Genomic DNA, 109,915 nt, shown 5'->3' on the forward strand with positions numbered 1-109,915 from the left:
TTCCACCGCCTGCGCGCGGGGGGGGGGGGGGGGCCTGGGGGGCCCCCCCCCCCCCCCCCCCCCCCGGGGGGGGGGGGGGGGGGGGGGGGGGGTGGGGCGCCCCCCCCCCCCCCCCCCCCCCCCCCCCCCGCCCCCACAACAGCATTCGCCGCCCGAGACCGGCTTAGCGAACTGCGACCTGCTCGGCTTGCGACGGATGAACAACGAGCGTCGCCGTCATGCCCGCCGCCAGCACCGTACCCTGCGGCAAATGGCTCGCGTCGATCCGCACGCGCACCGGCACGCGCTGGGCCAGGCGCACCCAGTTGAAGGTCGGGTTCACGTCGGCCAGCATGTCGCTGCCGGTCGGGTTGTCCGCATCGGTGATACCGCGAGCGATGCTCTCGACCTTGCCCCGCAGGCGCACGCCGCCGCTCATGAGGCGGATGTCGACCGGATCGCCGATGCGCAGGCCAGGCAGCTTGGTTTCTTCGAAATAGCCGTAGATCCAGTACGAGTGGCTGTCGATCAGCGCAAGGCGCGCCGTGCCGGCACTGGCGTAATCGCCGACGCGGACATCCAGGTTGGTGACATAACCATCCACCGGCGCGCGCACGTCGGTGCGATCGAGGTTGAGCTGCGCGGCGGCCACTTCCACCTCGGCCTGGGCGACGGCGGCGAGCGCCTGCTCCTGCGCGGCCGAGGCCTGCTTCGTGCTCGCCTGTGCAGCCTGCCAGCCCGCCTTGGCAGCATTCGCCGCGGCGAGCGCATTGGCCTTGTCTTCCGCCGAGATCACGTTGTTGATCAGCTTCTGCCGACGGTCGGACTGCGCGGCATACATCTCGAAGTTCGAGCGGCTCTGCTGCGCGCTCGCAGCGGCTGCGTTGATGTTGGCGCCCGACGCGCGTGCGGCGGCTTCAGCGGCGTGCAGGTTGGCCTTCGCCTGGTTCAGCGCGTTGATGTAACGCGCCTTGTCCACGACGAACAGCAGGTCACCCTTCTTCACCGTCTGGTTGTCGATGACCTGGACGTCGGTGACCAGGCCCGCCACGTCGGGGGCGATGCGCACGATCTCCGCGCGCACACGGCCATCGCGGGTCCAGGGCGAATACATGTAGTGCTTCCACAACGCGTGCCCGACGAACGCCGCGACGACGATGACGGCGGCGGTGATGGCGAAGCGGAGGATCGTGGTGAGTTTCATGACGGCATCACTCAGATAAGGAACAGCGCAAACGCGCCGAAGACACAGACGAACACGCCCAGGCGGAACAGCGGCGGGTGCCACACAAGGCGATAGAGGCCGAAGCGGCCCGCCAGCGAATCCAGGATCCACAGGGCCAGCAGGGCCAGGACGAAAAGGACGAGCAACCCCGGTACGAGGGCGTCGCCGAGCGCAATCTCACGAGGCATGGACGATTTCCTTGGCAAGCGGAGCGGAAGGCATGTACGCGGCGAGGACGGATTCGCCATCGAGCAGCGCCATGCGGACGAGGTGCAGGTGTTCGAGCAGGTGGGCCTGCCCGTCGTGTTCGCCGACGCTGGCGATGGCCGTGGCCACGGCGTCGCGCGCCAGCAGGTAGCCCGCCGGGTCCGGCTTCTCATAGAAGCGCGCCAGCGCGCGCAGGGCTTCCTGCAGGTAGGGCAGCAGCGTGGAGGGTATGTCGCGGCGGGCCATGTCGTGGCGCAACTCGATGAGCGCACGGCCGGTCTCGTGCACCGCCAGTGCCCACGCCACGAGCGCACGGGAATCCGCGCTACCAGGCTGCGTTTGCGCGACGACCTGGCTGAAGAGGTCGTGGTTCACGCTCTCGAAGCGGTGGCGCAGGCCGGGCAAGGGCGCCTCCGCGGCCAGCGCCACCTGGCCGCGCAACCGCGTCAGCTGGCGGCGGCGCAGCCACGCACTGCCGATCGCCGGCGGGATGACCACGAACGAGACGGCCGCGGCGCCGAGCCCGACGACCTGGGCGATGGCATCGTTGATGAAATGCGCCGGGTCGTAGGTCTGCACATTCTTCAGCGCAAGGATGTAGGCCAGGCCCATCGACCAGCCCAGGCCGAACGACCCCAGCTTCCGGCTCATCATCATGACCAACCCCACCGCAAGGAACGGGGCGATACCGGCTACGAGCAGCGGATAGCCATCCACCTGGGTAAGCACGAAGAATTCGCAGATGAAGCCCATGGCCATACCGCTGAGGTAGCCGAGCATGACGATCCACGTGACGCGGGTGGGATTGGGTGTCGTCGCGAAGAGACCGGCGAAGATGGTGGCCAGGAGCATCGCGCTCGACCCCATCGGCCACGCGCTCGCGATCCAGAACAGGCCGAGTACCAGCATGGTCAGGGTGGTGCGGAACGTGGCCAGCCCCGCGCCGAGCCAGTCGTTGCCACGGTCGAAGCGCACGCGCTCGGCCGTGCCGCCGACGATGCGGGGCGCCTGGAGCGAGGCAGCAGCGTCGACGTAGGCGTGTAGCTCGTCGGCAAAGCGCATCAGCAGCGAGGCGCCGGTATCGTAGTCGCGGATGTCCTGGACGTCGCTGAGCGAGGCGCGAAGCAGCGGGCGCTGCGCACGCATGGCCGCACGCGCATCGGCCAGGCGGGGCAACAGGACGCGCGCGGCCATGCCCGCTTCGATGGGCACATGCAGGGCATCACCGATCGGCGCGTACAAGCGGACCAGCGTATCGGCGGCGAGATCGCGCTTCGCCCGCTTCAGCCGGTTCACCAGGTGGTGCAACGACTGGAAGCTCGTGGAAGCCGCCATGAAGCGCTGGTTGAACAGGCGCAGGTGGTTGCTGCGGGCACGCGCTTCCGCGTCCTCGAAGATCACGGAGCTGCGCAGGTTTTCCAACGTCACCGCATCGCGCACGAAGCGAAGGTGCGCGTTTTCCATGGCTTCGCGCGGGATCGACCCTTCCGTGGCACCGCGGACAAAGTTGAGGAAGTGCGCGAACTGTTCGCGCGCCGAGCGGCGCAGCACGTCGCGCATGCGGCTCGGGAAGACCACATCGTTCACGACGCCGCTGACCAGCAGCCCGAGCAACACTTCGGAGAGGCGCGCCACGGCGGAGTCGAACACGCCCGGCGGGTTGTCGATGACCGGGATGGCGACGATCGCTGCGGTGTAGCCGCCCAGCACGAAGGCATAGGATTTGAAGTTGCGGTAAAGCGTGGCGCCACCGGCGCAGACACCGATCCACAACGAGAGCGCGACGAGGAACAGATCCCGCTGCTGCGGGAACGACGCGACGATCGCGATAGCCGCCGTCGCACCGCCCACCGTGCCGATCGCACGGTAGAAACTCTTCGCCAGCACCATGCCCGACTGCCGGTTGGCCACGATGATCGTGGTCAGCATCGCGGTGGACGGCGCCGGCAGGTCGAAGCGCATGGCCAGCCAGCCCGCGGCGAAGAACGCGACCAGCGTCTTCACCACGAAGAGCCAGATCGAGGCCTCCTCGCGCAGGGTCTCCACCACGACCTGGCGCGTGGCCGGCGTGGTGGCGGTGGCGGTGGGATTCACGGCAGACATGGCGGCGCCCGCTTACTCCCCGAACCCGGCAAGCATCTTCTTCAGCAGGCCCTCGAGGAGGTTCTGCTCGTCACGGCTAAGGTTGCGCGTCTGCCGGTGCAGCAGCGTGACGATGTCGGGCAGGAAGCTCTCGATAAGGTCCACGCCGGCCGGGGTGAGCGTGAGCTCGATCTTGCGGCGGTCGTCATCGCTGGCGGCGCGGGCGATGTAGCCCATGTCGCACAGGCGAGTCGTGAGGCGGGTGACATTGGCCAGCTTCTCGCCCGCCGCATCGGCCAGCTGCGAGGGATTCAGGGCATTGCCCGCCGCTCCGTACAGCATCATCAGGATGTTGTACTCGGGGTGATTCAGGCCGTACGGCTTCATCACACCGTTGGCCTCGTCGTGCACCTCCTTGTAGAGGTGCTTGACCAGGCGAACGAGCACCGCCGGCTCCCGGGGGAAGGCGGGGTACTTCTTGATGGTGTTGTGGATCCGCGCTTCGGTGGGGGCGAAGTCACTCATGGGAACGGCCTGTGGCTCGGTTACACCATAAGTATATAGTTCATTTCTGTATTATCAATATGCAGAATTTTCCAGAGTTCAGGTTTCCTGGTGCGGGGCCACTTGCAGAGCCTCGATCGGCGGCATACAGTGAACCACATGGTTCAGTATCAAGCTCGCCTCGATGCCACGTTCGCCGCCCTGTCCGATGTCACCCGGCGGGGCGTCCTGGAACAGCTCGGGGATTCACACGCGTCGATCAGCGATCTCGCCCAGCGGTTCCGGATGACGATCACGGGCATGAAGAAGCACGTGAGCGTCCTGGAGCAGGCGGGGCTGGTGACCACGGAGAAGGTGGGGCGCGTCCGTACCTGCAAGCTCGGACCACGTCGCCTCGAAGAAGAGGCCGGCTGGATCGAGCAGCACCGCCAGCTTTGGAGCGCACGTTTCGATGCGCTCGACCAGATCGTTGACCAGCTGAAACGCGAGGAGAGGGCAGATGAGCGTGATGAATGAAGGTGGCCGCGCCACGAACCGCACCGATGTCCAACGCAGGGGCGACCGCGAGATGCTCGTGACGCGGACGTTCGATGCGCCGGTGCATATCGTGTTCGAGGCATGGAGTACGCCTGACCTGTTCAAGACGTGGTGGGTACCGAAGTCGGTGGGCATGTCGCTTGAGTCATGCGAGATGGACATTCGCACGGGTGGCAAGTATCGCCTTACATTCCGCCACCCCAACTTCGACCAACCGATGACGTTCTTCGGCACATACAGCGACGTGACGCCGAACAAGCGTATGGTCTGGACGAACGAAGAAAGCCCCGATGGCGCCGTGACCACGGTGACGTTCGAAGCCCAGGGCGACAGGACGCTGGTCACCCTGCACGAGCTTTACCCCACCACGGCAGCGCTTGAAGAAGCCCTCGCCGGTTCGGCAGAAGGCCTGCCCGAGCAGTTCGCGCAGCTGGATGCTTTGCTCGCTTCACGCCACTAATCACACCGCTGCCGCGGCATAGGGAAGGGATGACGACGACATGCTGAGACGTGATTTCCTGAAGACTGCCGCGGCGACCGCTGTGTTGGCTGCCGTTCTCCCCGTCCGCGCTACGACGGCTCCTGCCGTTGCGGGCGGCGAGCACTTTGCCGACGTCAATGGCCAGCATCTTTTTTACAGCGTGCATGGCATCGGCAAGCCGCTCATCCTGCTACACGGCGGCATCGACCCGGGCAGTTTCGGAAGCAACCTGGACGAGCTGGCCAGGCATCGCCAGGTCATCGCCGTCCATCTCCAGGGGCACGGGCGTACGCCCGATACGGACCGGCCGCTGCGCAGCGAAACGATGGCTGATGACATCGCGGCGCTCATCCGTCAGCTGAAGCTCGGCAAGGCCGACGTGATGGGCTATTCGCTCGGCGGCTCCGTCGCCCTACAGACCGCCATCCGCCATCCTGACGTCGTTGACCGGCTGGTGCTGGTGTCGGTGACGATGAGCCAGGACGGCTTTTATCCGGAAGCCGTGGCGGCGTTCAAACAGATGGAAGGCAACGCCGCCACGATCGGGCCCGGCGTCAAGGCCTCGCCTTTAGGCAAGGCGTATCCCGACGTCGACTGGACCCGGCTGTTCATGAAGGTCGGTGACATGACCAGCCGCCCCTTCGACTGGAGCGCGGACGTCGCAAAGCTTCGGATGCGCACACTCCTGGTGTATGCCGACGCCGACGCGATCCACCCGGAACACATGGTCGCATTCTGGAAGGCCCTGGGAGGCGGCCAGCGCGATGCCGGCCTCGATGGATCGAAGCGACCCGCCAACGCGCTCGCCATCCTGCCCGACACGACGCATTACACGCTCGCTGTCGACCCGATGCTGCCCGAGGTCGTCGGGCGCTTCCTCGACCCCGCTGTGAAGCCCGCGGGGTAGACGCGCATAGGCGGGCTTCAGTCGCGCGCCAGCACCACATGCGTGGCGCGTGCCGTTGGCACGTGCTCGATAGTCTTGTAGCCCATGGCACGCAGATCGAGGCCGGCAAACAGCGCCTCGCCCTGCCCCATGACGACGGGTGCGATCGCGAGGTGCATTTCGTCGACGTGCCCCGCCTCGATGTACTGCCTGGCGGTGGACACGCCGCCGCCAATCTTGATGTCCTTGTCACCCGCGGCGTCACGCGCGCGCTGTAACGCCTCTTCGATTCCGCCTGTGACGAAGTGGAAGGTCGTGCCGCCTTCCATTTCGATCGAATCGCGCGGATAGCGCGTCAGGATGAAGGTCGGCGCGTGATAGGGCGGGTTATCGCCCCACCAGCCTTTCCATTCGTCGTCCGGCCATTCACCACGGATCGGACCGAACATGTTGCGGCCGAGGATGAACGCCCCGAAGCCGTCCATCGCGCGATAAGCGAAATCGTTGTCCGGCCCGGTTTCGCCGCCAACCTTTCCGATCATCTCGCTGAACATGCGGGTCGGGAAAAACCACTGGAAGATGTCCGGGCCGTTTACGCCCAGCGGGTTTTCGAGGCCCTGGTTCGGTCCGGCCGAATAGCCATCCATCGAAACGTTGAACCCTGCGATGCGCACCTTCGACATGGAATCTCCCTGATCGCTGCGAGAGCGCAGCCGTGCCGCGAGTATAGACGCGCACTGCATACGCGTGCGTCGTGCCATACACGATAGGAATCGCCTAACCCACGCCCTGCACGTCCGTCGCAGCCCACGTCCATACGTTGGTATGTGTCGATACCAAGGTGCAATCGCCTACCTTCATGGGGTCTGCTGTGATCTGTGCTTCATCATTCATGGAGAACACCGATGCGTGCAGCCACCCTCGCGCTGGGCCTTGTCCTGCTGGGAGCCTCCGGGCTATCCCATGCCCAGGACACCCGCGCGTCCGCCACGGACGACACCTCGATCCGCCCTTACCACGCGCACGTGCCTGACAAGGCGCTTGCCGACCTCAAGCGGCGCATCGCCGATACGCGTTGGCCCGACAAGGAGACGGTGGACGATGATTCCCAGGGCATCCAGCTTGCGAAGGTGCAGGCGCTGGTGCAGTACTGGGGCAAGGGCTATGACTGGCGCAAGTTCGAGGCCCAGCTCAACAAGCTCCCGCAATTCGTCACGACGATCGACGGCGTGGATATCTATTTCATCCATGTCCGCTCGAAGAACCCGAATGCACTCCCGCTGATCCTCACCCACGGCTGGCCCGGTTCGCCGATCGAATTCCTGAAGACCATCGATCCGCTCGTCAATCCCACCGCGCACGGCGGCAAGGCGGAAGATGCGTTCGACGTGGTGATCCCCGCGATTCCGGGTTACGGCTTCTCCGGCAAGCCGAAGGGTACCGGCTGGGGTCCGGATCGTGTCGCGAAGGCATGGGACACGCTGATGCATCGCCTGGGCTACACGCGTTATGTGTCGCAGGGCGGCGACCATGGTTCGGTGATCTCCGATGCACTCGCCCGCCAGGCACCTGCCGGCCTGCTCGGCATCCACCTGAACATGCCGGCGACGATCCCACCGGAACTGGTGAAGCCCATCTTCGGCGGCGACCCGGCACCGGCTGGCCTGGCGCCGGACGAGAAGCGCGCCTTCGATTCACTCAGCATGTTCTTCGGGCGCAATGCGGCCTACGGCGCGATGATGGTGACGCGTCCGCAGACCATCGGTTACCCGCTTGCCGATTCACCCGCGGGCGAAGCGGCATGGATGTACGAGAAGTTCGTGCAGTGGGCCGATAACCGCGGCCACCCCGATGGCGTGCTCACCCGCGATGAAATGCTCGATGACATCAGCCTCTACTGGCTGACCAATACGGGCGCATCGGCCTCGCGCTTCTACTGGGAAAACAATAACAACAACTTCAGTTCCGAGACGCAGAAGACCCGCGAGATCAAGGTACCGGTCGCGATCACCGTCTTCCCCTACGAGATCTACCGCGCGCCGAAGAGCTGGGCACAGCGCGCCTACCCGTCGCTCTATTACTTCCATGAAGCCGACAAGGGCGGCCATTTCGCCGCGTGGGAACAGCCCCAGCTCTTCGTCGAAGAGCTCCGCGCCGCCTTCAAGTCACTGCGTTAACGGAGAATCACCATGTCTTCAGAACATACCTTTTCCCGCCGCCGGTTCCTCGGCGTAAGCGCGATGGCCATGGCCGTCGGCCCGTTGGGCTTTGCCACCCTCGCCGACGCTACGCCCGCGTCGCCCGCCATCGGTGGTGGTGCCGCGACCGGCATGGGCGCTGCGCAGCCATCTGGCGGCACCAACAGCTTCCCGCCCCTAAAGCAGATCCGCGCCGGAGCGCTCGATGTCGGTTACGTCGACATGGGCCCGGCGAAGGGCCCGGTCGCGATCCTCCTGCATGGCTGGCCGTACGACATCTATAGCTTCGTCGACGTGGCGCCGGTCCTCGTCGCGAAGGGCTATCGCGTCATCATCCCGTACCTGCGTGGTTACGGCAGCACGCACATCGTCGACGCTTCCACCCCGCGCAATGCGCAGCCTGCAGCGCTCGCCACGGACATCATCGACCTGATGGACGCGTTGAAGATCAAGAAGGCAACGATCGCCGGCTTTGACTGGGGCGCACGCACCGCCGATATCGTCGCCGCGCTGTGGCCCGAGCGGGTCAAGGCACTGGTGTCGGTCAGCGGCTATCTCATCGGCAGCCAGGAAGCCGGCAAGAAGCCGCTGCCGCCGAAGGCCGAGCTGCAGTGGTGGTACCAGTTCTATTTCGCGACCGAGCGTGGTCGCGAGGGTTACGACAAGAACCGGCATGACTTCAACAAGCTGATCTGGAAGCTGGCCTCGCCAAAATGGGATTTCGACGACGCGACGTATGACCGCAGCGCGGCCGCGTTCGACAACCCGGACCATGTCGCGCTGGTGATCCACAACTACCGCTGGCGCATGGGCCTGGCCGAGGGCGAGGCGAAGTACGACGCGCTGGAGGCCAGGCTCGCGCAGGGGCCGACCATCGGCGTACCCACCATCACCATGGAAGGCGACGCGAATGGCGCACCGCATCCGGAACCGGCCCAGTACGCGGCGAAGTTCACCGGCAAGTATGCGCACCGCACGATCACTGGCGGCATCGGCCACAACCTGCCGCAGGAAGCTCCGCAGGCCTTTGCCCAGGCGATCATCGACGTGGACAAGCTCTCGTGACGCGTTCGCTCGTCGCGCTGTTCGCCATCGCCGCCGGCTCCTTCGCGACGGCGGTGACGCTGGCGGCTACGGCGGATACGCCGGCGAAATCACCGCTCTATGGGGTGACCGTCCCTGAGGGCTACCGGCATTGGGAGTTCATCGCGCCCGCGCATGAAACCCCGCCACTGGATGAGCTGCGCGTCGTGGTCGGCAACGACATTGCCATCAAGGCGTATCGCGAGGGGACGCTGCCGTTCCCCGACGGTTCGATCCTGGTCAAGCTGGCGTGGAAGCACGTGCAGTCGAAGGAGTTTGCCCCGGCGTTCGTGCCCGGGGCGGCGACGACGGTGCAGGTGATGGTGAAGGACTCGAAGAGGTACGCCGCGTCGGGCGGCTGGGGCTTCGGCCGCTTCATCGATGGCAAGCCGGTCGACCTGGCCCAGCACCAGACCTGTCTTGGGTGCCACAAGGCCAATGTGAAAGACCACGACCTGGTGTTTACGCGTTACGCGCCGTAAGCCCGGGGAGCGTCTTGTGGGAGCTTGTTGTGGGAGCGTGCTTGCACGCGATGGGTGCTTGCTGGACACCCCATCGCGCGCAAGCGCGCTCCCACAACCACACGTCGAGGCTCAGCCCACCGGCGTCAGCAACTCATCAATGCCCGCGCGGTAGAACAACTCGCGGCGCACGCGGTCGGCCACGCCGTTGACGATTTCCGCGCCATCCTGCGAGGGATCCACATGCACGCGGAACGGACGCTTGCCGAACGGCATGTCGACCACTTCCACGATCTTCGTGGCGACCACGCCAGCGTCCGCATCGGCGGGTTCGAGCGAAGCCAGGCCCTTGAGGATGCGATCGGGCATGCCGGCGTACGGGCCATCCATGTACTCCGCTTCAATCGCGGTATCGGAAGGCTTGCCCGAATGGGCGAAGTGGTTGGTGCCCTTGGTGAAGGCGCCCGGCACCATGATCGAGGTTTCGATGCCCCACTTCGTGAGTTCACCGGCGTAACTGACCGCCAGTGAATCCATGGCCGCCTTCGCCGCGAAATACGGGGCGAGAAACGGCGGGGTACCACCGCGCGTGCTACTGGACGACACCCAGAGCAGCAGCCCCTTGCCCTGCTTGCGCATCACGGGCAGCGCCGCGCGGTTCACCCGCTGCGTGCCGAGCACGTTCACGTCGTAAAGCTGGGCGTACTGTTCGGCGGTGAAGGCTTCGGCCGGGCCGAAGACCATGTGGCCGGCATTGTGCACGAGGACATCGAGGCGGCCGGCTTCCTGCACGACGGTCGCGATGGCGGCCTTCGCCGAGTCGTCGGAGGTCACGTCCAGCTCGACGACGCGGAGGTCGACCTTGCGCTCGCGCGCTTCGGCGAGCACGGCCTCGGCCTGCGCGTGGTTGCGGCCGGCGACGTCACGCATGCTCGCGTAGACGGTGTGGCCAGCATCGGCGAGGGCGCGCGCGGTGAGCAGGCCGAAGCCACTGGAAGCGCCCGTGATGAGGATGATCTGCTTCATGGGGAGGTCTCCTGGTCGCGGTGCGGGTCAGATGATGCCGCCGTTGGAACGCAGCACCTGGCCATTGATCCAGGCACCGTCGGGACCGGCGAGGAAGGCGACCGCCGCAGCGATGTCTTCGGGCGTGCCGAGGCGCTCGAGCGGCGAAAGCTTCGCGAGGTGGCTCACCAGCTCGTCGGACTTCCCGTTGAGGAACAGCTCCGTCGCGGTCGGGCCAGGGGCGACGGCGTTCACCGTGATCTCGCGGCCGCGCAGCTCACGCGCCAGCACCATCGTCGTGGCTTCGATCGCGGCCTTGGTGGCCGCATAGGGGCCATAGGTCGGCTGGAGCAGCCCCACGACGCTGGATGAGAAATTGATGATGCGGCCACCGCGGCGCAGGCGCTTCGCGGCCTGGCGCATCGTGTTGTAGCTGCCCTTCACGTTGATGTCGAAGAGGCGATCGAAGTCTTCGTCCTTCAGCTCGGCGATCGGGGCGAGGCTCATCACGCCGGCGTTGTTCACCAGCACATCGACACCGCCGTAGACCTCTTCAGTCCGATCGAACAGGCGCTGCGTATCCGCTGCGTTCGCCACGTCGGCCTGGGCGCTGATGGCGTTGCCACCGGCCGCCACGATCTCGTTCACCACGGCTTCGGCCGCCTGCGCGCTGCCGGCGTAGTTCACGACGACCGTGAATCCATCCGCCGCCAGGCGCTTCGCCACCGCCGCACCGATACCCCGCGAGGCGCCCGTGACGATGGCAACCTTGTTGTTCGCTTGCTCGTTCATCTCGATCTCCGGATCCGGCGTGATTGCCGGGCAGGGAAAGGATGCGCGTTGGCGGCCTGCGGATAATCAGGTTAAATTGGGCATCACTATTCCACGTGGTGGAACAAACCATGAGCATGGACCGGTTCGACACCATGCGGCTGTTCGTCCGGATCGTGGAGCGGCGGAGCTTCACCGCTGCCGCAGCCGATCTGGACCTGCCCCGGTCCACGGTGACCCAGGCGATCAAGCGGCTGGAGGCGCGCCTCGGCGTGCGGCTGCTCCAGCGCACCACCCGCCAGGTCAGTCCCACGCTGGATGGGGAGGCCTACCACCGGCGCTGCGTCGCGATCCTTGCCGACGTCGAAGACGCCGAGGCCGCGTTCACCGATGCACGGCCGACCGGACTGCTCAGGGTCGACATGCACGGCATCCTTGCGCGGACGTTCGTGCTGCCCGCACTGCCGGAATTCCTGGCGCGTTACCCGGGGCTGCGAGTGCATGTCGGCGAGGGCGACCGCTGGGTCGACCTGGTGCGGGAAGGCGTGGACTGTGTGCTACGCGCCGGCGACCTCGCCGACAGCAGCATGGCCGGCCGGCGGATCGCGATGCTGCGCGAGGTGACCCTCGCCAGCCCGGAGTACCTGGAACGGCACGGCGTGCCACAGACGCCCGACGACCTCGAGGGCCACACGGCGATCGGTTTTTTCTCGACGGCGACGAGCGGCACGCTGCCGCTGGAGTTCGTGGTCGAGGGCCAGGTGCGCACGGTGCACCTGCCGTCAGTGGTCACGGTGACGGGGGCCGAGACGAACAAGACGCTGGCCCGCCTAGGCCTGGGCCTGATCCAGGTACCCTATTACAACGTCGCGGCGGACATCGCCGAAGGCCGGCTGGTCGAGGTCTTACCCGACTACCCGCCGACCGAAACCCCGGTATCGCTGCTCTACCCGCACAACCGGCAACTTTCGCCGCGCGTGCGCGTGTTCATCGACTGGGTGGCCACGACCTTCGCCGCGCGTGCGGGCGAAGGCGTGCGCATGCTTTGAATCAGTTCTTCAGCGGGACGGTTTCGAAGCCGCCCTGCTGCGGCGCACTGTTCTGCGCGGGCGGAGGCGGCGCGCTGTTGCCCTGCGGGCCGACCACGCGGCTACCGCAGGTGTAGGCGCCCCAGTCCTGCGAGCCATCGCGCGGCTCGCCAATCGGCTTCACGGTATCGGCACCGAGCTTCGCGGCTTCGTTGCGGGCAAGGACTTCGAGTTCGTCGCGCACCTTGAGGTCGCTGCGGTCGACAGGGCCGACGCGGCTGGTGACGGAAACACTGACCTTGCCCTGCTCCTTGCACTGGCTGACATCGCCGTTCCACGCGGTGCGCACGTTGCGCGCCTTGTCATCGAGCTTGATGCCCCAGTCACACGCGCTCAGCGCGAGCGTGGCAAGGGGGATGAGGATAAGGACGGCTTTACGCATGGGTGGCTCCGGTGGCATGTCGCGTTCGGGGGCAATGCTAGCCCGATGGAAGCGAAGGCGCGATGAGAATTCTCCCCGCGCCTTCGCCATCAGTCACTTGCCAGCCGGTTTCGCGGCCTTGACCGGGTTGCCGTCGGCATCGATGACGTGGACCTCGCCGAGGTTCAGGGCACGCACGGGTGCCTCGATCTTGCGCAGGTCGCCGATGATCACCCAGGTGAACGCATCCGGCTTCAATACCGCCTTGAGGGCGGTTTCCGCCGAGCCCTGGTTGACCGCATCGACGCGCGACTTCAACGTCTGCACGTAATCATCCGGGCGGTCGTAGATCAGGATGCCGTTCATCGCGCCGAGCACGGCCGAGGTCGTCTCGAAGCTGCCCGGGAGGGCACGCACGCGCTGCGAGCGGATCTTGGCGATTTCGTCGGCCGTCAGCGGCTTTGCCCCGATGACGTCGCGCGACTCCCTGAGGATTTCCGCAGCCGACTCCGCGGTCTTGTCGGTCTGTACCGGCGCGTAGAACAGGACCGGACGCTGGCCCTGCGCATCGAGGAGGAAGCTGCCGGCGCCGTAGGCCCAGCGCTTGTCCTCGCGCAGGTTCATGTTCAGGCGCGAGGTGAAGCTGCCGCCGAAGGCGCCGTTGGCGATGCCGAGGTCGAGCGCGTCCTTCGCCTTCGTCGACGGCGCGATAAGCCCGGCGAGGATCAGCGACTGCGGCGCGTCCGTGCGATTCACCAGGTACACGCGCGGCTTCGGCTGCACGGCGACTTCGCCGACGTTCCGCTTCGGCACCGGCGTGGCCGGCGGGGTCCAGTCACCGAACACCGCGTCGAGCTGCGGCAGGATCTCGGCCAGGGTGGTGTCGCCCGCGACGAGGATGCGTGCGTTATCCGGGCGCAGGTAGTCGCGCTGGAAGTTCGCCAGGTCCGCGGCGGTGAGCGAGGCGATCGCCTTTTCCGTGCCGCTGCCGGTGAACGGGATGCCGTAGGCGTGGTCCTTGCCGAACAGCAGCGGCGGAAGGGTGCGCAGCGCCAGGCCCTCCGGCTCGGTCTTCTCCTGCGCGATGCCGGCGATCCACTGGCCGCGCACGCGCTCGATGTCTTCCGCCTTGAATGCGGGATTCCGCGCGACATCCGCGAACAGCTCCAGCGACGGACGCAGGTCGGAATTGAGCGCGTTGAGCGAGATGCTGCAGGTATCCAGCGAGCAGCCGGAAGCGACGATCGCACCCAGCCGCTGCTTGCGGCGCGCGACCTCGACCGAGTCCAGTGACTTCGTGCTTTCTTCAAGCAGCTGCGAGGTAAAGCTGGCCGTACCGAGCTTGCGGCCCTGGTCGGCAGCGTAGCCGCCGCTGAAGAGCAACTGCACCTGGGTCACCGGGATGGTGTGGCGTTCGGCCAGCACGACTTCGATGCCGTTCTTGAGCTTGCCGCGCTGGAGCTTCGGGAACGTGAGATCAGGGAACGTCGTGACCGACGGTACGCCGGTCGCGCGATCCACGGCCGACTTTTCGACCGCGTACGTTTTCTCAGGCGGCATCACCGCGGCAGGACGGCCCGCGGCATCGCCCAGGCCCTTTACTGCCTTGTCTTCCGCCGCCGGATCGAAGCCGGGTGCGGCCGGAAGCACGGTCAGCGTGTAGCTGCCCTTGCCCAGCCATGCCTTGGACGCGGCGAGCACGGATGCCGGCGTGGCCGCCTCCGCACGCTCGAGATCCTTCTTGTAGGCGCCCGGATCGTTCCGATACACCTGGCCTTCGGCGAGGATGGTGGCCTTGCCGCCCCCACGGCCGCCGACCTTTTCCAGCCCGCGCACGAAGCCGGCCCGGTTGATGGTCTTCGCCCGCTCGAGCTCGTCATCCGTCGGACCCTTGGCGAGGAATTCCTTCAGCACATCGGCGACCGCGGCCTCGACTTTCTTCTGGTCGACGCCCTTCTTCACGTCGACCGAGAGCTGGACCTGGCTCGCCAGCGCAAACGGGGAGATGCCGATGCTGACATCGTCAGCCAGCTTGTCCTGGTAGACGAGGCGCTGGTAAAGACGCGAGGTCTTGCCGCCGCCGAGGACGGTGGTGGCGAGATCGAGGCCGATGGCGTCGTCGCTGCCCAGCTGCGGCGCGATCCACGTGCGCAGGATGCGCGGCTGCGCCACCTGGTCGTGCTGGATGCCGCGGGTGTCCTTGTCGAGCGGGGTGATCCACGCCTGCTGGCGCGGTACCGGCGGCCCGGACGGGATGTCACCGAAGTACTTCGCAGCCTTCTCCTTCGCTTGGGCGACGGTGATGTCGCCGGCGAGCACGAGCGTCGTGTTGGCCGCGCCGTAGTAATCGTGGAACCACTTCTTCACGTCCGCCAGCGACGCCGCATCCAGGTCGGCCATGGAGCCGATGGTGTCGTGGTGATAGGCGTGGTTGGCCGGATACGTGTTGACCAGAATGTTCTCGTCCACGCGGCCGTAGGGCTGGTTCTCGCCCTGGCGCTTTTCATTCTGGACGACGCCACGCTGGGTATCCAGCTCCTTCTGGCCGATGGTACCGAGCAGGTGTCCCATGCGGTCGGATTCCATCCACAGCGCCATGTCGACGGCGGTGGTGGGTACCGTTTCAAAGTAATTGGTGCGGTCGAACCACGTGGTGCCGTTCATGTCGGTCGCACCGGCCAGCTCGAACGGCTGGAAGTACGTGCCCATGTGATTCTCCGAGCCGGAGAACATCAGGTGCTCGAACAGGTGCGCGAAACCGGTCTTGCCGGCCGGCTCGTCCGCCGAACCCACGTGGTACCAGATGCTGACGGCGACGACAGGCGCCTTGTGGTCCTCGTGGACGACCACGGTCAGGCCATTCGGCAGCTGGAAGCGGGTGAAGGGGATATCGGGAATGGTGTCGGCGGTGGGAGCGGCCGCGGCGGCGGCACCCACGACGGTCATCATGCCTGCGGCCAGCAGGGCGAGACGTTTCTTCATGCACGGCTCCTCCAGGCCTCCGTGGCCCGTTTCTCCCCTGAGGCTAGCCGTTGCGGTCCATGTCGCGCAATCGGTCGCACGGCACGTACGCGGACGGTGTCCGCCCGGCTGCCGGTCGTGTCCGCGGACACCGTCGTGATTTCCCGCGACCTGACAAACCTCATGCGAATCAGTTGATTGCCGGCTCTAAAAGGCTGGCACGGCGTTTGCGTTACTAAGCACGCCCCGGGACTTCCACCCGGCCCACCGAATCCTTCGAGGAGAACGCCATGAAGTACGAACTGCCGATGCTCGCCGCCCTGCTCGCCACGACGATGCTGATCTGCGCCCTCACCCTGGCCGGCATGGCCTGACCCCTCATCCGCTCATCAAGGGAACCGATGTCATGAAACACGAACTACTCGTCCTCCGTGGTCTGCTGGTCGCTTCGCTGCTGGTCTGCGGCCTGATCCTGGGCAACATGCTCACCTACCAGGGTGCCCCGGTGCAGCTGGCCAAGGCAGCGAAGCCAGCGCCGGGCGCCATCAGCATGCTGACGGCACCGAGCTGCGCCCTGCCCCCGGATGGCATCGTTTGCCCGCGCGTGGCGTCATAATGGGGGCATGCCCCATGTCATCCTGTTCCGACCCGAGATTCCGCCCAACACGGGCAATGTGATCCGCCTCTGCGCCAACACCGGCGCTAGCCTTCACCTGATCCGCCCGCTGGGCTTCGAACTGGACGACACCCGGCTGCGCCGCGCGGGCCTGGACTACCACGAGTTCGCCCCGGTCAGCGTGCACGATGATCTCGCCAGCTGCCTCGCGGTCCTTGGCCAGCCACGTGTCTTCGCCTTCTCCACGCGCGGAAGGCACCTGCACACCGACGTGACGTACGCGGAAAACGATGCCCTGCTGTTCGGTTGCGAAACCGCGGGCCTGCCCGATGACGTACTGGACGCGATCCCCGAGCCACAACGCATCCGCCTGCCGATGCGTCCTGGCAACCGCAGCCTCAACCTCTCCAATGCCGTCGCGGTCGCCGTGTTCGAGGCATGGCGCCAGGCCGGGTTCGACGGCGCGGGCTGACCGCGACATCGTGGATACGTCGTCCACGGGGCCACGGGCTACAATCGTGGCATGACCCCTGATCGCTCCCCGGCCGACGCTGGCCCGAATCGCTTCCTGCCCCGCCCCCTGCGTGCCCTGGCCGGCCGCGCCATGGAGGCCGCGCTCAACCGCGCAGTCGACCTGGATCCGGATACCCGTGCCCGCCTCGACGTGCTCGATGGCCGCAGCGTGCAGGTGCACCTGAGCGGTCCGGAACTGGCACTGCGCATCTCGGTCGAGAAGGGCCGCCTGCGCGTCGGCCCGCCGGAAGACGGCGGCAGCCTGCGCGTCACGGCCTCGCCGGGCAGCCTGCTGGCGATGGCGTTGCGCGGCGATGATGATGGCGTCGCACCGGGCAAGGTGGATATCGCCGGTGACGCCGAGCTCGCGCGTCGCCTGGAGCGGCTGGCCCGCCAGTACGCGCCGGATGTCGAAGAAGCCTTCGCGAAGACCTTTGGCGACACGCTGGGCGTGGCCCTGGCGAAGGCGCTGCGCGAAGGCCTCGCCCACGCGCGCGAATCCGGCAGGCACCTCGTTGAGGACGGTGCCGACTGGTTGCGTGACGAGGGCCGTGTCGCCGTCGCACCGGGTGAAGCCGAAGCGTTCCTCGACGGCGTGGATGCACTGCGCGAACGCACCGAACGCCTGGAAGCGCGACTCGCCCGGCTGGAACGGGCACGCAAGGGGAGTGGCGCATGACGCCGCTGCGCCTTGCACCGCGCCTGCTGCGCGTCGCCGCGATCCTGTTGAAGTACCAGCTCGACGAACTCGTCGATGGTGCGCATCTTTTCCGTCCGCTGAAGCTGGTCCGGCCGTTCTTCCCGAAGCTTCCGGCGGATGCGCGTGGCCTGCCCCGCGGGGCCCGGCTGCGCCTGGCGATGACCGAGCTCGGCCCGATCTTCGTCAAGGCCGGCCAGGTGCTGTCGACACGGCGCGACCTCGTGCCGGCCGATGTCGCCGACGAGCTCGCCCTGTTGCAGGACCAGGTACCTCCCTTCCCGGGGGCCGAGGCGCGCGCGATCATCGAGCGCGAGCTCAAGGCGCCGGTCACCACGCTGTTCGGTTCGTTCGATGAAGTGCCGCTCGCCTCCGCGTCCATCGCGCAGGTGCACGCGGCCACGCTGCACGATGGCCGCGAGGTCGTGGTGAAGGTGCTGCGCCCGGGTATCGACAAGCGGATCGCACGCGATATCGACCTGCTGCACTCGCTGGGCGAGCTCGCCCAGCGCTGGCACCCGAATGCCGACAAGATCCGCCCGCTGGAAGTCGTGGCGGAAGTGGAAAAAATGCTCGACAACGAGCTGGACCTGCAGCGCGAAGGCGCTAGCGCCAGCCTGCTCCGCCGGAATTTCGCCAGCGGCATCGACCTCTACGTGCCCGAGGTGATCTGGGAGCTCAGCACCGAGCGTGCACTGACCCTGGAACGCGTGCGTGGCGTGAGCGCCGACGACATCGAGGCGATCGACGCCGCCGGCCTCGATCGCAAGCATCTTGCCGAGAAGGGCGTGCGGCTGTTCTACGAACAGGTGTTCCGCGACAACTTCTTCCACGCCGACGCGCACCCCGGCAATATCTGGGTCGATACCGCGCGGATCGACGAGCCCCGCTTCATCGCGCTGGATTTCGGCATCATGGGTTCGCTGCCGGAAGCCGACCAGTACTGGCTGGCCGAGAACTTCATCGCGCTGTTCGAGCGGGACTATGCGCGTATCGCGCAACTGCATGTCGCCGCTGGCTGGATGCCTTCCACGATCCGCCTGGACGAGCTCGAGGCCGCCGTCCGCACGGTGTGCGAGCCGTACTTCACGCGCCCGCTGTCGCAGATCTCCATCGCCGAGCTGGTGGTGAAGCTGTTCCAGACCGCGCGCCGCTTCGAACTCACCTTGCAGCCGCAGCTGATCCTGTTGCAGAAGACGCTGCTCAATATCGAAGGCGTCGGCCGCATGCTCGACCCCGAGATCGATATCTGGGCGGTGGCCCATCCGGTACTGCGCCGGATCCTGCGCGAGCGCTACAGCGTGCGCGCCACGCTGCGCGATGTACGCCGACGCCTGCCCGAGTGGATCCACACCGCGCCGCGCGTGCCCGAGCTGGTGCGCGATGCCTTGCGCCAGGTGGCCAGCGGCGAGCGGCGCGAGGTCGCGGATCCGCGCGCCCTGCTGCTGGCGCAGGACGAGGCGCGACGTACACGGCGCCTGCTCGCGTTCGGCATGCTTGGCTCCTCGCTGTTCATCTGCGCAGCGCTGGTCGGCACGCTCGCGCCACGCGGCATGTGGCCGGCGGTGGTCGCCGCCGTGCTGGGCGTGGTGTCCTTCATCGCGGGCTGGCCGCGTCGCAACGCCTGAGCGCTGCCGTGCTAGAGATCCTGTACCAGGACGACGACATCGTCGCCGTCAACAAGCCCGCCAACCTGGCGGTGCACCGCTCCAAGTTCGTCGGGCCGGATGATGCCTTCCTGATCGACCTGCTCCGCGAGCAGGTCGAAGGGCGCCTGCACCTGGCCCACCGGCTCGACCGGGCCACGTCGGGCGTGCTGCTCGTCGCCCGTTCGCCCGAGATGGCGAGCGCGCTGGGCGAGCAGTTCATGGGCCGCACCGTGAGCAAGCGCTACCTCGCCGTCGTACGCGGCTGGCCCGAGCCCGCCGAGGGAACGGTCGATTACCCGTTGCCCGGTTCCCGCGATACAGGCCCGCGCCGCGAGGCCACCACCGACTATCGCCGCCTGGCGACCGTGGAGGTGGATATCCCGCTGGGCCGCTATGACAAGCAGCGCTACGCACTGGTCGTGGCCGAGCCACGGACGGGCCGCTTCCGCCAGATCCGCAAGCACTTCGCCCACATCCACCACCCGATCGTCGGCGATAGCCAGCACGGCCGGGGCGACCACAACCGGCTGTTCAAACAGCACTTCAGTTCCCACCGGCTGTTGCTGCATGCGGAGCGGCTGACGTTCGAGCACCCCGCGACGGGCGCGCCCTTGTCGATCGAGGCCGGGCTGGACGGGACGTGGCAGGCGCTGGGTATCCGCTTCGGATGGGAAGACGCTCTTCGGTTGCGGCACGGCTGAGGCCGTTAGGAGCGCACCCACTGTCGACGCGCGTGAGTGATTGCCGTCACCCGGACGCAATCCGCCTCGGCAATGTACCGATAGGTAATTCGATGTGCCAATCGAGGAACGATGCTGTGGCGCCTGCCGGCGGAATCCTCGGGGAAAGCAAGTGGGTGCGCTGCGATCAACTCGATCTGGTTAAAGATCACGAGAGCAATATTGCGTGACGCCGATGTTGCGCGGTGCTGCGCGAGATAGGACAGCAGAGCATCCAGGTCACGCTCTGCGGACTGGGTGGGAAGCCAAGACGCCATGGAGCGCCTCAGCCTTTCTCGCCACCCTTTTCGTGGAATGCAAGTCTCTCCTGGACGCGTGCCCAAGCCTCTTCGGGCGTGTACAACGCCTCCGTCCCGGCTTCGAGGCGCGCATCCACCGCATCAAGCTTGGCCTTGAGCCACGCCTCGTACTCGGATTGTTGCTTGAGGACCGCGGCACGATCGGGCCTCGGCGCGCGCAACGTACCCGATTCGTATTCGTCCGCTACGAAATGGAAGCGCGTGACGCCCAGCCGGATCAATTGATGGACCGCGCTGTCTGCCGTGGTGAATACGCGCACGGCGCCATTAGCCGCCGCGAGTACCGGTGGGACCTGATCACCCGTATGCACGCGAACGACCCAACCGCCCCGCCGACCGACGACGTCAACATCGCCGATGAGATCAGCGGCGATGAGTCGCCGCAGCTTGGGGAGCTTGATAGTGTCTTCCATGTCGAACCCGATGGCAGGCGCAAGGACCAGCGCAGCGGCAAGTTTAACGTTAAACATGTGCGAGACTCCATCGACTCGGGAAGGATCGCTATGGTCGGATATCGCCCGCCGGGAGCTCTGTCAGGGAACGGCTCGCCAGCCTGTAGTCCTCGCTTGCGGGATCGCGCCGCATCGTGACCTGCGGCGCCGCGCTGCTAGAATTCGCCACGTCATGCTTATCGTCACGCCATCCATCTCGATTCCCGACTCCGAGCTCATCGAGCGCTTCACGCGCGCGGATGGCCCGGGTGGGCAGCACGTCAACCGCACGGAAAGCGCCGTGGAACTGCGATTCGATGTCGCCAGCACACCGTCGCTGCCTGAGGAAGTACGCGAACGGCTCCTGGCGCGCCGCGATCGCCGCATGACCGACGCTGGCGTGCTGGTCATCCAGGCGCGCCGATTCCGCGACCAGGCCCGGAACCGCGACGATGCGCGTGAACGGCTCGCCGAAATCATCCACGCCGCGACGATTGTCGCCAAGAAGCGTGTGGCGACCCGCCCGACGCGTGCCTCGAAGGAGCGCCGCCTCGCTGGCAAGGCCCAGCGCGGTGAAACCAAGCGCACGCGATCGCGTGACTGGAGCCGCGATTGAACGGCGGCGTCCCGAGCGACATGGCGCCCAACGTTCCGCGCCTGCGCGACACCTGGTTCAGGCGGCTCTGCCGTTGGGCCATCAAGCGAACCGGCTGGCGCATCGTAGGCACCATGCCGAATGAGAAGAAGCTGGTCCTGATTGGCGCCCCGCATTCATCGTACTGGGATGGCGTCTACGGGCTGCTGATGTTGCAGGCCATCCGCCTCGACCTGCGCGTGATGATCAAGCGCGAAGCCTTCGACGGCCCCTTCGGGCCCATCCTTCGTCGGATGCCGCTGGTCCCGATCGATCGCAAGGCCGCGACGAATGTCGTGGAGCAGATGCTTGGGCAGTTCGCTGCCAACGACAAGCTCTGGCTTGGCATCGCACCGGAAGGGACGCGCAAACCGGTGACGCAATGGAAATCCGGCTTCCTGCGCATTGCGCGCGCGGCAGGCGTGCCGATCCAGCCCGTCTTCATCGATTACCCGACGAAGACCTTCACGCTGGGCCCGCTCGTACACACGACCGACGATCCCGATGCCGACATGGCGCGCATCCGCGCCATGTTCGTGGGTTACCACGGTAAGCATCGGGACGCGTAATACGCTTCACCCACCGGAAGTGCGATACCGGACGCTATAGGTCGCGACGCTTGCTGTCGTGTTCTCGACGACGAGCCTGTAGCTGCCCGGAGCGAGCTGGGGAACGTGGATCGACGCGCCGCGCCCTACCGGCACCCATTTGCCGCCCGCAAGCTGGAGCAGCACCGGAGTACCGCCTCCGGACGACGCCGTAAAGAGGCCACTGCAACGGCTGCTCCACTCGCGCAGGAGTATGGACGCGCCAGCGTTGAGACGCCCTGTTGCGCGCTGTTCGGGAAAGGTCATGAAGCACGGGCCAGCGAATGCGTGGGTTGAGCCCGCCATCGCGAAGACGGTTGCGAGTACGACGGAGACGCGGCGGATTGATTGGGCCATAGCATGAGCACCTTGTTGAAGGAGCTGCCATGCTAGGCAAACGGCGAGCAGCGTTTGCCAGGGCCTACACAGAGCGAGCCTGGCGCCGACGCCGATACGGGAATCGCCCGCGATCTCACCCTCTTTCGCCCGGATGACACACGTAGCGGCCGCCGCCTACAGACTTTGCTTTCGCGTGCGGGCCACTCTCGAACCTCCGCGTTGGAAGTCTTCATGCAAATTCGTCCGCCAAAGCCACTGCCGATGTTGAGGCTTGACCAGCTTGGCGCCCTGCATGGCACGACAGATCAGGTGAAACGCACGGGGCTCGGCATGTCGGATGACACCAAGGTCGCGTTGAAGCGCCTCGACCTTACGCGGATACGCCCCAGCGAATTCAATGCCATTGCAGTGCGCTTGCGCGAGGAAGGAAAGCTGACCGAGGATGTTGTTTCGAACCTCATTCTCTTCAGGGCAACAGGCTGGCGGTCGATGGCTGACGACCGTCCCTTCGATCTCATCAAGGAAGCCGAAGACATGGCCCGAATAGTGAGATCTGCTTCGCCCATGAGCCAGATTGCGAGCCAGCGAATCGGTCTAGAAGGAGCACTTTACAGCGCGAAGGGCCTCGCGAAATTCATCAAGACGTATCAGATCGGCGCTGGTTTCGACGATCACGCATAGCTTGCGGATTAACGCTCCGAATGCCCCGACTCATCGTAATCCCGATGCGTAAGCAACCCCGGCTTGATCAGGTCAATGAACGCGCGCGCTTCCGGGCTGAGGAACTTACCCTTCCGCATCACTACGCCGTAGCTTCGTTGCGGGAAGTACTGTCGAAGGTTGCGCACGACGAGCCGCTCACGGTCGGCATCGGTAATGCAGATACCAGTAACGATCGAAATACCCAGCCCCATCGCCACGTATTGCTTGATGACGTCCCAACCACCCACTTCAATCGCGACGGTGTACGGCACGCGTCGCTGCTGGAACACCATGTCGACCAGGCGGAAGGTCGTGAGCCGTTGCGGCGGAAGGATCAGCCCGTACGGCGAAAGGTCTTCCAGACGAATGGTGTCCTGCGATGCCAGCGGGTGATCCGGCGGCATGATCAACATCGGGTCGTAGTGGTAGACCGGAGCCCAGGCGATGTCGTTGGGCACGTCGAGCATCGAACCGATGGCGATGTCCACCTCGTCGGCGCGTAGCAATGCCATGCCGTCCTTGCCGGTCACGTTGGCGAGCTGCAGGTGCACATCGGGGTAGCGCTCGCGGTAAGCCTTCACCAGGTCGGGGAGCAGGTACTGGATGGTCGAGGCGCCGGCCGCCACGATCAGGCGGCCGGACTGCTTGCCGCGCGTCTTCGCGATGAACTCCCGGTCGAGGTTCTCGAAACCCTCGACCAGGGGGCGGGCCATTTCGTAGAGCGCCTCGCCCGCATCCGTCAGCGTGATGCGGCGGCGGGTGCGCTCTACCAGCGGCATCCCCAGCTCCCGCTCCAGCGCTTGCAACTGCAGGCTCACTGAGGGCTGCGACAGGAAGAGCGCCTCCGCCGCGCGACTGAGGGTGCCGAGGCGCGTTATGTACACGAACGCGCGAAGTTGTTTCAGCCGGTTGCCCTTGTAGTAGAAACGGCCGGCCGCGTCGGCGGCGGCCGGGGAAGAGTCGGCCGCTTTACGCCGCGCGGGGCGTTTCGCCGTCGCGCTCTTAGCTGGATTCAGCTTTCCGGCCATACGAATTACTCACTCCAACCAATAGGTTAGGTCGTACATTAAGAATGTTAATGCTATAGATTGAAACATATGCTTTGTCAACGGCACGGGCAGGGCCGTAGCGTGACCTCCAGACCCGAGTCCGGAGGCAGCGACCATGGCAGTACCCAAGAGCGTGATGAATCCCCTGGAAGGTGTCAGCCTGCACGGCGCCGACGGGGCCTTCGCTGACATCCTGACCCCGGCCGCCCTGGCCTTCGTGGCGGACCTTCACCGCCGCTTCGACAGCCGCCGGCTGGCCCTCCTGGCCGAACGTACCGCCCGGCAGCAGCGCTACGACGCCGGGGACCTTCCCGATTTCCGCCCTGACACGGCCGCCATCCGCGCGGGCGACTGGACGGTGGGTGCGATCCCCTCAGCGCTGCAGGACCGCCGCGTCGAAATCACCGGCCCGGTCGAACGCAAGATGATCATCAACGCGCTCAACTCGGGGGCGAAGGTCTTCATGGCCGACTTCGAGGATTCCAGCGCGCCGACGTGGGCCAACCAGATGGAGGGCCAGCGCAACCTGCGCGATGCGGTCGAGGGCACCATCGAATTCACCAGCCCGGAAGGGAAGCGCTACACCGTCATCGGCACCCCTGCCGTCCTGGTCGTGCGTCCGCGCGGCTGGCATCTCCCGGAGCGGCATGTCGAGATCGATGGCGACGTCCTTTCCGGCGCCCTGCTCGACTTCGGCCTGTTCGCCTTCCACAACGCGGCGGCATTGCGCGCACAGGATCGCGGCCCGTACTTCTATCTGCCCAAGCTTCAGTCAATGGAAGAAGCCGCGCTCTGGGATGACGTGATGGCCCACGCGGAGGATGCTCTGGCGCTGCCTCCTGGCTGCATGAAGGCCACCGTGCTCATCGAGACGCTGCCTGCGGTGTTCCAGATGGACGAGATCCTGCACGCATTGCGTACGCGTGTCGTCGGCCTGAACTGCGGGCGCTGGGACTACATCTTTTCCTATCTCAAGACCTTCCGCGCACACGCCGATCGCCTGCTCCCCGAACGCGGCCAGGTGGTGATGACCGTGCCGTTCCTGAAGGCGTATTCGGAACTTCTAATCAAGACCTGCCACCGCCGCGGCGCCTTCGCGATGGGCGGCATGGCTGCACAGATCCCGATCAAGGGCGATGCGGAGGCGAACGATGCCGCCATGGCCAAGGTGCGCGCGGACAAGCTGCGCGAAGTCACGGCGGGCCACGACGGCACCTGGGTGGCGCACCCCGCGCTCGTCCCCGTGGCGATGGAAATCTTCGACGCCCATATGCCCACGCCCAACCAGTTGCACGTAACCCGCGATGACGTCGTAGCGAGTCGCGATGCATTGATTGCGCCCGCCATCGGCACCGTCACCCGCGCCGGCTTCGACAACAACGTTGAGGTCTGCCTCCGCTACACCGCGGCGTGGCTCGAGGGACAAGGCTGCGTGCCGATCCACAACCTCATGGAAGACGCCGCGACGGCTGAAATCGCGCGCGCACAGCTGTGGCAGTGGCTGCATCACGGCCCCGTGGAATTCAGCGATCACGCCCCCATCACCCTGCCCCTTTTCGACCAGGCGCTCGCAGCACATACCCACCGCCTTCGCGAATCGAAGCTGCCCGGTGCGGCGCGCGCCGACGAAGCGGCTGCACTGATCAGTGCCCTTACCCATTCAAACGAACTGCGCGACTTCCTCACCCTGCCCGCCTACGAACGACTGGCTTGATACCTCTCCAAGGAGTACGACGATGAAGACGCACACTGCCGAACAGATCACGCTCGACTGGAAGAACAACGAACGCTGGAACAGCGTCGAGCGCCCCTACTCCGCCGAGGACGTGGTGCGCCTGCGTGGCACCGTGCAGGTGGAATACACCCTGGCCCGACGTGGCGCCGATCGCCTGTGGCGCTCCATGCAGGAACGGCCTTACGTGAACGCGCTCGGCGCACTCACCGGCAACCAGGCCATGCAACAGGTGAAGGCCGGCCTGCAGGCCATCTATCTCTCGGGCTGGCAGGTCGCGGCCGATGCGAATACCGCGGGCACCATGTACCCCGACCAGTCGCTGTACCCGGTCGATTCCGTGCCCAACGTCGTGCGCAAGATCAACAAGACGTTGCTGCGCGCCGACCAGATCCATCACGCCGAGGGCAAGGATGGCCTCGACTGGCTCGTGCCGATCGTCGCCGACGCGGAGGCAGGGTTCGGCGGTGTGCTCAATGCCTACGAGCTCATGATGCACATGATCGAAGCGGGCGCTGCCGGCGTGCATTTCGAGGACCAGCTCGCCAGCGCCAAGAAGTGCGGGCACATGGGCGGCAAGGTCCTCGTGCCGACGCAGGAGGCCGTGCAGAAGCTGGTGGCCGCGCGCCTTGCCGCCGACGTCGCCGGCGTTCCCACGCTGATCGTCGCGCGTACCGACGCGATGGGCGCGGGGCTCGTCACCTCCGATATCGACGAGAACGACAAGGCCTTCCTCACGGGCAAGCGCACCGTGGAGGGCTTCTATGAAACACGTCAGGGCATCGAACAGGCGATCAGCCGCGGCCTCGCCTACGCCCCCTACGCCGACCTGATCTGGTGCGAGACATCCACGCCCGACATGGATGAGGCGCGCCGCTTCGCCGAGGCGATCCACGCAGAGTTCCCCGGAAAGAAGCTGGCGTACAACTGCTCGCCGAGCTTCAACTGGAAGAAGAACCTGGATGAGAAAACAATTGCCAGTTTCCAGAACGACCTGGGCAAGCTCGGGTACGCGTTCCAGTTCATCACGCTCGCGGGCTTCCACGCCCTGAACTACTCCATGTTCCAGTTGGCCCGGGGTTACCGTGACCACCAGATGGAGGCGTACGTCGCGTTGCAGGAGGCGGAGTTCGCCGCCGAGAAGGATGGCTACACGGCTGCGAAGCACCAGCGCGAGGTCGGCACGGGCTACTTCGATCGCGTGAACCAGGTGATCTCGGGCTCGCTGAGTTCGCTGTCGGCTTTGTCGGGCTCCACGGAGGAAAGCCAGTTCCATCCTGCCTCGGCAGCCTGATCCCCAGGGAGAACGCGCAAAAAAAATCGGCCATCACCAAAGGGGTGGGCCGACCTAAAAACGTGTATCGAAGGGGATGTAAAGGCCGGTCCCGGTGCTGGCGCGGGGGGAGGGAGGGTATCCAGCACCGGGACGGGGCAGGCAGTCATTATCAAACCGCCTAGTACAGAATTCTCCGCCTCCGCCCACCCATTTGTCAACTAGGCAGTACATGAAATAAGTATTAACTCTGACGGGGGATGGCGGCGGAGGCTGACTTACCGGGGACTGGGCGGTGCCTAGGATGGCCTTGCCCCCGCATCTCCGCCGCCACATCCCATGCCCGACGTCCAACACGATCTGATCAGCCTCCTGCACTATCTCGCGCCAGGCTTCATTGCAGCCGGCCTGTTTTACGCAACCACCGCGCACCCCAAGCCATCGCAGTTCGAGAGGATCGTCCAGGCACTCATCCTGACGGTGATCGTGCATGCGATCGTTATCGCCGAACGCGGCATCGCGCATGTCCTGGGCAACGTCATCTCCTTCGGTCCGTGGACAGCCGAGAGCACGCTCTTCGCTCGATTGGTTACCGCAGTCGTCGCGGGTGCCGGCATGAGCGTTGCAGCAAATCACGACTACCTGTTCGATTGGCTTCGTCGACTTGGCGCGACGCAGCGCACGTCGTATCCGAGCGAATGGTTCGGTGTGTTTTCACAACAGCACCGATTCGTTACGCTGAATTTGAAAGATGGCTCACGTTTGAGCGGATGGCCGAGTGTCTGGCCGGAAAGCTCGGAAAAAGGCCATTTTTTCGTTACTGAAACGATGTGGGATGACGACGACACCACGGCAAATCCGAATGAGCCTAAGGACATTCTCATCAACGTCGCCGATGTGACACGAGTTGAATTCAATTCTCGAGCACGCCTATGAAAACAAAAAAGAAAGATCCGCCCATTCCCCGCGCGTACCGCTACCTGAACTACAACCCGCCCCCGGACTTCCCGCCTCCGGACTGGATGTTGGACCGGAGCGAAGCATTGGCACGCAAGTGGCGCTCACCGCCCGAGACCACCAAGGAACCGGAGGATCAGTGACGCGATGTCATCCACCTTCTCGTCCAGCGCAAAATGCCCTGCATTGAGTTGGTGGATTTCCACTTTCGGGAGATCACGCCTGAACGCATCGCCGCCCGCGGCGATGAACGATGGATCATGACTTCCCCAGACCACCAGCGTCGGCGGCTGGTTCGCACGGAACCAGGCTTGCCACGCGGGATAGGACGCGACGTTCGTGCGGTAGTCGTAGAGCAGCGCCTTCTGGATCTCCGCCTGACCTGGCCGCGTGAGAAACGCATATTCGTCCACCCAGAGATCGGGGCTGTACCGCTCGGGGTGGGCACTGCCGGCGATATGCCGTTGCTTCGCTCCCTCCAATGAGGTGAAGGCTTCAAACACTTCGGGGTGCGCGCCGGGGTTCTCCCAGAACTTCGCAATGTTGACCCATTTCGCCCCGAGGCCTTCCTTGTAAGCGTTCGCGTTCTGCAGGATCAGTGCGCGCACGCGCTCCGGATGTTTGACGGCGATGCGGTAGCCGATCGGACCACCGTAGTCCTGCAGGTACATGACGTAACGATCGATCTTCAGCGTCTCCAGGAGCGCATTGGTCGACTCGGCGAGATGATCGAACGTATATGCGTACTTCGACGGTGGCGGCGCATCGCTGTTACCGAAGCCCGGGTAGTCTGGCGCGATCAGGTGATACTTCGGCGCCAGCAGCGGGAACAGCGTGTCGAACATGCGCGATGACGACGGGAAGCCGTGGAGCAGCACGATGGTCGGGGCATCCTTCGGGCCCGCTTCGCGATAGAACATCCCGACGCCGCCGACATCGACCTTGTGATACGTGATCGACGTGGAGTTTGAAGGCAAGGTGCCGGTTGAACCGGGCAAGTCCGTGGCGGACGTAGCGGCCATGGCGAAGGCCAGCAGGAATGACGGGGTCACAGGGCGGCTCCAGCATGCGACGGATCGCCAGCATGCGCCTTCACCGTTTCCGTATCTACCTGGTTCGTGCACCGGTTTGGTCGCGCAAACCGTGGCCGCTTGGCCCTAGAACCGCCGGTAGTGCATCGCCTCGGCGAGATGCACCTGCTCGACACAGCCACTGCCGCCTTCGATATCCGCAATCGTTCGCGCAACGCGGAGGATGCGGTGGTAGGCGCGGGCCGATGCGCCGAGCTTGTCGAGGGCACCCTCCAGCCAGTCGCGCTCGGCCGAAGGCAGCGCGCAATCGCGCTCGAGGTTCACGACGCTGAGTTCAGCGTTAGGCTGGCCTGCGCGCAGCAGGGCCTTCTCTCGCGCGGCGATGACGCGCTTGCGCACCGTGGCCGTGTCGTCATCGTGGGGACCGCGCACCGCGGATAGCTCCGCGATCGATACGCGCGGCACCTCGACGCAGAGATCGATGCGATCGAGCAGTGGCCCGGAAATCTTCGCCTTGTACCGCGCGACCTGGTCAGGCGTGCAACGGCACTCGTGATGCGGATCGCCCTGGTAACCACAGGGGCACGGGTTCATCGCGGCGACGAGCTGGAACTCCGCTGGGAACGTGGACTGGCGCGCAGCACGCGAGATGACGATCTGCCCGGATTCCAGCGGCTCGCGAAGTACCTCGAGTACGTGCCGGCTGAACTCAGGCAGCTCGTCGAGAAACAGCACGCCATTGTGCGCGAGCGAAATCTCGCCAGGCCGCGGCGACGATCCGCCGCCGACGAGGGCCGGGCCGGACGCCGTGTGATGAGGAGCGCGGAACGGCCGGCGCCGCCAGGCGCTCGGATCGATGCCCTCACCCGCCAGCGAACGGATAGCGCAGCTCTCGAGCGCTTCCGACTCGGTCATGGCCGGCAGGATGCCCGGCAGCCGCTCGGCGAGCATGGTCTTGCCCGTGCCCGGCGGACCGATGAGGAGCAGGTGGTGTCCACCCGCCGCGGCGATTTCAAGCGCACGGCGCGCCTGGTGCTGGCCGCGCATGTCGCGCATGTCGGGCCCGCCGGCCAGGATGTCGTCGAAATCCGGCGACGCGGGCGTGGCCAGTTCGCCACTGCCGCGCAACCACGCACAGACTTCGGCAAGGCTATCGGCCAGGAGGATGTCGCCCTCGCCGATCAACGCGGCCTCGGCGGCGTTGGCCCGGGGCACCACGATGCGCCTGCCGCAACGGCGGGCGCGGATCAGTGCCGGCAGGATGCCCGGAACCGGACGCAGCTCGCCCGAGAGCGCGAGCTCCCCGAGGAATTCACAATCGTCCAGACGCTCGCGCGGCACCTGCGAGCCCGCCGCGAGGATGCCCAGGGCAATCGCGAGATCGAAGCGCCCGCCGTCTTTCGGGAGTTCCGCCGGGGCGAGGTTCACCGTCACCCGGCGGTTCGGGTATTCGAAAGCCGTGTTCTGTATGGCCACGCGGACGCGATCACGCGCCTCGCGTACGGCCGCCTCGGGCAAGCCGACGATGGACGTGGATGGCAGGCCGCCGGAAAGGTGGACCTCGACGACCACCTGGGGCGCCGCGACACCCTCCTGCGCGCGCGAAAGCGTGACAGCGAGGCTCATGAGGCGGGGAATCGTAACCGCTTACGCATAGAAAGCGGCAGCGAACGGCTGTGATCCAGGCCGGACCGGGTTCGCATATCGCACACTCCTTTGCGCGGGATGGGGAAATAACCGCCCCCGACCGCTCTCGGGGTGAGGGTGACGGATCGGGGGCGGTCCCGGGACCTTGCGGCCGTCCTTGTTTACTGGCCGCCAGGCGTGGCGCCGGCCTCGAGGCTGGCGACCCGCTTTTCCAAGCTTTCGAGCCTTTCGCGGGTCCGTGCGAGTACCTGGCTCTGAACGTCGAATTCCTCTCGAGTTACGAGATCGAGGCGGCGTAATCCATTCGCCAGGACATCTTTAAAGTTGGCGTGCAGATCCTCACGCGCTTGCGCCAACCCTGGCGGAACCAACGATGCCAACCGCTGAGCGAGTTGGTCGATACCCTGCACATCCATCCTGCTACCCCGACGTCGTGGAAGAAATTCTAGGTGAATGGTTTGTAGGCGCTATCAGCCTTCACCCCTACGTAGTGTAGGGTTTTTCCTACAAACCACCCAAAGCGGTCGGGGCGAAGGCCTATGGCACAATGGTCGTCCGCGTGCCGCAGCCGGTGCGCCCCAAGGAGTTCTACATGAAGCTGGTGGTCGCCATCATCAAGCCGTTCAAGCTGGACGACGTCCGCGAAGCCCTCGCCGATGTAGGCGTCCAGGGGGTGACCGTGACGGAAGTGAAGGGCTTCGGCCGGCAGAAGGGCCACACCGAGCTATACCGCGGCGCCGAGTATGTGGTTGATTTCCTTCCGAAGATCAAACTCGAGGTGGCCGTGGCCGACGATCAGCTGGAGCGGGTTGTCGAGGCGATCCAGCAGGCGGCCCGGACGGGCAAGATCGGTGACGGCAAGATTTTCGTCAGCGCGCTCGACCAGGTCGTGCGCATTCGGACCGGCGAACTCGACAACGACGCCCTCTAAGAAGAGGCTCAGGCGGCCTGGGCCAGCGCCTGCCGCTTGAACCGGCGGTGGTGGATCAGGATGCCCGCGTAGTAAGCCAGGTAGTAACCCAGCGTCAGGCCGACAATGGCCATGGTGAGCGGGCTGTCGCCCGGCGCCGGGCCATGGGCGGGCGCCATGCCGGTATGCAGGGCGGTACCTGCGATCGCGAACCGGTAGACCATGCGGCCGACCAGCAAGGCGGTCAGGGCGGCGCCAAGCCAGGGGTTCGGCGTGTAGCCATCGGCCCGGTCGGTGCCGATCTCGAACCGGGTGAGCTTCAGGCCCAGCATGGCGAGCGCACCGCCGATGACCAGGCCTGCCAGTGCCCCTTCGGCCAGCTTCAGGCTGACAAAACCGATCGTCATCAGCAGGCAGGCGACCACGGCGAAGATGCCGACGCGCACCGCCATCTTCCGCGTATGGATGACCTGGCGCCCGAAATTACGGCGCACGCGGCGGTAGACGACCCAGCACATCAGGGCGGCCATGGCGACCGGGACATAGGCGGAGGCGGGCTGGGCAGCGACCTGGGCAAGCATGGCGGGCTCTCGTATTGGCGGGTGTGGGACTACCTTAGCGGCGCGGGTTCGGAGGCCACAGATGCAGTCGCCATCTGTTCGAGGTGACGGTTGTCAGGGACGGCATCGCGCGCAAGCGCGCTCCCACAAGGGCAGCGCCCGGATCCGCGCGGCGCGCCAGGCGCGCGCCGCGGGATGCCTGCGTCAGGCCTTCGCCTTGCCCTGGTTGGCCACGGCGGCCATCTTGGCGGCGATTTCGTCGGCATCGCCCAGGTAGTAGCTCTTCGTCGGCTTCAGGTCCTTGTCGAACTCATAGACGAGCGGAATGCCATTGGGGATGTTGAGTTCGGCGATGTCGTCGTCCGAGATGTTGTCGAAGAACTTGACCAGCGCGCGCATGGAATTGCCGTGGGCGGCCATGAGCACGTTGTTACCGGCCTTGATGGCGGGGGCCAGCACCTCATGCCAGTACGGCAGCACGCGCGCCACGGTGTCCTTCAGGCACTCGGTCAGGGGGACCTCGGCGATGCCGTCGTAGCGGGCGTCGCCAGCGAACGACATCTCGCCCGGCTTGAGCGCCGGCGGCGGCGTGTCGTAGCTGCGGCGCCAGACCTTGACCTGGTCATCGCCGTACTTCGCCGCCGTCTCCGCCTTGTTCAGGCCGGTGAGCGCGCCGTAATGGCGCTCGTTGAGGCGCCAGTCGGTGACGACCGGGATCCACATCAGGTCCATTTCGTCCTGGACGTGCCACAGGGTGCGGACGGCGCGCTTCAGGTAGGAGGTATGGGCCACGTTGAAGGTGAAACCGGCTTCCTTGAGCAGGCGGCCGGCCTCGCGGGCCTCGGCGACGCCCTGTTCGCTGAGGTCGACATCGGCCCAGCCGCTGAAGCGGTTCTCGAGGTTCCAGGCCGACTGGCCGTGGCGGATCATGACGAGCTTGTACATGGCATCCAACGATGGGAGGGGAAAATCCCATGGTGGAACGGCGGGTGGAGGGCGTCAACTACGCCCCCCTGCCGCAAGTCACGCTAAACCTTGCGCGGCGTTGGCGCATCCTACGAGTCCAGTCCACCCGTGGAGCACCACACCATGCGCGTCACCCTGCTGTCGGCCGTTATTGCTCTCTCCCTGTCCGCCACCGCCTTTGCCGCTGACGATGTCAGCAAGGTCAACGGCACTGCCAGCGTCGAAGCCGGTGCCCACGCGGGCGATGTCAGCTCGGTCAACGGCTCCGTCCGCATCGGCGACAAGGCCGTGATCGAAACGGCCAGCACCGTGAACGGCTCCGTCGATCTCGGCGATGGCGCTTCAGCCGAAGCGGTGAAGACGGTGAATGGCGCACTCACGCTTGGCGAGCGCGCGCAGGTCAAGGGCGAGGTCGAGAACGTCAACGGTCGGGTCGAGCTGAAGAACGGCGCCGATGTGAAGGGCCACCTCAGCAACGTCAACGGCAGCATCCTGATGGATCACGCCCATGTGGGCGGTGGCATCGAAACGGTCAATGCCAGCATCACGGTCGGCGAAGGCTCGAAGGTGGATGGCGGCATCCTGGTCAAGAAGCCGAACTGGGGCTGGCACAGCGACAACAACCGCCCGCCGACCATCATCATCGGGCCGCACGCGGTCGTCAGCGGCACGATGACCTTCGAGCGCGAAGTAAAGCTTTACGTCAGCGACTCGGCCACCGTCGGCAAGATCGAAGGCGCCACTCCGCAGAAATTCAGCGGCAGCGCCCCATAAGGGAAATGTGGGACCTAGAGCCAATCCCGCGGCTTCAGGTACTCCACCAGCTTAGCCTCGGCGCTCTCCGGCGCCGGGGCATATCCATATTCAAACCGCACCCGCGGCGGCAGGCTCATCAGGATCGATTCCGTACGCCCGCCCGATTGCAGGCCGAACAGCGTGCCACGGTCGTAAACCAGGTTGAACTCCACGTAGCGGCCGCGCCGGTACAGCTGGAATTCCGTCTCGCGCTCACCGTACGGCGTATCCCTGCGCCGCCCGACGATGGGCAGGAACGCGTCGAGGAAACCCTGGCCGACATCACGGGTGAAGTTCATGCAACGCTCGAACCCACCCTCGTTCAGGTCGTCGTAGAACAGGCCACCGACGCCACGGGTCTCGCCGCGATGCTTCAGGTAGAAGTACTCATCGCACCACTTCTTGTAGCGGTCGTAGACATCGTCGCCATAGGGCGCGCAGAGGTCCCGCGCCACCGTGTGCCAGTGGCGCACATCCTCATCGAACGGGTAGTACGGGGTGAGGTCGAAGCCGCCCCCGAACCACCACACGGGCTCCGCGCCCTCCCGCGAGGCTTCGAAGTAGCGGACGTTCGCATGCGTGGTCGGGATGTACGGGTTGCGCGGATGGATGACCAGCGACACGCCGGTAGCGATGAAGCTGCCACCGACAAGATCAGGGCGGTGGGCCGTGGCGCTGGGCGGCAAGGGCGAGCCCGCGACGCGCGAGAAGTTCACGCCGGCCTGTTCGAACACCGCGCCCTCACGAAGCACGCGGGTGCGGCCACCGCCACCTGCCGGCCGGGTCCATGCGTCTTCCACGAATCGCGCTTCGCCGTCGGCTTCTTCAAGGGCGGCGCAGATACGATCCTGCAGCCCGCGCAGGAACGATTCGGCGATATCGGCTTGTTCGGACATGGGGCGTGCAGCCTCGCTTAGGGATGGCACAAGCTTACCAAGCGCGCCCGCGCAGCCCGCTGCGGCAAGCGGCCGCGTGGGGCTGATGCTCAGGAAAGGCGCCCGACCACCCGCTGGTTGCCGGTGAGGCGGGCCCAGCGAAAGCCCATGTCGATCCACATGAGGTAGCCGGCCTCCAGGGCCATGCGCCGGATATAGCGGGCGCCACCGGGGAACGCCGCTTCCGCCGCGACCGGCGTGGCGTCGAACGCCAGCCGCCGGGCAAGGTACAGGCAACGCGCGAGGTGGTAGCGGCTGGTCACCAGGGCGACGGAAGGAAGGCCTGCGTCGCAACGCAGGATGTCGCGTGCATGGCGAAGGTTCTCCAGCGAATCGATGGACTCCTGTTCCAGCGTGAGCGGCACGTCAGCGGGCCATCCGCCATCCTGCAGCCAGCGACGTCCTGCTTCGGCTTCGCTGATGGGACCGCCGTCGCTGCGGCCACCCAGCAGGAGCACATGCGGTGCCAGGCCATCGCGCGCCTGGACGCGGGCGCGATCCAGCCGGCTGATGAAATCGGCCTCAAGCTGGCCGCCGACGAGCTTTCGACCGAACACCAGCAGCGTTTGCGGCGCCCGCGACCGGACCGGGCTCAGGGTGGCGACGCGCCAGACGCGCACGAAGTGCGCCACGTAAAGCAGCCCAAGGCTCCCCACGAGCGCGAGCAGCGTGACACCCGCGGCGACGAGGACGTCGCCGTCGCCCAGGTATCGCAAGGGTCCACGACGCATGGTTTTGGGTAACCCGTTCATCGCATGCGGCTTCCTCGGGGCGGCCAGTCTTGCGGATCGGGCGCGGTGGCGCAATCGCCTGACCCGCTGACATGCCGTTCACGAGACGCTAGGGCTCAAAAAGGATAGGCTCCCGGAATGCCTCATCCCATGCCTCCTTTAGCGATCACCGCATACACGGCCACGTCGGCCCTTGGACGCGGCAATGAAGCCCACGCGCGCGCCATCGCCGACTCGGTCGGCGGCCTTGCACCCAACGATTTTTCCACCGCGCCCCTGCCTTGCTGGATCGGCCGGGTAGCGGGCCTGGAAGACGAACCGCTGCCTCGCGAGCAGGCGCAGTGGGAGTGCCGGAACAACCGTCTCGCCTGGCTTGCGCTGCGGCAGGATGGCTTTATCGATGCCGTGACCGCCGCGCGCCAGCGCTATGGCGCATCGCGCGTCGCCGTCCTGCTCGGCACCTCCACCGCCAGCATCGGCGCGACCGAGGAGGGCTACCGCCGGCTCGAGAACGGCGCGATGCCCGCCGACCTGCTCCGCCCCGCCATCCATACGCCGCATTCGCTGGCCGGGTTCGTCGCCCGCACGTTCGACCTCGAAGGGCCTTGCCTCACCGTGGCTACCGCGTGCTCTTCCAGCGCCAAGGTCTTCGCCAACGCGGAACGCATGATCCGCCTTGGCCTCATCGATGCCGCGGTAGTCGGTGGTGTCGATACGCTGTGCGACAGCGTGCTGTTCGGCTTCAACTCGCTCGAGCTGGTGTCCAGCGAACCGTGCCGCCCGTTCGACGCAAACCGCAACGGTATCTCGCTCGGCGAGGCCGGTGGCTTCGCATTGATCGAACGCGCCGCCGAAACGGGTTCTGCACCGCTCTTCATCGGCTACGGCGAGGCCAGCGACGCCCACCACATGTCGACGCCACACCCGGAAGGTCTCGGCGCCGAACTTGCGTTGCGCGACACGCTGGCACGCGCCGGGATCGAGCCGGGCGATGTCGACTACATCAACCTGCACGGCACCTCCAGCCAGAAGAACGACGAAGTCGAGGCCGCCCTCGTGGCGCGCAGCTTCCCTGCCACCACTCGTGCCAGTTCGACCAAGGGCTTCACCGGCCACACGCTTGGCGCGGCGGGCATCGTCGAGGCCGTGCTCACGCTGCTGGCGATGCGCGACGGCACCGTCCCCGCGAACCTCGGCGCCACCACGCCCGATCCGCTCTGTGGCCCGCAGATGGCATGGCAGTCGGAGAAGGCCGACCTGCATATCGCCCTGAGCAATTCGTTCGGCTTCGGCGGTAACAACGCCTGTCTCGCCTTCGCCCGCCCGGGAGCCGCCGCATGAGCGCCGCGCTGAGCGTATGGGTGAAGGGCATCGGCTTGTGGGCGCCGGGCACGCCGACGTGGCACGCGTTCCGCGAAGTCGCTACGGGCGATGCGGTGCCAGGCGCGACCGAACGCCCGGTGGCGGACGTGCTGCCGCCGAACGAGCGGCGCCGCGCGCCGGAGAGCGTCTTGCTGGCAGCCGCCGCGGCGGGCCAGGCGGTCGCGATGAGCGGGCTCGATGCGGCCAACCTGCCCTGCGTCTTCGCCTCGACCCATGGCGACCAGGTGATCACCGACTACATGTGCGAAACGCTGGCCACCGCGCCGGCCGAACTTTCGCCGACGAAGTTCCACAACTCCGTGCATAACGCGCCGGCGGGCTACTGGACCATCGCGACGCATTGCCACGCGGCATCGAGCGCAGTATCGGGCGGTGAAGAAAGTTTCGGCGCCGGTTTGCTCGAGGCGGCAACCCAGGCGGTGGCCGACGACCGCGAGGTGCTGCTCGCGAGTTACGACATCGCCGGCACCGGCCCGCTCGGCGGGATGACCAGCACCACGGGCCCCTTTGCGTCGGCGCTGATCCTGTCACCGCGCCCCGACGGCGCCGCGATCCGCCTGGATATCACGCCGGAGCCCGGCAACAGTGGACGCGAAGCAAGTGGCGATGCATGGATGGATGGCATTACCGAGAGCAACCCGTCCGCACATGCCGTGCCGTTTTTCCGCGTGCTCGCCGCGGCGCGCTCCGCGGCACTGCGCGTGCCGGCAGCGCGCGGGCTCGACCTGCATATCGACATCACCACCACGGCATGAACGTCGCCGGCCACCGTTACTGCGTGCTGATTCCCTGCCTCAATGAAGAGCAGGCTATCGCAGGCGTGGTCGGTGATGCGATGTCGCTGGGCATGCCGGTCATCGTGGTCGATGACGGATCGGATGACCGGACCCCTTCCATCGTCGCTTCGATGGGCGTGACCCTGCTCCGCCATGAGACACGGCGCGGCAAGGGCGAGGCACTGCGCACCGGCTTCCGCGAAGCCATGCGCCACGGTTTCGATGGGGTTTTCACGATGGATGGCGACGGCCAACACCTCGCCGCCGACATCCCTGCCATGCTGGAAGCAAGCCGCCAGCATCCGGGGGCCATCGTCATCGGCGCCCGCCTGCTGGAGAAGGAACAGCAACCACCTGGCCGGCGCCGCGCGAACGCGGTGGCCGACTGGGGCATTTCATGGGCCTGCGGGCGGCCGATCGCCGATACCCAGAGCGGCCAGCGCTTTTATCCGCGTGCGGCGCTCGATCTCGTCGACCTGCCGGCCGAGAATTTCGTCTTCGAAGCCGCGGTGCTGATCACCGCCTGCCGCGAGCGCGGGATCGGCGTCGTTTCCGTACCCATCGCGTCGCGTTATGAAGGCGCGTTCCGCATCAGTCATTTCAGCCCGGTGCGCGATGTCACGCGCATCACGACCTACACGATCGGCCGCGTGTTCCACTATGGCCATATCGTCGACAGCTACCGGCGTTCGCGCGCAACACCGACCATTATCAGCGACGCCACGACAACACATTGATACGCAACCAAGGGGTGGAAGGGATGGACCACAAGATGCACGACGCCGTGATCCTCGGGGGAGGACTCGCAGGACTTTCGCTGGCGATGCAGTTGAAGCGCGCTTATCCGGACATGGATATCGTGGTGCTGGAGCGGCACGCGCGCCCGCTACCCGAAGCCGCCTTCAAGGTCGGCGAATCCACCGTGGAAATCGCCGCGCACTACTTCGCCGACACGCTCGGCCTGCTCGACCACCTCGAGACCGAGCAGATCCGCAAGTTCGGTTTCCGCTTCTTCTTCTCCGATGGCAAGGATGACCTGGCCGACGTGACCGAGCTTGGCGTCAGCGCCGTGCTGCCTACGCCAAGCTACCAGATCGATCGCGGCATCCTGGAAAACTTCATGGGCGAGGAAGCGGCCCGCCGTGGCATCGATTTCCGCGAAGGCGTCACCGTCCGCGGCTTCGACATCGGCAGCGGCGATGCACCCCACACCATCCGCGTGAAGAGTGAAGCCGGCGAGTCGGAACTGCAGGCCCGCTGGCTGCTCGATGCCAGCGGCCGCGCCGGGCTCATGCGCCGCAAGCTCGACCTGACGCGCGACAACGGCCACCACGCGAACGCCGTGTGGTTCCGCATTGACGACCGCCTGGCGATCGATGACTGGTGCGGCGATGCCGAGTGGAAGGACCGCTGCCATCCGCCCGAGCGCTGGCGCTCGACCAACCATATGGTCGGCCCCGGCTATTGGGTGTGGCTGATCCCGCTTGCATCCGGCGCGCATTCGGTCGGCATCGTCGCCGATGCGAAGATCCAGCCGCTGGAATCGATGAACACCTTCGATAAGGCCCTGGCATGGCTTTGGGAGCACCAGCCCGTGCTGGCGAAGCAGGTTGAGGCGCGCAAGGAAAAACTGCTCGACTTCGCCTTCTTCCGCAACTACTCGTACGGTTGCTCGCGCATGTTCTCCCCGGATCGCTGGGCGCTGACCGGCGAGGCCGGCGCGTTCCTCGATCCGTTCTATTCGCCAGGCAGCGACTTCATCGCCATCACCAATACCTACATCACCCAGCTGGTCGGCATCGATCGCCGCGGCGAGGCACTGGCGCCCCGCGCCCGCCTGTTCGAGCGCCTGTTCTTCTCGTTCTACGACAGCACGCTGCGCATGTATCGCGGGCAATACAACCTGTTCGGCGACCCGGAAGTACTCCCGACCAAGGTGATCTGGGATTACGCGTACTACTGGGGCGTGCTCTGCCAGATCGTGTTCCAGGACCGGCTCGGTGATGCCGACTTCATCACGCACATGGCACCCGAACTGACCGGCAGCGCCGAGCTCAACATCGAGATGCAGGGGTTCTTCCAGCGCTGGCACGCGGTGTCGCACAAGCGCAACCACCGGCACATGATGGACCAGCGCGACCTGACCTGGTTCGCAGACATGAACCGCACGCTGCACGATGTGCTCGACGATGAATCACTGGCCGAGCGCCTGCGTAACAACGTGCGGATGATGCGCTTGCTCGCAGCCAACGCCATCGAGCAGGCGGCCGCGGAGCATCCCTCGTTGCTCGAAGGCTACGAGCATCTCGTCGATATCGAAGGCGTGCGGACGAAGCTGTTCGACCGCGTTGCCTGACGCCGCCTCAGGCCGGGTGGATCACCGCCGCCCGGCCGCTGGCGATCTCGCGGCCTTCGTGCTCGATGCGGAAGGTGTATTGCGCGCCTGACTCGTCGGCGAGCAGGCACTCGGCGAAGACGTCCAGGCGCCCCGGCAGGTCATCGATCCGTTCCACCGCCAGCCTCACGCCGCGCAGGCTCACCAGCATGCCCGGGCGAGGCTGGGTCGCTCCCGCAGCTTTGGCCCGCAGTGCGCCGTGTACCGCCGTGGCCTGCGCACCGTATTCGGCAAGATGCACCGCGTGGAGTCCATCTTCACCGCGCAGCGGGTGCGTTAATGCGACATGGCCCGTACTCACCGCGTGGATCGTGTCGGCGTCGAATGCCACCACGCCATCGAGCAGGCACATGTCGCCCGCGTGCGGCACGAGGTAGGCGAAATCCGCCCTGGCCAGCGTCGGCTGTGGCTGTCCGTCAGGCATCGGCGTGCTGTACCGGCTGGGGAACAGTGGCTGCGGTTGCACCGTCGGCCTCCTGCCAGAAATCGTAGAAGTTGAACCAGTTGAACGGATACAGGCGGCAATAGTGCTCAAGCCGCGAGGCGAAGCGGGCCATGATCGCCTCGAGTGCTTCGGCGCGGCACGCCCGCGGGATGTCGATACCTTCGGAGAAGGTTTCGAACACCAGCCGGTAGCGATTGCCGCCGAGATAGATGCCGAAGCACAGCACCACGGGAATCTTCAGCGCCGACGCAAGCAGCCAGGGGCCGACCGGGAACGACGCGGGGGTACCGAGGAACGGCACGACGCGCGAGGCTTCGTGCGGATTGCCACGGTCGGCAAGCAGGGCCACCATGCCGCCTTTCGCGGCACCCTCGGCCATGGCGAGCGCAACTGACGTGCCGCCGAGCGAGGCGTCGATCACGGCGGCACCCACGTCCGGGGCGAGCGCTTCCAGCAAGGCCGTCAGCGCGGGCGTCTTCTGTTTGTCGAGCACGACCCGCAGCGGAACGTCCGGGCGGCGCTGGCCGAGTGCGCGCAACGCCTCGAAGCTACCCTGGTGCGAGCCCAGGAGGAGAACGCCCTTGCCTTCATCGAGGCAGGCATCCAGTTCGGCGACGCCTTCGGCCTCGACGATGAAGTCGCGCTCACCGCGCGCCAGGAAGAACATGCGATCAAGCAGCGTCGCCGAGAACATGTGGATGTGGTGGAACACATCCGCGTGGGTCACGGGGCGGTTGAGCACGCGCGCGAGGTACAAGCGCGAGGCCAGCCGCTCCGCGGGGCGGCGCAGGAAAAAGTAGAGCGCGATCGGCCACAAGAGCAGGCGCGCGACGCGGCGGCCCAGGCGAAGCCCGATCGTGCGGATAAGCCAGATGGCGAAGAAGCCGCCACCTTCGCGCTGCTGCCAGTGGCTCATGCGCTGCCCTCCAGCGTGCCGCGCAGGAGGATCGCGTCCCCGCGACGCACCACCACGCGGTAACGGCGCTCACCGGCTTCGCTCAGCTCCAGCACGGCCTCTTCGTCGGGCAGGAGCGGCGCGATGAACTTCGCATCGACGACCTGGCGCACCGACGCATCGCGCCATGCCCGGAGCGCCCGTGCGGCCTGCTCGAGGATCAGCACGCCGGCCACGATGGGCCGCCCGGGAAAATGCCCGGCGAAGCTGGGGTGGCCCGCCGCGAAGCGGAAGGCCTGTGTGTAGCAGGCTGCGGTGTCGGTCATGGTCGTATGCCGTGTTTGCGCAGAGCAAACCACGGCACGAGGCAGCGTGACCTGAACGGGCCGTCAGGCGGCCGCGCGGTGCTGTTCGATGTGCTCGGACAGGGTGCGCAGGCTCGTGAAGATGGTGCGGTTGTCGGGGTTATCCGACTTCAGCTGGAAGCCATAGCGCTTGGACACCGCGAGGGCGATTTCCAGCGCGTCGATGGAATCCAGCCCGAGGTCGCCGCCGAACAGGGGCGCTTCCGGGTCGATATCGGCCGGCTTCACGCTCTCCAGGTTCAGGCTGGTGACGATCAGTTCTGCGAGTTCTTTCTGTGCTTCGGTCTGCGTTGCCATTGGTGTTTCCAGGTCCCCGGATCATGCCTGCCTCCCCCCGGATGGCAGCGGCGGCGGAGTGTAACACAGGGCTTTTCATGCCCTGGCGAGCCTACATTCAGCCACGTGAAGACGCGGCCACGAACGCGTGGCCGGTCGCAGGATATGATGGGGCCCAGCGTTTACATGGAAGCCTCGATGCGCTCAGCCAGCGACATGCGCGAGCGAGCCCCGCTCGCCGCCCGCCCTTCACCGACCGTCACCTACCGCGAGCCGCCGGCTGGCCCGCTGTCGTCGCGCACCCTGGCCGCGTTTGGCTTTGGCCGCGCGGCAAGCGCGATCGACGATCCGCGCTGGCTCGGCGTCGCGCTGGAGCCGCTGGGCGAGGCGCCCGTCGAGGTCTGGACCGTGGATGCGGACGTGACGTACGGGCGTGACGGCGACCTGCGCTGGTCGCGCGGCGGCGGCTGGCTGTACGCCGCCGTGGAGTGCGACGAGGCGGACCACGGTGATCCGGAAGGCGCGGCCGCGCATGCCTATCGCCAGTTGTCCGCTTTCGTCTCACGCGGGCCGGAATGCCACGTGCAGCGCATCTGGAACTACCTCGGCGCGATCAATGCGGGCGCAGGGGACGATGAGCGCTACAAGCTGTTCTGCAACGGCCGCATCGCCGGCATGGGCGAGGCGTTTGCCCAGGGCTTTCCGGCGGCCTCGGCGATCGGGCACCACGCGAGTAAAGGCCTGCTCCAGGTTTACCTGCTGGCAACCGACCGCCCGGGCACCCGCGTCGAGAACCCGCGCCAGGTGAGCGCCTGGCAGTATCCCCGCCAGTACGGCCGCACGCCGCCCAGCTTCGCCCGCGGCACGCTGTTGCCTGCGGACGACCTGCTGGCCATCTCGGGCACCGCCGCGGTCGTCGGACATGCCTCCGCGCACGCCGGGGATCTCGCCGCGCAGCTGGCCGAGACGCGCCGGAACCTCGATGCGCTGCTGGCGAACGGCGGCATTCCCGAAGGATTCGACGCGCGCGCGCCGCTCAAGGCCTACGTACGCCACCCCGCGGACGCGGCAGAGGTCAAAGCGTTTGCGGCCGCGCATTGGCCCGATGCGCCACTGCTGCTCGTTCATGGCGATATCTGCCGCGAGGAACTGCTCGTCGAGATCGACGGCTGGCGTTACCGCTGAACCCCGGCTCTTGTGGGAGCGGGCTTGCGCGCGATCGCGCGCAAGCGCGCTCCCACAGGGTTATTTCTTGGTTGGGCGGTGCCAGTCGGGGATCGTGGTCTGGCGTGCGCGGGCGAGCGTGAGTTCGCCGGCGGGGGCGTCGCGGGTCACTACCGTGCCGGCGCCGATCGTCGAGCCGGCCCCCAGGGTGACCGGAGCGACGAGTGAACTGTTGGAACCCACGAACACGCCGTCCTCGATGGTCGTGCGGCTCTTGTTCACGCCATCGTAGTTGCAGGTAATGGTGCCCGCGCCGATGTTCACCTTGCTGCCGATCACCGTGTCGCCAAGGTACGAGAGGTGGTTAGCCTTCGATCCCGCGGCGATCACCGCGTTCTTGGTTTCGACGAAGTTGCCGATGTGCACGCCCTCCGCCAGGTCGGTACCCGGGCGCAGGCGCGCGAAGGGGCCGATCGTGCAGGGGCCGTGCGTCACCACGCCATCGAGGTCGCAATGCGCGAGCACGACGGTGCCGGCGGCCAGCGTGGCGTTACGCACGCGCGTGAACGGCCCGATGCGCACGTCGTTTCCCAGCTCCACGTCACCCTCGAGGATGACGTTCACATCGATCTCCACGTCGGTACCCGTGGTGACCTTGCCGCGGATATCGATCCGCGACGGATCCGCAATGCGTACGCCGGCGACAGCCAGCTGCCGAGCCATGCGCTCGCGGTACATCGCCTCCAGGCCAGCCAGCTGCCACGGATCGTTGGCACCCGAGGCATCGACGGGGTCGCAGTCGACGCAGGCGGCCGGCGCGCCCTCGGCGGCGGCCATCTCGAAGATATCGGTGAGGTAATACTCGCCCTGCGCGTTGCTGTTGCCGAGGCGCTGTGTCCAGTCCAGCAGGCGCTCCGCGTCGCCCGCCACGATGCCGGTGTTCACCACATCGATGGCGCGCTGCGCCGCGCTCGCGTCCTTCTCTTCGACGATGTGGCGCACCTTGCCCTGGGCGTCCAGCACGACGCGGCCATAGCCCGCCGGATTCGGCAAGCGCGTGGCGAGCATCGCGAGTCCCGCGTCGCCGGCCACCAGGGCAGAGAGCACTTCACTGCGGATGAGCGGCACATCGCCGTAGAGCACGAGCACGCGGCCCTCGAGCTTGCCGTCGGCCTGCAGGGCTTCGAGCGCCGTGCGCACGGCGTGGCCGGTGCCCAGCCGCTCGCGTTGCTCGATCCAGCCCAGCGCGGTATCCGCGGCGAAGGCGCGGCGCACCTGCTCGCCATTGTGGCCGTAGACCACGTGGACGCCCGCCGGGCCCAGTGCGCGCGCAGCCTCGATGACGTGGGCAAGTAGCGGCCTGCCGGCGAGCGGCATCAACACCTTGGCGGATGCGGACTTCATGCGCTTGCCCTCGCCGGCGGCGAGGATCAGGACGTGCAGCGGTGGGGTCATAAACTTGCCTGCCAGTTTGCCAGGGGCGCACTTTCGCGCGTTTCGGGTCGCCCTGCCAAGTCCGCCGTCCGCACTAACCGGTGGCGGGTCAGTCCTTGTCGTCCTTCGGACGCTCGGTTAGATGCTCGAGATTCGGCTTGTACGCTTCCACGAACGCGTTGTGCAGTATGCCGACGATGGCCTGGCCGACGGACATGTTGCGGCTGTCGATCGTGCCGGAGATGGGCACTCGCGTCGCGAACTGGTCCTTCGACTGGTTCTTGAAGACCTTGGTGACGCCCTCGGCCACGGCCTCGTAGGCGAGCTTCAGCGGGTTCTTCTTCTCCTGCACGACATCCTGCTTCCAGCTGAAGATCTTGAGGTCGTGGAACAGGGGCTTGGCGTAGCCGTTGAGCTTGCGATCCTTTGCCTGGAGTTCCATGACGAAGTCGCCTTCGCCGCCGGCGAAATCCAGGCCGGAATAGGCGCGCACAAGATCGTTAGCGCGCACCAGCTTGATGTTGCGCACGGTGAGCTCGTAGCTGAAGTCGCCCGCTTGCTCGAGCGGATCGAACTCCGCCTTCGTCTGCAACGGGGCATCGCCCAGGATGCGTGCTGTCGCGTCCAGATGGGCGACGCGCGAGCCACCTTTCCGCTCCACGTTGGTGAGGTTGGTGACCGTACCGTTGACCGCGGTCATCTTCAGGTCGACCTTCGGGCTCGATACGAAGTTGTGGAACGTGACCGTGCCATCGACCACCCGGAGCTCGTCGATCCGCGTGGGCACGATCGCGCGCAGCTGCGCCCGCCAGTCGACGCCCTTGCCTGTCTGGGTATCGCCCTCGCCCTTGCCATCGACGAAGTTCAGGGTGGGCTCGATGAACTCGACCTTGCCGCGCAGGTGGCCGTGGGTCAGGGCCAGCCAGCTCAGCGAAATGTCGGTGCGGCGGGCGTCGTAAAGGGGCACGGGGATTTTCCCGTCCACCTTGGTGATCCGCAGGCTGTCGAGGGAATAGGCACCGCGCCACAGATGGATATCGATGTCTTCGATATGCCCGGCGTACGAGCCCATCCGCGCCAGGCGGGCATTGAGCTGGTTGAGCACGATGTACGGCAGCGCGATCCGCGCCACGATCAGGACGATCGCGACGACGAGGAGGACCCACAGGCTGCGGCGGTAGCGAACATGCATATCCGGCAGTGTGAAATGGGCGAGGTCATCGCGGGATGAAGGCCGGGCACAAAAAAACCCCGCCGGATGGCGGGGTTTCTTTCGAAGCGGTGCGCGCGGCGCTTAGTGCTTAAGCGTCTTGCGCAGGCGCTCCAGCGCCTGGAGCTGCGCCAGGGCCTCGGCCAGCTTGGCCTGGGCCTCGGCCACGTCGAGCTGCTCGCCACGGTTGGCCAGGGCGGCCTCCGCCTCTTCCTTCGCCTTCAGGGCCGCGGCCTCGTCGAGGTCGGCCGCGCGGGCAGCCGTATCGGCGAGGATCGTGACGACCTGCGGCTGCACCTCGAGGATGCCGCCGGAGACGTAGAACTGCTGGCGCTCGCCGTTGGTGCCGACCACGTCCACGTGGCCCGGCTTCAGGCGGGTGATGAGCGGTGCGTGGCGCGGCGCGATACCCAGCTCGCCAAGCTCACCGGTGGCGACCACGAGCGTGGCTTCGCCGGAGTAGATCTCGGCTTCGGCGCTGACGATGTCGACGCGGATGGTATGGGTCATGGGCTTCTATTCCGTGCTTGGTTGAGGGGGACGAAGGAGGCGCTTACGCGGCCTTCTTCGCACCCATCTCCTCGCCCTTCTTGATGGCTTCGTCGATGCCGCCAACCATGTAGAAGGCCTGCTCCGGCAGGTGGTCGACGTCGCCGTCCACGATCATCTTGAAGCCGCGGATGGTTTCCTTGAGCGGGACGTACTTGCCCGGCGAGCCCGTGAACACTTCGGCCACGTGGAACGGCTGCGAGAAGAAACGCTCGATCTTGCGGGCGCGCGACACGGCTTCCTTGTCTTCCTGCGACAGCTCGTCCATGCCGAGGATGGCGATGATGTCCTTCAGCTCCTTGTAGCGCTGCAGGGTCTGCTGGACGCGGCGGGCCGTGTTGTAGTGCTCTTCGCCGACGACGCTGGCATCGAGCTGGCGGCTGGTCGAGTCGAGCGGATCCACCGCCGGGTAGATACCCAGCGAGGCGATCGAACGGCTCAGGGTCACGGTCGCGTCAAGATGCGCGAAGGTGGTGGCCGGGGACGGATCGGTAAGGTCATCCGCGGGCACGTAGACGGCCTGGATCGAGGTGATCGAGCCCGACTTGGTCGAGGTGATGCGCTCCTGCAGGACGCCCATTTCCTCGGCGAGGGTCGGCTGGTAACCCACGGCCGACGGCATACGGCCGAGCAGCGCGGACACTTCGGTACCGGCCAGCGTGTAGCGGTAGATGTTGTCGACGAACAGCAGCACGTCCTTGCCCTTGCCCGACTCGTCCTTCTCGTCGCGGAAGTACTCGGCCATGGTCAGGCCGGTCAGCGCGACGCGCAGGCGGTTGCCCGGCGGCTCGTTCATCTGGCCGTACACCATCGCGACCTTGTCGAGGACGTTGGAGTCCTTCATCTCGTGGTAGAAGTCGTTGCCCTCGCGGGTACGCTCACCCACGCCGGCGAACACGGACAGACCCGAGTGCGCCTTCGCGATGTTGTTGATGAGTTCCATCATGTTGACGGTCTTGCCGACGCCGGCGCCGCCGAACAGGCCGACCTTGCCGCCCTTGGCGAACGGGCACATCAGGTCGATGACCTTGATGCCGGTTTCGAGCAGCTCGCTGGCCGCGGCCTGGTCGTCGTACGACGGGGCTTCGCGGTGGATTTCCCACGCGTCCTGCGCGCCGATCGGGCCGGCTTCGTCGATGGGGTTGCCGAGCACGTCCATGATGCGGCCGAGGGTGGCCTTGCCGACCGGCACCTTGATGCCGGCGCCGGTGTTCACGGCGACGAGGTTGCGGCGCAGGCCGTCGGTGGAACCGAGGGCGATGCAACGGACGATGCCGTCGCCGAGCTGCTGCTGCACTTCGAGGGTGATCTCGGTGCCTTCGACCTTCAGTGCGTCGTAGATCTCGGGGACCTGGTCACGCGGGAATTCGACGTCGACGACCGCGCCGATGATCTGGACAACTTTACCCTGGCTCATGGATGTGCTCCGGATGAATCTTTAAGTAGGTTCTGTAGCGGCGCCGCGTAACGCGTCGCCATGGCGTGTTCGTTTAGACCGCGGCGGCGCCGCCCACGATTTCCGAGATTTCCTGGGTAATCGCGGCCTGGCGGGCCTTGTTGTAGCTGAGCGTGAGCTCGCCGATGACCTTGGTGGCGTTGTCGGACGCGGCCTTCATGGCGACCATGCGCGCGGCATGCTCGGAGGCCAGGTTTTCCAGCGCTGCCTGGTACACCACGGACTCGATGTAACGCGTCATCAGGTGCTCGAGCACCGTGCGCGCATCCGGTTCGTAGATGTAATCCCAGTCGTGGGTCTGCTCGACCTTCACGCCTTCCGCAGCCGCACCCTTCGCGTCTTCCAGTTCCTTCGCGACGAGCGAGACCGGCAGGAGCGCCTCGATGACCGGCTTCTGCACGATCGTGTTCACGAAATCGTTGTAGGTCAGGAAAACGCGATCGAGCTTGTTATCGGTGTAGGCATCGAGGACGACCTTGATGACGCCGATGAGGTCTTCCAGCTTCGGCTTCTCACCGAGGTGCGTGGCCGAGCCGATCAGGTTCACGCCCTTGATGCGGCGGAAAAACTGCACGGCCTTCTGGCCCACGGCCACCACATCGACCTCGACACCCTTGCCCTGCCACTCACGGATGGCCGTGAGCATGCGGCGGAACAGGTTGGAGTTGAGGCCACCGGCCAGGCCGCGATCGGTCGAGACGACGATGAACGCGACGCGCGCGACGTTCTCGCGCTCGGTGAGGAACGGATGGGTGAAATCCGTGCTGGCCTGGGCGACGTGGGCGATGACCTTGCGCATCAGGCGCGCATACGGGCGCGAGGCCTTCATCAGGTCCTGCGCCTTGCGGATCTTCGACGCCGAGACCATTTCGAGCGCACGCGTCACCTTGCGCATGTTCTGCGTGCTCTTGATCTTGGTTTTGATTTCGCGGCCGCTTGCCATGGCTTACTCGTCTTTAAGGGGTGACGCAGCGGGGCGGCGGAACCGCCCCGCGTGGGTATCGCTTACCAGCTACCGGTCTTCTTGAACTCGTCGGTGCCCGCCTTGAAGGTGGCCTCGATGTCCTTGTCCCAGTCGCCGGTCTCGTCGATCTTCTTCATCAGATCGGCGTTGTTCTGGCGGAAGAACGCGTGCAGGCCCTTCTCGAACGCCAGCACCTTGTTGACCGGCAGGTCATCGAGGTAGCCCTTCTCGGCAGCGTAGACCGACAGGCCCAGCTCACCGATGGAGAGCGGCGCGTACTGCGGCTGCTTCATCAGTTCCGTGACGCGCTGGCCACGATCCAGCTGCGCGCGGGTGGCGGCATCGAGATCGGAAGCGAACTGCGCGAACGCGGCCAGCTCGCGGTACTGCGCGAGGGCGAGCTTCACGCCGCCGGAGAGCTTCTTGATGATCTTGGTCTGGGCGGCACCACCGACGCGCGACACCGAGATACCGGCGTTGACGGGCGGACGGATACCGGCGTTGAACAGATCGGTTTCAAGGAAGATCTGGCCGTCGGTGATCGAGATGACGTTGGTCGGCACGAAGGCCGAGACGTCACCCGCCTGGGTTTCGATGATCGGCAGCGCGGTGAGCGAGCCGGTCTTGCCCTTCACTTCGCCATTGGTCATCTTCTCGACGTACTCGGCGCTGACGCGCGAGGCGCGCTCGAGCAGGCGCGAGTGGAGATAGAACACGTCACCCGGGTAGGCTTCGCGGCCCGGCGGGCGCTTGAGCAGCAGCGAGATCTGGCGGTAGGCCACGGCCTGCTTGGACAGGTCGTCGTACACGATCAGCGCGTCTTCGCCGCGGTCACGGAAGTACTCGCCCATGGCGCAGCCGGAGTACGGCGCGACGTACTGCAGGGCAGCCGCTTCGGAGGCCGAAGCCACGACGACGATGGTGTTGGCCAGCGCGCCGTTCTCTTCGAGCTTGCGCACCACGTTCGCGATGGAGCTGCGCTTCTGGCCGATGGCCACGTAGATGCACTTAATGCCCGAGTGCTTCTGGTTGATGATGGCGTCGATCGCGACAGCGGTCTTACCCGTCTGGCGGTCGCCGATGATCAGCTCGCGCTGGCCACGGCCGATCGGGATCATCGAGTCGATGGACTTGTAGCCCGTCTGCATCGGCTGGTCGACCGACTGACGCCAGATGACGCCCGGCGCGACCTTTTCGATCGGCGAGGAACCGGCGGCATCGATCGGGCCCTTGCCGTCGATCGGGTTGCCGAGCGCGTCGACGACGCGGCCGAGCAGGCCCGGGCCGACCGGCACTTCGAGGATGCGGCCGGTGGTCTTGGCGGTATCGCCTTCACGCAGGTGCTGGTACTCACCGAGGACCACGGCGCCGACGGAGTCGCGCTCGAGGTTCAGCGCAAGCGCGTAGGTGTCGTTCGGCAGTTCGATCATTTCGCCCTGCATCACGTCGGCCAGGCCGTGGATGCGCACGATGCCGTCGGACACGCTGATGATCGTGCCTTCGTTGCGTGCCTCGGCACCGAGCTTGAACTGCTCGATGCGGGACTTGATCAGCTCGCTGATCTCGGACGGATTCAGAGTGGTGCTGGACATGGTCGGTTCCTTGGGTTGCGCCGCTCTCACGGCACCCGGTGGTATGAGAAGCTCGTAATCAGTGCGTCAGCACGCTGGCCAGCCGCTGCAGGCGGCCGCGCGCGGACCCGTCGATGACCTGCTCGCCCGTGTCGATGACGACACCGCCAAGCAACGCCGGATCGACGTGCGTATCCAGTTCGATCTCACGCTTGAAGCGGCGCTTGAGCGAAGCGCGCAGCGCTTCGGCCTGGGCGTTGTCGAGATCCAGCGCGCTCGTGACCTTGACCTTCAGGGTCGACTCCGACTCCAGCTTGTACTGGTCGTAGAGCGCGGCGATTTCCGGCAGCAGGCCCATGCGGCCGTTCTCCGCCAGTTCCTCGAGGAAACGGGCGAACGGCGCATCGGCGGACATGCCTTGCGGAAGGTGGATCGCGACGAGCTGCTTCGGCTGCACGCGCGGATCGTTGCCGAGGCCGGCGACCTGGGGGTCGACCGCAACCGCGGCGGCAAAATTCAGCGCTGCCGACCAGTCGGCGAGCGCACCGGATGCGTGCGCTACCTCGAAGGCAGCGCGCGCATACGGACGGGCGAGGGTGAGCGCCTGGGCCATGATCAGATCTCGGCAGCGAGCTGGTCGAGCAGCGCCTTGTGGGCCGCCGGGTCGATTTCACGCTGGACGATCTTTTCCGCACCCTTGATGGCGAGCGAACCGACCTGCTCACGCAGCTGTTCGCGCGCACGCTGCGCCATGGTGGCGATCTCGTCCTGGGCCTGGGCCTTCAGACGGTTGATCTCCTCGGTGGCTTCCACGCGAGCCTTCTCGATGATGGCGTTGGCCTGGGCCTGTGCCTTGTCGATGATGTCGGTGGACTGGACGCGAGCCTGCTTGATCTCGGCCGCGACCTTGGCGTCGGCGTCCTTGAGTTCCGCGCGGGCACGCTCAGCGGCGGCAAGCCCCTCGGCCACCTTCTTCTGGCGCTCTTCGATGGCACCGTTCAGCGGCGGCCAGACGAATTTGGTGGTGAACCAGACCAGGATCGCAAAAGAGATCATCTGGCCCAGGAAGGTCATGTTGATTTCCATGATCTCTCCGAAGTACTCCGAACGCTTGTGTACTGACGGCCGCCGCGGCACTCAGGCCGCGGCGACAAGGCGAACGAACGGCTGATTAGCCGCCGATGGCAGCGCGGACGACGCCGACCAGCGGGTTCGAGAACGCGAAGAGCAGGGCAACGGCGAGGCCGATGATGAACGCCGCGTCGATCAGGCCGGCGAGCAGGAACATGCGGCCCTGGAGCAGCGGGACCAGTTCCGGCTGGCGGGCAGCCGACTCGAGGAACTTCGAGCCCATGATGGCGATGCCGAGGCAGGCGCCCAGCGCGCCGAGGCCGATGATGACGCCGATGGCGATGGCGGTCATGCCCTGCACGTGGGCGAGAAGCGAGGCGAGTTCCATGGTGATCTCCTGGATAACGAATTACGAAAGGATGGAAAGGACGAACTGAAAAAAGTGGAACGTCGGTGCGGTGAGTTAGTGATGTTCCCGCGCCGTGGCGATGTAGACGATCGTCAGCATCATGAAGATGAACGCCTGGAGGGCGATGATCAGGATGTGGAAGATCGCCCAGGCCGTGTTGAACACGACGCCAGGCACGAAGCTGATCCAGCTCACCATCAGACCGGCAATCAGCATGAACACCAGTTCGCCGCCGTACATGTTGCCGAACAGTCGCATGGCGAGCGACACGGGCTTCGACAGGGTTTCGACGACGTTGAGAAGGAAGTTCGGGATCACCAGGATGGTCTTGGCGATCGGGTTTTCCGCATGGAACGGTGCGGTCAGCAGCTCCTTGCCGAAGCCGAAGCCGCCCTTGGCCTTGATGCCGTGGCCGATGACGATGAACAGCACGGCGACCGACAGGCCGACGGTGGTGTTGATGTCGGCGGTGGGCACCGCGCGGAAGTAGGTGTGGTGGGCCGTTTCAGCGCCCGCGAACGTGTGCACCAGCCAGCCGGCGAGGTCGACCGGCAGGAGGTCCATGGCGTTCATCAGGAACACCCACATGAAGATGGACAGCGCCAGCGGCGTGACCGTGCGGCGGTCGCCGTGGAAGGTGTCCTTCACCTGGGTATCGACGAATTCGATGGCGAGCTCGACCAGGGCCTGGCCCTTGGACGGCACGCCGGACGTGGCCTTGCGTGCGTACAGCCAGAACCACAGGCAGAACGCGGCACCCAGCACGAACGACACGATGAGCGAGTCGGCGCGGAGGTTCCAGAACCAGAAATGATCGGCGCTGAAATTCACCGTCATGTGGTTCAGGTGGTGCTGGATGTATTCGGTTAGACCGCCCTGCGGTTCGCTAGCCATGCCTCAACCCTTGAATCTGAATGCAAATACGTTGACCGCGTAAGCCGCTACCAGGCCGACCAGTGCCGGCAAGGGTGGCAGCTTCCATTGAACCAGGATGAGCAGCAGTCCACCGATGAGGACGATCCAGCGAAGGATCATGCCCACGAGGAACCGCATGAACGTTGCCCCTGCCCCGCCCAGCGCGCTGAACGCTCGCGCGGCAAGCAGCGCGGTGGCGAAAGCGACGACCAGGGCACCTGCAAACGCGGCCAGTCCGGCGGCACGCCCCTGCAGGCAGAAAGCGAGTCCCGCAACCACAGCCACCGCCAGCTGCGTGATGACCACGCGCATGGCTAGGTGACGACCGGCTGCAAGACTATTGAGCAACGCGAGGCTCCCGTGGTTTCGCTCGAAGGCGGCACCAGATGGTTCAACGGGCCACGGTTTAATCTGGAAAAGTATACCAGTGGCGCAAACCACCGGACAAGCGACGAAAGTCCATAACCACCCGCCGGCGCGACGGGCGGTCGCGTCGTTGGCGAGTGGGCCGCGGCAGGTCAGGCCCTGGCGGGCTGGCCCACCAATGCGCCGAGCGAGGTGGCGGTCTGCACCGCCACGCCCATGATGTCGCCGGCGGCCGTTGCGGCACGCTCGACGCCTTCCCGCTGCAGGTCTCCGCCGCGCGCGATCACGGCACGCATCGCGTCCGGATCCTGCGCCTGCATCGCATCCGCCATGAGGCCGGTCGCCGCGCGCGCATGCCCTTCGAGGGCCTGCAACTGCAGGTCGGCCACCCGCTCCATGCCGCGCCAGGCAAGCGCCTGCGCAGCCGCGGCCTGTTCCACGAAATGGGCAAGGTCAGCGTAAGCGTTTACGTGCGCCATCAGGGAACCGCCGGGAAACGGGAAGGTGCCGGAGTGTAGTCCCGCCTGTTGCAGGGCAGCAACCACTTTTTGTTGCGATGACAGGTTTCGTCTTGCCGAATAGGCGCCTGGCTTACGGCGCGTACTCGGCGCCCGACGTGCAGGTTTCATGCACCACCACCTTGCACAGCAGCGGCACCTCGGGACGCAGGCGCTCGAAGATCCAGCGGGCGAGGTTTTCGCTCGTCGGGTTATCCAGCCCCTCGATGTCATTGAGGTAGTTGTGGTCCAGGCGCTCGTACAGCGGCTTGAAGCGAGCCTTGAGGTCGCCGAAATCCATGACCCAGCCGAAAACGGGGTCGATCGGGCCTTCCACATGGAGCTCCACATGGAAGGAGTGGCCGTGCAGGCGCGAGCATTTGTGCCCCTCGGGCACGTTCGGCAGGCGGTGGGCCGCCTCGATATTGAAGGTCTTGAAGATACGCATGGGGGCCAGGAATGAGCGGTTTCTGACGGGGATTGTAGCAACCCGGAAAAAATGACCGGGCGCAGGGAAGCTTCACGACGCAGATCGCAGTTTGGCCAATCCGGCGGCCGGGTTCATGGACTTTTCATCGCCCAACGGTTGCAGTGGTAACTAGATCGGCGGCGTCAGGGGGCGCGCCGACCCCTTGTGGTTCACCGAAGGAGGCATCGATGTGCCTTGGCCGTGAGTCTGTCGACCAGCCGCAGCCCTGCGAGCTGGCCGAGGGAGTGTTCTCCGCCCTGCCCTGGCCCTGCGTGGTCTGGCGAAGCGATGGCGGTCACGCCGTCATGATCAACGCGGCGTTCCGTCGCGAATTCGGCATCTCCAGGGGCCGAGCCGGCCCCGCCTGGCTGGAAAACCATCTCCTGCCCACCGGCCAGCCCGATGAATTCCTCTTCCGCGACCGGCACGCCGCACCCCGGCGCTATCGCGTAACCCGCGAGGTGCTCGACGTGGCGCCCGTCAGCTTCCAGGCGGTGTTCCTCATGCCGCTTGGCGAGGACCCCGCCGCGGGGCCTGATCCCGACCCCTTGGCGAACCTGCGCCCCGGGGTTTCCCTGACCCGCCGCGAATCGCAGGTGCTGGACGGAATCATGCTTGGCAAGCTCAACAAGGTGATCGCGAGCGAGCTGAAAATCAGCCCGAAAACCGTGGAACTGCACCGGTCGAACCTGATGGCGAAGCTGCGGGTGCACAACGTGGTGGAGCTGGCCCGGGTGGTGCTGGATACCGCGCCCACGCTCGACCTGGAGACGGCCACGCTCCTGGAACCCGGCCCCTAACGACGCGATCTCTTGTGGGAGTGAGCTTGCGAACGATGCCCTCCCGCAGGGCCCATTGCTCGCAAGCTCGCTCCCACAGGTGTGCGGCGGGCAAGAAAAAAGCCGCCCCGGGGACCGGAGCGGCTTTTTCTTTTCCTGGTGGCTAGAGGCGGGCTCGAACCGCCGACCTCAGCATTATGAGTGCCGCGCTCTGACCAGCTGAGCTACCTAGCCGTGAAACCTGGTCGTCCGCGGGCTTGGCCGCGAAGGCCGGGCAGTTTAATCGGGGCTGGCTCGCCGATCAAGAGGCGCCTTGAAGCAACTTCTCGCGCTGTGGTTGAATCGACCGTAACGCGAAAGGCTCGCGGAGGCTGAATGATCGACGCAGATGGCTATCGACCGAACGTGGGGATCGTCCTCCTCAACGCCGACGGCCGCCTGTTCTGGGCGCGTCGGGTGAATCGTGACGGCTGGCAGTTCCCCCAGGGCGGCATGCGCAGCGACGAAACACCGCTGGAAGCCATGTTCCGCGAGCTGGAGGAAGAGACCGGCCTGCAGGCGCACCACGTCGAAGTGCTGGCCGAGACCCGCGGCTGGCTGCGTTACCGGCTGCCCAGCCGCTTCGTCCGCCACCACCAGCGCCCTACCTGCATCGGCCAGAAGCAGGTCTGGTTCCTGCTGCGCCTGACCGGCGGTGAGGAAGCCCTCAAGCTCGATGCGTGCGAGAAGCCGGAGTTCGACCTCTGGCGGTGGGTGGATTTCTGGTACCCGGCCCACCACGTGGTCAACTTCAAGCGGCAGGTCTATGAGCGGGCCCTGCGCCAGTTCGCGCCGATGGTGGAAAGCGTCTGCAGTGTGGAGGTGGGCAGCTGTCCGCAGCAGGCGGAGCTTTTGCGGCAGGCCAGGGAAGCTGGGCAGTAGGCGGAGCGGTCGCGGACCATCGCGCGCAAGCGCGCTCCCACGAGGTGCCGGAGCCATGCGGATCCCGCGAACGGCCGCACCCGGACCGGTGCCTGAACGGCCTTCACATTTGTGTTGTTGACAATCGTTCGCATTCGCGTTCGAATTCGCACCATGTACATCTGCATGTGCAACGCCGTCACCGACCACGCCATCCGCCGCCTTGCGGCCGAGGGCGTCGATACCTTTGCCGAGCTCCAGACTCGTACGGGTTGCTCGGACTGCTGCGGGGCTTGTGAGCCCGAGGCGCGGCAGTGCCTGCGCGAGGCGGTCGAGGCCAGGCCGGCGGTGCTTACGTTCCTGCCTGCTACGGCCTGAGATATCCGGGCCGGCCGCTGGCCGGATCGCGCGCAAGCGCGCTCCCACATGTCATTCGGAATCGCGGACGCGATTCGTGTTCATTCTCGTTACGTCATCGTCTTTTGCGGCGACGTATAGTCGCGTCTGCATTCAAGGGAGAGACGCCACATGAAGGGCGACGCGAAAGTCATCGAGTTCCTCAACAAGGTGCTCTACAACGAGCTGGCCGCTATCAACCAGTACTTCCTGCATTACAGGATGTTCAAGGACTGGGGCTACAACGAGCTGGCCAAGCACGAGTACGAGGAATCCATCGAGGAAATGAAGCACGCGGACAAGCTCATCGAGCGGATCCTCTTCCTCGACGGCCTGCCCAACCTGCAGCACCTCGGCAAGCTGCGCATCGGTGAGAACGTGGTCGAATGCCTCCAGGGCGACCTCGACCTCGAAATGGTCGCCACGAAGGACCTGCGCGAAGCCATCGCGTACAGCGAAGGCATCCACGACTTCGTGAGCCGCGACCTGTTCAAGTTCATCCTGGGCCAGGAAGAAGAGCATATCGACTGGCTGGAAACCCAGTTCAGCCTTATCTCGGATATCGGCCCCGAGCGCTACATGCTCAGCAAGGTCGGCTCCCTGGAGCACTGATCCGACGAAAGGCCGCCGCGAGGCGGCCTTTTTCGTAAGACCTGACAGGGTTCCTTGACCATTTCGAAACACAGGGGCTATACCATCGCCCTTCACGTTTCTTGCACGGAACCCTCCATGGCGCCACGCCAACCGCCACGCTTTGTCGTGCGTACGCACGATGCAGCCCGCGACCGCCGGACAAAGCTCCTGTGGGGCGCCGGCTGGCTGGCCAGCATCGTCGTGGCGGCCGGCCTTGCGTGGGCCATGACGGGCACCGGAGGCTCATCCGCGGTGCCGGGGCGCGCCAGCGTCAGCCAGCTCCGCACCGATAACGAAGAGCTGCGCCAGCAGGTCGCCAACCTGCAGCGCGCAGGCCAGGTGGCGGATATCGCCACGAAAGAGCTCAAGAAGAACCTGGCGGAGCGCGACGAGGAAATCAGCGGCCTGCGCACCGACCTCGCGTTCTATTCGCGGCTCGTTGGCGGCAACGGCCAGCGCGATGGCCTCAAGATCCAGGGTGCCCGGGTCTCCGGGGTCCCCGGCATGCCGAACGCGTGGAACATGGTGGTGACCCTGACCCAGAACGCGCGCCGCGGTGAGCTGGTGAAGGGCAACCTGAAGGTCGCGGTCGAAGGGATCCAGGGAAACAAGGTCAGCACCCTCGAGGGCGCAGCCCTTGGCCAGTCCGCGGCGTCCACCGGCATTCCTTTTTCCTTCAAATACTTCCAGCAGGTCCAGGCCAGCTTTACCGTGCCCGCGGGGTTCAAACCTACGCGCCTGCGCTTCACGGCCGGCGCCGATGCCGGCGATACCACCACTTCGGCGATCGCCTGGGCCGACGCCACCCGTACCGATGAGGTCACCGATGTTCAGCAGCAACCGTAAGCACACGCCAACCGCGTCCGGCGCCACCACCAGCCTGATCGCGCGCGGCGTGACGGTCCGTGGGGACGTCCACTTCTCCGGCGCGCTCCACCTCGATGGCACGGTCGAAGGCTCGATCCACGCCGATCCCGGCAGCGACGGCGTGCTCACGGTCAGTGAGACTGGCCATGTGACGGGCCGCATCGAGGTGCCCCACGCGGTGATCAACGGCGGCGTCACCGGCGACATCGACGTCGCGGAGCGGCTCGAACTGGCCTCGCTGGCTCGCGTGGAGGGCGATGTGCATTACCAGGTGCTGGAAATGGCCGCCGGCGCCCAGGTGAACGGCAAGATGATCCACCGCGCCCCGGTCTCGGTTCGCCAGCTGGCCCAGCAGGCCATCGATGCCGCACCGGCCCTCACCTGAAGGCTTGACCTGCGGGCGAACGGCGCCATTATGGTGGGCATGAATAACCCATTCCCCATGGCCCCGACCGGCGCGCCGGATTACCGGTCGGCTGGCGCGCCCCTGGTTTTCACCGAGGCGGCCGCCCGCAAGGTGCACGAGCTTATCGAAGAGGAAGGTAACCCCAGCCTCAAGCTGCGCGTGTACATCAGTGGCGGCGGCTGCTCGGGGTTCCAGTACGGCTTCACCTTCGATGAAGACCAGGCCGAGGACGACCTTGCTGTATCGCGCGAGGGCGTCACGCTCGTGGTCGATCCGCTGTCGCTGCAGTACCTGACCGGCGCGGAAATCGACTACGCGGAATCGTTCAGCGGTTCGCAGTTCGTCATCCGCAATCCCAACGCGAAGACGACCTGCGGTTGCGGCTCGTCGTTCAGCGCCTGACCGGCCCGGCTGAGTGAGCGCCGGGCAGGAACGCGACCAGGCCGCCGCCAGCCGCGCCAGGGAAAACGTCTTCGCCGGCATCGCGATCGATCGCATGGCGGAACGCCGCGACGACCGCCTCTGGGTCGAGGAAACCGAGCAGGCCGCCAGCACTCGCTTCCTCGTGCTCGATACCGAAGGCCAGGCCTTCGTCACGCCCGACGCCGACGCGCCGCACTGGATGCTGCCCGCGATGCGCAACGAGCGCTTCGGCGATGTGCCCTCCACGCTGCTTGGCCTCGCTGACGGGCGCGCGTGGTTCACGGTGGTGCTCGATGAGGCCCACGCCGCGCTGTTCGAAGGCATGACCGGTGCGCGGCGCATGTCGCTGCGTGACGCCGGCCTGCTGTTCGATGCCTTCGAGGCAGGCTTGTTCGCGTTCGCCAAGGGCGTGACCCACTGGCAGCGCCAGACCCGCTTCTGCACGCTGTGCGGCGCGCCCACGGTGGTTGTCGCCGCCGGGCACCGCGTGCAATGCACCAACCCGGATGGCGCACACCTGCACTTCCCGCGCACCGACGCCGCGATCATCGTGATCGTGGAGCACGGCGACGCCTGCCTGCTCGGCCGCCAGCGCGGCTGGCCACAGGGCCGCTATTCGACCCTGGCCGGTTTCATCGAGCCCGGCGAATCGCTCGAGGATGCGGTGAAGCGCGAGGTCCGTGAGGAATCGGGCGTCGAGGTACTGCATGCCACGTACCACTCGTCGCAGCCCTGGCCCCTCCCGGCTTCACTGATGGTTGGCTTCACCGCGGTGGCGAAATCCCGCGACATCCGCCTGCGCGATGATGAGCTCGAGGACGCCCGCTGGTTCACGGTGGACGATATCGTCCAGGGGATGGCCTCAGGCGCGCTCGGCGTGCCACCGCCGCTCTCGGTGTCGTACCGGCTCATCGAGCACTGGCTCGCGCTGCGTGGCGTCAGCCTGGCCGAACTGATCGCGAGCGCGCCCAAGCGCTAGGGCTTCGCCTACAATCGGGCCAAGTCCCGTTGAACGCGCATCCCATGGCCTTACGACTGCTCGCCGTCCTCATCGCCCTCGTCATTGCCTGGAGCGTGCCGCAACTGGCGCGCTGGCGCGACGAGCGCTGGTTCCGGAGCTGGGTCAGCCGGCTGGGCGATACCTCCGGCGCGGGCCGCGTCGCCATCATCCTGCTCGTGCCGGTGATCGCCTGCGCCATCATCGCCGGGATCCTCCGCGCCCTGCCCTTCTTCGACGTCGCATGGCTCCTCTTCGCGGTGGTCGTGCTGGTGTACTGCCTCGGCCCGCGTGAAATCGAGAGCGACATCGATGCCATCACCCGCGCGACCGACACGCTACGCCGCGATGAGGCGGTGGCTGCCCTGCAATCCGGCGCCGATCCCTTGCCGTGGTTCGCGCCCGCACTGGTCGAAGCGACGTTCTTCGCCGCGTTGCGCCGGCGCTTCGGCGTGCTGTTGTGGTTCTTCCTCCTGGGCCCGGCCGGCGCACTGGGCTACCGCCTGGCGCAAACCCTGGCCCGCGACGCTTCGCTCGCGCTCGACGCGGATGCCCGCAGCGCCGCCCAGCGTCTGGCCGATGCCCTTGACTGGATTCCCGCGCACCTCATGGTGTTCGCGATGGCCCTGGTCTCGGATTTCGATGCCGTCATGGGCGCCTGGAGGCATTGGCACCATCAGTCGGGGAGCCCGCGCTCGCGGCTCGATCCCGATTTCCTGGGCGCCGTGGCGCGTGCCGGCGTCGATGCCGACGTCGAAGCGGGCGACGGCTATGCGCAGGACGTCAGCGATCCCATCGCGGAGCTGGAAGATGCGCGCCGCGTGATCCGCCGCGTGCTCGTCGTGTGGCTTACCGTGGTTGCGGTGATCGTGCTCGCGGCCTGGTTCGCCTGACGCGTCGCGTCAGGCCTTATCGCCGCGCAGCTCACTGACCCGCGCCTCCAGCACCGCCGCCTGGGCGGTGCCTGCGGGGAACGGCGCGCCACCGACCAGCTCGATCCGCGACCAGAACCGGCGCGGTAATCGCGCGCGGCGCAGCGCGCCATCGCGGCGACTGAAGATGCTGCCCCACATGCCGCGCAGCGCCAGCGGCACCACCGGTACCGGCCGACGCGCGAGGATGCGATCGACGCCAGGCCGGAACGTGCTGATCGCGCCATCGCGGGTCAGGCCACCCTCGGGGAAGATGCAGACCACCTCGCCCGCCGCGAGTGCTTCGTCGATCTGCTCGAACGCCTTCTCCATCAGCGCCGCGTCTTCATTGCGCCCCGCGATGGGAATGGCCTTGGCCGTGCGGAAGATGAAGTTCAGCACCGGGATGTTGAAGATCTTGTAGTACATGACGAAGCGCATGGGCCGGCGGACGCAGGCCATCAGGATGAGCGGATCCATGAAGCTCACGTGGTTGCACACGACGACGGCGGCGCCCTCGTCAGGCACGTTCTTCAATCCATCCACGCGCACGCGGTACAGCGTATTCACCACCACCCAGGTCATGAAACGCATCATGAACTCGGGTACCAGCGTGAAGATGTACACCGCCACGGCGATGTTGATCACACCGGTAATCAGGAAAATCGTCGGCGTCTCCAGTCCCATCGCGGTGAGGCCGATGCCGAAGCCGGACGCCAGGCAGATCAGCAACGCGTTGACGATGTTGTTGCCCGCGATGATGCGCGAGAGGCGATCGCGCGGTGCGCGGCTCTGCACGAACGCGAAGAGCGGCACGACGTAGAAGCCGGCGAACGCGCCGATCAACGTAAGGTCCAGCGCGGCACGCCATGCGCCGGGGACCGAGAGGAACGCACTCCAGGTCAGCGCGGCACCCGGCGCCACGGACGGCCGCGCGAAGTACAGGTCGATGGCGAAGACGGTCAGGCCGAAGGCACCCATGGGCACCAGGCCGATCTCGACGCGCTTGCGCGAGAGCTTCTCGCACAGGAGCGAACCGATGCCCGTGCCCAGTGAGAACAGGGTGAGCACCAGCGTGTTCACCGAGCCGTCGCCGCCGAGCACGTGCCGCGTGTAGTTCGGCAGCTGGGCGATCATCACCGTGCCGAAGAACCAGAACCACGAGATGCCAAGCACCGCGTTGAACACGGCGCGGTCCTCATGGGTCAGCTTGAGTACCCGCCAGGTTTCGGACAGAGGGTTCCAGTTGAAGCGGAGATCCGGCGCGGTCGCCGGCGCGGCGGGGATCGCCCGGCAGGTGAGGTAACCGGCGGCAGCGATCACCAGGGTCGCGGCCGATGCCGCCGTGGTGCCATAGCCGGCGATGAGCATGAGCGAGTTGCCCACGATCATGCCGATGAGCATGGCGAGCTGCGTACCCGTCTCAACTAGCGCGTTGCCGCCGACCAGCTCACTGCGCTCGAGCGCCTGCGGCAGGATCGAATACTTGATCGGGCCGAACACGGTGGAGTGCACGCCCATCAGGAACAGCACGAGCAGCAGCAATGAAATGTGGTGCGTGTGGAAGCCGATCGCCGCGATCGCCATGGCGGCGATCTCGAACAGCTTCACGAAACGGATGATGCGCGTCTTCTCGAACTTCTCGGCCAGCTGCCCCGCCGTCGCGGAAAACAGGAAGTACGGCAGGATGAACAGCGCGGGCGCCAGGTTGGTGTAGAGCGAGACCTGGCTATCGGGCAAGGCCATCTGGAACGCGACGAGCATGACCATCGCGTTACGGAAGGCGTTGTCGTTGAACGCACCGAGTGCCTGGGTCCAGAAGAACGGCGCGAAGCGGCGCTTGCCGAGGAGCGAGAACTGGGACATTCCGTGGTCAGCCTGGTGGTGTGGGCGCAGTGTAGCGCACCACCCAGGCTGCCCCGGGAGCCAGCTCAGTGCGGGCTCACGCCTTGCGGGCGAGCGCGCGATGCGCGATGTCGCGGCGGTAGAACACGTCGGCGAACGTGATCGCCCCCGCCGCCTCATAAGCCGCGGCACGTGCCTCGACGAGGTCGGCGCCAAGGGCGCAGACCGTCAGCACGCGGCCACCAGCGGTCACCGGCTGTCCGTCAACACCGACAGCCGTACCGGCGTGGAAGACCTTCACGTCGGGGCCGAAGTCAGCCGCCGAACCGGTGATGACATCGCCAGCGCGAACCTTGCCGGGGTATCCGCCGGCGGCGAGCACCACGCCCAGCGAGGGACGCGGATCCCACTGCGCCTGGACGCAGCCGACATCCCCGTCGAGCGCCGCTTCGACGAGGTCGACCAGATCCGACTGCAGGCGAAGCATGATCGGCTGGGTTTCCGGATCGCCGAAGCGAACGTTGAATTCGATGACCTTGGGTGCGCCGGTCTTATCGATCATCAGGCCCGCGTAGAGGAACCCGGTGAACGGCGCGCCGTCCGCGACCATGCCGGCGAGCGTCGGCTCGATGATCTCGCGCATGACCCGCGCCGACACCTCGTCGGTGACGACCGGCGCGGGGGAGTACGCACCCATGCCACCTGTGTTCGGGCCCTGGTCGCCATCGTCGCGGCGCTTGTGGTCCTGGCTCGTGGCCATGGGCAGGGCGCGCTTGCCATCGGCGATGACGATGAAGCTGGCTTCCTCGCCATCGAGGAACTCCTCGACCACCACACGCGACGACGCATCGCCGAACGCCTTGCCGCCGAGCATGTCGTGCAGCGCGGCTTCGGCCTCGGCGAGGGTCATGGCGACGACCACGCCCTTGCCGGCGGCGAGGCCATCGGCCTTGATGACGATCGGCGCACCCTTCTCGCGGACGTGCGCCAGGGCCGGCTCGAGGTCGGTGAAGACGGCGTAGTGCGCGGTCGGGATGGCGTGGCGGGCGAGGAAGTCCTTCGCGAAGGCCTTGCTGCCCTCCAGCTGGGCCGCGGCGGCGCTCGGGCCGAAGCAGCGCAGGCCGTCCGCGGCGAAGCGATCGACGACGCCGGCCACCAGCGGGACTTCCGGCCCGACGACGGTCAGGCCAACGCCTTCCTTCTTCGCCAGGGCCAGCAGGCCATCGATATCGGTGACGGCAACGTTCGCGTTGCGCACGCCCGGCTCGACCGCGGTACCCGCGTTGCCCGGTGCCACGATCACCTCGTCGACCCGCGGCGACTGGCCGAGCTTCCAGGCCAGGGCGTGTTCGCGGCCGCCGCTGCCGATGACGAGGACTTTCATGGGAATCTCCGGTTCGTGGACCGGTGATTGTAACCCGCCCTAGCGCTGGACCAGGGCCAGCAGGGCGCCGCGCGGCAGCTTGCCGGTCTCGTTGCGCGGGAGCGCCTCCACGACGCGCAGCGGGCGCGGCAGGAAGACGGGATCCATCGCGGCGCGCAGGATCCCCAGCACCGCCTCCGCGGTGAGCCCAGGGGCGACCACGAGGCCGGCGATGCGGCGTACGCCCGAGGCGTCCGGCTCATCCAGCTGGAACAGCACGCCGTCCGTCACGCCTTCGATGGCGAGCAGGCGGCGGTTGAGGTCGCCAAGCGACGCCCGCTTGCCGGCGATCTCCAGCAGGTCGGTATTCCGCCCGCAGAGGCGGAAACGGCGGCCGCCACCGTGCAGGGTGACGATATCGGCCAGTGCCATCGGCTCGGCGAGCTGGGGCGCATCCACCAGGGTGCCGTCGGGCTGCGAATGCAGCGTCACCCCGTCATAGAGCGACCACTCCTCCTCGATCGCCGTGCGCCGGCTGGCGAAGACACAGGTCTCGGTGGAGCCGAACACTTCGCACATCGGTGCGCCGAAGCGCTTTTCCGCCTCGATGGCGAGTTCGACCGGCATGGGCGCCGTCGCCGAGACGAAGGCGGCAAGGGAAGGCAGCTGCACGCCCGATTCGACCAGCGCGCGGAGATGTACCGGCGTGGTGACGAGCGCGCGGGGCTCCGGCATCGAGGCCAGCGCGCTGGCCACGTCCGCCGGGAAGAAGGGGCGCCCGGCGTGCACGCTAACCTCGGACATCAGCGGCATCACGACCGACATCTCCATGCCGTACATGTGCTGCGGCGGGACGGTGGCGACCACGTCGAACGGCCCGCCGATCACGCCGTGGAGCATGCGGATGTTGCCAAGGTTGCTGGCAGCGTAACTGCCCCAGGTCTTGATGTTCGGCTTCGGCTTACCCGTGGAACCCGAGGTGTAGCCGATGGCGACGATGGCATCCGCAGCGATCGCGGGAACCTCGCCGTACGCCGGCTGGGTCTCGTCGAGCACAGGCATGCGCAGGTAACCGGCCGGCGCCGGATCGAGCGCCAGCTCGCCGATGGCATAGCAACCGGGGTGATTGGCCATCACCTCGTCGACGGCATGCGGTGCACGCGACGGCGGCAACAGGTTCACCTGGCCGCGCAGGACCAGCGCCGCGAACGCGACCAGGAATGCATAGCGGTCTTCACACAGGTTCACCGCGCCGACCGCCTCGGGAAGCAGCGACGCGACCTGGCGAACATGGGCGAGGAAGGTTGCGGCGGCGACGGCATGACCGTCGCGCCAGGCGACCGTGCGCGAGGGGGCACCCGCCAGCAGTGGCAACATCGGGACGCTTTCGCGCCCGGTGGATTCGAAAACAGTTGCCACGTGGTGTTTCCCCCTTCCTCAGGCGCGAATCATAGCGCCGGTCAGGGCGTCGCGGATCACGGTGGGACGGTCGAGGCCGCCCAGTGGTGCGTCGAGTGCCGCTTCGAGGCGGCCCTCGAAATAGCGTTGCAGCGTGGCCACGTCGCGCGCCGGCGGCTCGCTGTGCGGGTTCGCGCTGGTCGATACCAGCGGCGCGCCGAAGGCGCGGCAAAGCGCGGCGGCCGGTTCGTGCGCGGTGACGCGCAAGGCGATGCCGGCATGCGCGCCAGCGACCCAGTCGGGCACGCGCGCGCTGCGAGGAAAGACCCACGTATTCGGGCCCGGCCACGTCGCGTGTACCTGGGCCATGACGCCTTCGGGCACGGCCGCGAGATCGATGTAGGGCTCGGCCTGGGCGAAGTCCGCGGCGATCAGCAGGACACCCTGGGTGGGAGGGCGCTCCTTCAGCGCGAAAAGCCGCTCGAACGCCACGCGATCGTGCGGGTCGCACCCCAGGCCAAACACGGCCTCGGTGGGGTAAGCCACCACGCCGCCGGCACGGAGCAGCGCCGCGGCGTCTTCAACCTGGGCCAGTTCGAACCGCCGCACGTCAGGCCGCCGGGGTCTTCTTGGCAGCAGCCTTTCCGGTGGCGGTCTTTTTCACGGCGGCTTTCTTGGTCGCGGTCTTCTTGCTGGCCGTCTTCGTCGCCGTGGCTTTCTTTGCCGCCGTCTTCTTCGTCGCGGCCTTCTTCGTGGCGGTCTTCTTCACCGCGGCTTTTTTCGCTGCCGGCTCCTTCGCCGCCGCGGCCTTCTTGGTCGCGGCTTTCTTCGTTGCCGTCTTCTTCGCGGCCTTGCCGCCACGCGGCTTCTTCACCGGGGCAGCGGCCAGCAGTTCGACGCATTCGGCTTCGGTCAGCGTCTTCGGTTCGCGATCCTTCGGGATGCGCGCGTTCTTCTCGCCATCGGTGATGTACGGGCCATAGCGGCCATTCAACACCTGGATGCCATTGCCGAAATCGAGGATCGTGCGGTTGGCGATCGCCTCGAGCTTCTCCTGGACCAGCTGCAGCGCACGCGGCAGCTCGATGGTGTACGGGTCATCTTCCGCCTTGAGCGAGGCATACGTGCTGCCCTGCTTCACGAACGGGCCGAAGCGGCCGACGCCGACCGTCACATCCTCGCCCGCCTCGGACTGGCCGAGGTTGCGCGGCAGCTTGAACAGTTCCATCGCCTCTTCGAGCGTGATGGTGTGCATGCTCTGGCCGGGGCGCAGGCTGGCGTAGGTCGGCTTGGCTTCGTCGTCCTTGGTGCCGATCTGCGCATAGGCGCCGTAACGGCCGAGGCGAACCGATACGGGCTTGCCACTCTTGGGATCGGTGCCGAGTTCGCGCGCGCCCGTCGCTTCGCTGCGGTCGACGCTTTCGGTCTTGTCGTCCACGAGCGTCTTGAACGGCTGCCAGAAGCGCTCGAGCAGCGGGACCCACTGTTCCTCACCGCGGCTGACGGCATCGAGTTCGTCTTCGAGGCGCGCGGTGAAGTCGTAGTCGACGTACTGGGTGAAATGGCCCGACAGGAACTGGCTGACCGCACGGCCCACGTCCGTCGGCCGGAACCGGCGGCTGTCGAGCATGACGTATTCGCGGCTGATCAGCACCTGGATGATGCTGGCGTACGTCGAGGGACGGCCGATGCCGTATTCCTCGAGCGCCTTCACCAGGCTGGCTTCGGAGTAACGCGGCGGCGGCTCGGTGAAGTGCTGGTCGGCCACGATGGCGGACACCGGCACGCGATCGCCGGTGGCGAGGCGCGGCAGGCGGCGATTCTCGTCATCGTCGTCGTTCTTCTGGTCCTTGCCTTCCTCGTACACGGCGAGGAAGCCCGGGTCGATCACGGTGGTGCCCGTCGAACGGAAACCGGAGTCGCCCACCGGGAATTCCACCGAGACGGTGTTCATCGTGGCGTGGATCATCTGGCAGGCGACGGTGCGCTTCCAGATCAGTTCGTACAGCTTGCGCTGGTCGTCGTTGAGGAACGACGCCACGCTACGCGGAATGCGCATGGCCGAGGTGGGGCGCACGGCTTCATGCGCTTCCTGCGCGTTCTTCGATTTGGATTTGTACACCTGCACGACATCCGGCAGCGCACCCTTGCCGTACTCGCGGCCGATCAGGTCGCGCAACTCGGCCACGGCATCATCGGACAGCGCCACCGAGTCGGTACGCATGTAGGTGATCAGGCCGACGTTGCCCTCGCTACCCAGCGAGACGCCTTCGTAAAGACCCTGGGCGACGCGCATGGTGCGGCTCGTGGAGAAGCCGAGCTTGCGCGCGGCCTCCTGCTGCAGCGTCGAGGTGGTGAACGGAGGCGCCGGGCGGCGCTTGCGCTCACGGCTGGTGACCTCCCCCACGGTGAACTGCCCGGCAGCGGCCTTCTCCAGCGCGCTACGCGCCTTCTGCGCATCCGCCTCGTTGGTCAGGTCGAACTGCTCGAACTTCTTGCCATCCAGCTTGACCAGGCGGGCGTCGAAGGCGCCATCGGCGTGGGTCAGGTTGGCCTGGATCGTCCAGTACTCGCGCGCCTTGAAGGCCTCGATCTCGAGCTCGCGCTCGACGATCATGCGCAACGCTGGCGACTGCACGCGGCCGGCGCTGAGGCCGCGCTGCACCTTGCGCCAGAGCACCGGGGAAAGATTGAAGCCGACCAGGTAGTCGAGTGCGCGGCGCGCCTGCTGTGCATCGACCAGGTCGTGCGACAGCTTGCGCGGATTGGCCACGGCCTCCTTGATCGCCTTCGGCGTGATCTCGCTGAAGACGACGCGCTGGACATCCTTGCCCTCCAGCAGGCCACGCTCCTTCAGGATCTCGCTGATGTGCCAGGAGATGGCCTCACCTTCGCGGTCCAAGTCGGTCGCGAGATAAATGCTGCTGGCCTTGCTGGCGGCCTTGGCGATGGCGTCCACATGCTTTTCGTTGCGGTCGATCACCTCGTAAGCCATGGCGAACCCGTGCTCCGGGTCGACGGCGCCCTCCTTCGGCCGCAGGTCACGGACGTGGCCATACGACGCCAACACCTGGAAGTCGGTGCCCAGGTATTTGTTGATCGTCTTGGCCTTGGCCGGCGATTCGACGATGAGGAGGTTCTTTGCCATGCGTAAGCGATTCCGAAGTCCGCCGGGCCGAGTGAACCCTAGCGTGTGTATATATTTAGTTGGAAACACACCCTCGTGTTGCCTGTCAAGCAGCGCTTTAGCGCACGACCCGCTGGTACCGGTTTCCAGGGAGGCTGGCGACTTCGCCCTCCAGCTCCAGCATCAGCAGCATCGATGACAGGGCACCCGGGGAGAGGGCCGTGCCGCCCACGAGGGCGTCCAAAAGGACGGGATCGTAACCCATGGCGTCGAGGAGGCGGCGATATTCCTCATCCTCGCGCCAGTCGAAGGGGCCCTTTTGCCGTTTCGGCGCCGCGTGCCCCGGACCGCCTAGCGCCAGCCTGGCCTGCAGCTCAGCCCCCAGTTCCAGCGCCGCCGGACCAAGCGCGGCAAGGATCTCATCACTGCGCTGGACCAGCCGGGCGCCCTCGGCGATCAGGGCGTGGCACCCCTCGGCCAGTGGATTGTTGACCGACCCCGGCACCGCGAAGACCTCGCGTCCGAGCCCCCCCGCCTGGTGGGCGGTGATCAGCGAGCCCGACCGCAACCCCGCCTCGACCACCAGGACACCCAGGCTGAGCCCCGCGATGATCCGGTTCCGCATGGGGAAATGCGTCGCGCGCGACGGGGTGCCAGGGGCGAATTCGCTCACGATCGCCCCCTGGGCGGCGATGCGCCGGGCCAGCGCATGGTGCTTGCTGGGATAGACGACATCCGGGCCGGTGCCGATCACGGCGATGGTCGGCTCACCGGCATCCAGGGCGCCGCTGTGCGCTACGCCATCGACGCCGTCGGCCAGGCCGCTGGTCACCAGCAGGCCACCCGTGGCGAGCTCGCTGGCGAAGCGGCGGGCGGTAGCCAGGCCTGGCGCCTGGGCCCTCCGGGCGCCCACGATGCCGACCTGGGGGCGCAGGAGCAGCGAGGCGTCGCCCTTCACGAACAATGCCGCGGGCGCGTCGGACAGGGCCTCCAACTGCGGGGGGAAGTCCTCGTCGGTGCACAGGAGGAGCCGGTGGTCAGCCCCCTGCAGCCATGCCTCGTCCCGCGCGAGCGCGGTTTCGTCGGGCGCAGCGAGCCACGCCCGGGTATCCACGGCCAGCGTCTCCGCGTGCCGCTGCATCCAGTCGACGAGGCCCGCCGGGCCGCCGCGCAGGGCCAGCCCTTCACGGAGGCGGCGGCCGCCGAGGCCCGGGGTGCGGATGAGGAGAAGCCAGTGGCGGAGGTCGGAGTCAGTCATGCGGACAGTCTAGGGGGAGGCCGGCAGGCAGGTGCCCGGAAGCCCTTGTCGGCGTACGGCCATAAAAAAGGGAGGCCGAAGCCTCCCCCTTTCACACCACCGGGCGCCGGGCGCTTACTCCGGCAGCACCAGCTTGTCGCCGCGGCGCACGGGGCGCAGCGCGTCCATCACCAGCGCGTAGCTGACGTGGTCGAAGGTCTTGAACACCATCAGGTGGCCGCCGAACTCATCCGGGAGCGTGGCACTACGCGAGGTGCCGCGGCGGTTGTAGTTGCCGCTGACCTCATCGGAGATGGTCTCGCCCTGGCTCATCACCGTGAAGGTCGTGCCGTTGTCGATGCCATCCGCGCTGCCGGCCGAGATCGACACGACCTGGTGGCGGCCAACGCCGTAGCGGGCTTCGGTCAGGCCGGTGACCCGCGGGTCGTTTGGCAAGGCCTTGGGCGCATGCGGGTAGAAGTACGGGTCGTACGGCTTGTCGTCCACGGGCATGAAGCGATCGCCCTTGCGGATTTCCATGGTCGAATCGACGATCACCAGGCTCGAGATATCACCGTTGGTGGTGAGGACTTCGGCCGTACCGATCACGGTCACCTCGACGCCGGCATCTTTGCCGATGCCATTGTGGGTGTCGTGCGTGGTGTCTTCGCGCCAGGGGCTCGGGGCCATCGACACGTCGCTGTCCAGGTCATCGGCGACGAACGAGCCGTGGCCGGGGTTGTTCACGGCGTCCAGGTTGCCCTTGTCGTCGCCGTGGTCACGGAAGCGGTGGGTCGGGCGCACGATCGCCCAGCGCTGCCCCGGCGTAGCGCTATCGAGGTCGCGGGCGTAGACCTTGTTGCCCGGGATGCCGCGCAGGGCCGCATCTTCGAAGCCGACCACGTAGGGCGCGCTCTCGACGCTATCGGCGTCCATGACGCGCATGTCCTTCAGGAAGGTGCGCAGCTCGGACAGCGGAATGGCCGGGATCGCCTCTTCCTCGGTGCGGATCCGCGGCTGCAGGCCGACGCGCGGGGCGCCGCCGAACATGCTCAGGTTGAGCACGTCGCCGGGATAAATCAGGTGCGGGTTGCGGACCTGGGGATTGGCCTGCCAGATCTCGGGCCAGAGCCACGGCTTGCTGAGAAATTTCGCCGAAATATCCCAAAGGGTGTCGCCCTTGCGCACGGTATAGGTATCCGGCGCATTCGGTCGCAACTGGGCCGCTGCGGCATAGACAGCCACAGTGAAAAACATGCCGCCGAGCAGCATGGCGAACTTCTTGATCATGGCGGGTTTTCCCCCTTCCCCGGTTCTGTCGCGAGTGTAACCGAATCGTTAACGGGCACAATATGTCACCACGCTCGCCGGGCCCTCGGCGTGAGCGTAGAATGTGTAGGCATCCTACAGGGTCGAAGCGCTTGGTTTTCGCCGACTTGCCCGCAATTTTCCGGGCATGGCGCGCCTCCCCCGGCCCGCAACCGTTCAAGGTGACACCGTGTCCACCCTTACCATCCTCGAATTCCCCGATCCGCGCCTGCGCACCGTCGCAGCGCCCGTTACCTCGTTCGACGCCGAGCTGAAGCAGTTCGTGGCCGATATGTACGAGACCATGTACGCCGCCAACGGCGTCGGCCTGGCTGCCACGCAGGTCAACGTGCACAAGCGCGTGCTGGTCGCCGACATGAGCGAAGACCGCAACGAGCCGCTGGCCCTGATCAACGCCGAGATCATCGAGAAGGACGGCCAGCAGGTCTATCAGGAAGGCTGTCTGTCGTTCCCGGGCATCTACGCCGATGTCACCCGCGCCCTCAAGGTGAAGGTGAAGGCCAACGACGTGGACGGCAACGAGATCATCGTCGAGGCGGAAGGTCCGCTCGCCGTGTGCATCCAGCACGAGATGGATCACCTGGCCGGCAAGGTCTTTGTCGACTACCTGTCCCCGCTCAAGCGCAGCATGTTGCTGAAGCGTATGGAAAAGCAGCGCAAGGCCAGCGCCTGATCCATGGCGGCCCGTCCTTTGCGCGTGGTGTTCGCGGGCACCCCCGATTTCGCCGTCCCTTGCCTTGAAGCCTGCCGCGCCTCCGGTGCGGAGGTGGTGGCTGTCTATACCCAGCCTGATCGGCCCGCCGGCCGGGGGCGCAAGCTGGCGGCGAGCCCGGTGAAGGAAGCCGCCCTGGCCGCGGGCATACCCGTCGAGCAGCCGGAATCCTTCAAGGCCGAGGCCGACCGCGAACGCCTGGCTGGCTACGCACCCGACCTGATGGTCGTCGTGGCCTACGGCCTCATCCTGCCGCGCAAGGTCCTGGCCCTCCCACGCCTGGGCTGCTGGAACGTGCACGCCTCGCTGCTTCCGCGCTGGCGCGGTGCGGCGCCAATCCAGCGGGCCATCCTGGCGGGCGACACCGAGAGTGGCGTCGACCTCATGCAGATGGAGGCAGGGCTCGATACCGGTCCCGTGTTGATCGAACGGCGCACACCGATCACCGCCGACGACACCGGCGGCACCCTCCACGATCGCCTTTCCGCGCTGGGCGCCGAGGCGCTTGCCGAGGGCCTGCGCCGCACGCTGGCCGGTGAAGTGCTCGCGCCTCGTGTACAGGCCGATACGGGGGTCGAATACGCGCACAAGCTCGACAAGGCGGAGGCCCGGCTCGATTTCACCCAGCCGGCCATCGCGCTCGAGCGCAAGGTGCGCGCCTTCGATCCGTGGCCGGTCGCGGAAGGCGAGGTCGCCGGCGAGCGGCTGCGCATCTGGGCGGCACGCGCCGTCAAGGGACGGACCGGTGCCGCCCCCGGGACGGTGTTGGCCGCCACGCGCGATGGCATCGATATCGCCTGCGCCGATGGCGCGCTGCGCCTCACGGCGGTGCAACGCGCCGGTGGCCGCCGCATCGGCGCCGCGGATTACCTGAATGCACGGCCGGAGCTGAAGCAGGCCGCTTCGTGAGCAAGGCGCCGTCCGTCCGCGCACTGGCCGCGGAAGCCCTGGCGAGCATCGCGCTATCCGGCCATTCGCTTCGTGAGGCGGCCGATCGCGCGATGCCGAAGCTGGCCGACCCACGCGACCGCGCCCTATTGACCGCCCTCCTCAGTGACGGCGCGCGCTGGTGGCCGCGCTTCGACGCCGCGCTCGACCGCCTCCTCGACAAGCCGATCCGCCGGCACGAACCGGTGATCCACGCGCTGCTCGTCACCGGGCTCGTCCAGCTCGAAACCCTGGAACTGCCCGGCTATGCCGCCGTGGCCGCCACCGTCGAAGCGGCCCGCGAACTGCGCCGGCCACGTCTCGCCGGCCTGGTCAACGCCGTGCTGCGCCGCTGGCAGCGTGAACGCGAAACGCTCCTGGCTGAACTCGACGCCAGGCCGGCTACACGGCACGCGCATCCCGCCTGGCTGGCCAAGGCAATCGAGCGCGACTGGCCAGCCCAGGCCAGCGCCATCATGGCCGCCGCCAACGTGGAGCCCCCGCTGATGCTGCGGGTGAACCGCCGTCGCGCCAGTCGCGACGCGGTGGCCGCCGGGCTGGCCGGCGCAGGGCAGGAGGTCGCACTCCACCCCTGGCTGGCCGACGCCCTGGTGCTGCCACACAGCACCGACGTCACGCGCCTGCCGGGCTTCGCCGAAGGCCGCTTCGCGGTGCAGGACGGTGCGGCGCAGGTACCGGCGGACCTGCTCGATGCCCGCGACGGCCAGCGCGTACTGGACGCCTGCGCTGCGCCAGGCGGCAAGGCCTGCCACGTGCTCGAACGCGCCGACGTCGCGCTGCTCGCCGTGGAGTTCGAAGCGTCACGCGCGGCGCGCATCCGGCAGAACCTGGAGCGGCTGCACCTGGATGCGCAGGTCATCGTGGGCGATGCGGGTGACAGTTCCGCGTGGTGGGATGGCCGCCCCTTCGACGGGATCATGATCGACGCGCCCTGTTCGGCGACGGGCGTGATCCGCCGCCGACCCGACGTGCGCCTGCATCGCCGCGCGGCGGATATCGAGGCGCTCGTCGCCCAACAGGCACGCATCCTCGCCGCATGCTGGAAAACGCTGGCCCCGGGCGGCAGGCTGCTCTACGTCACGTGCTCGCTCCTTCGCGAGGAGAACGAAGGCGTCGTCGGCGCTTTCCTCGCCAGCCAAAGCGATGCCTCGGCCATCCCGTTCACGCTTCCCGTGGGCCAGTCCGCGGCCATCGGCTGGCAGGTGTTGCCCGGCGACGGTGACCTGGACGGCATGTACTACGCCCTGCTGGAAAGAAGCCCGGCGTAAGCCTGTTCCGTCGCATCCACGAAGTGCTCGAGACCGAAGGCGGCCTCGGCATGCGCACGTGCCGCGTGACCCATCTGCGGCAGCGCCGAACGTTGCGCCCAGATCCCACGCAGGGCCTCTGCGATCGCCACGCGGTCGCGTGCAGGGACGACCCAGCCGTCGCTGCCCTCGCGGATGTTTTCCGGAAGGCCCGCGTAGTCGCTGACCAGGGCGGGTTTGCCCATGGCCATCATTTCGCGACACGCGAACGAGATGGTCTCCACATCCCACGACAGGACGAAGCCCGCGTCGAGGCCGGCGACCATCGGCCGCACATCGTCCAGCCTGCCGGTGAAATGCACGAGGTGCGCCACGCCGAGCGCCTGTATGCGCTCGAGCTCGTCGGAACCTGGCAGCCCACCGGCAAGTACCACGCGGAAACGCTCTCGCTCACCGGGCCCCAACAAGGCCAGGGCCTCGACCAGGTCCATCCACCCTTTGTAGCGGGCCGTGCCCGCATTGCTGCCGAGCACGAGTGCCGACGCATCGTCGGCCGGCGCGAGCCATGCGGCGCGCTCCGCCGGGATCGTGGTCGACGGGGAGAAACGGTGGATGTCCACGCCATTGAAGACGGTCACCAGGCGGCACCGCGCATACGGCGAAGCGGCGAGTTGCCGGCGCACGTACTCGCATACGGCGATCACCATGTCGGTCCCGACGCGCGCGCGCCAGCGATGCCCGACCCCGGTCATCGGCTTCGAGTTGTGCTTGGTGAGCACGATCGCCGGCCGGCGGCGGAGCCCGCGGACGGCGGCCATCACCAGGCGATGGTCCGCCGAGCCATTCACGTGGACAAGGTCCGGCTCATGTTCACGCAGCCATCCGGCCAGCTGGCGCAGCGCCCGGCGCCGTGCCACGAACTTGCCCAGCCCGTTGGGAAACGGCTGGTCGAGCACCGTCACCCCTGGCACAAGCCGTGCCTCGCGATTGAGGCGGCTCCCCGGAGGCGCCGCCACGTGGATCGCGTGCCGTGCGGCGAGCCCTCGCGCCAGCCCCATGACGTACGTGGTGTGGCCACCGCCGTCCCCGGCGTGGAAATTCGTCAAGAGGACCTTCATGCCCGACCTTTGCGGTAGCTGAATTGCGGCCGGCTCACCGTGCACCCACGGAACGGCATCACGCTCCGTTAAAGTAACATGTCTCGTGAGCCCGGCCTTCTGTGCCGCGGTGCGAGCGGGCCCACCGGGCCAACCACAGATGCAAGGTGCCGAGTGCAAGACAAACCCAACGCGTGGCGCCCATGGATCCTGTCGCTGCTCATCGCGATCATGCCACTGTCGTTCGCGGTGCCGCTCAAGGCCAAGGCCGTGCCCGCCGCCATCCTGCTGCTCACCGGGCTCTGGCTGATCGCAAGGCATGCCGAGGTCCGCGCCGCCTATCGCCGCGCGGCCCTGGTCGTCGTCCCGGTGGCGCTCGCGTTCGTGTTCTGGCTTGCCAACGCGCTGGCCCACGACATCTCGCTCAAGGAGTTCGACGTCCCGTCGCACATCCTGGCGTTCCTGCCCATCGCCGCCTGTTTTGCCGCGCCATTGCGCCCCATCGTCCTGCGCCTCGGGTTCAGTGCTTCCGCCGGTGCGCTCGGGCTCATCTGCATGGAGCAGCACTACATCGAGGGCATCGACCGCGCCTACGGCATTAACAACGGCCTGTGGGGCGCGATCGAGTTCGGCATGTTCATCCTCGTGCTGTCCCTGATCGCCATCATCCAGGCACTCCGTCTCGAACTCCGCCCAGGCGAACGCGTGCTGCACGGGGTGTTCGCGGCGATGGGCTTCTACGGTGCCCTGCTCACCCAGAGCCGGGGGCCCCTCCTCGCCTGCATCCCGGTCTTCGTGTTGCTGGTGTGCATCCAGGCCCGGCGCACGCGGCGCTGGCGGCAGGCCATTGGCGTGCTTGTCCTCGGCGTCGCCGTCGTCGGCGTTGCGGCGACCACGCTGCACGGCGAGGTCGCGGAACGCTTCGCACAGGTGTCCGAAGAGGTTTCCACCTATAGCGAGAGCGATGCGACCGGCGCCGTGCGCGAACGCCTGGAAATGTGGCGCAATGCCGGCTCGGCGATCGCCCAGCACCCGCTTAGCGGGGTGGGCCTGAACCAGTTTGGTACCTATGCACGCGGCCGCATCGCGGAAGGCAAGGCCGCGGGATCCATCGAGCAGTACGACCACCCGCACAGCGAATACCTGGAGTGGGCCGTCACGGGTGGCCTGCCCGCGCTCGTGCTGCTCCTCGTGATGTTCGGCGCCGCACTCTGGTACTTCGGCCGCCACGCCATGCACCGCGACAACGGCGTGGCGATGCCCGCCTGCGCGGGCCTGGCGGTGACCGGCATGTATGCGCTGTGCGGCCTCACCGACAACGTGTTCTACCGCGCCATGCCGCACTCGCTCTATTTCTTCCTGACCCTGGGGCTGGCCGTGTACATCGGCCGGATGCTCGCCCCACGGGAATCCATCCAGAGGGCCCGCTAAGCCATGGCATCGATCAACCTCATTGCCTGGGACAACGGTCGCGGGCTGACCCACGATATCCGTCTTTTCGAAGACGCCCTGCGCGCCCTTGGCCACGACGTCACGGTTACCCGGACGCCGCAACGTGCGCACGGGCTCCCGTGGAAGGCATGGGGCAAGATCCTGGCGATGCGCCTGCGCTGGCTGTTCGGCAAGGGTCCCTTTCGCTACGACCTCGGCCTGACGATCGAGCACGCCCACCCCGGTTATCTCGGCATGTCCCGGCGAAACGCCTTCATTCCGCACCCCGAGTGGATGAGCCGCCGCGACAGGCGTTACCTGCACCGGTTCGATACGGTCCTGTGCAAGACCGACAGCGCGCGGGATACGTTCCAGGGGCTCGGCATGCGCACCGCGCAGATCGGCTTCACCAGCACGGATTGTAAGCGCGAGGGCGTGGCGCGGGATCGGGAGTTCCTGCACCTCGCCGGCGGTAGTCGGATGAAGGGTACGGAACGCCTGCTCGAGGTATGGCGCCGGCATCCCGAGTGGCCGACGCTGCATGTCTACCAGTCACCCTCCGTCGCCGCGAGCGACCGCCCGCCCGCCGCGCCCAACCTCGACCACCAGGTGACCTTCCTCGCCGATATCGAGGAAATCCGGCGCCTGCAGAATGCCCACCTGTTCCACCTCTGCCTCTCTGAAGCGGAGGGCTGGGGCCACTACATCGTGGAAGCGATGAGTTGCGGCGCCGTCGTCCTGGCGACCGACGGCGCGCCCATGAACGAGCTGGTCACCGACGACCATGGCATGCGCGTCGCGGCGCACGAAAACGGCACGATGAACGCGGCGACCCTGTGGCGCTTCGACGAAGAGGCCCTCGAGGCATGCGTCGAGCGGATCATCCGGATGCCGGACGACGAGGCGTTCGCGTTGGGTGATGCCGCGCGGCGCTGGTTCGTAGCCAACGAAGCCGGGTTCCCGCAACGGCTCGGCAAGGCCATCGACGACCTGCTGCGGCGCTGAACCCCGGCCACCGCACGGCTCTAGACGCGCCCGCGACAGCCCAGGCTGTACCAGTAAAGTCAGCTATCCTCGCGCCCGTGCGTTTAGAATTCATGATCCTTTAACGGTAACGACGCCCTTGTCCAACAGCGCCTATACCCGCTCGGAACACATTCGCGCCCTCTGGCCCTGGCTGCCGCTGTGGGCGGCCATGGCCCTGCTCGCCATCTTTTCGCACGGCCCCATGCCGATGTTCTCGACGCGGACACTGGCCGTCGCGTGGGATATGTGGGCGCACCACCAGTGGCTCGTCCCCCATATCAACGGCGAACCTTACAGCGAGAAGGTCCCGCTGCTGTTCTGGATGATCCACGCCGGCTGGGCGATCTTCGGCGTCAGCGACGTGTGGCCGCGCGTGCTCGAGGTCATCTTCGGCGGTGCGCAGCTGGTGCTCGCCTCCGTCCTGGCCGGGCGGCTGTTCCCCGCGCGCCCCTGGGTCGCCAAGGCCACGCCGTGGCTGCTCATGGCGTTCGCCTACGCGTTCCTGTTCGGCCTGCAGATCATGTACGAGGTACTGCTCTGCGTGTGGGTGCTGGCCGCGCTGCTGTGCCTGACGCCGACCGCCACGCGGGCCGCGCCTCGCTGGTGGCTGTTCGGTCTGGTCGTGGGCGCCGGCCTGCTGACGAAGGGGCCGGTCATGGCCCTGCACGTGGTGTTCCCGTTCCTGCTCGGCCCGTTGTGGAATGACTGGGCACGGCAGAACAAGGCGCGCTGGTACGGCATGGGCCTGCTTGGCCTGCTCATCGGTTTCGCGCTGCTGATCGCCTGGGCCATTCCCGCCGGCGAAGCGGGTGGCGAGGCGTACCGTCAGCGCTTGTTCTTCACCCAGACCGCGGGCCGCGTCGTCGATACCCACGCGCAGGATCTGCAGAACCATGCGCGCCCGGCCTGGTATTACCTCCTGTTCCTGCCGGTCATCATCTTCCCGCTGAGCGGCTGGCTGCGTGGCTTCGTAGCGCTGCCCACGACGTTGTTCCGCAAGCCATGGCGCCCCGGTGCCGGCGCGGCCATCGTGGTTGCCGCCGTCGCGCTCCTGCTGTTGCTGGTGTCCACGCTGGCCCACTTCCCGCCGCTGCTCGACAAGGTCCTGGTCGTGCTGCTGGTGGTACCGCTGTTCGTCGCACTGCTGCGCCAGCCGCTCGAACCCGGGCTGCGTTTCCTGGTGTGCTGGCTGCTGCCAACCTTCCTCGTCTTCTCGCTGATCACCGGCAAGCAGCTCTACTACGTGCTGCCCGAGCTCGGTGGCGTGACCATGCTGGTCGCGGCGTGCGTGGCCGACCTGCGCGAGCGGCACCCGAAGCTGGCCAACCATTGGGCACTGGGTACGTGGCCCCTGTCGGTAGGCGCCTTCCTGCTGGCGATCGTGCTGTTCGCCATGCCGGCCGTCGTGCCCACGCGGTTCCCCGACAATATCTGGCTTACCGGCATGGCGCCCTACGCCCGCTTCTTTGGCGTGGTGTTCATCGTGCTTGGCGCCCTCCTGCTGCTGCGGGGCCGGGGTGAGATGCGCCGCCTGGCGTTCGCCGGGCTGATCGGCACCGTGGCGCTCAATGCCTTGTTCACCCTCGGCCTGTGGTATCGCTACGACCTGACACCCGCGTCGCTTTACCTCGCGCAGGCCGACGCAGCCGGACGGCCCATCGGCAACCTCGGCGTCTCGTATAACGGCCAGTACCATTTCGCCGGCCGGCTGATGCACCCCATCGCCAAGATCAAGGTCCAGCCCGGCATGGCACCGCCGACCGACGATGATGACGACGACGTGGTGCATGATGGTGACTCGCTGGCCGACTTCGCCCAGCACCATCCCGACGGCCTCATCGTCTCGTATGCCAAGCATCCGCCGGCGGAAGCGTACCGGTACGCGCGGCTGGTGCAGCCCTCGCGCACGGGCTGGCTGATGATCTGGGATGCGGCCACGCTGGATGCCCTGCAGACCGGCCGCGTGCCGGCCGATCCCAGCGTGCCGACCCAGCTGTATCCGCTCGATTACTGGCGCACGCGCGCTGCCGTGCGATGAGCGACCCGCTGATTGAACGACTGCGCGCCCAGGTAGGCGGCGTCCGCGATGGCGCGCTGCTGCGCTTCTCCATCGGCAACGCGCTGCTCGCCGATGGCCAGTACGCGGAGGCCGCGCAGTCGTTCCGCGAGGCGCTTGGGTTCGACCCCGGCTACTCCGCGGCGTGGAAACTGCTGGGCAAGGCACTGCTCGCCCAGGACGACGAGGCGGGCGCTGCCGAAGCGTGGCGCCAGGGCATCGAGGTCGCCACCACGCGCGGCGATGTCCAGGCCAGCAAGGAAATGAGCGTGTTCCTCAACCGGCTGTCGAAGCCGCGCTGACCTTGTACGGGTCCGGCCGGTCGTGCGCCGTGAATCGCTTGTAGTGCCACTGGTACTGCGGGAAGGCGATCGCGACGCACTGCTCGACGCCGCGATTCAGCGCCGCACAAGCCACCTTCATGTCGGCATCCGCGATCCCTTCCGGGGCCGGCAGCACGTGGATCCGGAAGCCCCGGCCGTCCGGCAGGCGCTCCGCGAAACTGAAAAGCACCGTGGCACCGGTGCGTGACGCGAGCCGGGGGAGCAGTACCCCGGTCAGGGCATCGACGCCAAAGAAGGGCGCGAATTCGCCTTCTCCCTCGCGCGGCTTCTGGTCGGGAAGAATGCCTACCGAACCGCCCGCGCCAAGGCGCTTGAACAGGGCGCGCACGCCCGCGCCTTCCGCGCGGACCTGTTCTGGGGCCAGCTTCCCGCGGACCTTGCGTAGCAAAGCCTCGATCGCCTGGATGCGCGGCGGACGGTACAGGATGGCCATGGGCGTCTTGCTGCACAGCCAGTAGTTCAGGAGCTCCCAGCAGCCCAGGTGCGGCGCGGCGATGATCACGCCCTTGCCCGAGGCCAGCGCAGCCTCGAACAGCTCGCCGCCGACCACCTCGCGGACCAGCCCGAGGGCCTTGTCGGAGCCACCGCCCCAGATCGCCGCGATTTCGGTGGCGCCCTTGCCTTCTTCCTCCATCGTCTGGCGGAGAAGCGCGGCCCGGGCGTCCGGGCTGAGCTCCGGGCGGGTCAGGCGCAGGTTGGTCGCGGTATAGCGCGCACTACGGGAATTCGAACGCAGCGACCGGCGGCCGATCCAGGCGCCGATGGCATGCACGGTGCGCAGGGGCAGCAGGCTCACCAGGCGCAGCAGGAGATACAGGAGGTAAATGTCCGGACGCATTCCCCGAATGGTAACCGCTCCTTTAAGCTTGGCGCCCAGCCGCCGCTACAGAATCCATGATTGCACTGATCCAGCGCGTCGAATCCGCGCGAGTCGATGTCGAGGGTGAAACGGTGGGCGCCATTGGCGCCGGCCTGCTTGCGCTCGTAGCCGTCGAGCCGGGCGATGGCGAACCCCAGTGTCGGCGCATGCTCGAGCGCCTGCTCGGGTACCGGGTGTTCTCCGATGCCGAGGGCAAGATGAATCTCGGCCTGGCCGAGACCGGTGGCGGTCTGTTGCTGGTGAGCCAGTTCACCCTGGCCGCCGATACCCGCAAAGGCATGCGGCCCAGCTTCACCACGGCGGCCCCGCCGGCGGAAGCCCAGCGCTGGTTCGACCGGCTCGTGGAGCTGGCGCGCGACGCCCACCCGCCAGGGGTGGAAACCGGGCGCTTCGGTGCCCATATGAAGGTTCACCTGATCAATGACGGCCCGGTCACCTTCCGCCTGGAGGTGCGCTGAGGCGTATCCAGGGGGCCAGGTCCCCCGCTCTCTTCCCCATCCCGTCGCAACCGCCCGGCCTGTAAGGCTTTCTGGCGCGATTCTTGCGTCCCCCGGATGAGGCCAATCCACTTGAAAACTGGTCAAAAAATCATCAAATGACTATACTGATCGGTTCCTGTAACCCGCGGCGGTCGGCATGACTAACAAAGCTCACGAGCAACAGTCTGAAATCAAGCAGCTCATCTCCAAGGGCCTGGAGCAGGGCTACCTGACGTACGCCGAAATCAATGACCACCTGCCCGACGATATCGTCGATCCGGAGCAGATCGAAGACATCATGGCGGTGCTCAAGGGCGTCGGCATTGAGGTCCACGATTCCGCGCCCGACACCGACACCATCAGCGATGGCGGTGCCCCCGGCTCCGGCACGGATGACGAATCCGCCGCCGAAGAAGCCGTGGCCCTGCTTTCCGCCGTCGACTCCGAGGTGGGCCGCACCACCGACCCGGTCCGCATGTACATGCGCGAGATGGGCACGGTCGAACTGCTCACCCGCGAGGGCGAAATCGCCATCGCCAAGCGCATCGAAGAGGGCCTGAACCAGGTCCAGACCGCGCTCGCCTCGTTCCCGCTGACCATCCAGCTCCTACTGGAAGAGTACGACCAGCACCTGGAAGGCAAGCGCCGCCTCAGCGAAATCCTGGCCGGCTTCGCCGACCTGGAAGCCGCGGCTGACGAAGCGCAGGCCGCCGCGGCCGACGCCGACTCGGATGTCGCCGACGCCGACAGCGACAGCGATGACGACGACGACGCCACCGACGGTGGTGGCGACGACGAGGAAGCCGGCCCGAGCGGTCCGGATCCGGAAGAAGTGAAGCGCCGCATGGAAGAACTGCGCTCGCTCCACGCCAAGTTCCAGAAGTCGGCCCCGAAGGCCGAAATCGCCGACAAGAAGGTCGCGAAGATCCGCGAGCAGATGTCTGAGGCGTTCCTCAACCTCAAGCTGCCGTCGGCCCTGATCGACAGCTTCGTGCGCAAGCTGCGCGAAGTGGTGAACGACATCCGTCACCACGAGCGCATCCTCATGGATATCTTCGTCAAGCAGGTGAAGATGCCGCGTGCGGAGTTCCTCAAGAGCTTCCCGTCGAACGAAGGCAACCTCGAGTGGGCCGCCGACCTGTCGCGCAAGCGCCAGAAGTGGTCGCCGAACATCAAGAACTTCCGCGAAGCCATCGATGGCGAGCAGGAGAAGCTGGCGCAGATCGAGCGCACGCTGTACCTGCCGCTCACCGATATCAAGGAAATCAACCGCGCCATGTCCGTGGGCGAGGCCAAGGCCCGTCGCGCCAAGAAGGAAATGGTCGAGGCCAACCTGCGCCTCGTGATCTCCATCGCCAAGAAGTACACCAACCGCGGCCTGCAGTTCCTCGACCTCATCCAGGAAGGCAACATCGGCCTGATGAAGGCCGTGGACAAGTTCGAATACCGCCGCGGCTACAAGTTCTCCACGTACGCCACGTGGTGGATCCGCCAGGCCATCACCCGTTCGATCGCCGACCAGGCGCGCACCATCCGTATCCCGGTGCACATGATCGAAACGATCAACAAGCTCAACCGCATCTCCCGCCAGATGCTCCAGCAGTTCGGCCGCGAGCCGACGCCGGAAGAACTGGCGAAGGAAATGGAGATGCCGGAAGACAAGATCCGCAAGGTCCTGAAGATCGCGAAGGAACCGATCTCCATGGAAACGCCGATCGGTGACGATGAAGATTCGCACCTTGGCGATTTCATCGAGGACACCAACGCCAGCTCGCCGATCGATTCGGCGACGGAAACGGGCCTCATGGAAACCGTGCGCGACGTGCTCGCCGGCCTCACCCCGCGTGAAGCCAAGGTGCTGCGCATGCGCTTCGGCATCGATATGAACACGGACCACACGCTGGAAGAAGTCGGCAAGCAGTTCGACGTCACCCGCGAGCGCATCCGCCAGATCGAAGCCAAGGCCCTGCGTAAGCTGCGCCACCCGAGCCGCTCGGAGACGCTGCGGTCGTTCCTGGATATCGATTGATCCGGGTGAGCCGCCTGTAGTGTTGAAAACGCCCGCGCAAGCGGGCGTTTTTTTTGGCACTTGAGCGAGCCATCGGCCCCTGCGACGATCGGCGCATGGCCAGCCCTGCCGACCCATCGAAACAGCTGCGCGACCTCGCACGCTTGCGGCGCGTCCGCGACCGTATCGATCGTGAGTATGCGCAGCCACTGGATGTCGAATCCCTTGCCGCCGGCGTGCACATGTCGGCGGGCCACCTCAGCCGGCAGTTCAAAGCCGCTTATGGGGAGTCCGTCTACAGCTACCTGATGACGCGCCGGGTTGAGCGGGCCATGGCGCTGCTCCGGCGTGGCGACATCAGCGTCACCGATGCCTGCTTCTCGGTCGGCTGCTCGTCCCTTGGCACCTTCAGTACGCGCTTCTCCGAGCTTGTAGGCATGTCGCCGGCGGCCTATCGGCGCAAGCAGGGGGCGGCGACCGAGGGGATGCCGTCGTGCGTGGCACGGGTCGTGACGCGTCCCGTCAGGAATCAAGAAGCGGTGGTGGGTAAGACCGACCTAGACTGAGCCCACTGACCTCGACCACACGGAGAACGCCATGGATATCTCGATCAACGCCAGCTTCCTCGCTCAGAACGACCCCGACGCTGCTCTCGCCTTTTACCGCGACACCCTTGGGTTCGAAGTACGCAATGACGTCGGCTATGGCGGGAAGCGCTGGATTACGGTGGGGCCCGTCGGGCAGCCGCAGACGTCGATCGTGCTCTACCCGCCGGAGGCGAGCCCGGGCGTGACCGACGATGAGCGCCGCACCATCGCGGAGATGATGGCCAAGGGCACCTTCGGGATCATCTTGCTGGCCAGCAAGAACCTGGATGCTACGTTCGAACAGCTGCAGGCGAAGCAGGCGGATATCGTGCAAGAGCCGACTGATCAGCCGTATGGCGTGCGCGACTGTGCGGTGCGTGATCCAGCGGGGAACATGATCCGAATCCAGCAGTCGGCTTGAAGAAGCTGCGAAAACAAGAAACCCGCCTCGCGGCGGGTCCCTTTGCACGTACCTAGTTTCGTCACCAGTAAGGTTGGCTGGGAGAGGAAGCTCTAGGGCAGCGGCGTCAGTATAGCTAACGGAGACCAGGCATCAAGTCAGCCATACGCGTGCTCTGTGTAGGGGATCCCTGATTGACGTCCACCTCGCGTTTGCTCATGATTCGCCCACCCCCCCGTCGGTTTCGGTCGCCGGGCCGCACGCCACCACTTTGTTGGTGGCGTTGCCTTTTCTAAGGACAGGAAAAGTGCGAACCGCAGTGTACGTGGATGGATTCAATCTCTTTCATCGACTCCTCGAGGGTCGAGCAAACGTAAAGTGGCTCGACCTCTTTTCGCTCGCGCGCGCGGCCCTTCGCGAGGATAACGATGTCGTTATGATCCGCTATTTTACGGCCAGAGTGTCCGATACCACCGCGGATCCCGAGAAGTCGACGAGACAGGACATCTATATTCAAGCGCTGAGAGCGAGCGGCGTACAGCTTCACTTTGGTACGTTCCGCGAAAGGCAGAGGCGAGCACGCCTCGTTGAACCCTCGATCGATTCGGCAAGTTCGCACGTGAGAATCTGGTCACGCGAGGAGAAGGGATCCGACGTAAACCTTGCCGTTCACATGGTCAACGATGCGTGGGAGAATGCATATGACTGCGCCGTCGTCCTCTCAAATGATTCAGACCTAGCCGAAGCGCTTAGAATCGTTAGAGGAATGGGGAAAATAGTTGGCATTCTCTGCCCCGTGGCAAGCCCCGCAGCGGACTTACGCCAACACGCTGACTTCGTTCGACTTGTAAGAACGACGCACCTTCTGCGCTCGCAGTTCGCACGAACTATCTCACTGCCTGGCGGCGGGACAATCGCATGCCCGAAATCGTGGACTGAAGCAGCAAACGATGCATCGGCTAACCCGGTCAACGCCAGCGCAACTATGTCCGAGGCTTCCTCGGCTTAGCGCGAGCCTTCGGCTTCTTCGTACCAATCGTCGCCGGGCGCGGCACTTCTTTCGAAGTGGGCGCTGCTGCAACCGTCAAACGCTCCATCCACGTCAGGTCATCGACGTACGACAGGAAGTGCTGCAGGTAGCCTGGTGATAGCTCACGCATCAGCTCCATCGCGCGGTGTACTAGCGCGGCGGAGTTGAGCGGGCCGGTGCTCTCCATCTCGGGCATGTGCAGTTCGGCTTGTTGCAGCTGGCTGCGGGTGCGGGTGCGATCCCATAGCTTGCGCACGCGAGCGAGCTCGGCGTCGAGGTCGACGGACGGGCTTTTCTGGGCCGAGAGGTGGCCTAGCAGGTCGCCGAGCGGGCTGGGGGACTTACGGTCCATGGGCCTTTGAATCTGTCGCTGACTGGCGGGGAATCGGCGCGATCTCTACGCGGCGGTTCTTCGCGCGGCCGGCTTCATCGCTGTTGGAGCTCACCGGCTGCTCGGCACCGAACGCCGCAGAGAATACGGACGACGACGGCACGCCCTCAGCGATCAGCGCACGGGTGACGGTGAGCGAGCGCTCGGCAGAAAGCTCGAGGTTATCCGTAAACCGGCGGTTGCCTTCGTGCACGGCCTGGTCATCGGTAAAGCCGCTAACCATGAGGATTTCATCGCGCGACTTCAGGTAGCTGGTGAGCGGCCCGGCGATGGTCTTGAGCACATCGCGGCCTTCCGGCTGCAACTGATCGGAATTGAGCGCGAAGAGCACGTTACCGCTGATGCCGATACGGCCATTGACCAGCGTCACGCGGCCCGATGCCAGCGGCGCGGCGAGCGCCTGCTCCAGCGTAACGCGGCGCTGCTGCTCTTCCTGGCGCTGCTTCGTCTCCTGCTCAAGCTTGCTGGTGAGCTGGAGCTGCATGCCGATGACGCCGACCAGGATCAGGACGAACGCACCGAGCAGCACCGACATCAGGTCGCCGAAGGCGGCCCAGATCGGGGCGTTCGATTCGCCGTCGATGTCCAGCTCGTCGCTCATGCCTTAGCCGCCCCGTTCTTCTTCGAAGCGAGCTGCTGCATGTCTTCCAGGATCTGCTTCTGCGAGAGCACGCTCAGGTCGACCACCTCGCGTGCCTGCGCGACGTAGTACGCCAACTGCTCGTCACTGCGAACCAGCGAGCGGTCGAGCGCTTCGCCGATCTCCTGCAGGCGCGCCAGCAGGGCCTCGTTCGACTGGCCGAACACCTGCACCGCACTGCCGAAGGTTTCACCCAGGCTGGCGACGTTCTCGGCGCTGCCGGTGATCCGTTCCGCCACACCCTCGAGCTTGCCGGTCTCGCCTTCCACCTGTTCGATGAAGCGCGTACCGACACGCTCGAGAAGCTCGGCCGAGGTCGTGACCAGGCCATCGATGGCGGCGCGCTGTTCGGTCGACGCGTGGTTCACCGCACTGAGCAGCGTCTCGACGGTTTCGAGCAGGCGGCTGCGCTCTTCCAGCGTGGCCGTGTCGCGCACCATGCTCTCGGAAAGCTTTTCGCGCAGCTCAGCGACGACATCGGCAGCCGCCTTGGGCGCTTCCGATGCGGCATCGACGAGGCGGGAAATCTCGGCGATGGTGGCGCTGGCGTGTTCCTGCGACTGCGCGGTGATGTCGCTGGCAGTCTTCGCCAGTGCCTCGCGCATCGCGGCCTGCTGTGCCGCGGACGCTTCACCCGCCTCTTTCCAGTGCGCCATGGCTTCACCGCCTGCGCGGTTCCACTGGGCGACGGCATCATCACCGGCACGATTCCACTGGGCGATGGCGTCGTCGCCGGCACGGGTCCACTGCGAAGTAGCTTCCTCACCAGCGCGCTTCCAGAGCGCGGCGGCGTCTTCGCCCGTCTTCTTCCAGTCAGCGGCGAGCGCGGAGGACATGCCCTGCAGCGCATCCGTCCAAGCCGTGAGGCGCTCGCTGTCGCGGGCGACGAGCGTGGCCTGCAGCTCGCCGTGCGCCTTCTGCACCGTGTCGACCAGCGCAGCGGCCTGCTCGGTGAAGGCCTTCGAGGCGGTGTCCATGGTCTGCTCGTGGCGGGCGACAAGGGCTTCGTTCGTCGTCGCCTGCTTCGCGACAAGGCCTTCGACGGCATCGATGTGCCGGGCAAGGGCCTCGGTGGAAGCGTCGCTCGATGCCTTCGCCGTCGCGTCGAAGCGCGTGGCGACCGTGTCTACCATCGTGGCCGAGCGCTGCTCGAAGCCCGACGTGAACGCTTCGAGCGCACCGCGAAGGTCCTGCGCCTGCGCTTCGCTGGCCTTGCGCTGCGTAGCGAGCGCTTCGCTCCAGGCCGCGGTGACGCTCGTGGTCGTGTTCGCGAAGCCCGCGGTGATGCCGTCGAGCTGGCGTTCGACCGCCTTATTGACGCTGTCGTGCAACGCCGCGGTCTCGCGTGCGATGCCCGCCATCGTCGTTTCAAAGATCGGCTGCAATGCCGCGCTGGCAGCACGCGCGCTATCCGCAACGCCTTCCTTCAACGACTGCTCCACCGACGACGCAAGGCGCGCGAACGTCGCCTCAGCCTTGCTGTGGAAAGCATCCTGGCTATCCGCGTGGCGCTGGCCGGTGCTCGCGTTCTGCGTCTCGATGGTGGCCATCATCGACTGAAGGCGATCGATGAGTGCGGGCATGAGTTCGGTCTGCTGCTGGAGCAGGCGGAACGATTCCTCGCGCTGGTGGGCCTGCGAGAACACGCGCAGCGTGGTCGCGGCCTTGAGGTCGAGCGACTGGACGGCGGCCATGCGCTCGCGACGCGCCAGCGCGGATAGCAGGCCGAGCATGGCCGAGGTGGCGACACCGGCGATCGAGGTGCCGAACGCGAAGCCAAGACCCTTCACCGGCGCGGCCAGCGAGCCGCGGATGGCCTGCAGGTCGGTCGCGCTTTCCAGGGCGATACCCGTGCCGCGCAGCGTCGCCATCATGCCGAGCAAGGTGCCGAGCATGCCGAGCAGCACCAGCAGGCCGACGAGGTACGGCGTCAACGCGGGCGCAGGGAGCGTCGCACGCTCACCTTCGACACGCAGGCGTACGCCATGGCGCAGGCTCGGGTGAAGTTTGCCCAGCCATTCCGCGAGGCTCGCCGGCGTCGTGCTCAGATCCGCGGCGGCCGCATCGAGCGATGCCGTCGCCTGGCGATAGCGGAAGAGCTCGATCGCACCCGCGAGGTAACCCAGCGCGATGAGGGCGGCGACCAGCGCACCCAGCGGATTCGAGCCAACGTAGCCGATACCGACCCAGCACACGATGGCGAGGCCGGCCACGAACACGGCGAAGTGGAGGAAATTTCTGCGCATGACTTACCAGTTATGAGCCGTGAAGGGCGGCGAGCAGCCCTTCCAGCGGTTGAAAACGTACATCGAGTTCAGCGAGCAGGATGTCCTGCATCTCGCGGATGAAAAGATCGAGCCAGATACCCGTGGTACCGGCGCCCTCTTCCGCAGCCTTCCTCGCCTTTTCAAAACGTGCTTCGAGCAGCGCGGGCACACCGCCCAGCAGGCGTTGCTCGCGCGGGCTCAGCGCCCCTTCCATCACCCCATCCACCTCGGCCAGCCGCGCCAGCTCGGGCGAGGCCATGGCCAGATGGTCCCGGAGCTCACCACGCAGCTTGCCGGTGGTGCCCTGAATCGAGCGTTGCATCAGCAGGTAGCGCTCGCGGAGGGCGGAGTAATCGACCTTGTGGTCGGGATCGCCCTCCACGGCACCAGCCCGGGCGATAGCCCGGCTCCGGGCACGGCCCCAAGCCTGCTCATCGGTGATCGCCTCGACCAGCGCCGCACGGGCACCGGCCAGCAGGGCGTCGTTGGGCATTTCGCCCTGCGGAGGTTCATCGAGCGGGGCGACCTTGCCATCCAGCGCCGACGAGAGGGCGATCGACTGCGTCCAGCTGAGCCATTGGCTCAGCCGGTCCGGCAGGGAACCGCCAGGCTGGCCCGCGTCGACCTCCCCCAGGCGCGCCAGCAGGCGCACGAAGGTCGATCCGCGGATAGCCGCTCGTGGAGGGCTTTGCTGCATGCTAAGTCGCTAAAAAACGGACAGTTTACCCTAAGAAGGTAACGGGCTGGCCGGCGACCGGGTATCAATCCGTGCGAGATCGGTTCGCGGCTAGCGCGCCAGCCGCTACAGCGATTCGGTACACTCCCCCGTCCCGCAGGGGGCCTATAGCTCAACGGTTAGAGCAGGGGACTCATAATCCCTTGGTTCCAGGTTCGAATCCTGGTGGGCCCACCATTGCGCTCTGCTACGTCAAATGTGACTGCAAGTGCGACTTCATTTCCCTAAGCCACGGCTTAAGTCGCTCGATATCGTCGAACACACTGAGGTCTCGCTCGAACAGCTGGATGAAGCTGTTCACATCGGCAAGGTATTCATTGAGCGCGCGCTTAATAATCTTTGGCGAAGTCTTCCCGGCCGGCTTTAGTCCGCAGCGCATCTGAAATTCCGAATCCACCTCGAGCAACTCCTGGTCGAGCTCGCGGAGTTGTTCCTTGAGAACCGCGTTCCATCGCTTGAGGCGTTCTGCGCTCACGCTATCGATCGCGGCCTGATCGATGTGCTCCAGCTCAAGCTGGATCTCCGGCAACTCAAGCAGGCTTCGACCCGCATATGCGCGATTGACCCGCTGCATTAGCGCCGCCTTCCGGGCGCGCTCGACCGGGTCGGCCTCGCGATCGGGATGCAACGCGCTTACGAGCTTGCGGTAAACCTCCCGAAGCGAAACATGGGCTTCATCTTTCTCGGCCTGTGCACGCTCCCTGGTTGCCTTACGCCCTTGCGCCTTCCTGCGTCCGGCCTGAGCGTCCTCGCGCGCCTGGCGCTGCTGTTCTTCGCGGCGCTCATGCTCGTCGAGCTGCTCCTGAATTCGCCGCATAGCCTCCTCAGGTGAGCTCGCATCGACGTCCTCGGTAAGGTCGTCGGCAGGCACCTGGTGGTACGTGGGCTTATGCTCCACCGGAACGTTCGCTACGTCCGAACGAGGTGACGCGTTGTAGCGTCCGTGGATCTCCGCGACGACGGGATCATCCACCCACATGAGCACCTGATCGGCGAAGTGCGTGATGAGCTCCGCGACGATCCTTCGCTCGGCCTTGGTGAGCTCCCTCATATCGTGCGATTGGTCGAGCCGCTGAATAAGCTGAGAGCGAACCTCATCCAGCTTATGGCGCCGCGGCGCGAGTTCACCGTTGTACTTCCGGTTGAACTCGAGTCGGTACGCTTCCCAGTCAGCCAGCGTGGCGCGCCGCTCCTTGATCCTTGTCACCAGCGTATGGAAGGATTTTTGGCTCGTCGATACGGGCCGGAGGCTATCGACGTTCGGCGCATCGCTCGCGGTAAGGGCTTTCTTGACCATGCAGAGCCATTCTACCGCGCGGCATTAAGGCGTAGATCGTGTTCCCGGACCACCTTGGACTCCATGCCTGACGGCACTCCTCGCCCCAAGCGAGAGACTGGCATCATCGACAGCAATCCAGCGGAGTGTTCCTCATGCGAAGGGTCTTGCTGCTCGGCGTTATGCTCGCCTTATCCAGCCTCCCCGCGTGGGCCGCGCCGCCGGCCGCCCTGGCCTGGCGTGCGGACGCTACCGGCGGAGCCGAGCGTGACCTGGCGACCCAGACCATTGCGGTCTGGCGCGACGACGACCCGGATACCCAACTCGACACCCTCGCCCAGTTGCAGCTGGCCGCCGGTCGCTACGGCGACGCCGAGGGCAGCCTCGCCGAGCTGATTGCGCGAAGGCTGGCCGGGCCCAGGCCTCTCGACGCGGCGCCGGCGATCCGCTTCCAGCTCTACGCGCGAGCCAGGCGGCTCGAGGCCTCCGAACACCTGAGCTTCGGCGACGCCTTCGCCCGCGCCTTCCGCGACATGTCCGCCAAGTGGGACGATGTCCTGGCGTCGCAGGTCATCGCCGGCTTCGGCTCGGCTCTGGAGCCTTACGGCCCGCAACCCGAGGCGCTACGCGCCGACTACACCCGATTGCGCGATGCTCAGAGCGGCAAGACGTCCATCGACGTCGCGCATGCGGTCGCGTTGCTCAAGGCCTATGAACTTGCCGAGTCCTACACCGCCTATCGCCCCTTCACCGACGCGCTGATCGCCGAGGACGATGCCCGCCGCTACGAACTGCACGCGCCGGTGCTGGTGAAGACGCCCGACGGCGCCCAGGTCGAGGCCATGCTCATGCTGCCGAAGAAGCACGGCGCACGACTGCCCACGTTGCTCGGCTTCACCATCTACGCGAACGAATGGTGGTCGACGACCGAGCTGCGTCTCACTGCCGCGCACGGCTATGCGGCGGTGGTCGGCTACTCGCGCGGCAAGGGCCTTAGCCCCGATCGCGCCACGCCCTACGAATACGACGGGGTGGACGCCGACGCGGTGATTGACTGGATCGCGAAGCAGCCCTGGAGCGACGGTCGGGTCGGCATGTACGGCGGCAGCTATAACGGGTTCACCCAGTGGGCAGCGGCGAAGCACAGGCCGAAGGCGCTGCGCGCGCTGATGCCATCGGTCACCGTGGCGCCGGGCATCGACGTTCCGATGGAAGGAAACGTGTCGTGGACCTTCGTGTACTCCTGGGTGCCGTACACGACCAGCGGCAAGGACCTTGACGAGACCCGCTATGGCGACCGCAAGCACTGGAACGATCTATACCGCCGCTGGTACCAGAGCGGCCGCGCGTTTCGCGAGCTGGATGCCTTGAACGGCGTGCCCAACCCGATCTTCCAGCGCTGGCTCGACCATCCTTCGTACGATGCCTACTGGCAGGCGATGATTCCGTACGGCCGTGAGTTCGCCGACATCGACATCCCGGTGCTGACCACGACGGGCTATTTCGACGGCGGCCAGATCGGCGCGCTGTATTACGTGCGCGAACACCATCGCTACAACCCGAAGGCCGAGCACTACCTGTTGATCGGCCCATGGGATCACGTGGGCGCCCAGCGTCGGGCATCGCCGGTGATTCATGGCTATGCCATCGATCCGGTGGCGAAGCAGGACATCAGCCGGGATATCCGCTACCAGTGGTTCGACTACGTGTTCCGCGGCGCACCGAAGCCTGCGCTGCTCGCCGACAGGATCAACTACGAGGTAATGGGCGCGAATGTGTGGAAGCACGCGCCCACCATCGAGGCCATGTCCGCCGGCCGTCGTCGCTTTTACCTGGCCAATGACGGAAAGGCGCTTTCCCTCGCGGACCAGCCGTCGAAACAGCCGTCCCTGCTGACCGTCGACCTGGCCAGGCGCGACGACCTCCCTGCCGATGATGCCCCCGATCCAGCGATCGACGACCGCAACGGCCTGGTCTTCACCAGCGAACCCCTGGCGCCAGGCACCGAGATCAGTGGCCTGTTCAGCGGCTCGCTGCAGGTGGTCACCAACAAGCGCGACTTTGATGTGGCGATCCAGCTGTACGAGAAGAAGGCCGACGGCACGTACTTCGCGCTGTCGTCCTACCTCGCCCGTGCCAGCTACATCGGCGACCGCTCGCACCGTCAACTGCTGAGCCCGGGCAAGCCGACAACACTAACATTCACCAATGGGCGGACGACCAGTCGCCTGTTCGAGCCGGGTAGCCGTCTGGTCGCAGTGGTCTCCGTGGTCAAGGACCCCGGGTCCTCGATCAACATGGGCAGCGGCAAGCCGGTTAGCGATGAAACCGCGGCCGATGCTGGCACGCCGTTGACCCTGAGCTGGCTACCGGGCAGTTATCTGGACATTCCGGTGACGATGAACGCCACAGCCAGCGCGCCGAAGGAGCCCACATCTCCTTAGGCGACGGATTAAGTCGCTATACCGTCAAACATCTTGAAGTCCCTTTCGAACAGTTGGATAAACCGTCCGGCGTGACACGACTGGCGCCACAGAGGAAACTCGCGATTTAATGCGCCCACGCCGGGCCACGAGCTGGCTCGCATAGCATCCGGCACCGCGCAGCCGGTGCCGCTGCCACTATCGGACCCTGGGGATTCGTATCACATGGAGAGCGTAGCGCCCTATCTGGTCATCGCGGTGGTCGTCGCGTTCTCCCTCGCGAGATTCCTTCGACGACCGAGACGTCCGGAGAGCACATACTACAACTGCGCCCGTTGCCGAAAGACCTTCCCACACGACCACCGCACCATCGGCGCGTGGCGAATGGGCAAGGAACGCTTCTACTGCGGCCCATGCCATAGGGCGTGGCTGGCGACGCAGCCGCGGCGGCCGCACGAAGCTCGCGGGATGCCAAGTCAATCGCGTGGGTGTCTGGGCGTGGTGCTTTGGCTGTTGCTTCCTGTCGGCCTCATCCTCGCATGGTCGATGCGATAGGGGACCACGCCTACGCCACGCCGGCCACGGCTCGGTGAAAATGCCGCGTTAGTCGTGTGGCTTCCACGCGCTGCTGACCAGAACGCATTGAAACATCTTTGTCATCCACCCGACCTACGTTCGATTGCTCGACAGGCAACCAACGATAACTTCCCATGGATAACTCCCGACGCCGTTTCCTGGGCGTCGCTGGCGGCTTAGCCGGCGCATGCGTCTTCGTCGATACCTTGCGGGTAGCCCAGGCAATGGAGATGCCGATGGCCATGCCGATGAAGCAACGCATGGCCATGCCGGGCCTGGCCGCGCCGAACGTGCCGCTGGTGAACCCGGTGACCATGGCGAAGTTCGTGGATCCCCTGCCCGTGCCACCGATCGCCATACCCACGGGCAAACGTACCCACGCCGCATTCGGAAGCCGGCAACTGCCGTTCTACCGCATGCCAATGCAGGCATTCAGTGCCAGGGTGCACCGCGATCTGCCGCCGACACCGCAATGGGGTTACGCGGGATCCACGCCGGGTCCCACGATCGTGACGCGCCGTGGCGAGCCGGTGCTGGTGGAATGGGCCAATGAACTCCCTACCCGGCATTTCCTGCCTATCGATCACGGTATTCACGGCGCGGAGAAATCCAAGCCCGAGGTTCGCACCATCACCCATGTGCACGGTGCGCGCGTCTCCGCGCCGAACGACGGTTGGCCTGAAGACTGGTACGTGCCCGGTAAGTCGCTGACTGCCCTTTACCCGGGCGACCAGGACGCCACCACCCTGTGGTACCACGATCACGCCATGGGCATTACGCGGCTGAACATCTACGCCGGCCTGTTCGGCAGCTTCCATGTGCACGATGAAGAGGAGCGAGCCCTCGGGTTGCCCTCGGGCGAGTTCGACATTCCGTTGATGCTCTACGACCGCCTGCTCGCGAAAAGCGGCAAGCTCTATTACCCGGTTTCGGACGATCCCGAGGCACCCTGGGTGTCCGAATGCCGCGGCGACGCGGTGCTCTGCAACGGCAAGCTGTATCCGTATCTCGAAGTCGAGCCGCGCCGCTACCGCTTTCGTTTAACCAACGTAGCCAATACCAGCTTCTTCAACCTCTCGCTGTCACACGGCAAGCCCTTCCAGCAGATCGGCAGCGACCAAGGGTTGCTGGCCGCACCCACAGATCGCCTGAACATCGAACTCTATCCGGCCGAACGTGCCGAGGTGATCGTCGACTTCAGTGCCTATGCAGGCCAGTCGGTGCAGCTACGCCACCAGGCCGACGGTATCGTCGAGTTCCGCGTTCGCGCCAAAGGCCGCCGCGATACCTCGGTGGTACCTGCCGCATTGCGGCCGGTCCAGCGCATCGATCCGGCTACGGCGGTGCAGGACCGCGTGCTTGCACTGGGCGAGCAGGACGATTCGGGCGGCAACCCAATGACGATGCTGCTTGATGGAAAGATGTGGAGTGATCCCATCAGTGAAAAGCCAAAAAAAGGCACGGTTGAAACCTGGACGTTCGTCAACGTGACGGGCGACGCCCATCCCATCCACCTGCACCTTGTGCGCTTCCAGGTACTGGAGCGCCGTCCGTTCGATCTCTTCGCGTGGAACGCCCGCAAGGAGCTGAAGTTCACCGGGCCGGCGATTCCACCCGCCGCGCATGAAGCCGGGTGGAAAGACACCGTGCGTTGCGACCCCGGGATGGTCACCCGCATCATCACGCGCTTCGACGGCGAGCCAGGCAAATACGTCTGGCACTGCCATTACCTCGAGCACGAAGACAACGAAATGATGCGTCCTTACGAACTGGTGTGAGCCGTCCAACCCTTTCTTGCGGCGACGGGAACCATTGTTCGCAATATCTTGCGTTGACACGTTAACGTCATCACGTCCTCGCGCATTGTCGCCGCCATGCCAACGATTCGTCATATGCGGGGCAGATGCTCACGGCGGTCGACGGGTCAACCAAAACCTACGTCGATAAGCATCAGGGGGAAGACTTCCAGTAGGGAGAAATCCGAACATGGTTACTTGGTTGCGCCGCACACGGCTGTCGCCGTTGTTGATTGGTGCGCTTTCTGTCGGCCTCGCCGGCTTCGTCAGCGCCCAGGACACCGTTCCGCCCGACCACGACGCGCAGTTCCGCAAGAACGTGCCCGTGGCTCCCTTCAAGAACCAGCCCGGCCTCCCCGGCGGCGTCGTTGTACTGCACAAGCCGCCGCGCGGCCAGGACAACAGCAACAACACCGTCACCCCGATCAAGCATGTCATCCTGCTGATCGGTGAGAACCGCACGTTCGATCACGTTTATGGCACCTACACCGCGCCGAAGGGCCAGTCGGTGGATAACCTGCTGTCCAAGGGCATCGTCAATGCCGACGGCACGCCGGGTCCGAACGTGGAACTCGCCAGGCAGTTCATGGCCTCGAGCACCGGCAAGTTCGATATGTCGCCGAAGAAAGCCGGCAAGTACAAGACGCTTCCGCAGATGAACACCGGTGGCGCACCCACCGCGGCACCTTTTGCTTCTGCAGCGCAGGCGCAGGCGCTCGAACCGGCCCTGCCCGATGACGCCTACGACATGCTCGCCGCCGGCGGCACGGGCCTGCCCAACGGCGTGGTCGATACCCGTTTCCCGGCCACGCTCCCCAATGCGCCGGTCGACATGCATGCGTCGATCAGCTACGACGCCTATGCCAACAGCCCCGTGCATCGCTTCTTCCAGATGTGGCAGCAGCTGGATTGCGATACCAAGGCAGCCACGGCGGCAAACCCGAGCGGTTGTCGCAACGATCTGTTCCCCTGGGTCGAAACCACCATGGGCGCGGGCAACAACGGCGCTCCGCTGCCGGCGAACTTCAACGACCAGACCACCGGTGAAGGCTCCACCGCCATGCAGTTCCTGAACATGGCCCAGGGCGATGCGCCTTACTTCAAGGAGCTGGCCCAGAAGTATGCGCTGAGCGACAACTTCCACCAGTCGGTGATGGGCGGCACGGGTGCCAACCACATCATGCTTGGCTATGGCACGCTGATCTATTACGCCGACGCCAATGGCAATCCCGCCACCCCGCCGGAAAACCAGATCGAAAATCCGGATTCGCAATTCGGTACCAACAACTGGTGGGTGCAGGATGGCTACGGTGGTGGTTCGTACGTCGAGTGCGCCGACGAAAGCCAGCCGGGCGTGAAGCAGATCAAGAACTACCTTCGCTCGCTGCCCTACCTGACGTTCAAGGGTACGGACTGCAAGGCCAAGGCCTATTACCTCGTGAACAACTACAACCCTGGCTATATGGGTGACGGTACGCCGGCTCCGCTGGGCGCCGACCAGTTCACTATCCCGCCGACCACGCAGGAAAACCTCGCGCTGCTGCTGGAGAAGCACAAGGTTTCCTGGAAGTACTATGGCGAAGGCTTCGGTGGCGGCAAGGAAGACGGCGAGGCCGGCACCTTCTGCAACATCTGCGATCCGTTCCTGTACTCCACGCAGGTCATGACCGACCCGGAACTGCGCGCCAAGAACCAGGACATCAACGACCTGTACGACGACATCCAGAACGACACGCTGCCGGCCGTTTCCATCGCCAAGCCGGATGGCATCCTCGATGGTCATCCGGCCTCGTCGAAGCTCGACCTGTTCGAAGGCTACGTGCGCAAGATCGTCGAGATGGCCAAGGCAAATCCGAAGGTGTGGGACGACACCGTGATCATGGTGACCTTCGATGAAGGTGGTGGCTATTACGATTCTGGCTACATCCAGCCGATCGACTTCTTCGGCGACGGCACGCGCATCCCGCTGCTGGTGGTGTCGAAGTACTCGCAGGGCGGCAAGGTCGTGCACACGTATTACGACCATGTCTCGTTCGACAAATTCGTCGAGGCCAACTGGAACCTGAAGGATCAGATCTCCGCCCGCAGCCGCGACAACCTGCCTAACCCGGTGTCGTTCCGCGAGCATCCGTATGTGCCGGTGAATGCGCCGGCCATCGGCAACCTCATGGATATGTTCAACTTCACCAGGAAGGATGTCAGCGACACCGCCGCGGTCGCCGACTGATCGCACACGGTTCATTCGATAACGACCCTGCCCGCGAAAGCGGGCAGGGTTTTCGTGTTGCAAGGAGTCGAATCATGTTGAAGCGTTTCCTGCTCACCCCGCTTGCCGTCGCCGCGTTTGCCCTCGCCATGATGGCGATCACACCGGTACGCGCGGATCCCGGTGACTTCGGTGCCATGCCCGGCTTGTGGAAGATCCTGTTCCGACACGTGGTCAACGGAAAGGCAAGCTCACCCGAGGTGCATTGGCATTGCGTCGATGAAGGTGCCGACCCCTGGACCACGTTCGCCGCGTGGACGCCCGCGGAGGGCGAGTGCACCGCCACGGACCAGCAACGCCGCAGTACGTCGCTGGCATGGAACCTCACCTGCAAGACGGGCACGAAGGCTTCGGCACACGTGGCTTTCGATAGCGCCAAGCACTACACCGGCAGCGTCACGGTCGAAGGCCGCGGCGAGGTTACGCAGGTGGAGGGCGCCCGCTACGCTGCCTGCACCAGCCCGCAGGATTGACGTGGCAGCGGCCTTTAGCGCCGTAGTGTGTCCTGGGACGCACCCTCAATGACGTATCTGTCATTCCGATGGCGGGTGCCCCGCTGGACAAGCACGCCACCTCATTGAGAGGAAGCGTGAGCGACGACGCAGGCTGGTAGCTCTATGATGGGGGGTGGCCAGCAGCTCGCGCGGCTGGGGGTAAGCATAGGTGCCGGTCGCCGCGCGGAGTCTGGACGAAGACTTCCCGGGCGTTTTCGCCCCATCGAGCGAAAGGACAGGTCATGACGCCAGGGTCTAGCGAAGTGGGGCAAGCCCCTTCTGCAGACACTCTCGCCCCTTCCCCGGATGCGAATGTCCAAGATCGCCTCGCCGAGGCGGAGCGGTTCCTCGACCGTATCGGGCGGGTGGCCGGCGTAGGCGGATGGAAGCTGGACCTGGCCGATGGCACCCTCACCTGGACTGCGGAAACCTGCCGCATCCACGATCGTCCGCCCGAGCATCGTCCCACGCTCGACGAAGCCATCGCATATTACGAGCCCGAGGTTAGGGCCGTTCTCGAGGCGGCTGTGATGCGCGGCATCGAATTCAAGGAGAGCTGGGACCTGGAGCTGCCGTTGACGACGGCGCAGGGTCGACATATATGGGTGCGCGCCCAGGGCGCCCCCGAAGAACAGGATGGCCGGCCGTCCTGTCTGATCGGTGCGTTTCAGGACATCACCGACCGACGCCGGGATATTGATGCGCTGATCGCAAGCGAGCGCCGCTTCCGGAGTCTCTTCACCTATAGCCTCGGCCTTATCTGCACACACGACCTGAGCGGAATACTCCGTTCCGTTAATCCGTCGGCGTGCCGCTCACTGGGATTTGCCGAAGCCGAACTCGTTGGACGGAGCATTGCTGACCTGATGCCTGGACAGGATGCACGCGGAGTAGAGAGGTACTTGTCTCGCATTGCCGCACGAGGCAGCGATGCGGGCAGACTCAGGTTCATTGCCGCTGACGGAAGCATCCGGATCTGGCAGTACCACAACGTCCTTGACACCCTGGATGGTGAGACCTGCGTCCTGGGTCACGCGCAAGACATCACCGATCAGGTCCAGCAGGAAGAGCAACTCAGGGAATGGTCGATACGAGACGCACTCACCGGCTGTTACAACAGGCGCTATCTAGCGGAATTCACGCAGGGCGAAGGGCGCGATATGCGCTGGGCCTGCGTGATGGTGGATCTCGATCACTTCAAGGCCATCAATGACACCTTCGGGCACGACCGGGGGGATGAGGTCCTGGTGCAGATGGCGGCATTTTTCCTTCGGCATACGCGCCCGGACGACCGCGTCGTGCGCATGGGTGGCGATGAATTCCTGATACTGATGCCGGAAGTCGATGAGGATGCAGCCGGCATGCTCGCTACACGCCTTGCCTCTGATGCTGCATCGGCGCCCTGTGGCTTCACCCTCGGCGCTGCGGCGCACGCACCGGGCGAGTCCGCTGAGCGAACGTTGGCTCGTGCTGATCAGGTCCTCTACGTGCAACGTCGGGCGCGCCGTGCTGGCAACGTTAGATAGCATCACAGCGCGAATAGCGACCGGAGCGTTCTAGACCCTGGCTTCAGGAGAAGTTGCAATGGAGTCATCTCTCTGCGGCGAGGTGGCCCATGATCACCACAAGACTACGCGACCTTCGCACCACTGCCGCTGGCCGCCTTCGCCCTGGTGACATCTTCGTTTCCCCGCTTCACCCCCAAACCACCTACATGGTCCTCGTTAAGCATCGTGTTGGCGAAGAGCCGCTCGGCATGGTGCTAGCCGGCGAGCGGCGGACGCAACTAGTCCACCTGGGTGGCATCGGCGCCATGGTCATGGCCACGGGGCTACGCGGTGATGGCCTTGCCGTACGCCTGGGCGATGCCATGTCCGATCCAGCATCCGGGCCGCGCGAAGGCCGTCTGGAGGTCATCGGCGATGGCCTGTTCGCGACAGTGCGATGGATCGGTACAGATGAAGGCTCACCTTTGGTCCAGGTCGACTGCACCAGCTGGCGTGTCGTTCCCGAGATGAGGGCGGGCATCGCCGCTTTCGATGAATGGACCTTCGTTTATTTGCTACCCGACGGTCAGGACCTGGCGTTCGATTGAACGCCAGGTCCGTTCGTTAGAGCCGGTATGCTGCGCGAATCTCATCCGCGGCGCGCTCGCCGACGACCGTGGCGGGGGCCATCGTGTTTCCACTGGTCACGTGCGGAAAAATCGAGGCGTCGGCGACACGCAATCTCTCGGTCCCGTAGACGCGAAGTTTGCTGTCGACCACAGACCGGGCGTCGCGCCCCATGCGCGCGGTGCAGGACTGATGCCAGTAGGTCACGGCCGCACGCCGGGCATATTCCTCCATCTCCGCCTTGCCAAGCGAACCAGGCATCACTTCCCCCGTGACGAGGTCGTCAAACGCCGATTGCCTTCCCAGCTCGCGGCAAAGCTCGATGTTCGCCAGGGCCGTGGCCATGTCGTCGGGATGCGAAAGCGTGTTGGCTTCGATGCGGACCGGATCCGTTGGCGACGCACCAGTCAGGTGAAGGCTTCCCCGACTCTTGGGGTGCGCGAGGCCGGCAAACATGGTCCAACCATGCGCCGGGACATGAGGGCCGGCCGTTTCAGCGCTCGGTACTGGGAATTCGATCTGGCAGTGGAACATGTCGGGCAATCGCAACTGTGCATCGCTGCTCCAGTACAACGTAGCCTCCGATCCACCGTTACCAATGACCTGTGGATGCTTGTAGCCGAACATGCAGCCAAAGGCGACGTGGTCCTGATGATTGCGTCCGACGCCAGGTAAGACCTCCACCGTACGGATCTGGTGCTGGCGCAGTTCGTCTTCGGGACCGATACCCGAATACATGAGAACCTTTGGCGTGTGGACGGCACCCATGGAGAGGATGACTTCGGTCGTCGCGCGAATCACGTGCCGCTTCCCGTCGACCAGCACTTCGGTGGCGACGGCCCGCTGCCCTTCGAACACGACGCGCAGAACAAGCACGCCCGTGGCGACGATCAGGTTAGGGCGATTCAGGTTAGGGCGCACATAGGCTTCAAAAATCGACGATCGACGGCCGTTGCGAATGATGAGGTCGTTAATGGCAGCCCCACCGCGTCCCTCCATCATTTCGCCATTGGGGCTGTCGAACGTGGGGATGCCCATGGCTTTGGCGCCATCGACCATGGCATGCGCAATGGGCTGCGCGTCGCGTGCTGATTCCACGTGGACCGGACCCCGGGTTCCACGACGCAGGGAATCCGCCGGGCCTTGCCAGCTCTCGATGCGGCGGTAGATGTCGACGACGTTTTTGTAGCTCCACGCGTCGTCGCCTGACTCGACGGCGAAATCGTCCCAATCGTTCTGGTGGCCGCGGGCCCAAACCATCACATTGATGGCGGATCCGCCGCCTAGCGCCCGTCCCATATTCATCGGGATGGCCCTGCCACCCAGATGGGGGTTGGGCGAGGCAATGAAGTTCCAGTCGCGCTCCGAGCCAAGGTTCGCGGGCCAGCGGCCCGGGAGCAAGACATCGTCGACGAGATCGTCGCCACCTGCCTCTAGCAGCAGGACGCGTACACCAGCGTTCTCGGACAGGCGCGAAGCTATTACTGATCCGGCGGGACCTGCACCGCACACGATGAAGTCAAAGGTTTGGTCGAGCACTCCTTGGGGGAGGGGGGAGTGATACAGCGGCATAATCACTATCTCTTGCAGCGGGGAAACTATGGGGTAGAAAGGCGAAAGCGGCAGGCCCCCTGCGGAGGCGCGTCCGCAGTTCGTCGATCAGGAAATCGTCAGGCAGACCCTCTAGCTGCCCCTGGCTCAGGCCGAGCCGACCAGCCAGGGGCTCCGCGCGCCAACGCGCGTACGATTCCATGCGCATGTCAAACTCCTGATCGGTACAACATCGCTATTGACGGTCTTTGAAGGAGAGTGGATAGGCCTTGTTGCGCAGGACGAGCATCGGATCAGCCGGCTCTATACCCGGATGTGGCTGTCCCACCAAAACGGTGAAGCGCTTGTCTTCGGCCGTTGGATCGTCCGGCAGGTGATCGAACGTGAACGTTCCCAACTTCACGAGCTTTCGAGTATTCGGCCAGGCGATGGCGGGGTTCTCGATCTTGTCGCCCGGCTCCGCGATTTGTGCATACCAGTCGAAAATCACTGGCCCCTTCTTCACGCGGGCAACCATGTCATCCTGCAGGTAGTTGGGCCCTTGGGCCTTCAACTCCGCCGGCTTCAGGTAATGCTCTCCCGCGCGGGGAACGTAGCGATAACGGACGTATGAGGATTTTCCACCCGCGTTAGTCCACTTGAACGAATTAATCCCGAAGAACGTCGCGGTGGCGTACGAAGCCGGGGATGTCAGCGTCTCGACGAAATGCTTCGACTCGGGATGCTTTGCGAGAAATTGCTCTACGGGCGTCGGATGGGGGGTACCGGGACCGCTCGCCCCGACGGCGCGCAAGAACGTTGCGAATTCATCACTCGTGGCGACGATGAAGCCATCGTGCTGGTCGCTGGCCAGATCGTAGGAGCTGCCGTCGGCGGCCAGGATCCGCATCGCAATGCCAGTGGGCGCCGCGCCATTGTCGGTATCCGGGATGTCGGGGACACCGGCGAACAAGGAGAATCGTGCTTTAACCTGCAGCGGTCCACCCGAGAAGATAGGGGCAGACGTATAAGCCACCGCGCCATGATCCGGGGTGAAGGTTCCTTCAACCATCACGCCCTTCGTATGCACCGCGCGAGCATGGTGCTCTCCGAAGGCAGTATGCAGGGCACCGACGAGGTCGTTAGGTGACTGCTGCCCTTGGGTAAGGTCGGGCTTGGCGGGTAGCGCTTCCTGAGCGGATACGGTCAACGCTGGAATGGTTATCCCCAGCCCGAGGCCGAGGACGAGGGCGCAGTACAGGGCGATGTGACGCGGACGGCTTGGCATGGCTGCAATCTCCCGGCGTGACGTGACTGATTGAGTGATGGCACAGGAACAACGCACTGCGGTCAGGCAGCGAGGTCAGCTTTCCCGCGCCGCCAGCACCCGGGCGGCTGGCCCATCGTCGCGGCGAACACACGGGTGAAGTGGCTTTGATCAGAAAATCCGCAGCGGTATGCGATTTCTGAGAGTGAAAGCGTCGGATCGGTCATCAGGCAAAGCGCGTGCTCGATGCGGCGAGCACGCAGCCAGCGCAACGGTGGCATGCCCGTCGTACGACGAAACGCCCGCGACAAGGTGACTGCAGATAAGCGGCATGCACGCGCGACAGCGGTCAGATCGACGTGGACGCTCAGTTCCTCGGTCATGATCTGCATGGCCGCAGGCACTTGCCTATTGGCGCGGCTGCGAGGGGCGCTCCGATGGATCGACTGGTCCGTGATGTTCATGGCGGCCACCGTCTTGTTGCGTTGGCCCCATCCTCGGACGCTCGCTGCCGTTTCGGTATTCCCAAGTCGGGCAAATCCCATCCCCCGGACGAGGGATAGCGTCGGCATCAGCTACGCAGGCGGAACACTTTTCGCCCAAACCGCATCGCGTCGACCGAGTAAGCGCCGGGACCGAGCAGGCAAAGTGCTGTCGCCGTCCCTACTACAGCCAGCGCGCCCATCATGCCGCCCGAAATAACCGGCGTATCGAGCTGGACAGACACCGACGCCGCCGCCAGTGCGCATGCCCATCGGCTGAGAAAACCGCACGTATTCAGTAGTGCCGCCACACCGGCGACAACCCATCCCCACAGTTCGACATGCCGCACCGCCACCGCGCAAACCAGTAATACGAGGGTTGCCAACACCACCCGGGCGATCAGAAGGCCGACGCCGGCGGCACCGCCAGGATACGAGGGAAGGTGAGTGAGCATTGGTCTTACACTACGCGCCCACGGCTTCGCTTGCAGTTCCGCAATCGGGGGAGTATTTGCTACCCCAACGGGGGTAAGGAAGGCTGGCATGAACGAGATACGCGTACTCACGGTAGACGATCATGCGCTACTGCGCGAGGGCATCGGCGCCGTGCTGGCCGTGGAGCCGGACTGCGTCGTTGTTGGTGAGGCAGCGTCTGGCGCGGAGGGCATTGAGGCCTACAGGCGCCTCAGACCCGATGTCACGCTCATGGACCTGAAGCTTCCCGACATGCATGGCGCTGACGCCATCGTGGCAATCAAGCGTGAGGATCCTGGCGCTCGGGTTATCGTACTGACGACCTATAAGGGCGAAGTGCAGGCACTCCGCGCTTTCAAGGCAGGAGCGTCTGGATATCTCCTGAAAGGAATGCTTCGCTCCGAGCTGGTGGAGACGATCCGGTGCGTGCACGCGGGACGCATGCGTATTCCCCCGGAGGTGGCAGCTGACCTTGCGCAAGGCCTGGCCGGCCAGACCCTGTCGCGTCGCGAGGTCGAGATCCTGTCGCTGGTTTCCGAAGGAAACTCGAATCGGGAGGTCGGCGAGGCATTGGGCGTTACGGAAGAAACGGTTAAGGCCCACATGAAGCGCATCATGATCAAGTTGAACGCCCGTGATCGTACTCACGCCGCCGCGCTGGCCATACGCCGTGGCTTCCTCATGGAATGAGGCGGCGGTACGCCCGTTGCGCGGGTACGGCCAGGGTCACGACGGTTCCGCCATTGGGATGCGATTTGACTTCAAACTCGGCGCGAATACGTTCTGCCCGTTCGCGCATGCCGGTAAGGCCCCAATGTCCAAGTCGCACCGCTGAAATCTCGTCGAACCCGATGCCATCGTCGCGAACCATGATCTGGAACACGCGCTTGCCGTACTCAATGTCGATGTCAATGCGCGTGGCCTTTCCGTGCTGGAAGGCGTTGATGACAGACTCCCGGGCGATACGGTAAACCTCGTCGCTACATTCGATATCCAACCGCACCGGGCGACCATGAACCGTCAGGCGGAAGTCGACGGCACGGTCCTGGCGTAGCTCATCCCCCACGTTAATGAGCGCCTCCGCCAGGTCCATCGATGTGTCGACGGTTGAACGAAGTGCCGACACCTTGTCCCGCCCCTCGGCCAAAGCCTGGTCGGCTCGCATCAGCGCGTCATCGAAGAGTTGGCGCGTTTCGGGCTTCTCGCTGACTTGCCGGATAGCATGGAATCGAAGGATCAGGCCCTGTATTCCTTGCAATAGGGTGTCATGCAGGTCTCGAGCGATACGCTCACGCTCATCGACGCGGATGAGCAGTCGCTCCCTCACACGGGTGAGATGCCACCGCCATGCAAAGGCGATGAGACCGAGGAATGTGACGACGCACAGGATCTTAAAAACATAAGTCTGGTACCACGCCGCGGCGACTGTGAACGCAACGACGGCTTCCGCCGCTCCGCCAATCCCGTCCTCGTTGTAAGCCCGCACGTGAAACCGATAGTCGCCCGGCGGCAGATTGGTGTAGAACGCCGAACGGCGGTTACCTGCATCCTGCCATGCGTCATCAACACCATTCAATTGATACTCAAAGCGACCGTGATCCGGATGGCGGAACATGGGGGCCGTGTAAGTTATCTGCACCATGCGAGTGAGCGGCGCGAGTCGCACAGCTCCGGAAGTGCCGATGACTTTATTGTCAGCCTGCAGCGACACTATCACTGGTTTCGGGGAAACGGTATTCAACATCGCGGAACTCGGATCGATGGACCCAGCGGTCCCAGCCGAGGCGCGCCAGACGGTGCCGGCGCGGTCGATCGCAACGGAATTGATGCTGCGTTCGGCGGCGCCGACCAGTGTCGCCGGTTCCCCGCTGTCGTAATTGATCACGCGGACCGGTCTATCCGGGTGTGCAAAAAACGCCTTAAGTTCGCTGGCAACGATGCGAACGAGCCCCGACCTGGTCATGAGCCACAGATCGTGCTCACCCGTTACCGCCAGACCGTCGATACCGCGAATAACGCCGGGACCATGCACCAGAACGGGGTATGCCTTTCCTCGATACACCCATATCAGGCCATTTGTGGCGCCAATCCAAAGCCCCTCGCCATCCTGGGCAACCGGCCCGATCAGTTCGCCGAGCGGCGGGGATGCCAGAGCGGTACGGTGTACGCCATCCGTCGAACGGCGCACGCCTCGCTGCCCTGAGTATGTGATCCATAGATCTCCCGATGGCAACGCTGCCACAGCTAGCGGTGTCTCGTTATCGAGGCCGTTTCGCCCATTCATCCGAAGCCAAGTCCCTCCTGAGTACCTGTAGAGCCCGAACGTGGTGGCTGTCAGCCAGAGGTCACCCTTCGCATCCATCGCCATGGACCGAAGGCGTGAGCCGGCCCTTTCAAGCTCCTCAGGTAGTGCCACCTTGGTAACGTTCCCATGGCGCCACATGTGTAACCCGCTCATCCCGGCAAACCAGACGGTGCCATCTGGCGCGGCATATAGCCCCGTGACGCCGTTTGGAAGCCCGGGTACGGGCACGATGGTTCCGTCAGGGGATCGCCTGTAGACCGGATTGAGTGCGCTCGCGATCCATACACTCCCGTCGGGTGCGGCGGCCACCATTGCATAGTCGACTGGTACCGGCACTGGCGTGACATGAGGCCGTCGAAAGCGCTCCATGCCTTTCGTCGTACTCACCCAGATATCCTGCTCGGCGTCCTCAAGAAGGCTGAAGGACAGCGTGCTTGAACTGCCCTTGCCCCGATCGAAGGACTCGCGCACATCGGGCAGACCGATCGGCTTGCCCGCGGACCAGTGCCAGCGATCCAACGCTGCGTCCTCCGCGTGCCAGAGAAACCCATGCCGGTCGTAGTAAAGCGGTGCATCGTCACTGGGGCCGGATCGCTCCCACTGCGCAGTATCGGGAAATTTTGCACTCGCGCGCACGAAGTCTTCGACCGTGCCCCGAGTGAATGCTGCTGCCCCGCGGCGCAGTATCAATATGCCCCGGTCGGCGTCCTGGAGAACGACATCACCATGATCGTTCTGCTCCATGCCCTCCGGGTGCTGCTTTGTGTATCCGTACGATGGTGGAAATGCGGTCCATCGGCCCTGCAGGAAGCGCACGACGCCGGTCGTGGTCGCCACCCACACCACGCCATCGTGGTCCCGTAATAGGCCAAACACACTTCCAGTGGGCAAGCCGTTGCCTTCGAAGTGAATGAGCTTCCCGTTGACGACGTGCGTGACGCCCGACCTCGTATGTCCTAACCACGCATCGTCCATGCGCCGACCGGGCCCCAACAGCACCGTGAATACGGTCGGGTACGCATTGAGCTGAGGGAAGGGCTCGGTAAAGTCCCTTCCGTCGAAGCGTAGGAACGCACCTGGCGTGCCCATCCAGATGAAGCCATCGGCGTCTTGCGCCATCTGTGATACCTCGAGTCGGTATCGGTCGTCCGTGATCACCGAGTACTCGAGTTGGTTAAGGCCGATCTCGCCAGGCATCCGCGCGGGCTCACCGGATGCCGTAGCGGCGAAAAGGCAAAGCAGGGCCAGACATAGACCCCACCACCACACTGAATCGGAGTGGTGGCCCGGCGTCCGGGTCGCGCTTCTCAGCGTGCCACTTATCACAGCGCCTCGCCTGATGGTGACCAGTCGGTTACGTTCTATACGCATCGCCTCGCGGTTTGGATGCATACCCTCCCGGGACCATTATGCGACTGGCACCGCCCGCGTCGCTGGCGAAGCATGCCCTCGTTTGGTTGCACTTGTCGCGGGTAGTGCACCGGCTCCCGGGGGCGTCCGGCACATCAGTGCACGGCAGACCCCTGCCTCGCAGCAGCGCCGCAGACGATGCAAAGCAGAAAGACCTGGCCGGCGTCTGGACCCAGGGCCACTTTCCGGAAGCCCTCTGGGGGAGAGAACGCCACGGGATCGATGCTGCCCCCACGGTCCATCCCATCGGCATCGAGCTTGCCGCGCTTCCCGCACCTCGAGCACTCAATGTAAATGTACTTGTTCATTGGTCGCACGACATGGTTAGCCACGGAGCATAGGCTCAACCAATGTGCGAGAGGAGAGTCCTTCCCTAAGTCGTTCACTGTGGGGACGTCAAAACGAGAGGTTGATGTGAGCTTTCTTCCGACCGTGAGAGCGAATGGGTTGGTGCCACCATCCCCCGTTCGAGGGATAGGCCCGCCTTCGTTCGGGCGATACCCATGTGAACGAATTACTCGCATGCTCTGTCCCGCGAACGACGTGATCAGGTTTCGCGCTTCGTACGAACCCGACTGCCAGCGAGAAAATGTCTCAATCGCCTCCCTGCTCGTCCGTCCCCCTCGCCTTGCTCCAGAGTAGCCATACTTCCCGCTGCCAAACCCTGGCATCCGTTCTCCGCGGCCGTGGCTTTACCGTATGCGTCGTAACGAGTTCGTCTGCTCTTGAATTAACGCTGATCAACCGCGATGTCGACATCGCGATACTCGATACAGGATCGGCGACGAAGGAAACGCGTCGACTTTTGAGGCGTCTTCGGAAGGTGTGCACGGCAGGCATCGTCGTCATCTCATCCGCGAATTGCACCGAAGACCACGTAATGGTCCTTGAGGATGGCGCGGATGCTTATCTGGTCACACCGGTGCCTGGAGACGTATTGGCAGCGACGTTGCGCAGTGTGGCGCGGCGTATTCCGAATGCTTCAGATGATCCGGACTGGCTTCTGGAAGATGACGGCTGGGTGCTTCGAACCGCGCGAGGTGTAGCAGTCGCGCTTACGACGAACGAGCGTCTTATCATGTCCCTGCTCTACCAGTGCCGTGGGCGTGCCGTGGAGCGAATGTCTCTCATCGAGCGGCTGGCGCGCGACGTTCGCGAATTTGACCCCCACCGGCTTGAGGTGACGATTCATCGTCTTCGAAGCAAGGTTTTCAGGGCCTCTGCCGAGACACTTCCCGTCCGTGCCGTGCGCAGTCGCGGATACATCATGCATGCGTCGCCTGTACTGGGTGACGAGCTTTGAAGGGTCGGCGCAGCGGGACGTTAGGAGATGTGCAGCTGTCTACGAAATTCGAGTGGCACACTTCTGGTATGCACCACTCGGACTTCCGCGACGTCGGCATCGGCCGGCTTACGCCCCGTCAGGACTTTATAAACGCAAGAAGATCAGGATTAAGCACATCCGCATGCGTGGTCAGCATGCCGTGTGGAAATCCCGGGTACGCCTTCAACGAGCCCTTCGCAAGCAAGTCGACCGCACGCGGCACCGCACTTGCGAACGGCACGATCTGGTCGTCCTCGCCATGCATGACCAGCACCGGTACGGTGATCTTCTTCAGATCATCGGTGTAATCCTCCAGCCATGAGGCGACGGTCTCGTAATGGGCGTGGGCACCACCCGCCATGCCCTGCCGCCACCAGTTGGCGATCACCGGTTCAGATGGCTTGGCGCCGGGGCGGTTGAATCCGTAGAACGGACCCTCCGGGACTGCCCGGTAAAACTCCGACCGGTTGCCGAGCATGCCTGCCCTCACCTCGTCGAACCACTCCTGCGGGTGACCGCCCGGGTTCGCATCGGTCTTCAACATATTCGGCGTCAACGAGGCCACCAGCACCGCCTTGGCGACCCGGTCCTGGTGCCGCGCGACGTAGCGCGCGACCTCGCCGCCGCCGGTGGAGTGCCCGATGTGGATGGCGTCGCGGAGGCCGAGGTGTTCGGTCAGGGCAGCGAGGTCGGCGACCCAATGATCCATGTCATTGCCCGTTGCGACCTGCTCGGAGCGGCCGTGCCCGCGCCGGTCGTGGGCGATCACCCGGTAACCGCGGTGAAGGAAGTACATCATCTGGGCATCCCAGTCGTCCGCCGACAGGGGCCAGCCGTGGCTGAAGACAATCGGCTGGCCGGATCCCCAGTCCTTGTAGAAGATCTGTACGCCGTCCGGTGTTGTGATCGTAGGCATCGCTGGTACCTCCTCTCAGACATGGATTGAAGTGCTGTTGCTTCGCCACGCATCGGGCATGCTGCCAGCGACTTCTTTCACAGTCTTGTTCCAACCGCCCCCTTCCGGTTCCGAAGCCTGGGCGTCCATGGTCTCGCTCG

112 protein-coding genes and 2 tRNA genes are annotated in these 109,915 nt (G+C 65.6%); 55 read left to right on the forward strand and 59 right to left on the reverse strand.

The genetic code is table 11. The annotated features are described in order from the left end of the window. Window positions 1–163: 163 nt before the first annotated feature. The 4 genes from ACZ6YI_RS12475 to ACZ6YI_RS12490 are packed head-to-tail and all read right to left on the reverse strand — an operon-like array spanning window position 164 to window position 4,018. Window positions 164–1,183, reverse strand: coding sequence for an HlyD family secretion protein (locus ACZ6YI_RS12475; RefSeq protein WP_465778951.1), 1,020 nt, complete (start codon window positions 1,181–1,183; stop codon window positions 164–166). Between the two features lie 11 nt (window positions 1,184–1,194). After that, complete coding sequence (locus ACZ6YI_RS12480) at window positions 1,195–1,392, reverse strand: DUF1656 domain-containing protein (RefSeq protein ID WP_440327731.1); 198 nt, start codon at window positions 1,390–1,392, stop codon at window positions 1,195–1,197. After that, window positions 1,382–3,514, reverse strand: a complete 2,133-nt coding sequence (locus ACZ6YI_RS12485) for an FUSC family protein (RefSeq protein ID WP_465778952.1) — start codon at window positions 3,512–3,514, stop codon at window positions 1,382–1,384. The genes ACZ6YI_RS12480 and ACZ6YI_RS12485 overlap by 11 nt, the downstream gene beginning before the upstream one ends. A gap of 12 nt (window positions 3,515–3,526) precedes the next feature. Next, a complete protein-coding gene (locus ACZ6YI_RS12490; protein ID WP_465778953.1) occupies window positions 3,527–4,018 on the reverse strand; it encodes a MarR family winged helix-turn-helix transcriptional regulator in 492 nt (163 codons plus the stop codon). 138 nt (window positions 4,019–4,156) lie between these two features. Between ACZ6YI_RS12490 and ACZ6YI_RS12495 the strand changes: the two genes are divergently transcribed. The 3 genes from ACZ6YI_RS12495 to ACZ6YI_RS12505 are packed head-to-tail and all read left to right on the forward strand — an operon-like array spanning window position 4,157 to window position 5,922. Then, window positions 4,157–4,513: an ArsR/SmtB family transcription factor gene (locus tag ACZ6YI_RS12495; RefSeq protein WP_465778954.1), complete on the forward strand. Its 357-nt coding sequence runs from the start codon at window positions 4,157–4,159 to the stop codon at window positions 4,511–4,513. Then, on the forward strand, window positions 4,497–4,994 hold the full coding sequence (locus ACZ6YI_RS12500; RefSeq protein WP_465778955.1) for an SRPBCC family protein: 498 nt from the start codon (window positions 4,497–4,499) through the stop codon (window positions 4,992–4,994). Before ACZ6YI_RS12495 ends, ACZ6YI_RS12500 begins: the two co-directional genes overlap by 17 nt. 40 nt (window positions 4,995–5,034) lie before the next feature. Beyond that, a complete protein-coding gene (locus ACZ6YI_RS12505) occupies window positions 5,035–5,922 on the forward strand; it encodes an alpha/beta fold hydrolase (RefSeq protein ID WP_465778956.1) in 888 nt (295 codons plus the stop codon). A gap of 17 nt (window positions 5,923–5,939) precedes the next feature. On the opposite strand, the gene ACZ6YI_RS12510 is transcribed toward ACZ6YI_RS12505, so the two are convergent. Further along, complete coding sequence (locus ACZ6YI_RS12510) at window positions 5,940–6,584, reverse strand: dihydrofolate reductase family protein (protein ID WP_465778957.1); 645 nt, start codon at window positions 6,582–6,584, stop codon at window positions 5,940–5,942. 222 nt (window positions 6,585–6,806) lie between these two features. Here ACZ6YI_RS12510 and ACZ6YI_RS12515 point away from each other — a divergent pair, with 222 nt between their 5' ends. Genes ACZ6YI_RS12515 through ACZ6YI_RS12525 form a run of 3 tightly spaced genes read left to right on the forward strand, consistent with a single transcriptional unit; the run spans window position 6,807 to window position 9,664 of the window. Continuing rightward, a complete protein-coding gene (locus ACZ6YI_RS12515) occupies window positions 6,807–8,078 on the forward strand; it encodes an epoxide hydrolase family protein (RefSeq protein WP_465778958.1) in 1,272 nt (423 codons plus the stop codon). A gap of 12 nt (window positions 8,079–8,090) precedes the next feature. Further along, entirely contained in the window at window positions 8,091–9,164 is a 1,074-nt protein-coding gene (locus ACZ6YI_RS12520; RefSeq protein ID WP_465778959.1) for an alpha/beta fold hydrolase, read from the forward strand. After that, window positions 9,161–9,664 (forward strand): cytochrome P460 family protein, encoded by a 504-nt coding sequence (locus ACZ6YI_RS12525; protein WP_465778960.1) that lies wholly within the window; start codon window positions 9,161–9,163, stop codon window positions 9,662–9,664. The genes ACZ6YI_RS12520 and ACZ6YI_RS12525 overlap by 4 nt, the downstream gene beginning before the upstream one ends. A gap of 111 nt (window positions 9,665–9,775) precedes the next feature. Here ACZ6YI_RS12525 and ACZ6YI_RS12530 read toward each other — a convergent pair whose 3' ends face one another. Together ACZ6YI_RS12530 and ACZ6YI_RS12535 are read right to left on the reverse strand one after the other, a co-directional pair. After that, a complete protein-coding gene (locus ACZ6YI_RS12530) occupies window positions 9,776–10,669 on the reverse strand; it encodes an SDR family oxidoreductase (protein WP_465778961.1) in 894 nt (297 codons plus the stop codon). 27 nt (window positions 10,670–10,696) lie between these two features. Beyond that, window positions 10,697–11,440 (reverse strand): SDR family oxidoreductase, encoded by a 744-nt coding sequence (locus ACZ6YI_RS12535; protein ID WP_465778962.1) that lies wholly within the window; start codon window positions 11,438–11,440, stop codon window positions 10,697–10,699. Window positions 11,441–11,556: 116 nt separating this feature from the next. Between ACZ6YI_RS12535 and ACZ6YI_RS12540 the strand changes: the two genes are divergently transcribed. Next, on the forward strand, window positions 11,557–12,468 hold the full coding sequence (locus tag ACZ6YI_RS12540; RefSeq protein ID WP_465779089.1) for a LysR family transcriptional regulator: 912 nt from the start codon (window positions 11,557–11,559) through the stop codon (window positions 12,466–12,468). 1 nt (window position 12,469) lies between these two features. Here the strand turns inward: ACZ6YI_RS12540 and ACZ6YI_RS12545 are convergent, their stop codons facing one another. The 3 genes from ACZ6YI_RS12545 to ACZ6YI_RS12555 form a co-directional block, all read right to left on the reverse strand. Beyond that, window positions 12,470–12,889 carry a DUF4156 domain-containing protein gene (locus ACZ6YI_RS12545; protein WP_440327719.1) on the reverse strand — a complete coding sequence of 140 codons (420 nt, stop codon included), beginning with the start codon at window positions 12,887–12,889 and terminating at the stop codon, window positions 12,470–12,472. A gap of 93 nt (window positions 12,890–12,982) precedes the next feature. Beyond that, window positions 12,983–15,850: a M16 family metallopeptidase gene (locus ACZ6YI_RS12550; RefSeq protein WP_465778963.1), complete on the reverse strand. Its 2,868-nt coding sequence runs from the start codon at window positions 15,848–15,850 to the stop codon at window positions 12,983–12,985. A gap of 214 nt (window positions 15,851–16,064) precedes the next feature. After that, window positions 16,065–16,196: a hypothetical protein gene (locus tag ACZ6YI_RS12555; RefSeq protein ID WP_440327717.1), complete on the reverse strand. Its 132-nt coding sequence runs from the start codon at window positions 16,194–16,196 to the stop codon at window positions 16,065–16,067. A 39-nt stretch (window positions 16,197–16,235) separates the two neighbouring features. Here ACZ6YI_RS12555 and ACZ6YI_RS12560 point away from each other — a divergent pair, with 39 nt between their 5' ends. The 5 genes from ACZ6YI_RS12560 to ACZ6YI_RS12580 are packed head-to-tail and all read left to right on the forward strand — an operon-like array spanning window position 16,236 to window position 20,005. Next, window positions 16,236–16,445 (forward strand): hypothetical protein, encoded by a 210-nt coding sequence (locus ACZ6YI_RS12560; RefSeq protein WP_440327716.1) that lies wholly within the window; start codon window positions 16,236–16,238, stop codon window positions 16,443–16,445. Window positions 16,446–16,452: 7 nt separating this feature from the next. Further along, the gene (locus ACZ6YI_RS12565) at window positions 16,453–16,917 is read left to right on the forward strand and encodes a tRNA (cytidine(34)-2'-O)-methyltransferase (RefSeq protein WP_465778964.1); all 465 of its coding nucleotides are present in this window, start codon (window positions 16,453–16,455) and stop codon (window positions 16,915–16,917) included. A gap of 51 nt (window positions 16,918–16,968) precedes the next feature. After that, entirely contained in the window at window positions 16,969–17,637 is a 669-nt protein-coding gene (locus tag ACZ6YI_RS12570; protein WP_465778965.1) for a ubiquinone biosynthesis accessory factor UbiJ, read from the forward strand. After that, a complete protein-coding gene (ubiB, locus tag ACZ6YI_RS12575) occupies window positions 17,634–19,283 on the forward strand; it encodes a ubiquinone biosynthesis regulatory protein kinase UbiB (protein WP_465778966.1) in 1,650 nt (549 codons plus the stop codon). Before ACZ6YI_RS12570 ends, ubiB begins: the two co-directional genes overlap by 4 nt. A gap of 8 nt (window positions 19,284–19,291) precedes the next feature. Beyond that, window positions 19,292–20,005, forward strand: a complete 714-nt coding sequence (locus ACZ6YI_RS12580) for a pseudouridine synthase (RefSeq protein ID WP_465778967.1) — start codon at window positions 19,292–19,294, stop codon at window positions 20,003–20,005. Between the two features lie 5 nt (window positions 20,006–20,010). Here the strand turns inward: ACZ6YI_RS12580 and ACZ6YI_RS12585 are convergent, their stop codons facing one another. Together ACZ6YI_RS12585 and ACZ6YI_RS12590 are read right to left on the reverse strand one after the other, a co-directional pair. Continuing rightward, window positions 20,011–20,301, reverse strand: coding sequence for a type II toxin-antitoxin system RelE/ParE family toxin (locus ACZ6YI_RS12585; protein WP_465778968.1), 291 nt, complete (start codon window positions 20,299–20,301; stop codon window positions 20,011–20,013). An 8-nt stretch (window positions 20,302–20,309) separates the two neighbouring features. Then, window positions 20,310–20,813 carry a hypothetical protein gene (locus tag ACZ6YI_RS12590; protein WP_465778969.1) on the reverse strand — a complete coding sequence of 168 codons (504 nt, stop codon included), beginning with the start codon at window positions 20,811–20,813 and terminating at the stop codon, window positions 20,310–20,312. 154 nt (window positions 20,814–20,967) lie between these two features. Between ACZ6YI_RS12590 and arfB the strand changes: the two genes are divergently transcribed. Both arfB and ACZ6YI_RS12600 read left to right on the forward strand, forming a co-directional pair. After that, window positions 20,968–21,390 (forward strand): alternative ribosome rescue aminoacyl-tRNA hydrolase ArfB, encoded by a 423-nt coding sequence (gene arfB / locus ACZ6YI_RS12595; protein ID WP_465778970.1) that lies wholly within the window; start codon window positions 20,968–20,970, stop codon window positions 21,388–21,390. Further along, entirely contained in the window at window positions 21,387–21,977 is a 591-nt protein-coding gene (locus ACZ6YI_RS12600; protein ID WP_465778971.1) for a lysophospholipid acyltransferase family protein, read from the forward strand. The genes arfB and ACZ6YI_RS12600 overlap by 4 nt, the downstream gene beginning before the upstream one ends. A gap of 6 nt (window positions 21,978–21,983) precedes the next feature. Here ACZ6YI_RS12600 and ACZ6YI_RS12605 read toward each other — a convergent pair whose 3' ends face one another. Continuing rightward, the gene (locus tag ACZ6YI_RS12605; protein ID WP_465778972.1) at window positions 21,984–22,352 is read right to left on the reverse strand and encodes a hypothetical protein; all 369 of its coding nucleotides are present in this window, start codon (window positions 22,350–22,352) and stop codon (window positions 21,984–21,986) included. Window positions 22,353–22,565: 213 nt separating this feature from the next. On the opposite strand from ACZ6YI_RS12605, the gene ACZ6YI_RS12610 reads away from it, so the two are divergent. Beyond that, entirely contained in the window at window positions 22,566–23,015 is a 450-nt protein-coding gene (locus ACZ6YI_RS12610) for a hypothetical protein (protein WP_465778973.1), read from the forward strand. Window positions 23,016–23,023: 8 nt separating this feature from the next. Here ACZ6YI_RS12610 and ACZ6YI_RS12615 read toward each other — a convergent pair whose 3' ends face one another. After that, window positions 23,024–24,064 carry a LysR family transcriptional regulator gene (locus ACZ6YI_RS12615; protein WP_465778974.1) on the reverse strand — a complete coding sequence of 347 codons (1,041 nt, stop codon included), beginning with the start codon at window positions 24,062–24,064 and terminating at the stop codon, window positions 23,024–23,026. A gap of 136 nt (window positions 24,065–24,200) precedes the next feature. On the opposite strand from ACZ6YI_RS12615, the gene aceB reads away from it, so the two are divergent. From aceB to ACZ6YI_RS12630, 3 genes are all read left to right on the forward strand, one after another. Then, window positions 24,201–25,799: a malate synthase A gene (aceB, locus tag ACZ6YI_RS12620; RefSeq protein WP_465778975.1), complete on the forward strand. Its 1,599-nt coding sequence runs from the start codon at window positions 24,201–24,203 to the stop codon at window positions 25,797–25,799. A 22-nt stretch (window positions 25,800–25,821) separates the two neighbouring features. Further along, window positions 25,822–27,111, forward strand: a complete 1,290-nt coding sequence (gene aceA / locus ACZ6YI_RS12625; RefSeq protein ID WP_465778976.1) for an isocitrate lyase — start codon at window positions 25,822–25,824, stop codon at window positions 27,109–27,111. 318 nt (window positions 27,112–27,429) lie between these two features. Continuing rightward, the gene (locus ACZ6YI_RS12630) at window positions 27,430–28,026 is read left to right on the forward strand and encodes a DUF6338 family protein (protein WP_465778977.1); all 597 of its coding nucleotides are present in this window, start codon (window positions 27,430–27,432) and stop codon (window positions 28,024–28,026) included. 125 nt (window positions 28,027–28,151) lie between these two features. Here the strand turns inward: ACZ6YI_RS12630 and ACZ6YI_RS12635 are convergent, their stop codons facing one another. From ACZ6YI_RS12635 to ubiK, 3 genes are all read right to left on the reverse strand, one after another. Beyond that, window positions 28,152–29,099, reverse strand: coding sequence for an alpha/beta fold hydrolase (locus ACZ6YI_RS12635; protein ID WP_465778978.1), 948 nt, complete (start codon window positions 29,097–29,099; stop codon window positions 28,152–28,154). Window positions 29,100–29,204: 105 nt separating this feature from the next. Continuing rightward, window positions 29,205–30,704 carry a YifB family Mg chelatase-like AAA ATPase gene (locus ACZ6YI_RS12640; RefSeq protein WP_465778979.1) on the reverse strand — a complete coding sequence of 500 codons (1,500 nt, stop codon included), beginning with the start codon at window positions 30,702–30,704 and terminating at the stop codon, window positions 29,205–29,207. A gap of 182 nt (window positions 30,705–30,886) precedes the next feature. Next, complete coding sequence (ubiK, locus tag ACZ6YI_RS12645) at window positions 30,887–31,141, reverse strand: ubiquinone biosynthesis accessory factor UbiK (protein WP_440327703.1); 255 nt, start codon at window positions 31,139–31,141, stop codon at window positions 30,887–30,889. A gap of 176 nt (window positions 31,142–31,317) precedes the next feature. Between ubiK and glnK the strand changes: the two genes are divergently transcribed. Next, the gene (gene glnK / locus ACZ6YI_RS12650) at window positions 31,318–31,656 is read left to right on the forward strand and encodes a P-II family nitrogen regulator (protein WP_440327702.1); all 339 of its coding nucleotides are present in this window, start codon (window positions 31,318–31,320) and stop codon (window positions 31,654–31,656) included. A gap of 8 nt (window positions 31,657–31,664) precedes the next feature. On the opposite strand, the gene ACZ6YI_RS12655 is transcribed toward glnK, so the two are convergent. Both ACZ6YI_RS12655 and gpmA read right to left on the reverse strand, forming a co-directional pair. Further along, window positions 31,665–32,216 carry a CcdC protein domain-containing protein gene (locus ACZ6YI_RS12655; RefSeq protein ID WP_465778980.1) on the reverse strand — a complete coding sequence of 184 codons (552 nt, stop codon included), beginning with the start codon at window positions 32,214–32,216 and terminating at the stop codon, window positions 31,665–31,667. A gap of 183 nt (window positions 32,217–32,399) precedes the next feature. Further along, on the reverse strand, window positions 32,400–33,140 hold the full coding sequence (gene gpmA / locus ACZ6YI_RS12660; RefSeq protein ID WP_440327700.1) for a 2,3-diphosphoglycerate-dependent phosphoglycerate mutase: 741 nt from the start codon (window positions 33,138–33,140) through the stop codon (window positions 32,400–32,402). Between the two features lie 144 nt (window positions 33,141–33,284). Here gpmA and ACZ6YI_RS12665 point away from each other — a divergent pair, with 144 nt between their 5' ends. Next, complete coding sequence (locus ACZ6YI_RS12665) at window positions 33,285–33,935, forward strand: DUF4097 family beta strand repeat-containing protein (RefSeq protein ID WP_465778981.1); 651 nt, start codon at window positions 33,285–33,287, stop codon at window positions 33,933–33,935. A gap of 14 nt (window positions 33,936–33,949) precedes the next feature. Here ACZ6YI_RS12665 and hemF read toward each other — a convergent pair whose 3' ends face one another. Both hemF and ACZ6YI_RS12675 read right to left on the reverse strand, forming a co-directional pair. Further along, a complete protein-coding gene (gene hemF, locus ACZ6YI_RS12670) occupies window positions 33,950–34,852 on the reverse strand; it encodes an oxygen-dependent coproporphyrinogen oxidase (RefSeq protein ID WP_440327698.1) in 903 nt (300 codons plus the stop codon). Between the two features lie 89 nt (window positions 34,853–34,941). After that, window positions 34,942–35,622: a YdcF family protein gene (locus ACZ6YI_RS12675; RefSeq protein WP_465778982.1), complete on the reverse strand. Its 681-nt coding sequence runs from the start codon at window positions 35,620–35,622 to the stop codon at window positions 34,942–34,944. 150 nt (window positions 35,623–35,772) lie between these two features. On the opposite strand from ACZ6YI_RS12675, the gene ACZ6YI_RS12680 reads away from it, so the two are divergent. From ACZ6YI_RS12680 to ACZ6YI_RS12695, 4 genes are read left to right on the forward strand one after another with little or no spacing between them, the layout of a single operon-like run. Continuing rightward, entirely contained in the window at window positions 35,773–36,963 is a 1,191-nt protein-coding gene (locus ACZ6YI_RS12680) for a beta-ketoacyl-[acyl-carrier-protein] synthase family protein (RefSeq protein WP_465778983.1), read from the forward strand. Further along, the gene (locus ACZ6YI_RS12685; RefSeq protein WP_465778984.1) at window positions 36,960–37,760 is read left to right on the forward strand and encodes a beta-ketoacyl synthase chain length factor; all 801 of its coding nucleotides are present in this window, start codon (window positions 36,960–36,962) and stop codon (window positions 37,758–37,760) included. Before ACZ6YI_RS12680 ends, ACZ6YI_RS12685 begins: the two co-directional genes overlap by 4 nt. Then, window positions 37,757–38,518, forward strand: coding sequence for a glycosyltransferase family 2 protein (locus tag ACZ6YI_RS12690; RefSeq protein ID WP_465778985.1), 762 nt, complete (start codon window positions 37,757–37,759; stop codon window positions 38,516–38,518). The genes ACZ6YI_RS12685 and ACZ6YI_RS12690 overlap by 4 nt, the downstream gene beginning before the upstream one ends. Window positions 38,519–38,541: 23 nt before the next feature. Beyond that, complete coding sequence (locus ACZ6YI_RS12695) at window positions 38,542–40,137, forward strand: NAD(P)/FAD-dependent oxidoreductase (RefSeq protein WP_465778986.1); 1,596 nt, start codon at window positions 38,542–38,544, stop codon at window positions 40,135–40,137. Window positions 40,138–40,144: 7 nt separating this feature from the next. Here the strand turns inward: ACZ6YI_RS12695 and ACZ6YI_RS12700 are convergent, their stop codons facing one another. From ACZ6YI_RS12700 to ACZ6YI_RS12715, 4 genes are all read right to left on the reverse strand, one after another. After that, entirely contained in the window at window positions 40,145–40,600 is a 456-nt protein-coding gene (locus ACZ6YI_RS12700) for a hotdog family protein (protein ID WP_465778987.1), read from the reverse strand. Continuing rightward, complete coding sequence (locus ACZ6YI_RS12705) at window positions 40,593–41,537, reverse strand: LpxL/LpxP family acyltransferase (RefSeq protein WP_465778988.1); 945 nt, start codon at window positions 41,535–41,537, stop codon at window positions 40,593–40,595. Before ACZ6YI_RS12705 ends, ACZ6YI_RS12700 begins: the two co-directional genes overlap by 8 nt. Continuing rightward, window positions 41,534–41,842, reverse strand: coding sequence for an ApeI family dehydratase (locus ACZ6YI_RS12710; RefSeq protein ID WP_465778989.1), 309 nt, complete (start codon window positions 41,840–41,842; stop codon window positions 41,534–41,536). The genes ACZ6YI_RS12705 and ACZ6YI_RS12710 overlap by 4 nt, the downstream gene beginning before the upstream one ends. Before the next feature lie 63 nt (window positions 41,843–41,905). Further along, entirely contained in the window at window positions 41,906–42,178 is a 273-nt protein-coding gene (locus ACZ6YI_RS12715) for a phosphopantetheine-binding protein (protein WP_440327689.1), read from the reverse strand. Between the two features lie 177 nt (window positions 42,179–42,355). Here ACZ6YI_RS12715 and ACZ6YI_RS12720 point away from each other — a divergent pair, with 177 nt between their 5' ends. Next, a complete protein-coding gene (locus ACZ6YI_RS12720; protein WP_465778990.1) occupies window positions 42,356–43,342 on the forward strand; it encodes a chorismate transformation FkbO/Hyg5 family protein in 987 nt (328 codons plus the stop codon). Window positions 43,343–43,402: 60 nt separating this feature from the next. Here the strand turns inward: ACZ6YI_RS12720 and glmU are convergent, their stop codons facing one another. The 13 genes from glmU to queD all read right to left on the reverse strand — a co-directional run bounded on the left by glmU (window position 43,403) and on the right by queD (window position 54,211). Next, complete coding sequence (glmU, locus tag ACZ6YI_RS12725) at window positions 43,403–44,776, reverse strand: bifunctional UDP-N-acetylglucosamine diphosphorylase/glucosamine-1-phosphate N-acetyltransferase GlmU (RefSeq protein WP_465778991.1); 1,374 nt, start codon at window positions 44,774–44,776, stop codon at window positions 43,403–43,405. A gap of 88 nt (window positions 44,777–44,864) precedes the next feature. Then, complete coding sequence (locus ACZ6YI_RS12730; protein ID WP_465778992.1) at window positions 44,865–45,947, reverse strand: AsmA family protein; 1,083 nt, start codon at window positions 45,945–45,947, stop codon at window positions 44,865–44,867. Window positions 45,948–46,049: 102 nt separating this feature from the next. After that, the gene (locus tag ACZ6YI_RS12735; RefSeq protein WP_440327685.1) at window positions 46,050–46,475 is read right to left on the reverse strand and encodes a F0F1 ATP synthase subunit epsilon; all 426 of its coding nucleotides are present in this window, start codon (window positions 46,473–46,475) and stop codon (window positions 46,050–46,052) included. A 43-nt stretch (window positions 46,476–46,518) separates the two neighbouring features. Continuing rightward, window positions 46,519–47,931 (reverse strand): F0F1 ATP synthase subunit beta, encoded by a 1,413-nt coding sequence (atpD, locus tag ACZ6YI_RS12740; RefSeq protein WP_440327684.1) that lies wholly within the window; start codon window positions 47,929–47,931, stop codon window positions 46,519–46,521. A gap of 73 nt (window positions 47,932–48,004) precedes the next feature. Then, entirely contained in the window at window positions 48,005–48,913 is a 909-nt protein-coding gene (gene atpG / locus ACZ6YI_RS12745) for a F0F1 ATP synthase subunit gamma (protein WP_440327683.1), read from the reverse strand. 62 nt (window positions 48,914–48,975) lie between these two features. Further along, window positions 48,976–50,526, reverse strand: coding sequence for a F0F1 ATP synthase subunit alpha (gene atpA / locus ACZ6YI_RS12750; protein WP_465778993.1), 1,551 nt, complete (start codon window positions 50,524–50,526; stop codon window positions 48,976–48,978). A gap of 58 nt (window positions 50,527–50,584) precedes the next feature. Then, the gene (locus ACZ6YI_RS12755) at window positions 50,585–51,118 is read right to left on the reverse strand and encodes a F0F1 ATP synthase subunit delta (protein ID WP_465778994.1); all 534 of its coding nucleotides are present in this window, start codon (window positions 51,116–51,118) and stop codon (window positions 50,585–50,587) included. A 2-nt stretch (window positions 51,119–51,120) separates the two neighbouring features. After that, entirely contained in the window at window positions 51,121–51,591 is a 471-nt protein-coding gene (locus ACZ6YI_RS12760) for a F0F1 ATP synthase subunit B (protein ID WP_440325172.1), read from the reverse strand. An 85-nt stretch (window positions 51,592–51,676) separates the two neighbouring features. Beyond that, window positions 51,677–51,964 (reverse strand): F0F1 ATP synthase subunit C, encoded by a 288-nt coding sequence (gene atpE, locus ACZ6YI_RS12765; protein ID WP_247331317.1) that lies wholly within the window; start codon window positions 51,962–51,964, stop codon window positions 51,677–51,679. 75 nt (window positions 51,965–52,039) lie between these two features. After that, a complete protein-coding gene (atpB, locus tag ACZ6YI_RS12770; protein WP_440325174.1) occupies window positions 52,040–52,879 on the reverse strand; it encodes a F0F1 ATP synthase subunit A in 840 nt (279 codons plus the stop codon). 3 nt (window positions 52,880–52,882) lie between these two features. Next, window positions 52,883–53,212 carry an ATP synthase subunit I gene (locus ACZ6YI_RS12775; protein ID WP_440325176.1) on the reverse strand — a complete coding sequence of 110 codons (330 nt, stop codon included), beginning with the start codon at window positions 53,210–53,212 and terminating at the stop codon, window positions 52,883–52,885. Window positions 53,213–53,418: 206 nt separating this feature from the next. Next, entirely contained in the window at window positions 53,419–53,745 is a 327-nt protein-coding gene (locus tag ACZ6YI_RS12780; RefSeq protein ID WP_465778995.1) for a phasin family protein, read from the reverse strand. Between the two features lie 112 nt (window positions 53,746–53,857). Further along, window positions 53,858–54,211 carry a 6-carboxytetrahydropterin synthase QueD gene (gene queD, locus ACZ6YI_RS12785; RefSeq protein ID WP_440325178.1) on the reverse strand — a complete coding sequence of 118 codons (354 nt, stop codon included), beginning with the start codon at window positions 54,209–54,211 and terminating at the stop codon, window positions 53,858–53,860. Window positions 54,212–54,420: 209 nt separating this feature from the next. Here queD and ACZ6YI_RS12790 point away from each other — a divergent pair, with 209 nt between their 5' ends. Further along, window positions 54,421–55,032, forward strand: coding sequence for a LuxR C-terminal-related transcriptional regulator (locus ACZ6YI_RS12790; RefSeq protein WP_465778996.1), 612 nt, complete (start codon window positions 54,421–54,423; stop codon window positions 55,030–55,032). Between the two features lie 136 nt (window positions 55,033–55,168). On the opposite strand, the gene ACZ6YI_RS12795 is transcribed toward ACZ6YI_RS12790, so the two are convergent. Then, window positions 55,169–55,245, reverse strand: a tRNA-Met gene (locus tag ACZ6YI_RS12795). A 141-nt stretch (window positions 55,246–55,386) separates the two neighbouring features. Between ACZ6YI_RS12795 and ACZ6YI_RS12800 the strand changes: the two genes are divergently transcribed. From ACZ6YI_RS12800 to ACZ6YI_RS12835, 8 genes are all read left to right on the forward strand, one after another. Continuing rightward, the gene (locus tag ACZ6YI_RS12800) at window positions 55,387–55,932 is read left to right on the forward strand and encodes an RNA pyrophosphohydrolase (RefSeq protein WP_465778997.1); all 546 of its coding nucleotides are present in this window, start codon (window positions 55,387–55,389) and stop codon (window positions 55,930–55,932) included. A gap of 144 nt (window positions 55,933–56,076) precedes the next feature. Then, window positions 56,077–56,289, forward strand: a complete 213-nt coding sequence (locus tag ACZ6YI_RS12805; protein WP_465779090.1) for a (2Fe-2S)-binding protein — start codon at window positions 56,077–56,079, stop codon at window positions 56,287–56,289. 150 nt (window positions 56,290–56,439) lie between these two features. Then, window positions 56,440–56,919, forward strand: a complete 480-nt coding sequence (gene bfr / locus ACZ6YI_RS12810; RefSeq protein ID WP_440327285.1) for a bacterioferritin — start codon at window positions 56,440–56,442, stop codon at window positions 56,917–56,919. A 117-nt stretch (window positions 56,920–57,036) separates the two neighbouring features. Next, window positions 57,037–57,786, forward strand: coding sequence for a DUF6776 family protein (locus ACZ6YI_RS12815; protein WP_440327283.1), 750 nt, complete (start codon window positions 57,037–57,039; stop codon window positions 57,784–57,786). Then, window positions 57,767–58,192 (forward strand): bactofilin family protein, encoded by a 426-nt coding sequence (locus tag ACZ6YI_RS12820; RefSeq protein ID WP_465778998.1) that lies wholly within the window; start codon window positions 57,767–57,769, stop codon window positions 58,190–58,192. The genes ACZ6YI_RS12815 and ACZ6YI_RS12820 overlap by 20 nt, the downstream gene beginning before the upstream one ends. Window positions 58,193–58,231: 39 nt before the next feature. Further along, window positions 58,232–58,615, forward strand: coding sequence for an iron-sulfur cluster insertion protein ErpA (erpA, locus tag ACZ6YI_RS12825; protein ID WP_440327280.1), 384 nt, complete (start codon window positions 58,232–58,234; stop codon window positions 58,613–58,615). 13 nt (window positions 58,616–58,628) lie between these two features. Beyond that, window positions 58,629–59,615 (forward strand): NAD(+) diphosphatase, encoded by a 987-nt coding sequence (gene nudC / locus ACZ6YI_RS12830; protein WP_440327278.1) that lies wholly within the window; start codon window positions 58,629–58,631, stop codon window positions 59,613–59,615. Between the two features lie 44 nt (window positions 59,616–59,659). Next, the gene (locus ACZ6YI_RS12835; protein ID WP_465778999.1) at window positions 59,660–60,526 is read left to right on the forward strand and encodes a beta-lactamase induction protein; all 867 of its coding nucleotides are present in this window, start codon (window positions 59,660–59,662) and stop codon (window positions 60,524–60,526) included. Window positions 60,527–60,535: 9 nt separating this feature from the next. Here the strand turns inward: ACZ6YI_RS12835 and ACZ6YI_RS12840 are convergent, their stop codons facing one another. The 7 genes from ACZ6YI_RS12840 to ACZ6YI_RS12870 form a co-directional block, all read right to left on the reverse strand. Continuing rightward, window positions 60,536–62,410, reverse strand: coding sequence for an MFS transporter (locus ACZ6YI_RS12840; RefSeq protein ID WP_465779000.1), 1,875 nt, complete (start codon window positions 62,408–62,410; stop codon window positions 60,536–60,538). A 76-nt stretch (window positions 62,411–62,486) separates the two neighbouring features. Continuing rightward, window positions 62,487–63,773 carry a phosphoribosylamine--glycine ligase gene (gene purD / locus ACZ6YI_RS12845; protein WP_465779001.1) on the reverse strand — a complete coding sequence of 429 codons (1,287 nt, stop codon included), beginning with the start codon at window positions 63,771–63,773 and terminating at the stop codon, window positions 62,487–62,489. A gap of 39 nt (window positions 63,774–63,812) precedes the next feature. Next, the gene (locus tag ACZ6YI_RS12850) at window positions 63,813–65,129 is read right to left on the reverse strand and encodes an AMP-binding protein (RefSeq protein ID WP_465779091.1); all 1,317 of its coding nucleotides are present in this window, start codon (window positions 65,127–65,129) and stop codon (window positions 63,813–63,815) included. A 60-nt stretch (window positions 65,130–65,189) separates the two neighbouring features. Continuing rightward, the gene (gene tsaC / locus ACZ6YI_RS12855; protein WP_465779002.1) at window positions 65,190–65,759 is read right to left on the reverse strand and encodes an L-threonylcarbamoyladenylate synthase type 1 TsaC; all 570 of its coding nucleotides are present in this window, start codon (window positions 65,757–65,759) and stop codon (window positions 65,190–65,192) included. 1 nt (window position 65,760) lies between these two features. Then, window positions 65,761–68,298, reverse strand: coding sequence for a DNA topoisomerase I (locus tag ACZ6YI_RS12860; RefSeq protein WP_465779003.1), 2,538 nt, complete (start codon window positions 68,296–68,298; stop codon window positions 65,761–65,763). A 97-nt stretch (window positions 68,299–68,395) separates the two neighbouring features. Then, window positions 68,396–69,535, reverse strand: a complete 1,140-nt coding sequence (gene dprA, locus ACZ6YI_RS12865) for a DNA-processing protein DprA (RefSeq protein ID WP_465779004.1) — start codon at window positions 69,533–69,535, stop codon at window positions 68,396–68,398. A 114-nt stretch (window positions 69,536–69,649) separates the two neighbouring features. Then, the gene (locus ACZ6YI_RS12870; protein ID WP_465779005.1) at window positions 69,650–70,804 is read right to left on the reverse strand and encodes a LysM peptidoglycan-binding domain-containing protein; all 1,155 of its coding nucleotides are present in this window, start codon (window positions 70,802–70,804) and stop codon (window positions 69,650–69,652) included. Window positions 70,805–71,012: 208 nt separating this feature from the next. Here ACZ6YI_RS12870 and def point away from each other — a divergent pair, with 208 nt between their 5' ends. From def to rsmB, 3 genes are read left to right on the forward strand one after another with little or no spacing between them, the layout of a single operon-like run. Continuing rightward, window positions 71,013–71,516: a peptide deformylase gene (gene def / locus ACZ6YI_RS12875; protein WP_465779006.1), complete on the forward strand. Its 504-nt coding sequence runs from the start codon at window positions 71,013–71,015 to the stop codon at window positions 71,514–71,516. A gap of 3 nt (window positions 71,517–71,519) precedes the next feature. After that, entirely contained in the window at window positions 71,520–72,464 is a 945-nt protein-coding gene (gene fmt, locus ACZ6YI_RS12880; RefSeq protein ID WP_465779007.1) for a methionyl-tRNA formyltransferase, read from the forward strand. Next, window positions 72,461–73,771 carry a 16S rRNA (cytosine(967)-C(5))-methyltransferase RsmB gene (rsmB, locus tag ACZ6YI_RS12885; protein ID WP_465779008.1) on the forward strand — a complete coding sequence of 437 codons (1,311 nt, stop codon included), beginning with the start codon at window positions 72,461–72,463 and terminating at the stop codon, window positions 73,769–73,771. Before fmt ends, rsmB begins: the two co-directional genes overlap by 4 nt. Here the strand turns inward: rsmB and ACZ6YI_RS12890 are convergent. After that, window positions 73,741–74,868, reverse strand: a complete 1,128-nt coding sequence (locus tag ACZ6YI_RS12890) for a glycosyltransferase (protein WP_465779009.1) — start codon at window positions 74,866–74,868, stop codon at window positions 73,741–73,743. The two genes, rsmB and ACZ6YI_RS12890, sit on opposite strands and share 31 nt — an antisense overlap. A 153-nt stretch (window positions 74,869–75,021) precedes the next feature. On the opposite strand from ACZ6YI_RS12890, the gene ACZ6YI_RS12895 reads away from it, so the two are divergent. The 4 genes from ACZ6YI_RS12895 (at window position 75,022) to ACZ6YI_RS12910 (ending at window position 79,662) form a co-directional block, all read left to right on the forward strand. Beyond that, on the forward strand, window positions 75,022–76,278 hold the full coding sequence (locus ACZ6YI_RS12895) for an O-antigen ligase family protein (protein ID WP_465779010.1): 1,257 nt from the start codon (window positions 75,022–75,024) through the stop codon (window positions 76,276–76,278). Window positions 76,279–76,281: 3 nt separating this feature from the next. After that, complete coding sequence (locus ACZ6YI_RS12900) at window positions 76,282–77,283, forward strand: glycosyltransferase (RefSeq protein ID WP_465779011.1); 1,002 nt, start codon at window positions 76,282–76,284, stop codon at window positions 77,281–77,283. Window positions 77,284–77,401: 118 nt separating this feature from the next. After that, window positions 77,402–79,342, forward strand: a complete 1,941-nt coding sequence (locus ACZ6YI_RS12905; protein ID WP_465779012.1) for an ArnT family glycosyltransferase — start codon at window positions 77,402–77,404, stop codon at window positions 79,340–79,342. Further along, window positions 79,339–79,662 carry a tetratricopeptide repeat protein gene (locus ACZ6YI_RS12910; RefSeq protein WP_465779013.1) on the forward strand — a complete coding sequence of 108 codons (324 nt, stop codon included), beginning with the start codon at window positions 79,339–79,341 and terminating at the stop codon, window positions 79,660–79,662. Before ACZ6YI_RS12905 ends, ACZ6YI_RS12910 begins: the two co-directional genes overlap by 4 nt. Here ACZ6YI_RS12910 and ACZ6YI_RS12915 read toward each other — a convergent pair. Further along, window positions 79,637–80,542 carry an LpxL/LpxP family acyltransferase gene (locus ACZ6YI_RS12915; RefSeq protein ID WP_465779014.1) on the reverse strand — a complete coding sequence of 302 codons (906 nt, stop codon included), beginning with the start codon at window positions 80,540–80,542 and terminating at the stop codon, window positions 79,637–79,639. The genes ACZ6YI_RS12910 and ACZ6YI_RS12915 overlap by 26 nt on opposite strands. Window positions 80,543–80,598: 56 nt before the next feature. On the opposite strand from ACZ6YI_RS12915, the gene dtd reads away from it, so the two are divergent. The 5 genes from dtd to ACZ6YI_RS12940 all read left to right on the forward strand — a co-directional run bounded on the left by dtd (window position 80,599) and on the right by ACZ6YI_RS12940 (window position 85,067). Beyond that, entirely contained in the window at window positions 80,599–81,042 is a 444-nt protein-coding gene (dtd, locus tag ACZ6YI_RS12920; RefSeq protein WP_465779015.1) for a D-aminoacyl-tRNA deacylase, read from the forward strand. Between the two features lie 178 nt (window positions 81,043–81,220). Further along, entirely contained in the window at window positions 81,221–83,092 is a 1,872-nt protein-coding gene (gene rpoD / locus ACZ6YI_RS12925; protein ID WP_465779016.1) for an RNA polymerase sigma factor RpoD, read from the forward strand. Between the two features lie 95 nt (window positions 83,093–83,187). Beyond that, on the forward strand, window positions 83,188–83,637 hold the full coding sequence (locus ACZ6YI_RS12930) for a helix-turn-helix transcriptional regulator (protein ID WP_465779017.1): 450 nt from the start codon (window positions 83,188–83,190) through the stop codon (window positions 83,635–83,637). Window positions 83,638–83,668: 31 nt separating this feature from the next. Continuing rightward, window positions 83,669–84,079 (forward strand): VOC family protein, encoded by a 411-nt coding sequence (locus tag ACZ6YI_RS12935; protein ID WP_465779018.1) that lies wholly within the window; start codon window positions 83,669–83,671, stop codon window positions 84,077–84,079. 298 nt (window positions 84,080–84,377) lie between these two features. After that, window positions 84,378–85,067, forward strand: a complete 690-nt coding sequence (locus ACZ6YI_RS12940; protein WP_465779092.1) for an NYN domain-containing protein — start codon at window positions 84,378–84,380, stop codon at window positions 85,065–85,067. Here the strand turns inward: ACZ6YI_RS12940 and ACZ6YI_RS12945 are convergent. The 4 genes from ACZ6YI_RS12945 to ACZ6YI_RS12960 are packed head-to-tail and all read right to left on the reverse strand — an operon-like array spanning window position 85,042 to window position 89,083. Next, the gene (locus tag ACZ6YI_RS12945) at window positions 85,042–85,440 is read right to left on the reverse strand and encodes a DUF2894 domain-containing protein (RefSeq protein WP_465779019.1); all 399 of its coding nucleotides are present in this window, start codon (window positions 85,438–85,440) and stop codon (window positions 85,042–85,044) included. The genes ACZ6YI_RS12940 and ACZ6YI_RS12945 overlap by 26 nt on opposite strands. After that, the gene (locus ACZ6YI_RS12950; protein WP_465779020.1) at window positions 85,430–86,080 is read right to left on the reverse strand and encodes an OmpA family protein; all 651 of its coding nucleotides are present in this window, start codon (window positions 86,078–86,080) and stop codon (window positions 85,430–85,432) included. The genes ACZ6YI_RS12945 and ACZ6YI_RS12950 overlap by 11 nt, the downstream gene beginning before the upstream one ends. Beyond that, window positions 86,077–88,365, reverse strand: a complete 2,289-nt coding sequence (locus ACZ6YI_RS12955; RefSeq protein ID WP_465779021.1) for a DUF802 domain-containing protein — start codon at window positions 88,363–88,365, stop codon at window positions 86,077–86,079. The genes ACZ6YI_RS12950 and ACZ6YI_RS12955 overlap by 4 nt, the downstream gene beginning before the upstream one ends. Before the next feature lie 10 nt (window positions 88,366–88,375). Further along, a complete protein-coding gene (locus ACZ6YI_RS12960; protein ID WP_465779022.1) occupies window positions 88,376–89,083 on the reverse strand; it encodes a DUF3348 domain-containing protein in 708 nt (235 codons plus the stop codon). A gap of 140 nt (window positions 89,084–89,223) precedes the next feature. Here ACZ6YI_RS12960 and ACZ6YI_RS12965 point away from each other — a divergent pair. Then, window positions 89,224–89,299, forward strand: a tRNA-Ile gene (locus tag ACZ6YI_RS12965). A gap of 10 nt (window positions 89,300–89,309) precedes the next feature. Here ACZ6YI_RS12965 and ACZ6YI_RS12970 read toward each other — a convergent pair. Then, entirely contained in the window at window positions 89,310–90,419 is a 1,110-nt protein-coding gene (locus ACZ6YI_RS12970) for a hypothetical protein (protein ID WP_465779023.1), read from the reverse strand. Window positions 90,420–90,553: 134 nt separating this feature from the next. Between ACZ6YI_RS12970 and ACZ6YI_RS12975 the strand changes: the two genes are divergently transcribed. The 6 genes from ACZ6YI_RS12975 (at window position 90,554) to ACZ6YI_RS13000 (ending at window position 100,048) form a co-directional block, all read left to right on the forward strand. Beyond that, on the forward strand, window positions 90,554–92,842 hold the full coding sequence (locus ACZ6YI_RS12975) for a CocE/NonD family hydrolase (RefSeq protein WP_465779024.1): 2,289 nt from the start codon (window positions 90,554–90,556) through the stop codon (window positions 92,840–92,842). A 689-nt stretch (window positions 92,843–93,531) separates the two neighbouring features. Next, complete coding sequence (locus tag ACZ6YI_RS12980; protein WP_465779025.1) at window positions 93,532–95,175, forward strand: multicopper oxidase family protein; 1,644 nt, start codon at window positions 93,532–93,534, stop codon at window positions 95,173–95,175. A gap of 208 nt (window positions 95,176–95,383) precedes the next feature. Next, a complete protein-coding gene (locus ACZ6YI_RS12985; RefSeq protein ID WP_465779026.1) occupies window positions 95,384–97,420 on the forward strand; it encodes an alkaline phosphatase family protein in 2,037 nt (678 codons plus the stop codon). 74 nt (window positions 97,421–97,494) lie between these two features. Continuing rightward, complete coding sequence (locus tag ACZ6YI_RS12990; protein WP_465779027.1) at window positions 97,495–97,932, forward strand: DUF3617 domain-containing protein; 438 nt, start codon at window positions 97,495–97,497, stop codon at window positions 97,930–97,932. 263 nt (window positions 97,933–98,195) lie between these two features. Next, window positions 98,196–99,479 carry a sensor domain-containing diguanylate cyclase gene (locus ACZ6YI_RS12995; protein ID WP_465779028.1) on the forward strand — a complete coding sequence of 428 codons (1,284 nt, stop codon included), beginning with the start codon at window positions 98,196–98,198 and terminating at the stop codon, window positions 99,477–99,479. Window positions 99,480–99,667: 188 nt separating this feature from the next. Then, a complete protein-coding gene (locus tag ACZ6YI_RS13000; RefSeq protein ID WP_465779029.1) occupies window positions 99,668–100,048 on the forward strand; it encodes a hypothetical protein in 381 nt (126 codons plus the stop codon). 16 nt (window positions 100,049–100,064) lie between these two features. On the opposite strand, the gene ACZ6YI_RS13005 is transcribed toward ACZ6YI_RS13000, so the two are convergent. The 4 genes from ACZ6YI_RS13005 to ACZ6YI_RS13020 form a co-directional block, all read right to left on the reverse strand. Further along, complete coding sequence (locus ACZ6YI_RS13005) at window positions 100,065–101,639, reverse strand: GMC family oxidoreductase (protein ID WP_465779093.1); 1,575 nt, start codon at window positions 101,637–101,639, stop codon at window positions 100,065–100,067. A 214-nt stretch (window positions 101,640–101,853) separates the two neighbouring features. Next, window positions 101,854–102,885, reverse strand: coding sequence for a catalase family peroxidase (locus ACZ6YI_RS13010; RefSeq protein WP_465779030.1), 1,032 nt, complete (start codon window positions 102,883–102,885; stop codon window positions 101,854–101,856). Between the two features lie 62 nt (window positions 102,886–102,947). After that, the gene (locus ACZ6YI_RS13015) at window positions 102,948–103,328 is read right to left on the reverse strand and encodes a helix-turn-helix transcriptional regulator (RefSeq protein ID WP_465779031.1); all 381 of its coding nucleotides are present in this window, start codon (window positions 103,326–103,328) and stop codon (window positions 102,948–102,950) included. 107 nt (window positions 103,329–103,435) lie between these two features. After that, window positions 103,436–103,801, reverse strand: a complete 366-nt coding sequence (locus ACZ6YI_RS13020; protein WP_465779032.1) for a hypothetical protein — start codon at window positions 103,799–103,801, stop codon at window positions 103,436–103,438. Between the two features lie 88 nt (window positions 103,802–103,889). Here ACZ6YI_RS13020 and ACZ6YI_RS13025 point away from each other — a divergent pair, with 88 nt between their 5' ends. Further along, on the forward strand, window positions 103,890–104,510 hold the full coding sequence (locus ACZ6YI_RS13025; RefSeq protein WP_465779033.1) for a response regulator: 621 nt from the start codon (window positions 103,890–103,892) through the stop codon (window positions 104,508–104,510). Here ACZ6YI_RS13025 and ACZ6YI_RS13030 read toward each other — a convergent pair. Next, window positions 104,500–107,244 (reverse strand): sensor histidine kinase, encoded by a 2,745-nt coding sequence (locus ACZ6YI_RS13030; RefSeq protein WP_465779034.1) that lies wholly within the window; start codon window positions 107,242–107,244, stop codon window positions 104,500–104,502. The genes ACZ6YI_RS13025 and ACZ6YI_RS13030 overlap by 11 nt on opposite strands. A gap of 1,171 nt (window positions 107,245–108,415) precedes the next feature. Between ACZ6YI_RS13030 and ACZ6YI_RS13035 the strand changes: the two genes are divergently transcribed. Beyond that, window positions 108,416–108,838: a winged helix-turn-helix domain-containing protein gene (locus ACZ6YI_RS13035; RefSeq protein WP_465779035.1), complete on the forward strand. Its 423-nt coding sequence runs from the start codon at window positions 108,416–108,418 to the stop codon at window positions 108,836–108,838. A 118-nt stretch (window positions 108,839–108,956) separates the two neighbouring features. On the opposite strand, the gene ACZ6YI_RS13040 is transcribed toward ACZ6YI_RS13035, so the two are convergent. Then, a complete protein-coding gene (locus ACZ6YI_RS13040; RefSeq protein WP_465779036.1) occupies window positions 108,957–109,775 on the reverse strand; it encodes an alpha/beta fold hydrolase in 819 nt (272 codons plus the stop codon). Window positions 109,776–109,915 lie beyond the last annotated feature (140 nt).

This window comes from Luteibacter sp. NPDC104163 (assembly GCF_055584245.1).

Excerpts from the sequence above, each read along its gene's own strand:
- ACZ6YI_RS12475 (WP_465778951.1), bottom strand. The coding sequence starts at position 1,183 with ATGAAACTCACCACGATCCTCCGCTTCGCCATCACCGCCGCCGTCATC.
- ACZ6YI_RS12480 (WP_440327731.1), bottom strand. The coding sequence starts at position 1,392 with ATGCCTCGTGAGATTGCGCTCGGCGACGCCCTCGTACCGGGGTTGCTC.
- ACZ6YI_RS12485 (WP_465778952.1), bottom strand. The coding sequence starts at position 3,514 with ATGTCTGCCGTGAATCCCACCGCCACCGCCACCACGCCGGCCACGCGC.
- ACZ6YI_RS12490 (WP_465778953.1), bottom strand. The coding sequence starts at position 4,018 with ATGAGTGACTTCGCCCCCACCGAAGCGCGGATCCACAACACCATCAAG.
- ACZ6YI_RS12495 (WP_465778954.1), top strand. The coding sequence starts at position 4,157 with ATGGTTCAGTATCAAGCTCGCCTCGATGCCACGTTCGCCGCCCTGTCC.
- ACZ6YI_RS12500 (WP_465778955.1), top strand. The coding sequence starts at position 4,497 with ATGAGCGTGATGAATGAAGGTGGCCGCGCCACGAACCGCACCGATGTC.
- ACZ6YI_RS12505 (WP_465778956.1), top strand. The coding sequence starts at position 5,035 with ATGCTGAGACGTGATTTCCTGAAGACTGCCGCGGCGACCGCTGTGTTG.
- ACZ6YI_RS12510 (WP_465778957.1), bottom strand. The coding sequence starts at position 6,584 with ATGTCGAAGGTGCGCATCGCAGGGTTCAACGTTTCGATGGATGGCTAT.
- ACZ6YI_RS12515 (WP_465778958.1), top strand. The coding sequence starts at position 6,807 with ATGCGTGCAGCCACCCTCGCGCTGGGCCTTGTCCTGCTGGGAGCCTCC.
- ACZ6YI_RS12520 (WP_465778959.1), top strand. The coding sequence starts at position 8,091 with ATGTCTTCAGAACATACCTTTTCCCGCCGCCGGTTCCTCGGCGTAAGC.
- ACZ6YI_RS12530 (WP_465778961.1), bottom strand. The coding sequence starts at position 10,669 with ATGAAGCAGATCATCCTCATCACGGGCGCTTCCAGTGGCTTCGGCCTG.
- ACZ6YI_RS12535 (WP_465778962.1), bottom strand. The coding sequence starts at position 11,440 with ATGAACGAGCAAGCGAACAACAAGGTTGCCATCGTCACGGGCGCCTCG.
- ACZ6YI_RS12540 (WP_465779089.1), top strand. The coding sequence starts at position 11,557 with ATGGACCGGTTCGACACCATGCGGCTGTTCGTCCGGATCGTGGAGCGG.
- ACZ6YI_RS12545 (WP_440327719.1), bottom strand. The coding sequence starts at position 12,889 with ATGCGTAAAGCCGTCCTTATCCTCATCCCCCTTGCCACGCTCGCGCTG.
- ACZ6YI_RS12550 (WP_465778963.1), bottom strand. The coding sequence starts at position 15,850 with ATGAAGAAACGTCTCGCCCTGCTGGCCGCAGGCATGATGACCGTCGTG.
- ACZ6YI_RS12555 (WP_440327717.1), bottom strand. The coding sequence starts at position 16,196 with ATGCCGGCCAGGGTGAGGGCGCAGATCAGCATCGTCGTGGCGAGCAGG.
- ACZ6YI_RS12560 (WP_440327716.1), top strand. The coding sequence starts at position 16,236 with ATGAAACACGAACTACTCGTCCTCCGTGGTCTGCTGGTCGCTTCGCTG.
- ACZ6YI_RS12565 (WP_465778964.1), top strand. The coding sequence starts at position 16,453 with ATGCCCCATGTCATCCTGTTCCGACCCGAGATTCCGCCCAACACGGGC.
- ACZ6YI_RS12570 (WP_465778965.1), top strand. The coding sequence starts at position 16,969 with ATGACCCCTGATCGCTCCCCGGCCGACGCTGGCCCGAATCGCTTCCTG.
- ubiB (WP_465778966.1), top strand. The coding sequence starts at position 17,634 with ATGACGCCGCTGCGCCTTGCACCGCGCCTGCTGCGCGTCGCCGCGATC.
- ACZ6YI_RS12585 (WP_465778968.1), bottom strand. The coding sequence starts at position 20,301 with ATGGCGTCTTGGCTTCCCACCCAGTCCGCAGAGCGTGACCTGGATGCT.
- ACZ6YI_RS12590 (WP_465778969.1), bottom strand. The coding sequence starts at position 20,813 with ATGTTTAACGTTAAACTTGCCGCTGCGCTGGTCCTTGCGCCTGCCATC.
- arfB (WP_465778970.1), top strand. The coding sequence starts at position 20,968 with ATGCTTATCGTCACGCCATCCATCTCGATTCCCGACTCCGAGCTCATC.
- ACZ6YI_RS12605 (WP_465778972.1), bottom strand. The coding sequence starts at position 22,352 with ATGGCCCAATCAATCCGCCGCGTCTCCGTCGTACTCGCAACCGTCTTC.
- ACZ6YI_RS12610 (WP_465778973.1), top strand. The coding sequence starts at position 22,566 with ATGCAAATTCGTCCGCCAAAGCCACTGCCGATGTTGAGGCTTGACCAG.
- ACZ6YI_RS12615 (WP_465778974.1), bottom strand. The coding sequence starts at position 24,064 with ATGGCCGGAAAGCTGAATCCAGCTAAGAGCGCGACGGCGAAACGCCCC.
- aceB (WP_465778975.1), top strand. The coding sequence starts at position 24,201 with ATGGCAGTACCCAAGAGCGTGATGAATCCCCTGGAAGGTGTCAGCCTG.
- aceA (WP_465778976.1), top strand. The coding sequence starts at position 25,822 with ATGAAGACGCACACTGCCGAACAGATCACGCTCGACTGGAAGAACAAC.
- ACZ6YI_RS12630 (WP_465778977.1), top strand. The coding sequence starts at position 27,430 with ATGCCCGACGTCCAACACGATCTGATCAGCCTCCTGCACTATCTCGCG.
- ACZ6YI_RS12640 (WP_465778979.1), bottom strand. The coding sequence starts at position 30,704 with ATGAGCCTCGCTGTCACGCTTTCGCGCGCGCAGGAGGGTGTCGCGGCG.
- ubiK (WP_440327703.1), bottom strand. The coding sequence starts at position 31,141 with ATGGATGTGCAGGGTATCGACCAACTCGCTCAGCGGTTGGCATCGTTG.
- glnK (WP_440327702.1), top strand. The coding sequence starts at position 31,318 with ATGAAGCTGGTGGTCGCCATCATCAAGCCGTTCAAGCTGGACGACGTC.
- ACZ6YI_RS12655 (WP_465778980.1), bottom strand. The coding sequence starts at position 32,216 with ATGCTTGCCCAGGTCGCTGCCCAGCCCGCCTCCGCCTATGTCCCGGTC.
- gpmA (WP_440327700.1), bottom strand. The coding sequence starts at position 33,140 with ATGTACAAGCTCGTCATGATCCGCCACGGCCAGTCGGCCTGGAACCTC.
- ACZ6YI_RS12665 (WP_465778981.1), top strand. The coding sequence starts at position 33,285 with ATGCGCGTCACCCTGCTGTCGGCCGTTATTGCTCTCTCCCTGTCCGCC.
- hemF (WP_440327698.1), bottom strand. The coding sequence starts at position 34,852 with ATGTCCGAACAAGCCGATATCGCCGAATCGTTCCTGCGCGGGCTGCAG.
- ACZ6YI_RS12675 (WP_465778982.1), bottom strand. The coding sequence starts at position 35,622 with ATGCGTCGTGGACCCTTGCGATACCTGGGCGACGGCGACGTCCTCGTC.
- ACZ6YI_RS12680 (WP_465778983.1), top strand. The coding sequence starts at position 35,773 with ATGCCTCCTTTAGCGATCACCGCATACACGGCCACGTCGGCCCTTGGA.
- ACZ6YI_RS12685 (WP_465778984.1), top strand. The coding sequence starts at position 36,960 with ATGAGCGCCGCGCTGAGCGTATGGGTGAAGGGCATCGGCTTGTGGGCG.
- ACZ6YI_RS12690 (WP_465778985.1), top strand. The coding sequence starts at position 37,757 with ATGAACGTCGCCGGCCACCGTTACTGCGTGCTGATTCCCTGCCTCAAT.
- ACZ6YI_RS12695 (WP_465778986.1), top strand. The coding sequence starts at position 38,542 with ATGGACCACAAGATGCACGACGCCGTGATCCTCGGGGGAGGACTCGCA.
- ACZ6YI_RS12700 (WP_465778987.1), bottom strand. The coding sequence starts at position 40,600 with ATGCCTGACGGACAGCCACAGCCGACGCTGGCCAGGGCGGATTTCGCC.
- ACZ6YI_RS12705 (WP_465778988.1), bottom strand. The coding sequence starts at position 41,537 with ATGAGCCACTGGCAGCAGCGCGAAGGTGGCGGCTTCTTCGCCATCTGG.
- ACZ6YI_RS12710 (WP_465778989.1), bottom strand. The coding sequence starts at position 41,842 with ATGACCGACACCGCAGCCTGCTACACACAGGCCTTCCGCTTCGCGGCG.
- ACZ6YI_RS12715 (WP_440327689.1), bottom strand. The coding sequence starts at position 42,178 with ATGGCAACGCAGACCGAAGCACAGAAAGAACTCGCAGAACTGATCGTC.
- ACZ6YI_RS12720 (WP_465778990.1), top strand. The coding sequence starts at position 42,356 with ATGCGCTCAGCCAGCGACATGCGCGAGCGAGCCCCGCTCGCCGCCCGC.
- glmU (WP_465778991.1), bottom strand. The coding sequence starts at position 44,776 with ATGACCCCACCGCTGCACGTCCTGATCCTCGCCGCCGGCGAGGGCAAG.
- ACZ6YI_RS12730 (WP_465778992.1), bottom strand. The coding sequence starts at position 45,947 with ATGCATGTTCGCTACCGCCGCAGCCTGTGGGTCCTCCTCGTCGTCGCG.
- ACZ6YI_RS12735 (WP_440327685.1), bottom strand. The coding sequence starts at position 46,475 with ATGACCCATACCATCCGCGTCGACATCGTCAGCGCCGAAGCCGAGATC.
- atpD (WP_440327684.1), bottom strand. The coding sequence starts at position 47,931 with ATGAGCCAGGGTAAAGTTGTCCAGATCATCGGCGCGGTCGTCGACGTC.
- atpG (WP_440327683.1), bottom strand. The coding sequence starts at position 48,913 with ATGGCAAGCGGCCGCGAAATCAAAACCAAGATCAAGAGCACGCAGAAC.
- atpA (WP_465778993.1), bottom strand. The coding sequence starts at position 50,526 with ATGTCCAGCACCACTCTGAATCCGTCCGAGATCAGCGAGCTGATCAAG.
- ACZ6YI_RS12755 (WP_465778994.1), bottom strand. The coding sequence starts at position 51,118 with ATGGCCCAGGCGCTCACCCTCGCCCGTCCGTATGCGCGCGCTGCCTTC.
- ACZ6YI_RS12760 (WP_440325172.1), bottom strand. The coding sequence starts at position 51,591 with ATGGAAATCAACATGACCTTCCTGGGCCAGATGATCTCTTTTGCGATC.
- atpE (WP_247331317.1), bottom strand. The coding sequence starts at position 51,964 with ATGGAACTCGCCTCGCTTCTCGCCCACGTGCAGGGCATGACCGCCATC.
- atpB (WP_440325174.1), bottom strand. The coding sequence starts at position 52,879 with ATGGCTAGCGAACCGCAGGGCGGTCTAACCGAATACATCCAGCACCAC.
- ACZ6YI_RS12775 (WP_440325176.1), bottom strand. The coding sequence starts at position 53,212 with ATGCGCGTGGTCATCACGCAGCTGGCGGTGGCTGTGGTTGCGGGACTC.
- ACZ6YI_RS12780 (WP_465778995.1), bottom strand. The coding sequence starts at position 53,745 with ATGGCGCACGTAAACGCTTACGCTGACCTTGCCCATTTCGTGGAACAG.
- queD (WP_440325178.1), bottom strand. The coding sequence starts at position 54,211 with ATGCGTATCTTCAAGACCTTCAATATCGAGGCGGCCCACCGCCTGCCG.
- ACZ6YI_RS12790 (WP_465778996.1), top strand. The coding sequence starts at position 54,421 with ATGTGCCTTGGCCGTGAGTCTGTCGACCAGCCGCAGCCCTGCGAGCTG.
- ACZ6YI_RS12800 (WP_465778997.1), top strand. The coding sequence starts at position 55,387 with ATGATCGACGCAGATGGCTATCGACCGAACGTGGGGATCGTCCTCCTC.
- bfr (WP_440327285.1), top strand. The coding sequence starts at position 56,440 with ATGAAGGGCGACGCGAAAGTCATCGAGTTCCTCAACAAGGTGCTCTAC.
- ACZ6YI_RS12815 (WP_440327283.1), top strand. The coding sequence starts at position 57,037 with ATGGCGCCACGCCAACCGCCACGCTTTGTCGTGCGTACGCACGATGCA.
- ACZ6YI_RS12820 (WP_465778998.1), top strand. The coding sequence starts at position 57,767 with ATGTTCAGCAGCAACCGTAAGCACACGCCAACCGCGTCCGGCGCCACC.
- erpA (WP_440327280.1), top strand. The coding sequence starts at position 58,232 with ATGAATAACCCATTCCCCATGGCCCCGACCGGCGCGCCGGATTACCGG.
- ACZ6YI_RS12835 (WP_465778999.1), top strand. The coding sequence starts at position 59,660 with ATGGCCTTACGACTGCTCGCCGTCCTCATCGCCCTCGTCATTGCCTGG.
- ACZ6YI_RS12840 (WP_465779000.1), bottom strand. The coding sequence starts at position 62,410 with ATGTCCCAGTTCTCGCTCCTCGGCAAGCGCCGCTTCGCGCCGTTCTTC.
- purD (WP_465779001.1), bottom strand. The coding sequence starts at position 63,773 with ATGAAAGTCCTCGTCATCGGCAGCGGCGGCCGCGAACACGCCCTGGCC.
- ACZ6YI_RS12850 (WP_465779091.1), bottom strand. The coding sequence starts at position 65,129 with ATGTTGCCACTGCTGGCGGGTGCCCCCTCGCGCACGGTCGCCTGGCGC.
- ACZ6YI_RS12860 (WP_465779003.1), bottom strand. The coding sequence starts at position 68,298 with ATGGCAAAGAACCTCCTCATCGTCGAATCGCCGGCCAAGGCCAAGACG.
- dprA (WP_465779004.1), bottom strand. The coding sequence starts at position 69,535 with ATGACTGACTCCGACCTCCGCCACTGGCTTCTCCTCATCCGCACCCCG.
- ACZ6YI_RS12870 (WP_465779005.1), bottom strand. The coding sequence starts at position 70,804 with ATGATCAAGAAGTTCGCCATGCTGCTCGGCGGCATGTTTTTCACTGTG.
- fmt (WP_465779007.1), top strand. The coding sequence starts at position 71,520 with ATGGCGGCCCGTCCTTTGCGCGTGGTGTTCGCGGGCACCCCCGATTTC.
- ACZ6YI_RS12890 (WP_465779009.1), bottom strand. The coding sequence starts at position 74,868 with ATGAAGGTCCTCTTGACGAATTTCCACGCCGGGGACGGCGGTGGCCAC.
- ACZ6YI_RS12900 (WP_465779011.1), top strand. The coding sequence starts at position 76,282 with ATGGCATCGATCAACCTCATTGCCTGGGACAACGGTCGCGGGCTGACC.
- ACZ6YI_RS12910 (WP_465779013.1), top strand. The coding sequence starts at position 79,339 with ATGAGCGACCCGCTGATTGAACGACTGCGCGCCCAGGTAGGCGGCGTC.
- ACZ6YI_RS12915 (WP_465779014.1), bottom strand. The coding sequence starts at position 80,542 with ATGCGTCCGGACATTTACCTCCTGTATCTCCTGCTGCGCCTGGTGAGC.
- dtd (WP_465779015.1), top strand. The coding sequence starts at position 80,599 with ATGATTGCACTGATCCAGCGCGTCGAATCCGCGCGAGTCGATGTCGAG.
- rpoD (WP_465779016.1), top strand. The coding sequence starts at position 81,221 with ATGACTAACAAAGCTCACGAGCAACAGTCTGAAATCAAGCAGCTCATC.
- ACZ6YI_RS12930 (WP_465779017.1), top strand. The coding sequence starts at position 83,188 with ATGGCCAGCCCTGCCGACCCATCGAAACAGCTGCGCGACCTCGCACGC.
- ACZ6YI_RS12935 (WP_465779018.1), top strand. The coding sequence starts at position 83,669 with ATGGATATCTCGATCAACGCCAGCTTCCTCGCTCAGAACGACCCCGAC.
- ACZ6YI_RS12945 (WP_465779019.1), bottom strand. The coding sequence starts at position 85,440 with ATGGACCGTAAGTCCCCCAGCCCGCTCGGCGACCTGCTAGGCCACCTC.
- ACZ6YI_RS12950 (WP_465779020.1), bottom strand. The coding sequence starts at position 86,080 with ATGAGCGACGAGCTGGACATCGACGGCGAATCGAACGCCCCGATCTGG.
- ACZ6YI_RS12955 (WP_465779021.1), bottom strand. The coding sequence starts at position 88,365 with ATGCGCAGAAATTTCCTCCACTTCGCCGTGTTCGTGGCCGGCCTCGCC.
- ACZ6YI_RS12960 (WP_465779022.1), bottom strand. The coding sequence starts at position 89,083 with ATGCAGCAAAGCCCTCCACGAGCGGCTATCCGCGGATCGACCTTCGTG.
- ACZ6YI_RS12970 (WP_465779023.1), bottom strand. The coding sequence starts at position 90,419 with ATGGTCAAGAAAGCCCTTACCGCGAGCGATGCGCCGAACGTCGATAGC.
- ACZ6YI_RS12975 (WP_465779024.1), top strand. The coding sequence starts at position 90,554 with ATGCGAAGGGTCTTGCTGCTCGGCGTTATGCTCGCCTTATCCAGCCTC.
- ACZ6YI_RS12980 (WP_465779025.1), top strand. The coding sequence starts at position 93,532 with ATGGATAACTCCCGACGCCGTTTCCTGGGCGTCGCTGGCGGCTTAGCC.
- ACZ6YI_RS12985 (WP_465779026.1), top strand. The coding sequence starts at position 95,384 with ATGGTTACTTGGTTGCGCCGCACACGGCTGTCGCCGTTGTTGATTGGT.
- ACZ6YI_RS12990 (WP_465779027.1), top strand. The coding sequence starts at position 97,495 with ATGTTGAAGCGTTTCCTGCTCACCCCGCTTGCCGTCGCCGCGTTTGCC.
- ACZ6YI_RS12995 (WP_465779028.1), top strand. The coding sequence starts at position 98,196 with ATGACGCCAGGGTCTAGCGAAGTGGGGCAAGCCCCTTCTGCAGACACT.
- ACZ6YI_RS13000 (WP_465779029.1), top strand. The coding sequence starts at position 99,668 with ATGGTCCTCGTTAAGCATCGTGTTGGCGAAGAGCCGCTCGGCATGGTG.
- ACZ6YI_RS13005 (WP_465779093.1), bottom strand. The coding sequence starts at position 101,639 with ATGCCGCTGTATCACTCCCCCCTCCCCCAAGGAGTGCTCGACCAAACC.
- ACZ6YI_RS13010 (WP_465779030.1), bottom strand. The coding sequence starts at position 102,885 with ATGCCAAGCCGTCCGCGTCACATCGCCCTGTACTGCGCCCTCGTCCTC.
- ACZ6YI_RS13015 (WP_465779031.1), bottom strand. The coding sequence starts at position 103,328 with ATGAACATCACGGACCAGTCGATCCATCGGAGCGCCCCTCGCAGCCGC.
- ACZ6YI_RS13020 (WP_465779032.1), bottom strand. The coding sequence starts at position 103,801 with ATGCTCACTCACCTTCCCTCGTATCCTGGCGGTGCCGCCGGCGTCGGC.
- ACZ6YI_RS13025 (WP_465779033.1), top strand. The coding sequence starts at position 103,890 with ATGAACGAGATACGCGTACTCACGGTAGACGATCATGCGCTACTGCGC.
- ACZ6YI_RS13030 (WP_465779034.1), bottom strand. The coding sequence starts at position 107,244 with ATGGCGCAAGACGCCGATGGCTTCATCTGGATGGGCACGCCAGGTGCG.
- ACZ6YI_RS13035 (WP_465779035.1), top strand. The coding sequence starts at position 108,416 with ATGGTCCTTGAGGATGGCGCGGATGCTTATCTGGTCACACCGGTGCCT.
- ACZ6YI_RS13040 (WP_465779036.1), bottom strand. The coding sequence starts at position 109,775 with ATGCCTACGATCACAACACCGGACGGCGTACAGATCTTCTACAAGGAC.